Origin of the sequence: Lentzea kentuckyensis (genome assembly GCF_002150765.1) — a bacterium.
GTDB classification, from domain to species: domain Bacteria; phylum Actinomycetota; class Actinomycetes; order Mycobacteriales; family Pseudonocardiaceae; genus Lentzea; species Lentzea kentuckyensis.
The window spans coordinates 1-115,343 of sequence record NZ_MUYM01000028.1 but is presented as its reverse complement, the minus strand read 5'-3'; the positions used below and the strand labels follow the sequence as shown (position 1 = coordinate 115,343).

At 69.4% G+C, this 115,343-nt stretch carries 82 protein-coding genes and 3 pseudogenes (1 of these 85 running past the window's edge); 49 read left to right on the top strand and 36 right to left on the bottom strand.

Features of this window, described 5'->3' with window-relative positions; translation table 11 throughout:
• Positions 1-645 carry the 3' portion of an ABC transporter permease gene (locus tag B0F77_RS15615; RefSeq protein WP_086663608.1) on the top strand. The gene continues 123 nt to the left of window position 1, outside the view, so 645 of the gene's 768 nt are visible here — the last part of the coding sequence; the start codon falls outside the window, past its left edge; its stop codon occupies positions 643-645.
• Positions 642-1,385 (top strand): ABC transporter permease, encoded by a 744-nt coding sequence (locus B0F77_RS15610; RefSeq protein WP_086663607.1) that lies wholly within the window; start codon positions 642-644, stop codon positions 1,383-1,385. The genes B0F77_RS15615 and B0F77_RS15610 overlap by 4 nt, the downstream gene beginning before the upstream one ends.
• A 152-nt stretch (positions 1,386-1,537) precedes the next feature.
• On the opposite strand, the gene B0F77_RS15605 is transcribed toward B0F77_RS15610, so the two are convergent.
• Positions 1,538-2,716: a TetR/AcrR family transcriptional regulator gene (locus tag B0F77_RS15605; protein ID WP_086663606.1), complete on the bottom strand. Its 1,179-nt coding sequence runs from the start codon at positions 2,714-2,716 to the stop codon at positions 1,538-1,540.
• 210 nt (positions 2,717-2,926) lie between these two features.
• Between B0F77_RS15605 and B0F77_RS15600 the strand changes: the two genes are divergently transcribed.
• Positions 2,927-4,495 carry a long-chain-fatty-acid--CoA ligase gene (locus B0F77_RS15600; RefSeq protein ID WP_086663605.1) on the top strand — a complete coding sequence of 523 codons (1,569 nt, stop codon included), beginning with the start codon at positions 2,927-2,929 and terminating at the stop codon, positions 4,493-4,495.
• Here B0F77_RS15600 and B0F77_RS15595 read toward each other — a convergent pair.
• Entirely contained in the window at positions 4,490-5,653 is a 1,164-nt protein-coding gene (locus B0F77_RS15595; protein ID WP_086663604.1) for an acyl-CoA dehydrogenase family protein, read from the bottom strand. The two genes, B0F77_RS15600 and B0F77_RS15595, sit on opposite strands and share 6 nt — an antisense overlap.
• Positions 5,654-5,834: 181 nt before the next feature.
• Between B0F77_RS15595 and B0F77_RS15590 the strand changes: the two genes are divergently transcribed.
• From B0F77_RS15590 to B0F77_RS15560, 7 genes are all read left to right on the top strand, one after another.
• Positions 5,835-7,040, top strand: coding sequence for an oxygenase MpaB family protein (locus B0F77_RS15590; protein ID WP_086663603.1), 1,206 nt, complete (start codon positions 5,835-5,837; stop codon positions 7,038-7,040).
• Between the two features lie 395 nt (positions 7,041-7,435).
• Positions 7,436-9,823, top strand: a complete 2,388-nt coding sequence (locus tag B0F77_RS15585; protein ID WP_086663602.1) for a ricin-type beta-trefoil lectin domain protein — start codon at positions 7,436-7,438, stop codon at positions 9,821-9,823.
• Positions 9,824-9,825: 2 nt separating this feature from the next.
• A complete protein-coding gene (locus tag B0F77_RS15580; RefSeq protein ID WP_086663707.1) occupies positions 9,826-11,430 on the top strand; it encodes a glycoside hydrolase family 27 protein in 1,605 nt (534 codons plus the stop codon).
• Between the two features lie 84 nt (positions 11,431-11,514).
• On the top strand, positions 11,515-12,963 hold the full coding sequence (locus B0F77_RS15575; protein WP_086663601.1) for a leucine-rich repeat protein: 1,449 nt from the start codon (positions 11,515-11,517) through the stop codon (positions 12,961-12,963).
• Positions 12,964-13,267: 304 nt separating this feature from the next.
• A complete protein-coding gene (locus B0F77_RS50535) occupies positions 13,268-13,399 on the top strand; it encodes a hypothetical protein (RefSeq protein ID WP_281252516.1) in 132 nt (43 codons plus the stop codon).
• Between the two features lie 100 nt (positions 13,400-13,499).
• A complete protein-coding gene (locus tag B0F77_RS15565; protein WP_086663600.1) occupies positions 13,500-13,886 on the top strand; it encodes a cellulose binding domain-containing protein in 387 nt (128 codons plus the stop codon).
• Positions 13,886-16,567: an RICIN domain-containing protein gene (locus tag B0F77_RS15560; protein ID WP_086663599.1), complete on the top strand. Its 2,682-nt coding sequence runs from the start codon at positions 13,886-13,888 to the stop codon at positions 16,565-16,567. Before B0F77_RS15565 ends, B0F77_RS15560 begins: the two co-directional genes overlap by 1 nt.
• A gap of 619 nt (positions 16,568-17,186) precedes the next feature.
• Here the strand turns inward: B0F77_RS15560 and B0F77_RS15555 are convergent.
• Positions 17,187-19,694 (bottom strand): M12 family metallo-peptidase, encoded by a 2,508-nt coding sequence (locus tag B0F77_RS15555; RefSeq protein WP_086663598.1) that lies wholly within the window; start codon positions 19,692-19,694, stop codon positions 17,187-17,189.
• 1,014 nt (positions 19,695-20,708) lie between these two features.
• On the opposite strand from B0F77_RS15555, the gene B0F77_RS15545 reads away from it, so the two are divergent.
• The 4 genes and pseudogenes from B0F77_RS15545 to B0F77_RS15530 all read left to right on the top strand — a co-directional run.
• The gene (locus B0F77_RS15545) at positions 20,709-22,256 is read left to right on the top strand and encodes a substrate-binding domain-containing protein (protein ID WP_245848219.1); all 1,548 of its coding nucleotides are present in this window, start codon (positions 20,709-20,711) and stop codon (positions 22,254-22,256) included.
• On the top strand, positions 22,253-23,992 hold the full coding sequence (locus B0F77_RS15540; RefSeq protein WP_086663597.1) for a hypothetical protein: 1,740 nt from the start codon (positions 22,253-22,255) through the stop codon (positions 23,990-23,992). Before B0F77_RS15545 ends, B0F77_RS15540 begins: the two co-directional genes overlap by 4 nt.
• A 20-nt stretch (positions 23,993-24,012) precedes the next feature.
• On the top strand, positions 24,013-24,747 hold the full coding sequence (locus tag B0F77_RS15535; protein WP_086663596.1) for a class I SAM-dependent methyltransferase: 735 nt from the start codon (positions 24,013-24,015) through the stop codon (positions 24,745-24,747).
• Positions 24,748-24,797: 50 nt separating this feature from the next.
• Positions 24,798-27,872, top strand: a pseudogene (locus B0F77_RS15530) (alpha-(1->3)-arabinofuranosyltransferase); the annotation flags it as partial.
• Positions 27,873-28,772: 900 nt separating this feature from the next.
• On the opposite strand, the gene B0F77_RS50865 reads toward B0F77_RS15530, so the two are convergent.
• Positions 28,773-29,978, bottom strand: a complete 1,206-nt coding sequence (locus B0F77_RS50865) for a lipopolysaccharide biosynthesis protein (protein ID WP_086663595.1) — start codon at positions 29,976-29,978, stop codon at positions 28,773-28,775.
• A 93-nt stretch (positions 29,979-30,071) separates the two neighbouring features.
• Between B0F77_RS50865 and B0F77_RS15520 the strand changes: the two genes are divergently transcribed.
• The 3 genes from B0F77_RS15520 to B0F77_RS15515 are packed head-to-tail and all read left to right on the top strand — an operon-like array spanning position 30,072 to position 32,648.
• Positions 30,072-31,760, top strand: coding sequence for an MmpA family trehalose lipid delivery protein (locus B0F77_RS15520; RefSeq protein ID WP_245848214.1), 1,689 nt, complete (start codon positions 30,072-30,074; stop codon positions 31,758-31,760).
• The gene (locus tag B0F77_RS48680; protein ID WP_169730938.1) at positions 31,748-31,918 is read left to right on the top strand and encodes a hypothetical protein; all 171 of its coding nucleotides are present in this window, start codon (positions 31,748-31,750) and stop codon (positions 31,916-31,918) included. The genes B0F77_RS15520 and B0F77_RS48680 overlap by 13 nt, the downstream gene beginning before the upstream one ends.
• A gap of 31 nt (positions 31,919-31,949) precedes the next feature.
• Complete coding sequence (locus B0F77_RS15515; protein ID WP_086663705.1) at positions 31,950-32,648, top strand: class I SAM-dependent methyltransferase; 699 nt, start codon at positions 31,950-31,952, stop codon at positions 32,646-32,648.
• On the opposite strand, the gene pgfA is transcribed toward B0F77_RS15515, so the two are convergent.
• The 5 genes from pgfA to B0F77_RS15490 all read right to left on the bottom strand — a co-directional run bounded on the left by pgfA (position 32,645) and on the right by B0F77_RS15490 (position 37,700).
• Positions 32,645-33,646 (bottom strand): cell envelope lipid trafficking protein PgfA, encoded by a 1,002-nt coding sequence (gene pgfA, locus B0F77_RS15510; protein WP_086663594.1) that lies wholly within the window; start codon positions 33,644-33,646, stop codon positions 32,645-32,647. The two genes, B0F77_RS15515 and pgfA, sit on opposite strands and share 4 nt — an antisense overlap.
• On the bottom strand, positions 33,631-34,797 hold the full coding sequence (locus B0F77_RS15505; protein WP_143466742.1) for a glycosyltransferase family 4 protein: 1,167 nt from the start codon (positions 34,795-34,797) through the stop codon (positions 33,631-33,633). The genes pgfA and B0F77_RS15505 overlap by 16 nt, the downstream gene beginning before the upstream one ends.
• Positions 34,798-35,553 carry a glycosyltransferase gene (locus B0F77_RS15500; RefSeq protein WP_086663592.1) on the bottom strand — a complete coding sequence of 252 codons (756 nt, stop codon included), beginning with the start codon at positions 35,551-35,553 and terminating at the stop codon, positions 34,798-34,800. It abuts the gene before it with no gap.
• Between the two features lie 826 nt (positions 35,554-36,379).
• A complete protein-coding gene (locus tag B0F77_RS15495) occupies positions 36,380-36,730 on the bottom strand; it encodes a YybH family protein (protein ID WP_086663591.1) in 351 nt (116 codons plus the stop codon).
• A gap of 157 nt (positions 36,731-36,887) precedes the next feature.
• Complete coding sequence (locus tag B0F77_RS15490) at positions 36,888-37,700, bottom strand: MBL fold metallo-hydrolase (RefSeq protein ID WP_086663590.1); 813 nt, start codon at positions 37,698-37,700, stop codon at positions 36,888-36,890.
• Between the two features lie 90 nt (positions 37,701-37,790).
• On the opposite strand from B0F77_RS15490, the gene B0F77_RS15485 reads away from it, so the two are divergent.
• A complete protein-coding gene (locus B0F77_RS15485; RefSeq protein ID WP_086663589.1) occupies positions 37,791-38,165 on the top strand; it encodes a winged helix-turn-helix transcriptional regulator in 375 nt (124 codons plus the stop codon).
• 68 nt (positions 38,166-38,233) lie between these two features.
• On the opposite strand, the gene B0F77_RS50860 is transcribed toward B0F77_RS15485, so the two are convergent.
• The 4 genes from B0F77_RS50860 to B0F77_RS15470 all read right to left on the bottom strand — a co-directional run bounded on the left by B0F77_RS50860 (position 38,234) and on the right by B0F77_RS15470 (position 41,440).
• Positions 38,234-38,425 carry an integrase core domain-containing protein gene (locus B0F77_RS50860; RefSeq protein ID WP_211293814.1) on the bottom strand — a complete coding sequence of 64 codons (192 nt, stop codon included), beginning with the start codon at positions 38,423-38,425 and terminating at the stop codon, positions 38,234-38,236.
• A gap of 9 nt (positions 38,426-38,434) precedes the next feature.
• Positions 38,435-38,590 carry a hypothetical protein gene (locus tag B0F77_RS49010; protein ID WP_211293813.1) on the bottom strand — a complete coding sequence of 52 codons (156 nt, stop codon included), beginning with the start codon at positions 38,588-38,590 and terminating at the stop codon, positions 38,435-38,437.
• Positions 38,587-40,650 carry a prolyl oligopeptidase family serine peptidase gene (locus tag B0F77_RS15475; RefSeq protein ID WP_086663588.1) on the bottom strand — a complete coding sequence of 688 codons (2,064 nt, stop codon included), beginning with the start codon at positions 40,648-40,650 and terminating at the stop codon, positions 38,587-38,589. The genes B0F77_RS49010 and B0F77_RS15475 overlap by 4 nt, the downstream gene beginning before the upstream one ends.
• Before the next feature lie 196 nt (positions 40,651-40,846).
• Positions 40,847-41,440 (bottom strand): PadR family transcriptional regulator, encoded by a 594-nt coding sequence (locus tag B0F77_RS15470; protein WP_086663587.1) that lies wholly within the window; start codon positions 41,438-41,440, stop codon positions 40,847-40,849.
• An 87-nt stretch (positions 41,441-41,527) separates the two neighbouring features.
• On the opposite strand from B0F77_RS15470, the gene B0F77_RS50530 reads away from it, so the two are divergent.
• The 3 genes from B0F77_RS50530 (at position 41,528) to mycP (ending at position 44,399) form a co-directional block, all read left to right on the top strand.
• Entirely contained in the window at positions 41,528-41,662 is a 135-nt protein-coding gene (locus B0F77_RS50530) for a hypothetical protein (RefSeq protein WP_281252515.1), read from the top strand.
• Positions 41,659-42,480, top strand: a complete 822-nt coding sequence (locus B0F77_RS15465) for an SGNH/GDSL hydrolase family protein (protein ID WP_086663586.1) — start codon at positions 41,659-41,661, stop codon at positions 42,478-42,480. Before B0F77_RS50530 ends, B0F77_RS15465 begins: the two co-directional genes overlap by 4 nt.
• 437 nt (positions 42,481-42,917) lie before the next feature.
• Complete coding sequence (mycP, locus tag B0F77_RS15460) at positions 42,918-44,399, top strand: type VII secretion-associated serine protease mycosin (protein ID WP_245848212.1); 1,482 nt, start codon at positions 42,918-42,920, stop codon at positions 44,397-44,399.
• Between the two features lie 136 nt (positions 44,400-44,535).
• On the opposite strand, the gene B0F77_RS15455 is transcribed toward mycP, so the two are convergent.
• Complete coding sequence (locus B0F77_RS15455; protein WP_211293812.1) at positions 44,536-45,456, bottom strand: helix-turn-helix domain-containing protein; 921 nt, start codon at positions 45,454-45,456, stop codon at positions 44,536-44,538.
• Positions 45,457-45,545: 89 nt separating this feature from the next.
• Between B0F77_RS15455 and B0F77_RS15450 the strand changes: the two genes are divergently transcribed.
• Positions 45,546-46,124: a DinB family protein gene (locus B0F77_RS15450; protein ID WP_211293811.1), complete on the top strand. Its 579-nt coding sequence runs from the start codon at positions 45,546-45,548 to the stop codon at positions 46,122-46,124.
• 220 nt (positions 46,125-46,344) lie between these two features.
• Here the strand turns inward: B0F77_RS15450 and B0F77_RS15445 are convergent, their stop codons facing one another.
• Positions 46,345-47,430 (bottom strand): alcohol dehydrogenase catalytic domain-containing protein, encoded by a 1,086-nt coding sequence (locus B0F77_RS15445; protein WP_211293810.1) that lies wholly within the window; start codon positions 47,428-47,430, stop codon positions 46,345-46,347.
• 93 nt (positions 47,431-47,523) lie between these two features.
• Here B0F77_RS15445 and B0F77_RS15440 point away from each other — a divergent pair, with 93 nt between their 5' ends.
• From B0F77_RS15440 to B0F77_RS15415, 6 genes are all read left to right on the top strand, one after another.
• On the top strand, positions 47,524-48,423 hold the full coding sequence (locus tag B0F77_RS15440) for a LysR family transcriptional regulator (RefSeq protein ID WP_169730937.1): 900 nt from the start codon (positions 47,524-47,526) through the stop codon (positions 48,421-48,423).
• A 476-nt stretch (positions 48,424-48,899) separates the two neighbouring features.
• Complete coding sequence (locus B0F77_RS15435; RefSeq protein ID WP_086663700.1) at positions 48,900-49,676, top strand: aminoglycoside phosphotransferase; 777 nt, start codon at positions 48,900-48,902, stop codon at positions 49,674-49,676.
• A gap of 882 nt (positions 49,677-50,558) precedes the next feature.
• A complete protein-coding gene (locus B0F77_RS15430) occupies positions 50,559-53,552 on the top strand; it encodes an AfsR/SARP family transcriptional regulator (protein WP_086663584.1) in 2,994 nt (997 codons plus the stop codon).
• A gap of 70 nt (positions 53,553-53,622) precedes the next feature.
• Complete coding sequence (locus B0F77_RS49750; RefSeq protein ID WP_245848197.1) at positions 53,623-55,224, top strand: glucosaminidase domain-containing protein; 1,602 nt, start codon at positions 53,623-53,625, stop codon at positions 55,222-55,224.
• On the top strand, positions 55,224-56,756 hold the full coding sequence (locus B0F77_RS15420) for an FG-GAP-like repeat-containing protein (RefSeq protein WP_086663583.1): 1,533 nt from the start codon (positions 55,224-55,226) through the stop codon (positions 56,754-56,756). Before B0F77_RS49750 ends, B0F77_RS15420 begins: the two co-directional genes overlap by 1 nt.
• Before the next feature lie 61 nt (positions 56,757-56,817).
• Positions 56,818-60,087 (top strand): DUF2961 domain-containing protein, encoded by a 3,270-nt coding sequence (locus B0F77_RS15415; protein WP_086663582.1) that lies wholly within the window; start codon positions 56,818-56,820, stop codon positions 60,085-60,087.
• Between the two features lie 668 nt (positions 60,088-60,755).
• Here the strand turns inward: B0F77_RS15415 and B0F77_RS15410 are convergent.
• Genes B0F77_RS15410 through B0F77_RS15375 form a run of 8 tightly spaced genes read right to left on the bottom strand, consistent with a single transcriptional unit; the run spans position 60,756 to position 69,998 of the window.
• A complete protein-coding gene (locus B0F77_RS15410) occupies positions 60,756-61,481 on the bottom strand; it encodes an ABC transporter permease (protein WP_086663581.1) in 726 nt (241 codons plus the stop codon).
• Positions 61,478-62,233, bottom strand: a complete 756-nt coding sequence (locus B0F77_RS15405; protein WP_086663580.1) for an ABC transporter permease — start codon at positions 62,231-62,233, stop codon at positions 61,478-61,480. The genes B0F77_RS15410 and B0F77_RS15405 overlap by 4 nt, the downstream gene beginning before the upstream one ends.
• Positions 62,230-63,138, bottom strand: a complete 909-nt coding sequence (locus B0F77_RS15400) for an ABC transporter ATP-binding protein (RefSeq protein ID WP_086663579.1) — start codon at positions 63,136-63,138, stop codon at positions 62,230-62,232. The genes B0F77_RS15405 and B0F77_RS15400 overlap by 4 nt, the downstream gene beginning before the upstream one ends.
• Positions 63,138-64,370, bottom strand: a complete 1,233-nt coding sequence (locus B0F77_RS15395; RefSeq protein WP_086663578.1) for an acyl-CoA dehydrogenase family protein — start codon at positions 64,368-64,370, stop codon at positions 63,138-63,140. Before B0F77_RS15395 ends, B0F77_RS15400 begins: the two co-directional genes overlap by 1 nt.
• Complete coding sequence (locus B0F77_RS15390; protein WP_158102702.1) at positions 64,367-65,488, bottom strand: SDR family oxidoreductase; 1,122 nt, start codon at positions 65,486-65,488, stop codon at positions 64,367-64,369. The genes B0F77_RS15395 and B0F77_RS15390 overlap by 4 nt, the downstream gene beginning before the upstream one ends.
• Positions 65,475-67,226: a non-ribosomal peptide synthetase gene (locus tag B0F77_RS15385; RefSeq protein ID WP_158102701.1), complete on the bottom strand. Its 1,752-nt coding sequence runs from the start codon at positions 67,224-67,226 to the stop codon at positions 65,475-65,477. Before B0F77_RS15385 ends, B0F77_RS15390 begins: the two co-directional genes overlap by 14 nt.
• The gene (locus tag B0F77_RS15380; protein WP_086663698.1) at positions 67,207-68,664 is read right to left on the bottom strand and encodes an amidase; all 1,458 of its coding nucleotides are present in this window, start codon (positions 68,662-68,664) and stop codon (positions 67,207-67,209) included. Before B0F77_RS15380 ends, B0F77_RS15385 begins: the two co-directional genes overlap by 20 nt.
• 5 nt (positions 68,665-68,669) lie before the next feature.
• On the bottom strand, positions 68,670-69,998 hold the full coding sequence (locus B0F77_RS15375; RefSeq protein WP_086663575.1) for a serine hydrolase domain-containing protein: 1,329 nt from the start codon (positions 69,996-69,998) through the stop codon (positions 68,670-68,672).
• Between the two features lie 315 nt (positions 69,999-70,313).
• Between B0F77_RS15375 and B0F77_RS15370 the strand changes: the two genes are divergently transcribed.
• The 12 genes and pseudogenes from B0F77_RS15370 to B0F77_RS50855 all read left to right on the top strand — a co-directional run.
• Positions 70,314-79,046, top strand: coding sequence for a non-ribosomal peptide synthetase (locus B0F77_RS15370; protein ID WP_086663574.1), 8,733 nt, complete (start codon positions 70,314-70,316; stop codon positions 79,044-79,046).
• Entirely contained in the window at positions 79,043-80,662 is a 1,620-nt protein-coding gene (locus tag B0F77_RS15365; protein WP_086663573.1) for a condensation domain-containing protein, read from the top strand. The genes B0F77_RS15370 and B0F77_RS15365 overlap by 4 nt, the downstream gene beginning before the upstream one ends.
• The gene (locus B0F77_RS15360; RefSeq protein WP_086663572.1) at positions 80,659-82,437 is read left to right on the top strand and encodes a non-ribosomal peptide synthetase; all 1,779 of its coding nucleotides are present in this window, start codon (positions 80,659-80,661) and stop codon (positions 82,435-82,437) included. The genes B0F77_RS15365 and B0F77_RS15360 overlap by 4 nt, the downstream gene beginning before the upstream one ends.
• Positions 82,424-83,650 carry an MFS transporter gene (locus B0F77_RS15355; protein WP_086663571.1) on the top strand — a complete coding sequence of 409 codons (1,227 nt, stop codon included), beginning with the start codon at positions 82,424-82,426 and terminating at the stop codon, positions 83,648-83,650. The genes B0F77_RS15360 and B0F77_RS15355 overlap by 14 nt, the downstream gene beginning before the upstream one ends.
• Before the next feature lie 2 nt (positions 83,651-83,652).
• Positions 83,653-84,570: a TauD/TfdA family dioxygenase gene (locus B0F77_RS15350; RefSeq protein ID WP_158102699.1), complete on the top strand. Its 918-nt coding sequence runs from the start codon at positions 83,653-83,655 to the stop codon at positions 84,568-84,570.
• Positions 84,567-84,788, top strand: coding sequence for an MbtH family protein (locus B0F77_RS15345; RefSeq protein WP_086663569.1), 222 nt, complete (start codon positions 84,567-84,569; stop codon positions 84,786-84,788). Before B0F77_RS15350 ends, B0F77_RS15345 begins: the two co-directional genes overlap by 4 nt.
• A gap of 6 nt (positions 84,789-84,794) precedes the next feature.
• The gene (locus tag B0F77_RS15340) at positions 84,795-86,768 is read left to right on the top strand and encodes a dehydrogenase E1 component subunit alpha/beta (protein WP_086663568.1); all 1,974 of its coding nucleotides are present in this window, start codon (positions 84,795-84,797) and stop codon (positions 86,766-86,768) included.
• Positions 86,765-87,802 carry a 2-oxo acid dehydrogenase subunit E2 gene (locus B0F77_RS15335; RefSeq protein ID WP_086663567.1) on the top strand — a complete coding sequence of 346 codons (1,038 nt, stop codon included), beginning with the start codon at positions 86,765-86,767 and terminating at the stop codon, positions 87,800-87,802. The genes B0F77_RS15340 and B0F77_RS15335 overlap by 4 nt, the downstream gene beginning before the upstream one ends.
• Positions 87,799-89,169, top strand: a complete 1,371-nt coding sequence (locus B0F77_RS15330) for a glycosyltransferase family 4 protein (protein WP_143466739.1) — start codon at positions 87,799-87,801, stop codon at positions 89,167-89,169. The genes B0F77_RS15335 and B0F77_RS15330 overlap by 4 nt, the downstream gene beginning before the upstream one ends.
• A 7-nt stretch (positions 89,170-89,176) precedes the next feature.
• Positions 89,177-89,542: an SCP2 sterol-binding domain-containing protein gene (locus B0F77_RS15325; protein WP_086663566.1), complete on the top strand. Its 366-nt coding sequence runs from the start codon at positions 89,177-89,179 to the stop codon at positions 89,540-89,542.
• The gene (locus B0F77_RS15320) at positions 89,532-90,020 is read left to right on the top strand and encodes a YbaK/EbsC family protein (protein ID WP_211293809.1); all 489 of its coding nucleotides are present in this window, start codon (positions 89,532-89,534) and stop codon (positions 90,018-90,020) included. The genes B0F77_RS15325 and B0F77_RS15320 overlap by 11 nt, the downstream gene beginning before the upstream one ends.
• 218 nt (positions 90,021-90,238) lie before the next feature.
• A pseudogene (locus B0F77_RS50855) lies at positions 90,239-90,592 on the top strand (TetR/AcrR family transcriptional regulator C-terminal ligand-binding domain-containing protein); the annotation flags it as partial.
• Between the two features lie 41 nt (positions 90,593-90,633).
• On the opposite strand, the gene B0F77_RS49745 reads toward B0F77_RS50855, so the two are convergent.
• Both B0F77_RS49745 and B0F77_RS49740 read right to left on the bottom strand, forming a co-directional pair.
• Complete coding sequence (locus tag B0F77_RS49745; protein ID WP_245848194.1) at positions 90,634-91,923, bottom strand: hypothetical protein; 1,290 nt, start codon at positions 91,921-91,923, stop codon at positions 90,634-90,636.
• A gap of 92 nt (positions 91,924-92,015) precedes the next feature.
• Entirely contained in the window at positions 92,016-92,405 is a 390-nt protein-coding gene (locus B0F77_RS49740) for a cellulase family glycosylhydrolase (protein ID WP_245848192.1), read from the bottom strand.
• Positions 92,406-92,543: 138 nt separating this feature from the next.
• On the opposite strand from B0F77_RS49740, the gene B0F77_RS15305 reads away from it, so the two are divergent.
• The 5 genes from B0F77_RS15305 (at position 92,544) to B0F77_RS15285 (ending at position 100,975) form a co-directional block, all read left to right on the top strand.
• A complete protein-coding gene (locus B0F77_RS15305; RefSeq protein ID WP_158102698.1) occupies positions 92,544-93,803 on the top strand; it encodes an ROK family protein in 1,260 nt (419 codons plus the stop codon).
• Between the two features lie 452 nt (positions 93,804-94,255).
• Entirely contained in the window at positions 94,256-96,688 is a 2,433-nt protein-coding gene (locus tag B0F77_RS15300) for a glycoside hydrolase family 2 protein (RefSeq protein ID WP_086663563.1), read from the top strand.
• A gap of 67 nt (positions 96,689-96,755) precedes the next feature.
• On the top strand, positions 96,756-98,273 hold the full coding sequence (locus B0F77_RS15295) for a cellulase family glycosylhydrolase (RefSeq protein WP_086663562.1): 1,518 nt from the start codon (positions 96,756-96,758) through the stop codon (positions 98,271-98,273).
• Positions 98,274-98,303: 30 nt separating this feature from the next.
• Positions 98,304-100,262, top strand: a complete 1,959-nt coding sequence (locus B0F77_RS15290) for an NPCBM/NEW2 domain-containing protein (RefSeq protein WP_086663561.1) — start codon at positions 98,304-98,306, stop codon at positions 100,260-100,262.
• Positions 100,263-100,771: 509 nt separating this feature from the next.
• Positions 100,772-100,975, top strand: a complete 204-nt coding sequence (locus B0F77_RS15285) for a cold-shock protein (protein WP_086663560.1) — start codon at positions 100,772-100,774, stop codon at positions 100,973-100,975.
• A gap of 335 nt (positions 100,976-101,310) precedes the next feature.
• Here B0F77_RS15285 and B0F77_RS15280 read toward each other — a convergent pair whose 3' ends face one another.
• The 7 genes from B0F77_RS15280 to B0F77_RS15250 all read right to left on the bottom strand — a co-directional run bounded on the left by B0F77_RS15280 (position 101,311) and on the right by B0F77_RS15250 (position 106,565).
• Positions 101,311-102,177, bottom strand: a complete 867-nt coding sequence (locus B0F77_RS15280) for a hypothetical protein (RefSeq protein ID WP_086663695.1) — start codon at positions 102,175-102,177, stop codon at positions 101,311-101,313.
• A 60-nt stretch (positions 102,178-102,237) separates the two neighbouring features.
• Positions 102,238-103,890: a choice-of-anchor B family protein gene (locus B0F77_RS15275; RefSeq protein WP_086663559.1), complete on the bottom strand. Its 1,653-nt coding sequence runs from the start codon at positions 103,888-103,890 to the stop codon at positions 102,238-102,240.
• 177 nt (positions 103,891-104,067) lie between these two features.
• Entirely contained in the window at positions 104,068-104,298 is a 231-nt protein-coding gene (locus B0F77_RS15270) for an anti-sigma factor family protein (protein ID WP_086663558.1), read from the bottom strand.
• A complete protein-coding gene (locus B0F77_RS15265) occupies positions 104,295-104,897 on the bottom strand; it encodes an RNA polymerase sigma factor (RefSeq protein ID WP_086663557.1) in 603 nt (200 codons plus the stop codon). The genes B0F77_RS15270 and B0F77_RS15265 overlap by 4 nt, the downstream gene beginning before the upstream one ends.
• 10 nt (positions 104,898-104,907) lie before the next feature.
• Complete coding sequence (locus tag B0F77_RS15260) at positions 104,908-105,612, bottom strand: flavodoxin family protein (RefSeq protein ID WP_086663556.1); 705 nt, start codon at positions 105,610-105,612, stop codon at positions 104,908-104,910.
• Positions 105,609-106,037, bottom strand: a complete 429-nt coding sequence (locus tag B0F77_RS15255; protein ID WP_086663555.1) for an SRPBCC family protein — start codon at positions 106,035-106,037, stop codon at positions 105,609-105,611. Before B0F77_RS15255 ends, B0F77_RS15260 begins: the two co-directional genes overlap by 4 nt.
• 279 nt (positions 106,038-106,316) lie before the next feature.
• Positions 106,317-106,565: a DUF4242 domain-containing protein gene (locus tag B0F77_RS15250; RefSeq protein ID WP_143466738.1), complete on the bottom strand. Its 249-nt coding sequence runs from the start codon at positions 106,563-106,565 to the stop codon at positions 106,317-106,319.
• An 87-nt stretch (positions 106,566-106,652) separates the two neighbouring features.
• On the opposite strand from B0F77_RS15250, the gene B0F77_RS15245 reads away from it, so the two are divergent.
• Positions 106,653-108,362, top strand: coding sequence for an AfsR/SARP family transcriptional regulator (locus tag B0F77_RS15245; RefSeq protein ID WP_086663554.1), 1,710 nt, complete (start codon positions 106,653-106,655; stop codon positions 108,360-108,362).
• A 286-nt stretch (positions 108,363-108,648) separates the two neighbouring features.
• Here B0F77_RS15245 and B0F77_RS50705 read toward each other — a convergent pair whose 3' ends face one another.
• On the bottom strand, positions 108,649-109,353 hold the full coding sequence (locus tag B0F77_RS50705; protein ID WP_425435662.1) for a cold shock domain-containing protein: 705 nt from the start codon (positions 109,351-109,353) through the stop codon (positions 108,649-108,651).
• Positions 109,354-109,383: 30 nt separating this feature from the next.
• Positions 109,384-109,587 (bottom strand): annotated as a pseudogene (locus B0F77_RS49720) (cold-shock protein); the annotation flags it as partial.
• A 766-nt stretch (positions 109,588-110,353) separates the two neighbouring features.
• Between B0F77_RS49720 and B0F77_RS15235 the strand changes: the two are divergent.
• Complete coding sequence (locus B0F77_RS15235; protein WP_245848189.1) at positions 110,354-111,184, top strand: MIP/aquaporin family protein; 831 nt, start codon at positions 110,354-110,356, stop codon at positions 111,182-111,184.
• Between the two features lie 250 nt (positions 111,185-111,434).
• Here the strand turns inward: B0F77_RS15235 and B0F77_RS15230 are convergent, their stop codons facing one another.
• Positions 111,435-112,046 (bottom strand): hypothetical protein, encoded by a 612-nt coding sequence (locus B0F77_RS15230; RefSeq protein WP_086663551.1) that lies wholly within the window; start codon positions 112,044-112,046, stop codon positions 111,435-111,437.
• A 535-nt stretch (positions 112,047-112,581) separates the two neighbouring features.
• Positions 112,582-113,505 (bottom strand): substrate-binding domain-containing protein, encoded by a 924-nt coding sequence (locus tag B0F77_RS15225; protein ID WP_245848186.1) that lies wholly within the window; start codon positions 113,503-113,505, stop codon positions 112,582-112,584.
• 158 nt (positions 113,506-113,663) lie between these two features.
• Here B0F77_RS15225 and B0F77_RS15220 point away from each other — a divergent pair, with 158 nt between their 5' ends.
• Together B0F77_RS15220 and B0F77_RS15215 are read left to right on the top strand one after the other, a co-directional pair.
• Positions 113,664-114,767 carry a sensor histidine kinase gene (locus tag B0F77_RS15220; protein ID WP_086663692.1) on the top strand — a complete coding sequence of 368 codons (1,104 nt, stop codon included), beginning with the start codon at positions 113,664-113,666 and terminating at the stop codon, positions 114,765-114,767.
• A partial coding sequence (locus B0F77_RS15215; RefSeq protein WP_245848185.1) for a response regulator occupies positions 114,764-115,343 on the top strand: 580 nt, incomplete at its 3' end. The genes B0F77_RS15220 and B0F77_RS15215, both read left to right, overlap by 4 nt.

Below are 115,343 nucleotides of genomic sequence, written 5' to 3'. Positions count from 1 at the left end.
GTCGCGCTCACCGCATCGGGCGAACTCGTCGCCGACCTCGCCCGCACCCTCGCGATCGTCGTCTTCGCGGCCGCACTCGCGCTCGCGCTGGGTGGCGCCCTGGGCTTCGCGATCGGTTCACTGCCGCCGGTGCGGGTCTATCTCATGGCCTCGGTCGACTTCCTGCGCACGATCCCCGCGGTCGCATTGTTGCCTGTCGCATTGCTGCAGTTCGGTCCTGGTCCTGGCACCGAACTGATTCTCGCGACCTGGGCCGCCCAATGGCCCGTGCTGGTCAACACCGCAGGCGCGGTCGCCACCGTTCCCGTGCGCCTGCACGACGTCGCGCGAACGCTGCGACTCACGAGGGCCAAGACCCTCCGAACGATCGTGTTCCCCGCGGTGCTCCCGGCATGGCTGGCGGGGGCCAGGGTCGCCGGGATGATCGCGCTGCTGGTCACCGTCGTCGTCGAGATGATCATAACGCCCGAAGGTCTCGGCGGCGGCCTCATCCAGTCCATGCAGGCACTCGATCCCGCGCGCATGTGGGCATACGCCCTGATCTGCGGCGTCGTCGGCGCTGTGCTCAACGCGACGTTGCGCCAGGCGGTCCGGATCGGTCTGCCCGGCAGCGCGGCGAACCTCGACCAGGCGGGCGCGACATGAGAACCCACCGCGGGCTCCTCCCTCTCCTCGCACTGCTCGCCGGGTGGCAGCTGATGGGCGACACCGCCTCGATCGCATTCCCACCACCGGCCGAGTGGTTCAGCTCCCTGGCCGAGTTGCACGCCGACGGTGTACTGCTGGCGGCACTCGCGGAGACCATGTCGACCTACCTGCTCGGACTCCTCGTCGCCGTGATCGCCGGTGCGCTCACCGGCGCCGTCATCGGGTCGTCCCGCCACGTCGACCGTGCACTCACGCCGTCCTTGGACTTCATCGCCACGGTGCCCGGCGCCGCCCTCGTGCCGGTCGCTGTCCTGCTGCTCGGAACAAGCCGGCTCACGAGCGTCCTCACTGTGGCATTCGCCGTGGTCTGGCCCATCCTGCTCAACGCCGTCACCGCCACGCGAGCCATCCCCGCCGTTCGGCTCGAGACCGCACGCACGCTCGGTTTCTCGCCCGTTGCCCGCTGGCGGAAGTTCGTCCTGCCGTCCCTCGCACCGGCGATCATGCTCGGCACCCGCGTGGCTTCGTCCATCGCGATGATCGTGGCGCTCCTGGTCGACATCTTCGGCACCGGACACGGCATCGGCCGTCTCCTCGTCGAACGCCAGCAGAACCTCGACGCGCCTGCCGTTTGGGGCTTGCTCCTCCTCGTCGGCACCTTCGGTCACCTGACCGCCACCGTCCTCGCCCGCGTCGAGGCACATCTCCTGCGCAACCTGCAGCGATCAAGCCAGTAGCCCGCCGGGCAGCCGAGGGTCTGGAAACGACCTCCGACACGGGACGTGGCCACCCGTGCCGTAGTCGTGACTCACTGCCCGGTGGCGGTCAGACGGTCACCCGCACCTGCGGACACGTCCTCGGATCGAGGTAGCGCGCGGTGCGATCGGGGTCACGCAGCAGATCCGCCCACAAGTCCCAGAGCACTCACCACCAGAGCGGCGACGGCGTCGCGGTGGGCGGGGCTGTCCCGCCAGCGCAGGCTGCGTCCGGCTTCGACGACCACGCCGAACCCGGCGTGCACCAGCGTTCGCGCTTGGCGCGAGTCGAGTTCTGGACGTGCCAACCGCAGTTGCTGCTCCCACACGGCGATGTGCTCGCGCTGCGCGACGACCAGGGGCCGCCGCACGGTGGGCGGCAGGCCGGCGAGTTCGGCGTCGGCGACGCTGGTGAGTGCGGTGTGCTCGAAGCTGTAGGCCACGTAGGTGGCCGCCAGCGCTGTCACGGCGTCGTGAGGATCGGCGACGCCGCGGAGGTTCTGTTCCACCGCCTGGCTCAGCAGTCCGGCGGCCTGCATGCAGGCCGCCGCCAGGATGTCGGCCTTGCCGGGGAAGTACCGGTAGAGCGCGGAGGGAACCAGGCCCACCGCCTCGGCGATCATGCCGTTCGTGACGCTGGCGAACCCGTCCCGCTCGAACAGGGGGATGGCGGCCGCGAGGATCTCCGCGCGCCGAGTGCGAGGCACGGGCTGTGCAGGGAGTTCGACGCGGCGGGCGCTTCCGGCGGCTGCGGGGTCGGTCGCGGCCACGCGCATGGCGGACTCCACCAGCAGTTCTTCGGCCCGGCGTGGTGAGATCGAGGTGTGGTGCATCGTGATGGACCCGATCACCCCGAGGGCCGCCGCGGCTCGCAGGGGCTCGTCGGGTAGCGGGTGCTCGCGCCGCAGCACGTCGGTCACCCTGCCTACGACGTGCCCGAACTTCGTCCGGAGCATCCGGCGGTCCTCGCGGTTGAGGTAGCGGGCCTCCCACCGGTACACGCCGCCCGAAGCGCGATGGGCGATCGTGACCCGCGCGAGGGCGGCGAGCACGTCCGCCAGGGCCGCTTCTGGAGCCATCTCGCCCAGTGCGGCGACCAGCCGATCCACCATGACGTTCGCACACTCGGCGAACAGCGCGTACTTGTTCGGGAAGTGCCGGTACAGGGCCGCCGCGGTGATGCCGACACCGGCGGCGATCTCCTCCATGGACGCCGCGTGGTAGCCGTGCTCGCTGAAAGCTCGGCCGGCCGCGTCGACGATGAGTTGCCGGCGGTTGCGCGGCCGCACGGCCGCAGCCGACTCGGCGGTCACCCCGGCCCCCGGTCGAACATCCGCGAAAGCAGGCCCATGTGCGCCAGTGAACCACGGAACGAATCGCACCCAGGAGACCTTCCCGGCGCGGCGCTCCCCCGACCGGCCGCTGCGTGATTTCTGATTTACATAATCCTTCTCAGCCAGCTGCGCGGCAGGCATACTGGCCCGGCGATCGACGCCGATCCGGCACCGGAGAGGAGTGGTCACATGCCGACCACCGCGGTTCCAGCCTGGTCCTTTCGGCATCACTGGATGGCGCACGCCGCCACCCACGCGATGATGCGACCGGACAAGCCGGCACTGCGTTATCTCGGGCAGACCACGACCTGGGCACAGTTGTCGCGGCGGTCGCTGAGACTGGCCGCCGCGCTCGCCGCCCGAGGCGTGGCTGAGGGCGACCGCGTCGCGATGCTCACCCTGAACCACCCGTGGTTCGTGGAAAGCGTGTTCGCGGCCAACAGTCTGGGAGCCATGGCCGTCCCGCTCAGCTTCCGGCTCGCACCGCGGGAGCTCGACCACGTCCTGGCCGACTGCACGCCGTCGGCCGTCGTCGTCGACGCCCAGCTGCTGTCGCTGTTCGAGAGCGTGCCGCGCGCCGCGTCGATCGGCACGGTGATCGTCGTCGGAGAACCGGACAGGGCCGGAGCGCACGCCGCGTACGAGGAGTTCCTGTCCGCACATGAGCCGATGGAACTGCCCGACGTCGGCGAGGAGTCGACGGCGCTGATCATGTACACCTCGGGCACCACCGGCCGGCCGAAGGGAGTCCTGCTCTCCCATCGCAACCTGCAACTGCAGGCGCTCACCTGCGTGCGGGCGATGGAGATGTTCGACGACTCCGACATCGGCTTCCTGACCGCGCCCTTCTTCCACATCGCGGGTCTGGGTTCGATAGTGGCCAACATCCTGGTCGGCGGCACGGTCGTGATCCACCCGCTCGGCGCCTTCGACCCACGGGCGGTACTCGACGCCTACGAACGCGAGGGTGCCACTGTGGTGTTCAACGTTCCGCAGCAGTGGGATCTGATCTGCGCCCAGCCGGACATCGGTAAGCGCGATCTGAAGCTGCGGATCATCAGCTGGGGTGCCGCCCCCGCGAGCCGGGCGACGCTGCGGGCCATGGCCGAGAAGTTCCCCGGCGCCCTGAACGTGGCTGTGTTCGGCCAGACCGAGACCTCACCGATCACCTGTGTCCTGCGCGGCGAGGACTCGTCGCGCAAGCTCGGCTCCGTGGGCCGGCCGATCCCGACGATCCAGTACCGCATCGTCGACGACACCATGAACGACGTCGCCACGGGCGAGGTCGGCGAGATCGTTTATCGCGGGCCCACCGTGACTCAGGGGTACTGGAACAAGCCGCGGGAGACCGCGGAGGCGTTCGCGGGAGGCTGGTTCCACTCCGGTGATCTGGTCAGGCAGGACGACGAGGGCTTCGTCTGGGTGGTCGACCGCAAGAAGGACATGATCATCAGCGGTGGCGAGAACATCTACTGTGCCGAACTGGAGAACGCCATCGCGGAGCACCCTTCGGTGCTCGAGGTCGCGGTGATCGGCAGGGCGGACGAGCGCTGGGGCCAGGTACCGGTCGCGTTCGTCACCGTCGCGGCCGGCACGGAGATGTCCCTGCGGGATCTGACCGGGTTCCTCGACGGACGGCTCGCCTCCTTCAAGATGCCCAGGGATCTCGTGATCGTCAGCGCACTCCCCCGCAACGCGGCGGGGAAGGTGACCAAGGACGTGCTTCGCACCATGGACGAACAGCGCCGGGACCTATAGCCCCAGATCGCGGCCGACGATCTCTTTCATGATCTCCGTGGTGCCCCCGTAGATGGTGGTGATGCGCGAGTCGAGGTAGTCGTGGGCGATGCGGTATTCGAGCATGTAGCCGTAACCGCCGTGCAGTTGGAGGCAGCGCCCGACGATGTCGACGTACTGCTCGGTGGTCCAGAACTTCGCTGCCGCCGCGTCCACGGCGCTGAGCTCGCCGCGGGAGTGCCTGGCGAGCAGGACGTCGACGTGGCTCCGGCTCACCCGGACGGCGGTGACCATCTCGGCCAGTTCGAAGCGCGTGTTCTGGAAGGATCCGATCGGCTGGCCGAACGCCTTGCGTTGCTTGACGTAGTCGAGGGTGCGCTCCAGCACGCCCTCGGAGGACGCGACGGCGTTGGCGGCGATCGAGATCCGCTCCTGAGGAAGGTTGCGCATCAGACCGACGAAGCCGGCCCCTTCCTCGCCGAGCAGGTTGGCGATGGGCACCCGGACGTCGGAGAAGAAGAGCTCGCTGGTGTCCTGGGCGTGCAGCCCGATCTTCTCGAGGTTGCGACCGCGGGAGAAGCCGGCGCGATCGGCCTCGACGACCAGCAGGCTGATTCCCTGGTGGCGGTCGGGGCCGGTGCGGACGGCGGTGACCACGAGGTCGGCGTTCTGCCCGTTGGAGATGAAGACCTTGCTGCCGTTGACCACGTAGCAGTCCCCGTCACGAACGGCGGTGGTGCTGATCCCGGCCAGGTCACTCCCGGTTCCCGGTTCTGTCATCGCGATCGCGACGATGAGCTTTCCTGCGGCGATACCGGGCAACCAGCGGGCCTTCTGCTCGGCGTCGGCCAGTCCGGTGAAGTAGGGCACGACGATGTCGTTGGACAGCGCGACCCCGGCGAGCCCGTCCGAGACCGGGTTGCGGGAGAACTCCTCACCGATCACCGCGTTGAAGCGGTAGTCGGTGATGCCGGCACCGCCGTACTCCTCGGGGATGCTGAAACCGAGGATTCCCGCCTTGGCCGCCTCCTCGAACAGCGCGCGGTCGACCTTGCCCTCCGCCCGCCACCGCTCGGCGTGGGGCGCGGCGTGCTTGTCGACGAAGGCGCGAACCGTGTCGCGCAGCAGCTCGTGGTCGTCCTCGTAGAGCGATCGTTCGGGGGAGATCACGCTGCTCATCCGGATCCTCACGTAGCGGACCGATTCAGGTCGGCGATCGGCTTGCCGCTGGACGGCGGCCTGGTGCAGCCTGGCTATGTTAACGAGGATTCTCGCGCCGAATCAAGGCCGACCTGCCCCGATTGCTACGCGGGAGCCCTGAACTCGGCGCATCTACCTACCAAGGAAGCTAGGTAAGTAAATGAGCAATCTCAACAGGAGGAACGCCCTTGCACTCGGTGTCGCGCTGGGTCTGGTGAGCGTGGCCGGCACTGCTCCAGCAGGAGCGGCTCCGGCCGGCGGAACCTCCGCCGGCGTCGACCCGTGGTGGGTCTGGGACGACGAGGTGGACCGTCTGCTGGCGGGACTTCTCGACACCGGCCAGGTTCCAGCGGTCAACACCGCGATGCGGTCGTGGGTGAACAACAACGAGGGGTTGCCCAGCGGCCTGCCCGCCAACCTCGCCGCACACCTGCAGAAGGTGACCAAGCTGCCTTCCTGGGCCGACCAGGCCAAGCTGCGCCTCGCCGCCGACTTCAACCGGCGCAAGGACACCTACCTGTTCCTGCTGTACGGCCTCGGCAGCGGCATCATGAGCACGGTCATCCCACGTGAGGCCAAATCGGTCTACTGGTCCGCGGGCGGCGCCGCCATGAAGGACCGCGCGGCCAAGACGTTCACCTTCGGCTACGACATGAGCGAGTTGAACGCTTTCGAACCCACGGGGCAATTCGTGGTGACCGCCAACAAGACCCGCCTGGTGCACGCAGCGGTGCGGCACCTGCTGCCCCAGTCGCCGCAGTGGCGGGCGGTCAGCGACGAGCAGATCCCGATCAGCAACGGCGACATCCTGGTCACCTTCCACAGCCTCGGCACCTTCGTGCACAGGAAGCTGCGCGAATGGCGCGTTCCGATGTCGATCGCGCAAGAGGACGCGTTCCTGCACATGTGGCAGGTCGCCATCCATCTGCTCGGGGTGCGGGACGAGTTCATCCCCAAGACCTGGGCCGCCGCGGACGCACAGTCGGCGCAGGTGCTCACACCGATCCTCAGCCCGACGCGCGAGGGCAGGGAGCTGGCTGAGGATCTGCTCGGACTGACCGCGTCGATCGACCTGGGCGTCACCCGCGGCTTCTTCAACGAGTTCGTCCGCTACGTGCTCAGCGACGCGATCGGTGACTGGCTCGGACTACGCCGCGACTACGCGGCGGCGACGTTCATCCGCACCGGGTGGCCCGCCTACATCGCTTTCCGTGAAAGGCTGCTGCCCGTCATGCCCGTCGGGTTCTACCTGTTCGACCAGTTCGTCCGTGCGCTGGCAATGATGTTCCTCAACAAAGGCACCTCACCGACGGCCACCCTCATCACGATCCCCACCGCGAACCGCCCCGAAGCCGGTCGGCGGTAACGCCGGCCTCGTGTCCCGGTCTGCGAAAGTTGCGATGAGCACGCTCACTAATGAACTACCGTCAGGCCTAAAAACGATCAAGAACTGATGCCACCAGCTGCATCTTGGCCGCGATCGCGGACTGTGTTAGCGTTCACATCGCAGCGTGCGCCGATTCATGTGCAGAACTGGTCGGTCGCCGTTGCGCTGTTCGTGCTCGCCGTCAACGCTGATGGGGTCCGCATGCGCAGTCCAGCACGTCTTCGACTTCGAGAGAAGACGAAATTCTCTTTTCTTCGAATTCGACTCATTCGACTGATTCGCGTCATCGCCGCGGCGGCGGCTTTCCCGCTTTCTTCTGCGCTTCGGCGTCACAGCGGTCTGATCACTCGTCTTCCTCTGGAGGGAGCACAGCCATGCCCGGAACCCTGCTCGGGCGCGTGCGCACCGCAGTCTTCGCGGCCGCGCTGGTCGCGGCCGGTGTCGTGGGAGCGGCACCGGCCCAGGCCGCCACGGCGATCACGATCAACGGCTCGTCCGGTGGCCGCACGTTCGACGGCGTCGGCGCGGTCAGCGGCGGTGGGGGCAACAGCCGCCTGCTGATCGACTATCCGGAGCCGCAGCGCGGTCAGATCCTCGACTACCTGTTCAAACCCGGCCATGGCGCCGCCCTGCAGATCCTCAAGGCGGAGATCGGCGGTGACACCAACTCCACCAGCGGGGCCGAGCCCAGTCACGCCCACTTCCGCGGCGACCTCGACTGCGACCGCGGGTACGAGTGGTGGATCATGGAGCAGGCCAAGGCGCGGAACCCCGGCCTCAAGCTGGTGGGGCTGGCCTGGGGTGCGCCGGGCTGGATCGGCAACGGCACCTTCTTCTCCAACGACCTGGTGAACTACTACCTGTCCTGGCTCGGGTGCGCCCGCCGGCACGGGCTGACGATCGACTACCTCACGCCGGTGCAGAACGAGAAGCAGTGGAACGCCGACTGGACCGTCACGATTCGCAACGCCCTCAACTCCAACGGGTACAGTGCGGTCAAGATCATCTCCGGTGACTCGTGGCCCGGGGACTGGGGACCGGCCGGCCCGATCTCGAGCAACACGGCCTACCGCAACGCTGTCGACGTGCTCAGCGCGCACTACACCTGCGGCTACCTGAGCGCGCAGACCTCGTGCACCGTCCCGTCGAACGTCGCCAACTCCGGCAAGACGCTGTGGTCGAGCGAGAACGGCTCCCAGGACTACAACGACGGCGCCAAACCGTTGGCCCGCGGTATCAACCGGGTCTACATCGACGGGAAGATGACCGCCTACCTCAACTGGGACCTGATCGCCGCGGTCACACCGAACATCCCCTGGCCGACCGTGGGGCTCGTGCTGGCCAACCAGCCGTGGTCGGGCTACTACGCGGTGGGCAAGGACACGTGGGCACTGGCGCACACCACGCAGTTCACCGCCCCCGGCTGGAAGTACCTCGACGCGTCCACCGGCTATCTCGGCGGGAACCGCAACAACGGTAGCTACGTGACCATGAAGTCGCCCAACAACACCGACTACAGCATGGTCATCGAGACCATGGACGCCAGCGGCGCCCAGACGCTGAACCTCAACGTCACCGGCGGGCTGTCCACCGGACAGGTGCACGTGTGGGCGACCAACCTCAATTCCAACAACCAGAACGACTTCTTCGTCCACAGCGCCGACATCACCCCGACCGGCGGCGCCTTCTCCCTGACCGTCCAGCCGGGCTACCTGTACACGGTCACCACCACGACCGGACAGGGCCGGGGCACCGTGACCAGCCCGCCCCAGGGCTCGCTGAACCTGCCCTACAGCGACAACTTCGACGGGTACGCGGCCGGCAAGGAGGCCAAGTACCTGATGGACATGGAGGGTGCCTTCGAGGCGTCCGCGTGCGGCGCCGGCCGCTCGGGCATGTGTGTGCGCCAGGCGTCCACGCAGCAGGCGATCCCGTGGAAGACGAGGACCGACCCGTACGCGCTGCTGGGCAACGTGGCCTGGAACAACTACGCGGTGTCGGCGGACGCGCTGCTGGAGAAGCCCGGTTACGTCTCGCTGATCGGCCGCGCCGGTGGGCAGGACACCGGCAACCAGGCCGCGCTGAACGCCTACCACTTCCGGGTCAGCGACACCGGCGCCTGGTCGATCCTGCGCACCAACACCAGCGCCCAGGTCACGACGTTGCGCAGCGGCACTACCGCCGCGCTGGGCACCAACCGCTGGCACTCGTTGTCGCTCGGCTTCTCCGGCAGCACCATCACCGCGAGCGTCGACGGCACGGTCGTCGGGACCGTGACCGACTCCACGCTGTCCGCGGGTCAGGCCGGCCTCGGCACCAGCCAGGGCGAGACAGCGCAGTTCGACAACCTCGTCATCTCCGGTTCGGGTGGCGGGACGACGTCGCAGCTGCGCAACGACAACGCCGGCCGGTGCCTGGACGTCCCGAACGTGTCCCAGACCAACGGCACGCAGGTGACGCTGTGGGACTGCAACGGCGGCGCCAACCAGCAGTGGACGGTCAACACCACCAAGCAGATCCAGGTGTACGGCAACAAGTGCCTCGACGCCGAGAGGTCAGGCACCGCGCCGGGCACGCGGGTGGTCATCTGGGACTGCTCCGGCGGCACCAACCAGCAGTGGAACGTCAACACCGACGGCACCATCACGGGTGTCCAATCAGGACTGTGCCTCGCCCCGAACTCCGGTGGCACGGCCAACAGCACACCGGTCACCCTGCAGACCTGCAACGGTGCGACCAGCCAGAAGTGGACACGGAGCTGACCATGAGCCCACGTACGATCGCACGCCGTCTCGGTCATGTCGCTGTGGCCGCGGTGACGACCGCGGCCCTGGCGGTGGTGGCGCCCGTCGCCATGATCGTCACGGCCCCGCCTGCCCAGGCCCTCGACAACGGGCTGGCCAGGACTCCGCAGATGGGCTGGAACGACTGGAACGCCTACGGCTGCAACGTCTCCGACTCGCTGGTCAGGTCGACCGCACTCGCCATGCACAACAACGGCATGCAGGCCGCGGGCTACCAGTACGTCAACATCGACGACTGCTGGATGACCCAGAACCGGGACGCGAGCGGCAACCTCGTGCCGGATCCGGTCAAGTTCCCCAACGGCATCAAGGCCCTCGCCGACTACGTCCACTCGCTCGGCCTCAAGCTCGGCATCTACGAGGACGCGGGCACGAAGACCTGTGCGGGCTACCCCGGCAGCCTGAACCACGAGCGCCAGGACGCGACCCTCTTCGCGTCCTGGGGGATCGACTACCTCAAGTACGACAACTGCAACAACCAGGGCGTCAACGCCCAGTCCCGCTACACGGCCATGCGCGACGCGCTGGCCGCCACCGGCCGCCAGATCCTGTACAGCCTCTGCAACTGGGGCCAGGACAACGTGTGGACCTGGGGCGCGGGTGTGGGCAACAGCTGGCGCACCACCGGTGACATCGCGGCGAACTACAACAGCATGCTGAACATCTTCCACGCCAACGTCGGCCTCGCGAGCTACGCGGGACCCGGCGGGTGGAACGACCCGGACATGCTCGAGATCGGCAACGGCATGTCCGCCACCGAGGACCGGACCCAGTTCAGCCTGTGGGCCCAGATGGCCGCGCCGCTGATCGCCGGCAACAACATCCCGAACGCCAGCGCCACCACGGTCTCCATTCTCACCAACACGCGGGTGATCGCGGTCGACCAGGACCCGCTCGGCAGGCAGGGCCGGATGGTGTCCTCGTCCGGTGGCCGCGACGTGCTGGCCAAGCCACTCGCGAACGGCGACGTGTCGGTCGTGCTGTTCAACGAAGGTTCCTCGGCCGCCACGATCTCGACCACCACGTCGGCAATCGGAAAGACCGGCGCCAGTAGCTACACCCTCACCGACCTGTGGTCCGGCTCCACCTCCACCACCACGGGCACGATCAGCGCGTCGGTCCCCGCCCACGGCGTGGTCATGTACCGGGTGGCGGGCGGCACGACCGGTGGTGAGGACCCGGTCACCGGTCCGGTGCGCGCGGTCGGTGCCGGCAAGTGCCTCGACGTCCCCAGCACCACGGCCAACACCCAGGCCCGGATCTGGCCCTGCGGTGGCCAATCGGGCCAGAACTGGACCTACACCACCGGCAACCAGCTCAGCGTCGGCGGCGGCACGATGTGCCTGGACGCCTACAACAACCAGACCAGCCCAGGTACGAAGGTGATCCTCTGGTCCTGCAACGGCCAGACCAACCAGCAGTGGCTGCGCAACTCCGACGGCTCCGTCACCGGTGTCCAGTCAGGACTGTGTCTGGACGTGACCGGAGCGTCCACGGCCGACGGCGCGCTGGTCCAGCTGTGGACGTGCCACGGCGGCAGCAACCAGCGATGGGCGCTGGGATAGCCGAAGTCGACCTTGTTGACGGCGACGTCCCGATGTTAGCGTTCACATCATCCCCCGACTCCGAAGCAGCGACATAACGCCAACATGAAGCGGAAAACCCTCTTTGCCGTTGTCGGAGCCGTCCTCGCCGTCTCGTGTGCCGGAGCAGTCGTCCTCATTTCGGGCGGAAACTCCTCCAAGCCGGCCGCGGTCGGCAACCTCGCCACAGCCGAATCCGAGGTCGCCTCAGGCCCACCGGCGACGACGATCACGTCGTCGCCGGTCTCCACCACTCCACGTGCGGAGCAGAGATCCGTTCGAGACGGCAGCCTGCCGTACCTGGACGGGACGCTGCCCGAGGATCCGACCGCCGATCCCGGACCAGATCCGGTGTTCGCCGCCGACCCCGACCTGCGCCGCGACGACGGCTACAGCTATCGGCCCGGCAAACCCGGTGACCACCAACTGCCCGCGGGTACCGTCGCGTTCCAGTACGACGTCACCGCCAACGCCCTCAAGGCGCGCCTGGCCGAACGCAAACCGGAACTCGCCAAGGCGACCGGGATCGCGCTGTACCTCACCGGCGGCACGGCGCTCTCCGACGCCGACCTCGCCGCGTTGCAGGGCGTGCACCGCGACCTCGGCCTGGGCAACCTCACCCGGCTCCACGTCTACAACCTGCGCAGCATCCAAAGTGGACGGGAATGCACCCCGGCGTCCGGGCTGCCGTGCGCGGGCCAGCAGGCCCGGGGCGGCAAGTCCCCCTACCTCTGGCACAACGGCTGGTGGGACACCTGGGTCAGGCAACTCGTCCTCGACGACCTGGACGCAGTGCCCGACGGTGCGTTCAGCAACCACAACTTCAGCGAGGTGAGCCTGCGCGGCGCCCGGTCGATCGGCGTCATGGCTTTCGGCCACGCCCCGCACGCCAAGCTCAGCGTCCTGTACCTGCCCAGCGCCGGCACCATCGCCCACGACGCCTTCCGCCGCAACCAGTACCTGGTCAAGGTGAACCTGCCGAACGCGACCGAGGTCGACGACTTCGCGTTCGACGACGCCTCCCGTCTGCAGTACTTCACCGCGCCTCAGCTGCGACGGCTCGGTCGCAACGCGTTGAACGACAGCCACGAGCTGATCTCGGTCAACCTGCCCGAGCTGGAGTACCTGGGCATCAACTGCTTCGACCTGAACGGCAAGCTCGTCGGGCTGCGCCTGCCGGCCCTCACCGAGATGGACAAGAACGCGGTCACCGGCTTCGCGAACCTGCGCTGGGTCCACGCTCCGCGCCTGACCACGGTCTGGCACAACGCCATCACCAACAACGCGAAGCTGACCACGGTCGTCATGCCGGGCGTCACCCGGCTCGGACCGGGTGCGGTGAGGGGCAACCCCGCTCTGACGGCGGTCTACCTCGGCTCCACACAGCCGAGGCAGGACGCCGACGTCTTCACCGCAAGCCCGAACGCGACCATCTACCACACGGGCGACCCTGCGGTGTGGGCGAACTTCAAGCCGTCTGGTGCCCCTGCGCTCGCGGTCCGGCTCAAGCCCTGATCGCGCGTGAGGGCCAGACCGAGCCCCGTTCGGTGCCACACATGCACGCCACTGCACCCGACCTGTGGGGTGCCAAAACCAGGCTTGGCGGTCTGACCTGCGCCTCAGGCGGCTGCGGGTTCGTACTCGTTGATCAAGCCCGAGGGGGCGGCCTCCGACCTCAAGGTCGAAGGAGAACTGCCCGCTGACCTCAACGTGTGCCGCTCGAAAAGTCATCGCTGCGGATCACGCGGCATACCTGTACTCGTTGATCATCCCACCGAGGATCCCCACCGCAGATTCTCTGCCGCGAGCCGGAGCACCAGTGACCAGGCCCGCGACCAACTACCCCGAAGCTCGGCGACACCCCGCCGCGGTACACGACCTCGACACCCACAGCGTGCTCCGCATCCGCATCCTCGGCGGCCTCATCAACGAGTACAGACATGCCGCGTGACCAGCAGCGACGACTTTTCGAGCGGCACACGCTTTCCAACTCGTGAAGGCTCCGTTACGTTCGGTGTCTGGGAGCGCTCCCAGAATCCTAAGGGGTCACCGTGCCAAGGTTGTCGCGCGTGCTCGCCGCCCTGTCCGTCGGCGCGTTGGTGCTGACAGGCAGCCAGTCCGCCTCGGCCGCGTCACCGTGCGTGGTCACCTACCAGCCCAACGTGTGGGCGAGCGGGTTCACCGCCAACGTCGCCGTCACCAACAACGGGGCGCCGGTCACCGCCTGGACGGTCGCCTGGACCTACACCGGCAGCCAGCAGATCACGTCCGGCTGGAACCACGATCGCTTACCGACCGATGCCCTGCTCCGCGGGCATGGAGCCGGTAGACGAGTCCATGGTGGACCTCTCCATTTCGGCGGCCCCGGCGGTAGTGACGACGGGTCCGATGATCGGTGCATCCCCGTAGACGCGACACCCGCGAAAGGGGTTTCTTGATGCGTCAGAACAGCCCTCGCACGCCATCCCAGCGCTTCGCCCGCGCAGCGCTGGCCGCCGCCACACTCCTCGCGACCATCAGCGCGGTACAACCCGCCACCGCAGGACAGCCGGCCGTCGCAACACAGCCGGCCGTCACGGCCGCAGCTGCCGCGGCTGCCGGCGCCGCCGCGATCGCCTCGGTCGACCTGGCCGGGACGTGGAGTTTCACGCCGGCGGGTCGAGGGGCGACCTCGATCACGGTGCCCGGCGGCGGCTGGTACAAACAGGGCTTCACCGACGTGAACGAGGCGGTGTACTCGCGCACCATCACCGTGCCCGACTCGGGTCAGCCGCAGTCGGCGTGGATCGAGTTCGGGGCGGTCAACCACCAGGCGACGCTGTCGGTCGACGGCCGGGTGGTGGCGACGCAGACCACGTCGTTCACGCCGTCGAATTTCGACATCACCGCCTACGCGGCCCCCGGTAGCACCCACACGATCAGCGTCGCCGTGAAGGGCCGCGGCGCGTTGAAGGCATCCAACGGCCGGTACCTGGTGCCCGACGCCGCCGACTGGTCCGAGGCGATACCGCAGGGGATCTTCCGGTCCGCGTTCCTGCGGACGTACCCGGCGGTGTACGTCAGCGACACATTCGTGCGTACGTCGGTGGCGAACAAGACGTTGAGCTACGACGTGTCGGTGCGTAACACGTCGGGCAGTTCCCGGTCGGTGACGTTGACCGGGTCGCTGTCGTCCAGCAACGGAACGGCTTTCAGCTACCCGCAGCTGCCCAGCCGTACGGTCACCGTGGCGGCCAACTCGACCGTGACCGTGACCGTCGGGCCGGTCGCGTGGAACCTCGACAGCACCTCGTACTGGTGGCCCAACGTGCCGTACCGGTCGGGGTACCGGGCGCAGCTGCACGGGCTGACGGTGCATGCCGTCGCCGATGACGGTCACACCAGCGACGCCACGTACCGGTTCGGGTTCCGGGAGGCCACCCAGAACGGTGACTACTACTACCTCAACGGCGTGCGCGTGAACTTCCGCGGCGACAACCTCCAGGGTGCCGACTACGACCGGATCAACAACGGCGGCAAGGGCGACGCTTACGACACCCTGCCCGGCTTCCTGCCCCCGTCGCCCGGCAACGGCGGCTGGCCGCAGGCGGTGGACAACTACCAGCGGCTCAACTACAACGTGGTGCGCATCCACCAGGAGCCCGCGAGCCCGTACATGTTGGATGTCGCCGACGAGATGGGCCTGATGATCATCGGCGAGACCGCGATTCGCGGCTCCTCCGGCAAGCAGGACTGGATCGCCGGGCACGACAACATGGTCAACCACGCCCGTGCGCTGGTCCTGCGCGACCGCAACCACCCCGCGGTCATCCGCTGGAGTCAGGTCAACGAGCCGAACCAGAGCGGCCAGGATTCCGAACAGTTCGAGAAGGACCTGTACGCGGCGATCAACGGCAACGACGGCACCCGGCCGGTCATTGCCGAGGTGGGCGTCGACGGGAATCTCAACGGGTATCCCGGGATGACGTACGCCAACTTCGCGGTGTTCCCGCACTACGTCGACGGCTTCGGCAGGTACGGGGAGGGCCTGAAGACCGTGAACGGGCGGCCCGACGGCGAGGGCGAGTACATCTGGCCGGCATGCAACAACAAGCAGGGCTTCGAGTGGTTCGCCACGGCAACCCTGGCCAAGCGCGGCAAGAACGCCACCGACCTGCGTCCGTACACGCTGCTGTCCGCCTGGGCCAGCGTCGTGCCCGGAGTGCGGACCACCGACTTCACCCCAGAGGAGGGCGGTCGCCCTGTCTACGGCGCGGACAACCTCCCGAACCCCTGGAGCAACCCGCAGATCCAGCGCGTGCAGGCGGCGTTCAACCCGGTGGCCGCGGTCGACCTGCCGTTCTGGTCGGCCTCCGGCGTCTCGGACTCCAACGGCACCTTCCCTCTGCCGCAGGCCGTGCCCAACTACGCCCGGAACGCCACGGTCACCCGCAACATCACCGTCTTCAACGACGACCTCGCCGACACTTCGGTGGGCTTCACCTGGACTGCGCGGCTCGACGCGCCGGACGGCGCGGTCGTCGCGTCCGGAAGCACGACCCTGACCGTCCCGCTCGGCTCGCGGGTCACCCAGCCGGTGTCCTTCACCACCCCGGCCGCCGGCAACCGCGTGTACCTGCAGCTGTCGACCACGAAGTCCGGCAGCCCCGTCTTCACCGACGCGGTGGAGTACTTCAACCTCGCCGGAAGCGGCGGAGACGGACCCGCACCGGGCACCTACCGCATCGTCAACCGCAACAGCGGCAAGCCGCTCGCTGTCGCGGGCAACTCCACCGCGGACGGTGCCAAGGTGGTCCAGCAGAGCGGCACCGCCACCTGGACCATCGCCACGACCTCCGACGGCTCCTACACCCTCAAGTACGTCCCGAGCGGAAAGGTGCTCGACGTCAACGCCAACAGCAGCACGGCCGGGCTGCAACTGCAGCAGTGGACGGCCAACGGCGGCACCAACCAGATGTGGTACCTGCGGTCCACCGGCAACGGCTACTACACCATCGTCAGCCACGACAGCGGACTGGCGGCGGACGTCTACGGTGCGGCGACGAGCGACGGGGCGCAGGTCGTGCAGTGGGCCGCCAACGGCGGGGCCAACCAGCAGTGGCAACTGAACCGGGCCTGACCGGACGACCCGGTTCTCGCCTGCCGCCGCGGCGTCGACCGCTACCCCTGGCCGCTCCGCCCTGCGGCCAGGGGTAGCGGTGGCGAGATGTCAACTCCGAACGTCGGCAAGCGACCACCACCGAGCACCTTGTCCCCGCTCCCATCGGTACGGGCCGGCAGACCACCGCGGTGAACGCATCGAACCGCCTCGCTCGCGAGCGGTAGGCGCTCGTCAGCCTGGTGTGGCACGACGACGCGGACATCGACGCGCTGATCGCCGAGCACGAACGCCGGCCAGAGCAAGCGGAACGGATGGTGCGCGCGGGGGTCGGCGATGCCTGGGGCAAGTGACCATGCCGCTAGCCATCATCAGGATCCATCCACAACGTCGGCTCGACCAGCTCGACGAAACGGTCGCAGAAATACCCGAAGGCCTCGACCACGGGATCGAGTCTCCTGACCATCGTCGCGGAGGGCCAGGCTGTTGCGTGGACAAGCAGCAACTACAGAGCCTGGTGTGGCCGGCCTTGTCGAGAACGCGTCCGATGGCAGCACATCCTCCGATAGCAGGCCGAAGTAGTGATCGACGACGAGTTCCACGTCTCCGAGGGAAGGAGCGAAACCCCGGCCGGCTGACCTCAGTTGGTGAGCGTGATGTCCGCGTCGTTCAGGTCGAAGAAGATGTTCCCGATCGCCTCGATCTTGATCCTTCCCTTGGTGGTGGCGATCCGCGGCAAGGTCACCGTGGCGGCTCCGTTGTTGGGTGTGCGTTCCGCGAGCACGTGCGGGAACGTCAGGCCACCGTCGACGGACAGCGAGATCCGCACGGCGCGCACACCGATCGGCGCTACGTCAGTGCGGGCCACGTCCCAGGTGATCGTCTGGCTGGAGCCGCTGGCGAACGTGGTCGCGCTCTCCTGTGAGGTCAGGAGAAACGGGCCGGCCGACGGCGCGAGCAGCACGGCGGTGTCGGCGCTGCCGATCCCGCCGCCGCCCTGACGTCCGTCGCGGGCGGTGAGCCGGAAGTGCAGAGTCCGGCTCTGGTCCGGGCCGACCCAGTCGGCCGTGGGCAGGAACTCCGAGTAGCAGTCGATCAGCGCGGCCGGCACGTTGGTCGCGCCGCCGGTGGTGGGTGGTGGCGGTGCGGCCGGGCAGGTGCCGGTCCTGGCGTTGGTGTTGTTCGCGGCGATTTGCGCCAGATCGGGAAAGACGCGCGCTGGGTTGGTGTTCGTCGCGTTCAGTCCCGGTGAGTAGTACTTCAGGCTGTCCTCTGTGCTGACGATGGCCGCGGTGCCGAACTGGCGGAACAGCGGGCCTTCGGTCTTCGTGTTGTTCACCAGGGCCGTTCCGGTGGCGCCTCCCCGATCGGTCTGCTCCCACATGTAGGTGATCGTGTCGCGGTCGGTGTCGATCGCGCTTCCGGTCAACGCGAACGGTGTGCGGACCGGGATCGTGTGCTTCGGCGCGACGGTGACCACGGGGATGTGGTTGGCGGTGTTCGAGGTTCGCCAGCCACCGTTGTCCTGTTTGCCGCCCTTGACGGTGTCGCGGACGAAACCCGAGGTGCCGTTCGCGGCCGTGATGGTGAGCATCTGGACGTCTTTACCCGCCACCGGGCCGCCGGTGAAGCTGACCTGGAACCCGGCGTCGGTCATCTCGTGGCCGGAGAACCCGAGCACGTCGACGGTCGCACCGGAGGGCCAGCCCTCGATTGCTTCGATGGCGGCCTTGATCCCGGTGTCCGAGAAGTTCTCGCCGCGCACGATCGGCACCGACCGATGACCGCGGTAGCCGATCCGGAACGAGTCCGTGCCGTCGAAGTCGCGCAACGACACGTTCTGCACCTCGTCCAGCTTCGGCAGGCCGCCGGTGACGTAGGAGTTGATCTCGGTGTAGCTGCGCTGCGACCAGTACGGGTCGCTGTGCGGCTGCAGGTTGTCCTGCTGGCAGATCCCGGCGTACGCCATGATCGACGATCCGCTGCCCGGCTCGGTGGAGGTCGCCGCGTTCCGGTTCCCCTCGGAGCAGCCGTACTGGGTGCCGTTGAAGGGGTGGTTGGCGCCGAACTGGTGCCCGAGCTCGTGGGCCACGTAGTCCACAGCGAAGAAGTCACCGACCGGCGTCGGCAAACCGGTGCACCCCAACGCCTTGTCGGCGCCGCCGGCGACACCGAGCTGGGCCAGTCCGCCTCCGTTGACCCCCAGCGCGAGGTGCCCGATGTCGTAGTTGCCGGCTCCGACCAGCTGTCCGACCACGGTCTGGTTGCGGTACAGGCCGGGGACGTCGCAGGCCGTCAGCTCGTCCGGCCGGAAGCACGCTTCCGCTCCGCAGGGGCCGTTCGGCTCGGTGGCCATGGCCGTCGTGTTCAGGTTCGTCCTGTCGGTGTCCTTGACGAGCAGGAGCCTGATCGCGCTCTCATCCTCGTAGATCTGCGCCACCCGGTTGACCAGCGTCACCTTCGCCGCGGTCACGTTCGCAGCGCCGAAGTACGCGGCGTAGGACGGATCCGAGACCAGTGCCAGCCGGTAGGTCCGCAGCTTGACCCGCGACCCCGCGCTGACCCGTGGCGCGTCCGGCACCGCACCCTTCAGCGTGGCGCGTTCGACCAGCGGGCTGGCCGGCTTCGCCACGTCGTGGCCGTAGTAGCTGGCGTACAAGCTCTGGTCGGTGCGGTAGTACGGGTCGACGTACCACTGACCACGCGACGACCGGACGGAAGCGTGAAATCCCAGCGGGGTGAGGTCCGCCCGCACCGTCGCGGCCGGATCGTCGATGCCCCGGCCCGCATAGGTCCTGATCTCCGGGTGCGCCGCGGCCAGACCGGGCTCCATCACCGGCGAGTTCACGAGCCGGAACCGCTGGAAAGCGCCTTCCGGCGTCGGCAGGAGCACCTCCCGCGAGTCCTCCACCGCACGTGCGTCCAATGTAGACGCCATCATGCCGCGGTCCAGCGCGAACCCGGCGAACCGGGTGGCACGAACCTCCGGCTCCTTGGCGGAGTCCGCCAAGGTCTGCCCACCGGAGACCGCGGTCCACGGGTTGCTCGGCGCGGCGGTGCCCGTCACCGGTAGCAGCGCCACCACCGTCACCGCGATCACCAGGGCGGCCAGGCTTCTGCCTCGCGCCAGCGGCGAACGTGTTGCCATGTCGGGCTCCTCGGGACGCTACTTCGGATACTCGCTGGATTCTCGCGGTGGCCAGGCGGTGGCCAGAACCTACGAAGGTAGGGAGGAACTACGTAGATCGACATAGACTCGGGAAACTCTCGATGAAGGGCGGATGGCAACCGACCATGCAGCGTTTTCTTCCCGCAGCACTGCGAATTCCGCTTTCCGCTGGTACTTCACCGCTCGCATGTTCTACAACCTCGGCGACGGACTCATCTCCATCGCGGTGGCGCGCTTCGTCTCGGCGCGTCGCCTACTGAGATGGACCTGGTGTTGCTGGCAAGCCTGTGGGGTGCCAAAACTAGGCTTGGCGATCTGACCTGCGCCTCAGGCCGCCGCGGGTTCGTACTCGTTGATCAAGCCGCCGAGTACTCGCCGACGACGAACGGCCGTACGGCCTGATTCTGTGAGCGGGTAATCGGGTCGTGGTGGGGCGTGGTCCCGCGCTCTGTGTGGCCTTCGGTGGTTGTAGTGGCCGACAAACCCGCTCGGCGTAGCTGTTGGCCCGTGGACATCGCGGCGGAATCTTCACGACGTCGATGCCGGCGTCAGCGAGAACAGAATCGAACGACGCCGCGAACTGGCCCGCTCTGTCACGAACCAGGAGACGAAACTCGCTGGCCCGGTCAAGATGTCACCTAACGGTGCAGCAGACCCCTCCGCCGTACTGCCTGCGTAGTTCTTGGAGGGCGTCCAAGCCAGAGGCCATGAAGGCGATCGCTCGATCAGACTCGGAAACTCGCTCAGTCTGCCTCACCCGAGCAGCTCGTGAGGCGAGCGCCGGAATCGAGGCAATCTTCGCCGGTTCCAGCTCCGACCACAGGATCCCTGACGGGCGTCGAGGTGGGCCGCAGTCGATGACCTGCGTGGGGGTGACGATCAAATCGACGGAGAAGTCGTGACTGGTCTCCGGAAGATCACCGTCGACGACCTGGAGGTCGTGGACCGTCTAGGCTGGCTCGACCAGTCAGCGGCGACGAGGGGTTGGGGCCTGTGGCTCGGCGTTCGGACTCACCGGTGATGATCCTGAGCATCCTGCTCGTGCTTTCACTCGCCGGCTGGTTCGGCTTCGACTACCTGCACGAACGGCTCTCCTCTTCGAGCTGTGACACAGTCGCCACGCTCAGCGTCGTGGCCGCGCCGGGCATCGCCTCGGCCGTGGCCCGGGTGTCGGAACAGAACGGTGCCGCGTGCTACCGAGTCGAGGTGATAGCGCGGGATTCCGCTGTGGCCGTCGAGTCCCTCGCGCAGGCCAAACCGGATGTGTGGATCCCGGAGTCGTCCCAGTGGCTGCTGCGCGCCCAGCGGCGGGGTGCGTGGGACATCCCCGTCACGGGCCCGTCGATCGCGTCCTCGCCCATCGTGCTGGGCCTGACCGAGACCGCCGCGCGGCAGTTCGGCTGGCCAGAGCGAACGCCCACCTGGGCCCAGGTGTTCAGCGGCGAGCCGGCGATCGGACTCGTCGACCCGGCCGTCGACCCGGCAGGCCTGTCGGCGTTGATCGCCACGGGTGAGCTGGCCGGATCCGCTCCGGATCCGGCCGGTTCCTATGCCCTGACGCTGCGCAAGCTCGCCAAGCACACCGTCCAGAAGCCCGCCGAGCTGTTCGATCCCGCCCGGCCACTGGACGGCGTGGTGACACCGGAGTCGGACTTGGGAAAACACGGTCTGGTCGGGGTGTACGCCGATCCCGCCGTGCCTTCGCTGGACTACCCGTACGTCGTCCTGCCCGGTTCCGATCAGGGCAAACGTGATGTGGCGCAACAGTTCCTGAGCCGCTTGCTCGACCAGACCTCCGCCGGGCAGTTCGCCGAGGAGGGCCTTCGCGGGCCCGACGGGCGGGCTCTCGGGGGTTCGAGCGCCGCGGTGGTCCGGCCGGTCGCGCCACCCGCCGACCCCGACCAACTGCTCAACCAGTGGGCGGCGGTCAACCGCAGCGCCCGGATGCAGGTGCTGCTGGACGTGTCCGGGTCGATGGCCCAGGTCGTCCCCGAGGCCGCCACCGACCGGATGACGCTCACCATCCAGGCCGCCGAGTTGGGCATCAGGCTGTTCAAGCCGACCACGAAGATCGGCCTGTGGCGGTTCTCCACGAACCTCGACGGCGACAAGGACTACAAGGAACTCCTGCCGGTGCGGCCGGTGGGTGAGCTCCTGGCCGACGGCTCGCTGGATGAACTCCGCAAGGTCAAGGCGATCCACAACGGCGCCACCGGCCTGTACGACTCGGTGCTGGCCGCCTACACCTCGGCCCGGCAGAACTGGGAGCCGGGCCGGATCAACCTGGTGGTGGTGCTCACCGACGGCAAGAACGAGGACCCCCAAGGGATCACCCAGGAACAGCTGCTCGCCCAACTGGCCGAGTTGCAGGACCCGAAACGGCCACTGCAGATCATCGGTATCGGCATCGGGCCGGACATCGACCCGGTCGAGCTGCGGGCGATCTCGCGGGCGACCGGCGGCGACGCCTACACCACCGAGAACCCGACCAAGATCGTCGACGTGTTCTACGCAGCGATGGGCAGGTTGCTGGAGACGTGACCACCACCACCACCGAACCGCGGCAGATCGTCCTGGCCTGGCCCCGGCCGATCACCCTGGCCGCGGTCGCGATCGGCGTCATCCCGTTCGCGATCCACGCCTGGATGGCGTTCAACGGCTACTTCGGGCACGACGACTTCGTGATCCTGCACCGGGCGGCGGCCCACGGGCCGTTCGACCTCGACTACCTCTTCCAGGACTACAGCGGCCACCTGGCGCCCGGCATGTTCCTGCTGGCGTGGTTCATCACGGCGGTCGCGCCGCTGAGCCACGTGTTCGCCGTGCTCCCCCTGCTCGTGATGCTCGGGGTGGCGTCCGTGCTGTTCTGGCGGGTGCTGACGCGGTGCTTCGGGTCGCGCTGGACACTGCTGTTGCCGTTCGCGGTGTACGCGTTCTCCCCCCTGATCCTGTACCCCACGCTGTGGTGGGCCTACGGCGTGCAGCTCTTCCCGTTGCTGCTGACCATGTTCGGCGCGATCAACGCGCACCTGACCTACCTGCGCACTCGCGCCACGAAGCAGGTCGTCATCACCCTGCTGTGGACCGTCGCCGGGCTGGCCTTCTACGAGAAGGCGGCGTTGTTCATCGCCGTGCTGTTCGGGCTCACGCTGCTGCTGGGCGAACGGGTGCCGTGGCGGGTGTGGCTGGCGCACGGGGTCCCCCTCGTCGCGTTCGCCGTCCTGTTCCTCAGCCTGACCACCAGCCGTGTCAAGAACGACCTGCCGTCCGCGTATTCCATTGTGGAGTTCGTCGGCCTCGCGGTGGTCAACACCTTCCTGCCGGGGTTGTTCGGCGGCCCGTGGACCGGTCCCGCGCCCGGCGCGACCATCTCGACGTCACCGCTGTGGCTGCGCCTCACGGTGGCCGCGGTGGCCGTGATGGTGCTCGTGGGCGGACTGCTCAAGGCGCCGCGGCGCGCTGGGGCGGCGTGGCTGATGCTGGCCGGGTACTTCGCGGTCGACCTGGGGCTGGTGATCGTGACGAGGCTGCCGGAGATCGGGCCACTGATCGGCAACGACCCCCGGTACATCGCCGACGCGGTACCGATCGCCGTGCTCTGCACGACGTTCGCGTTCCTCGAACCGGGCGAGCGCACCGGCGGCCTGAAACGGCCGGTCGTGCTCGGCCTGGTGACGCTGCTCGGGATCAGCGCCACGTTCAGCTTCCTGTGGCTCGCACCCGGTCTGCGGTTCGCCAAGTCGGAGCAGTACGTCAGCACCGCGCGTGCCGCGCTGACGGCGAACCCGTCGATCGTGCTCTACGACACGCATGTCCCGAGCGAGGTCATCTCGGAGTGGTTCGTCTACGACAGCCTGGCATCCAGGGTGGTCGGTCTGCTCCCTCAGCGGCCGAAGTTCGACCAGCCCGCGGAGGAGATGTTCCTGCTGGACGACAACGGATCGCCGCGCAGGATCACCGGCGTCAAGGATTCGGTCGTCGGCAGGAAAGGTCCGGTGGCCGACTGCGGCTACCCGGTCGGCGGCCAGGTCGTGACGATTCCGTTGAGCAGCCGGGTGGAGGGCCGTCGGCTGCTGCGGATGGAGTACTACACCTCCAGCGCGGGCCCGGTGCGGCTCGCGCTGGGAACGGTCGCCCAGGAGGTGAACCTCGCCGAGGGCCTGCACGTGCTGTACGTCGTCGTGAACAGCGGCTCAGACCGGCTGGAGATCAACCGCGGCACCGAAGTGGACCCGATGTGCCTTGTGGACGTCCGGATCGGTTCCCCTACAACGTGACCGGACCTAGACTCCGCCGAATGACATTCGACCAGGTGCGCCGCGACTGGACCCGGCTCGGCGAAGCGGATCCGCTGTGGGCGGTGCACGTGGCGCCGGACAAGCGCGGCGGCCGGTGGGAGGTCGACCAGTTCCTCGAACTGGGGCGCCAGGACGTGGCGGTCGCCCGTGAGTGGCTCGCCCGGCTCGATCTGCCGGTGACCTGGCGGCGGGTGCTGGACTTCGGATGCGGGGCCGGGCGGCTGTCGCAGGCGCTGGCCGAGCACGCCGACGAGGTCGTCGGCGTGGACGTCTCGCCGCCGATGCTCTCCACCGCCGAGAACCTGGACCGCAGCGGCGGGAAGTGCCGGTTCGTCCACAACGACACGCCGCATCTGCACCGGTTCCCCGACGGCGATTTCGACCTGGTCTACACCGAACTGGTGTTGCAGCACCTGCCACGCACGGCGATCGAGGGCTACCTGGCGGAGTTCATGCGCGTGCTGCGTCCCGGTGGCGTGGCGGTGTTGCAGTGCACGACGAGTCCGTTGTGGACGGTCAGGGGCATGCTCTGGCGGTTCGCGCCCTACCGCCTGGTGGCCTGGGGGCAGCGCGTCGTGCTGCGCTACCCGGCGCCGATGCGGATGACCGCGCTGGCGCCGGACCGGCTCCGCGCCGTGGTGGCCGAGCACGGCGGTGAGGTGGTGGACAGCGTGTCCGAGGACATCCCGGTCAGCCACTGGCGGTCCACGAGTTACGTCGTCCGCAAGAGGTGACGCGCGTCAGGGTGGCCGTGGGCTTGCACCGCAACCCCACGGCGTGGGTCATGCTGGGTCTCACGCTGCTGTCGTTCCTGCAACGCCCCGGCCGCACGACCTTCGACACCAAGCTCGACCTCGTGGTCGACCCGCTGGCGTTCCTCGGCCGCGCGCTGCACCTGTGGAACCCCGCGGCCAGCGGTGGCGAACTGCAGAACCAGGCGTACGGCTACCTGTTCCCGATGGGGCCGTACTTCGCGGTGTGCCAGGTGCTCGGGCTGCCGCCGTGGATCTCCCAACGCCTGTGGTGCGCCCTGCTGCTGTGCGGCGCGTTCGGCGGTGTCCTCGCGGTCGCGCGGGCGCTGCGGATCGGCACCGCCCCGGCGCAGTACCTGGGGGCCGTCGCGTACGCGCTGGCGCCGCGGATGCTCACCGAGATCGGCCCGCTGTCGGCGGAGATGGTCGCCGCCGTGATGCTGCCGTGGATCCTGCTGCCCTTGATCAAGGCCGACCGGATCTCCTCGCCACGACGGGCAGCCGGCTTGTCCGGGCTGGCGACCCTCGGCGTCGGCGGGATGAACGGCGCGCTGGTGCTCACGGTCCTGCTGCTGCCCGGTCTGTGGCTGCTGACCCGGCAGTGGACCGCGCGGCACGTCCGGCTCGTGCTCTGGTGGTTCGCGTCCGTGGTGGCGGCCGTGCTGTGGTGGTTGCTGCCGCTGATTCTGCTCGGCGAGTACAGCCTGCCGTTCGTCGACTACGTCGAGTCGGCCGCCAACACCACGGCGCCGACGTCGCTGTTCCAGGTCCTGCGCGGCACCAACCAGTGGGTGGCCTACGTGGTGCAGGGCAGCCCGTGGTGGCCCTCCGGTTTCATGCTGGTCGACAACCCGGTCCTGATGCTGGCCACCGGGCTCCTCGCGGCGGCAGGCCTCGCCGGGCTGGTCCGCCGCGGACTGCCGGAGCGGCTCTTCCTGACGATCGGCGTCATCGCGGGCGTCGCCGTGATGACCATCGGCTACGTCGGGGCGCTCGACAGCCCGCTGTCCCACACCGTTCGCGCCCTGCTGGACGGTCCGCTGGCCCCCCTGCGCAACGTGCACAAGTTCGAGCCCGGCCTGCGGCTGCCGTTGATGCTCGCGTTCATGCACGCGGTGTCACGCGTCCGAATCCCGGCCGCCGCGACCACCGCGGTCGCGGGCAAGGTCCGGCTCGCCGTCGGCGTCCTGCTGGTGGCCGTGATGGCCGTGCCCGCGTGGACGCTCACGTTGCGGCCGGGGCCGGGGTGGCAGGAGATCCCGGACTACTGGCGTTCCGCGATGACGTGGCTGGCCGACAACGACCCGGACGCGCGCACCCTCCTGCTGCCCGGCACCGGGTTCGGCGAGTACACCTGGGGCAAGACGGTCGACGAGCCCGCCCAAGCGCTGGCCCGGTCACCCTGGGCGCTGCGCAGCCAGATCCCGCTCGGCTCGGAGGGCAACACCCGGCTGATGGACGCGGTCGAGGACGCGCTCGCCGACGGGCGCGGCGCACCCGGACTGGCCGACTTCCTCGCTCGGTCCGGGCACAGGTTCCTGTTGGTGCGCAACGACATCGACCGGGTCGCCACCGGTGCGCCACCGGTCACGATGATGCGGGACGCGCTGGCCCGCTCCGCCGGGATCGAACGCGTGATGACGTTCGGCCCGGTGGTCAAGCCGGGTGACCAGCCGGTCGTCAACTCGATCGACCTCGACGCCGCGCCCGCGCCCGCGTTGGAGATCTACGAGGTGAAGCGGTCGGTGCCGCGCGCGGTCGCGGTGAACGCCGAGGACATCGCGACGGTGAGCGGTGGGCCGGAATCCCTGTTGCCGCTGCTCGACTCGGGAGTGCTGCGGGGAGATCGTCCTGCCGTGCTCGCCGGTGACGGCGGCGCGCCCGAGAGCCGGGACTGGCTCGTCACAGACGGGCTGCGCCACCGGGAGCGCAACGTCGGGCGGGTGCGCGACAACCTGAGCCAGACGCTCACTGCCGACGAGCGGCCGAGGCAGGACCGACCGGTGTCCGACATCCTGCCGTTCCCCGGTCCGGAGCACCTGACGGTCGCGGCCTACCGCGGGATCCGCGGCGTCACCGCGTCGAGTTCGGCCGGGTTCGCGGACTCCGTCCGCGCCTCCGACCCGTCGTCCATGCCATTCGCCGCGATCGACGGAGATCCGTACAGCGCCTGGCAGTCCTCCACCTTCGCCGGACCGGCCGGGCAGTGGCTCGAAGTCGGCCTGGACACACCGCGGGTCGTCGACCAGGTGGCGCTGCGGATGGTCGACGACATCCGGGTCGGCTGGCCGGTCACCCGGATCAGGATCACCACCGACTCGGGTTTCCGCGACCACGAGGTCGCCAGGGGCTCCGCGGAGCAGGTGTTCGCGGTGTCGCCGGGGCTCACGAGCAGGGTCCGGATCACCGTGCTGTCGGTGGCGGCGCAGTTGACCAGCGGCGCCGTCGGCATCGCCGAACTGTCGGTGCCCGGAGTGACCGCCCAACGGGCGTTGCGGGTGCCCACCGACGTCCTGCCCCGCCCCGAACAGCGGACGACCTTCGCCTTCAGCCGCGGCCCTCAGCCGCGCTACTCCTGCACCGGCACCGACGGCGACCAGCGGTGCGACGTGGGACTGGCCAGGAGCGGCGAGGAACCCGACGGGATCCACCGGCTCTTCCGCACCCGCGACGACGCCAACTACCGTCTCGAAGGGACGGTCCTGCCCACCGTCGGCGGCACCCTCCCTGTCACCGCACCGGGGTTGACCGTCTCCAGCACGACCCAGTTGGCCGGTGACCCGGCCGCCGCGCCTCTGGCCGCGGTCGACGTGAACCCCACCACGACGTGGATCGCCGACTACACCGACGAGGAACCCACGCTGCGCCTGGCCTGGTCCACCGCCCGCGACGTGACCGGCTTGCGGCTGACCACGTCGGCGCTGTCCGGCGCGTCCCGCCCGACCGAGGTGCAGATCACCACCCCGGAGCTGAGCCGGACCGTGCCGGTGTTCTCCGACGGCTCGGTCGACTTCGTCGCGACCACCGACCGGCTGGACATCACGATCAAGAAGAGCGAAGGGGTTCCCGACCGCGTTCCGGGACCGGTGGGCATCAGCGACGTCGAGATCGTCGGTGCGCCCGATCTGGTGCGGCCGATCCCACTGGACACCCCGTTCACCGTGCCGTGCGGCTCCGGCCCGGCCGTCACCATCGACGGAACCGCCTACGCCACCACGGTTTCCGGCACGCTGCGGGACGTGTTCCAGCACCGTCCGCTACCGCTGGGCACCTGTCGGGACCTGGTCGAAGGCGTCGACCTCGGAGGTCGGGAGCACGAGGTGAGCACAGCTCGATCGGCCTCCTTCGTGGTGCAGGACCTCACCCTCCGGCCCAGCACCGCGGCCGCCACCGGGCCGCCGCCGGGTCACCGCGCGATCGACTTCGAGCGGTGGGGTACCGCACACCGTGAACTGCGGGTGGCCGCCGGGCAGGCCGCGGTCCTCAGAATCCCGGAGAACGCCAACGACGGCTGGGTGGCCAAGGTGGACGGCGAGCCGCTCGCCCGCACCAGGATCGACGGGTGGCAGCAGGCCTGGGTGCTGCCGGCCGGTGGCGTGACGACCGTGGTGCTGGACTTCGAGCCCGACACCACCTACCGGCAACGGCTTCTGGTCGGCGCCGTCGCCGCGGCGCTCCTGCTGTTGGTCACGCTTTCGCCGGTGCGCAGACGGGTCCGGATCACCACGTCCCCCGCGGGCAAGCGGTGGGTGCCGGCGGTGCTGGTGGTGCTGCTCGCGGCCGTCGGCGGGATCCTGCCGGTCGTCCTGCTGATCGCGAGTCTGCTCGTCCGTGCCGTGGCCCAGCGGTTCACCGCGCGGTTCAACGTCACGGCCTTGATCGTCGTCGCCGGGATGGCGACCGCCACCGGGATCGCGGTCGTCGGACGCCTGCAAGGACACGGGCAGGACTGGGCGTACGGAACCGCCACGCAGGCCGCCATCCTCGTCGCCCTGGCCGCGGCGGTGTCACCGTGCCTTGACTGGTTCGACACGGGACCGGAACTCGATCAGGGCTCCGAAGCAGGCGAGCAGGGCGGTGGCGGTGACGGCCCCGGCGACGACCTGGGTCGGCGAACCGTGCCACCAGCCGAGAACGAGCACGACCTCGAACCCGACCGCCAGCCAGGTCAGTGACGTGGACCGGCGGTCGGCGCCCGCGATCCTGGAGTACAACAGGATCTGCACGAGCGACAGCAGCGATCCGACCAGGGCGAACGCCCACACCGGAAGGCTGCTCGCCGCGTAGGCCGAGCCGCCGACGAGCGACACCACCGTGCGACCGAACACCGCGCAACCCAGCACCACCACCGCGTCCACGGCGGCGCAGACGCCCAGCGCGATCGGCACGATCCGGCGGCGGGCCTTCTCGTGGGCCAGCTTGGGCAGGACGACGACGGCGATCGCGTACGGCAGCCAGTACGCGATCTTGGTGATCACCGAGCCCACCGCGTACTCCCCCGCCTCACGAGCGGGAAGGCTGTGCCGGGCCAGCACCAGGTCCAGGTTCACCAGCAGCACCAGCGCCAGCAACGCCTGCACGGCGTGCAGCACGTCGCGCACGTGCCCCGCGGTGCGCGGGCCCGGCACCGGTCTGCCGCAGATCAGCCAGCCCACGAAGGCGACGACGACCGACCCCGCAACCGTCCCGGCGAACGCCCCGGCGGGCGTGCGGAACACGAGCAGGCCAAGCAGCGTGCCGCCGACCCGCCCGACCCCCTCGGTCGCGATCAGGCGGACCATCGACCGGAACCGCTGCGTGCCCTGCAGGACTCCGTAGCACAGGCCGACGAGCGTGATCGGCGCGAGCGAGCAGGCGAGCAGCAGCACCGCCCACGGTCCCGGCAGGTGCAGCAACGCCATCAGCACGGGCGAGACGGCCAGCGCGGTGACCAGGACGGTGGCACTGGTCATCAGCCCGAGCGTCACCAGCGGCCCGCGATCCTGTTCGGGCGCCCGCGCCACCCGCAGGGCGATCACGGTCTGCAAGCCCATCGCCGGCACCGCGCCGATCACCAGGAGCGCCAGCAACGAGCCCATTTCCCCGAAGACCGGCGGCGCGAGCAGTCGCGCGGCGATCACCGTGAGCAGGTAGCTGGCGACATTGCTGCCGCCGAAGGCCACCGCGACCGCGATCGCGTCGACGCGGGTCCTGGCCGGAACTGTGTCCGCCACTGGCTTCGTCCCCTAAGTTACCGAAGGGTAATGGTCGGGGAACTATAGTCCCGCAGTCCAGGTTCCGGGCTGCCGACGAGAAGAGCGGGTGCGATGCGGCTGGTTCTGCCCGCGGTGTCCGCCGTGCTGGCCCTGCTCGTGCTCACCCCGTTGCTCGGCCGTGGCTTCGTCCTGAACTACGACATGGTGTTCGCGCCGGACCAGTCGCTCCTGCCCGACGGCCTCGGTCTCGGCTCGGCGCTGCCCAGGTCGGTCCCGGCGGACGCGGTGATGTCGTTCGCGACCGCTCTGCTGCCAGGCGACGTCGTGCAGAAGATCGTGCTCCTGGCGGCCTTGTTCGCCGGTCCGCTCGGCGCGGGCAGGCTCGTGCCCACGAACTCGGTGGCGATCCGGGTCGTCGCCGCGATCTGGTACGGGTGGAGCGCGTACGTGGCCGAGCGACTTTTCATGGGCCATTGGCCGTACGTGGTCGCGTACGCCTGCCTGCCGTGGATCGCGGCGGCTGGGCTCGCGGTCCGCCGAGGGGAACCCAAAGCGCTCCCGAAGCTGATCCTGGCCTGCGCTCCCGCGGTCCTCACGCCGACCGGTGGAATCATCGCCGCGGTGCTCGCGGTCGTGTGCTCGGGCCGCCGCAAACTCGCGGTCACCGTGCCGGTCGCGGTCCTGCTGAACATGCCGTGGCTGCTGCCTTCCGTGCTGCACCCCGGCGGCTCACTGTCCAGTCCGGACGGTGCCGGGGCGTTCGCCGCCAGGGTCGAGAACTGGGGTTCTCCGGTCACCAGCGTGCTCGGTCTCGGTGGGATCTGGAACGCCGAGGTCGTGCCGGGCAGCCGGGGGATGCCACTGCTGCCGGTGATCACCCTGCTGTCGGTCGCCGTAGCCCTGGTGGGGCTGCGTTCGCTCGCGCCGCGATGGGGCCTGGCGCCCGCGCGTTCGTTCGTCGTCCTCGGCGCGATCGGCGTCGCGATCGCGGTGTTCGGCACGCTGCCGGGCGGTGGTGACGTGCTGGCGTGGGCGGTTTCCCACGTGCCCGGCGCGGGTCTGCTGCGGGACTCGCAGAAGTGGGCCGCGTGGTGGGCGCTCCCGCTCTCGCTCGGGTTCGCCCTCGGTGTGGAGGCGGCGGGGAAGTACCTGACCAACAGGACCGCGCTCGTGGCGCTGGCGGCGCTGCTCCCGCTCATCACGATGCCCGACTTCGCCTGGGCGGGGTTGGGGCGCCTGGAGGTGGTGGACTACCCGGCCGACTGGAGTGCCGTGCGAACCGTGCTGGCGGCGGACGACGGAGCGGGCGACGTGCTGGCTCTGCCGATGTCCGCGTTCCGGCGGTTCTCCTGGAACGGCGACCGGACGCAACTCGATCCGGCGCCCCGGTTCCTGCCGAGGACCGTCGTCATCGACGACGTCGTGTACGTCGGTGGCAGACCGGTGTCCGGGGAGGACGGCAGGGTCGCGACGATTCGCGGGGTGATGGCCCGCAACGACGATCTCGGCGCGTTCGGGATCGGCTGGGTGCTGGTGGAGCACGGGACCCCCGGCTCGGTCGACCCCGGTGTGCTCAGGGGTCTGCGGGAGGTGTGGTCCGGGCCGTGGCTGACCCTCTACCGGGTGCCGGGGGTGATCGCGCCGCCACCGGCCGGAGCGCCGCGATTGCCTGTTGTCGCAGGAGATCTCGGCGCATTGGCGGTTGTCGCGTCCGGCCTATTGTGGCTGCTGTTACCAGCCGGTAGATTCAGCCGATCTAGCCACTCGCGGACAGCCGAGGAGCAAGCGTGCGCACATTGATCGGTGCCGTCATCGCGGTCGTCGCCGGGCTCGCGTTCGCCGGTGGCGGAACGTACGCCCTGGTCAACAATCTCGCGCCGGACAAGGCCGTCCAGTTCAAGAACGCCCCGGCGCCCAACAACTCCAACCCCGACACCGTCAACTACGGCACGCCGTAAGGTGCCGGGCCAGGCGACGCTGGACCGGTCGATCCGCCTGTTCAAGGCATTCCGCAACGAGCAGACCGACCGGGACACCTTCTACCGGTTGCTGGCCGAGGACTCCGCACGGCAGGTCGCCGAGTTCACCTCCCTCACCGGCCGGAGTCTTCTCGACGTCGGTGGCGGCCCCGGGTACTTCGCCGACGCGTTCCGCGCGGCCGGCGCCTACTACGTCGGCCTGGATCCCGATGCCGGCGAACTGTCGGCCCGCGGCGAGTACGCCGAAGGGATGATTCGGGCCAGTGGCACGCGATTGCCCATCCGAACGGCCTCAGTGGACGTCTGCTATTCGTCGAACGTGCTGGAACACGTGGACGAGCCGCGCACGATGCTCGACGAGATGGTGCGCGTGACGAAGCCCGGCGGGACGGTGTTCCTGTCGTTCACGCCGTGGTACTCCCCCTGGGGCGGCCACGAAACCTCGCCGTGGCACTTCATCGGCGGCCACTACGCCCGCCGCCGATTCCGCGACAACCACGGCCAGGAGCCCAAGAACCGTTACGGGGAAAGCCTTTTCGCGGTGTCCGTCGGCTCGGCGCTGCGCTGGGCGCGGAACCACCCGGAGGCCTGCCTGGAACGCGCACTTCCCAGGTATCACCCGTGGTGGGCGACCTGGGTCGTGCGCGTTCCGGTGCTTCGCGAGGTCGTGTCCTGGAACCTCGTGCTGGTCCTGCGGAAAAAACCTTAGGCGGTACGGCGGCGGCCGGCGAGCAGCAGGACGATGCCGGCGGCCAGCAGGACGCCACCCACGATCCAGAGGATCACCGGAAGGCCGGTGAGCAGCCACAGCTTGGACTTGTTGTCCTCGGCCACCCGCACGTTGTTGTCGACCGTCTCCTTGTTGAGCTCCAACGTTCCGTCGAACACCGCGGTGCCCTGACCCGCGCTCTGGCCCGAGGTGCGCAGCTCCTGCTTCACCGACTGACGCACCTTGATGAGCGCGCCGGTGCCCGGCTCGACCCACAGCGTCTTTTCCGCCTGGTAGTACAAGTTGACCGAGACGGTCGGTTCGGGCTGGTCGACCAGCGAGCCGGGCACGTCCCGGCGGTCGACGTCGGTGGGCGGCACGGACTGCTTGAACCGGTACACCGACAGGCCCTGCAGCTTCTCCTCACCGTCGAACCTGGCGTCCACCGGCTTGCCCACCCCGCTGTCGTACCAGGGGTAGGTCCGCTTCTCGGTCTGGAAGGGGAACTTGAAGTTCAGGCCGGGGAACTGAACCTGGCCGCGCGCGCCACGGATCTTCGTGTCCTTGCCGTTCTCCGGCTTTTCCTTCTGGAGGTACTGCGTGGTGCAGGGCGCGACGGCCTCCGCGGTGAACCGGTCCAGGCACAGCTCACGCACGCTCGCGCTGAGCGTCCGCCTGTCCTCGTCCTTCGTGATTTGGGTGGCCTCGTTCCACACGGTCACGCCGCTGTCGGCCTGGACCTCGGGCGCCCGCAGGTCACCGGAGACGTACGTGGTCGACGTCACGCTGAGGTCGCGGCGGATCTCCGGCAGGGCCGGGCCTCCCTTCTGCTCCACGTAGACGAGTGCGGTGACGCCGCTGCCCTGGGCCACCGCGGTCGTCTTGGGGTCGTGCGGGATCTTGGCGAGAGCCGGATAGGCGTAGAACCGCAGCAACAGTCCGGTCGCGATCCCGAACACGCCGAGTCCGAGCAGGACGAAGGTCAGGACGCGTCGCAAAGGTCCTCCTCAGGAGCTGGGCCGCCGACGCGGCCTGTGGTTGAACTGTCGAGCAGGGTGGACACCACGGCGACGAACATCCGTCCGCTGGTGGCCCAGTCGAAACCGGCGGCCCAGGCCCGGCACGCGTCGGCCACGGCCGCGGCGTCGTCGGGGCGGGCCAGCAACGTGAGAGCGTCGTGGATCGCGCCGCCGACGTCCTCGTCGTCCCGTACCAGCCAGCCGGTCTCCTTGTGCCGCACGGAGTCGCGCAACCCGTCGACCTCGCGGCAGACGGTCGGGACGCCGTGCGCGGCCGCCTCGATCACGGCCAGTCCCCAGCCTTCGCCGTCCGACAGGGTGACGTTGAGCCAGGATTCCCGCAGCAGAGCGCTTTTCGTCGAGTCGTCGACGAAACCGTGCACCACGACGGAATCCGCGAACGGTGCCGCGGCCTTGCGCACCGCGGCTTCGTCCGGTCCACGGCCGATCACGTGCAGGCGCAGACCGGGCCAGTGGCCGCGCAGCGTGCCGACGATCTCGATCAGCCGGTCGACCCGCTTGTGCGTGACGAGCCTGCCCAGGCACACCAGCGAGGGGTGCGAGGAACGTGTGCCGTCTGCGGACGACGGGTGGTCCGTGCCGTTGGGCACCACGAAGATCCGGCCTCGCCAGGCGAGGCGCTCGCGCATCGCGCGCACGGTGGACCGCGACACGGCGACGGTCACCGCGTCGCGGTAGACCTTGCGCGCGGCAGGACCTTCGAGCCAGCGGCCGATCCGGGCCAGCCACGGCGGGAAGTGCACGGCGAACTGGGCGTCGTGCACGTGGTGCACCACCAGCACGACCTTCGTCCACCTGGCGACCACCAGGGGGCTGAAGAAGGGGATCCCGTTCTGGCAGTCGATCACCAGGTCGATGTGACTTCGGTTGCGCAGCAGCCACAACAGCGCCCAGAAGTACACCGTCCACCGGCCGCCGCGACGCACGGTCGACTCGTCGCCGCCGCTCTGTCCCTCCCCCTTGGCCGTGAGGAAGGTGACCTGCGCCCCGGCGGCGGTCATCGCGTCCGCCACGCGGGCGGCGTATTCCTCGGCGCCACCGGCGTGCGGATGCCCGCGGTCGCGCCAGTTCACCACTACCACCCGCGCACCGTTGAGCGGTGGTCTCACTCAGGACACCTCCGCCACGGATGTCATGACCGGGGCGACGGCGGGCGTTCTCTCCGCGCCGAGGATCGCCCGGATCCTGGCGAGCGCGGCGAAACTGCGGCAGCCGTCCCGCATCGGACGGAACGTGGACCCCGGCACGTCCCTCCAGCTCACCGGCAGTTCGACGATCATCGCGCCGATCCGTTGCGCCCTGGCGAGCAGTTCGACGTCGAACGCCCACCCCGGTGTGCGCAGCGGTCGGAAGATCGCGTCGGCGGTGTGCCGGTCGAAGAACTTGTAGCCGCACTGGGTGTCGCCGACGCCAGGCACGATCGTGTTGGCCGCGCGCCGAAAGACCCACGCGCCTGCCTGCCGGACCTGGTTGTGCCTCGCACGCACGATCGAGTTCGGGTGCGCCCGCGATCCGACGACCACGTTCACGCCGGTGCTCAGGAACCTGAGCGTCGGCGCCAGCGCTGCCATGTCGGTCGCCAGATCGGCATCGCAGAAGCCGACGTAGCGGCTGTCGGTCCGCAGCACTCCGGTCCGCACCGCTGCGCCCTTCCCCGGCTGGGCACAGCGGATCAGCCGCACCGGGATCGATCCGGACCGGTGCTCGCGGGCGACCTCGCCGCTGCGGTCGGTGCTGGTGTTGTCGACCACGACGATCTCGCACGGCTCACGGGTGGCCGCGAGCGCCACCGTGAGCGCGGACAACGTGGCCGACAGCCGCGACTCCTCATTGCGCACAGGCACGACAATGGAAAGCAGTGTCATGTCTTCGCCGTTGTCCCGGGCGCACAGAACCCAGCATGGTGTCGCAAGAGTCCTCCCATGACGTGACGCAGGTCTCAGGACGGCGAAAGTTACCCAACGGTAGTTCCCTGGAAATATAAGGGAAGTGTGATATGCGTCACATGCCCTGTCGGAGTTGCGGACACCTTCGAACTTTGTACCGTTCAGCGCCAAAAATTGAGCTGGACGGGCTAATCAGATGACCGATGACCGGATGGACATCCCCATCGAACAAAGATCTCGCGAAGAACCGCCACGCGCCAGGCGGCAGCATCGTCGATAGACGAAGAACGCAGGTCAAATCATCTGAATTGATCTACCAACATGTCGAAGCAGCAGGTCAGGCGCTCCCGCTACCACAAGTCCACGCACTTGGCGTCGCCATCCCAGGCGTCAGTTGCATATCGGTTCAAACAAGATCTCGACCATAAACGCGAAGAAAACAGCCGCCCGATTCAAATAGTTAACGGATACAGTCCGTTCCGTAACAAAGCAAGGAATTCAGCCACATCACGATCAACGTGTCCGTGTCCATTCACGGGTGAGCGCGCCGTGGATGGGGCCGCGAAGTGCCTGTTCCGACGTGTTGTTCGTCCAGGGGATGGCGAAGTTGCGCGCGAACAGTCAGACCTGCTCGGCCTTGTCCTTCAGTCGCTGGGCGAGGGTGAAGCCGGGATGGTCCACACCGGATCATCACCGTGTCACCGACGCCGGAAAGCAAGCGGCGGCCGCATCGAGAAAGTAGATACGCCCGCCGCTGCCGTGACGAGGTTCCATCATCCCGGCGGTGATGCCGGGCTGACGAGAATCAGACGCCGTAGGGGTTGTCGATGATGTAGACCCAGTCCCCCTCGCTCGTCCTCCTCATCACCTCGACCGCCTTTCCTTCCACGATGCCGCCCTCGCTCGTGATCCGCCAGGACGGCTGGACCATCGCCAGGTCGCCGTTCTGATGGACCGACGTGGCCGTCACCTCCATGGTGCTGGGCGAGGCGAGGTAGGGCTTCAGTGCTTCCTTGATGCTTTCCCTGCCGTAGACGGGCTCCTGTCCCGGTCCCGGTACGAACATGGCGTGTTCGTCGAACAGGGAACCCAGTCCGTCGAGGTCCTGGTCCTTGAGGTACTGGGCGAAGCGCTCGTGCACGACTTCCGGTGTCATGTTCTTTCCTTTTTCGTTTCTTCGATTGCGGACTGGCGAGTCGGCTACGGGCCGATCCGCGTGAGCCATTTGCCGTCCGGTGACCGCAGCCCGCGCCCACGTCTCGGCGGCCTGGAAGGAGCGGGCTGGTGCGTCGGCGGCGGCCCTGGGTGAGGTGTCAGCGGGTGTGCGGGTCGGGCAGGGTGACGGGCTCGCCCGGGGCGGGCCAGTGCAGCGGAGCGCCGGCGGCGTCGAAGGTCTGCTGGACGTGGCTGCGGTCTTCGGTGTAGTGGGCCCAGCCCTCGGCGTGCACGGCCACCACGAGGGGATCACCGAGCAGGCGGCGGGCCTCGACGGCCTGGGCCGCGGTCAGCGACAGTCGGATGTCACCGAATGCCTCGAAGCCGGCCGCGCCCAGGTGCAGCAGCGCCACGTCCACGCGGTGCCGGTCGGCCAGGGCGCTCATCGCGTCCAGGTCGACGGTGTCACCGGAGACGTACACCGTCGGTGCCGAGCCGTCGTCGGTGTGCAGGAGGAAACCGGTGACCGGACCGGTGATGGCCTCGGTGCCGACGGGACCGTGGCGGGCGGGGACCGCGGTGATGTTCAGCGGCGTGCGGCCCGGCTTCGACAGGGTCCGGGTCTGCCAGGGCTCCAGGCCGACGGCTGCGCCGCCGAGATCCTCGGCGCCGGCGACGGTGGTGAACACCTCCGAGGCACCGGAGGCCACCGTACGCCCGGTGGTGTCGAGGTTGTCCTGGTGTCCGGTGTGGCTGACCAGGACGGCGTCGAGGGCGGGCAGTTGTGAGGGGTTCAGCGCCGGGTCAGCGGTCTTGCGCACCAGGACCGGGCCGTCCTGGTACTCGGTGCCGGCGGCGTCGAAGGTCGGGTCGGTCAGCAGCGTCCAGCCGGCCAGGTGGATCAGCGCGGTGGGGCCGCCGAGCACCGTCGCGGTGTTCGCGGCGCGGGTCACGGCAACATCGGTTACCACAGGTACTCCTTGACGATCAGCGGTTGGCTCACTCACTCTGACCGAGTAACTTTCTCTAGGGAAGTACATACCTTCAGGTGAGGTGAGCACGTGCAGGAAAGCGCGCGAGGCAACGTCCGCGATCCCGCCTGCCCTGGCAGGCAGCTGTTCGACCTGGTCACCGCCCGGTGGGCCGCCCTGGTCCTGGTCGACCTCATGGACGGCCCGCAACGCTGGTCCGAGCTGCGCCGGCGGGCCGGCGGCGTCAGCGACAAGATGCTCGCGCAGACCCTGCGCGACCTCGAAACCGGTGGACTGATCACCCGCACCGTGCACACCAGCCGCCCACCGACGGTGCAGTACGCCCTGACCGACCTCGCCCGTGGCGTCACCTCAGCACTGCAACACCTGCAGGACTGGGCCGAACAACACACCAGCGACTACGTCCACCACCGTCACACCCACACCATCGACCCGCAGCCCTGAAAAGGCAGGCGTTGATCACCCCACCGAGGAACCGCGTGCGAAGTGGTTGGCCACCAGGGCCATCGAGATCATGCACCGACGCGGATTGTTCTTGGATGCCTGGAGGGTTGCTGGCCACGGGACTGGTCGGGCCGATGCTCGTTGTAGTGCGCTTGGCAAGCCGCGAGTACTTGACGCGCGCGACCTTCTCTCATGATGAGAATGTGGTCGAGAATCTCACGGCGGATGCTGCCGATGATCCGTTCGCAATGCGGGTTCATGCGGGGAGCTCACAGCGCAGCCGCAATCACACGCAGTTCCTCTGTCTCAAAGACGGCGTCGAACGCGTCGCCGTACTTGGCGTCGCGGTCACGCAGCAGGAAACGGAGAGACTCCATGCGCGCTCCGAGTTCGCCGGCCAAGTTCCTCGCCTGCTGCACCGTCACGGGTCTGCCAGGTGGGTGAGCAGGAAGGTGTACAGATCGGCGGTCAGCGCGTCGCGTTGGGCTTTGGTCGAACCGAAGCCGTGGCCGGCGTGCCGCTCGACACGCAACACGACGGGCCGGCCCGAACTCGTAGCCGCCCGCAGTCGCGCGGCCATCTTCGCCGGCTGCCACACGGCCAGCCGCGGATCGTTACGGCCTGCGGTCAGCAGCACGGCGGGATAGGGCGTTCCGTCCCGCACGCGCAGGTAGCTGTCCACGATCAGCAGGTCGCGCAGGCCGTCCTTGGTGGTCACCGAACCGAACTCCGGCACGTTGATCGGGCCGTTCTCGCTGAACTCCTGGCGGGTCAGGTTGGTCGCCGGAACCCGCATCACCATGGCCGCCCACAACTGCGGCCGGCGTACCAGGGCACCGCCGGTCGGGATGCCACCGGCGCTGATTCCCTCCCCGGCCAACCGCTCGGGTCGCGTGTAGCCGGCCGCGACGAGGTGTTCGGCGCAGTCGATGAAATCGGTGATCGTGCGTTCCTTGTGCGCGCCGCGGCCGGCCTGATGCCACTCTCGGCCGTACTCACCGCCGCCGCGCAGACCCGCCACGGCGTACACGCCGCCGCGTTCGAGCCACGCCAACAACTCCGGCGTGAACGCGCGTGGCCGCACGTAGCCGTAGGACCCGTATCCGGTCAGCAGCGTCGGATTGTCGCCGTCGAGCGTCATGTCCTTGCGGTGCAACACGGTCAAGGGCACCCGCACGCCATCGCGGGCCACCACCGCCAGATCGGTCACCGCGATGCCGCTGAAATCCACCGGGGACGGCGGAATCCAGCCCGTGTCCTGCCAGGTCTCGTCGTACCGGTAAGCGATCGGTGACGTCGTCCACGAGCTGAGCACCATCAGCGCGGACGCTCCGTTGGCATGTGCCGTCCACTCCAGAATCGTGCCCTCAACCGGCAACGGCACGTCCTGGACGGCGCCTCCGGCCAGCGGGACGCGCCGCAGCCGTGCGATACCACCGTTGACGTCCTGGACCAGCAGCCAGTCACCGACGACCCGGATACTTTGTACGACACGCTCACCGCCCGGGACCACCACACTCGACCCGCCCTCGACCAACGACCACGCAAGCACGTGCGAGCGCGGCGCGTCCCGATGGCTCACGACGTAACACGTGTCGCCGTGCACGGCGAACCCGGTCACACCGTCGCCCAGGCCGGCCAGCCGGCGCCACGGGCACGACACCGGATCGACCAAGGCCGAGCGCGGTGCGACGTAGAGGGAACAGTCACTGATCCGCTCGGTGATCGATCCGGTGAGCGAGCTGTGCGAGATCACCGCGATCATCCAGTCCGAACCGGCCGGCAGCAGCAGGAACGGCCGGTCGATCGGCGCCATCGCGATCCGGTCGTTGTGGCCGCGCGCCAGCACGAGCGTGTCCTCGGGCCGGCCCAACCGATGCAGGTAGGTGGCGCTGTCCCGGCGGCGCAGCGCCGTCTCGGTGTCCGTCGCCGGTTGCCGGTAGCGGTGGTAGACGAAGCCGGACCCGTCCGGCAGCCAGCTGACCACACCGTGGAAGGTCCCGGGAATCGCGACGTCGTCCAACTGTCCGGTCGCCACGTCCACCACGCGCAGCACGCTCTGCTCGGAGCCGCCCTGCGAGACACCACAGGCGATGCGCCGCCCGTCCGGACTGGGCACGTACCAGTCGATGTGGCAGTGTTCCCCGGCGGTGAACCGGGCCGGGTCCAGCAGGACACGCTCGTCGCTCCCGGTGCGCACCATCAGGACCGCGACCGCGGCGTCACCGTCCTGCCGCAGGAAGAACACATGCTCGCCGGCCATCGCGAACCGCCTCGCGGTGACTGCGGCCGCGCTCAGTTCGGCCACCCGCGCCCGCAACTCCGCCCGCCCCGGCAGGCCACTGAGATACCGGGCCGCCGTGTCGGCCTGCGCGTCGAGCCACTCGTGCAGTTCCGGGCCGTCCTGCTCCATCCACCGGTACGGGTCGGCCAACTGTTGCCCGAACACGGTGTCCACCACGGTATCGATCCGTGCATCCGCCACATGTCACCCTATCCGCTCGACCGTGGAACGCTGAGCCGTCCGACGGTGGCGAGTCATCGTCGGCCGTCCGATCGAAGCGGCACGATCGCGTGTCACGGTGTCGATGACCCGGACCCGAACGGCCTACGTCGTCACGACGATCTCGGTGTGGGCTCACCCGGCCACCGCAGTTCGAAACGGATGCCGGTCGACAGCGCTACCGGGATTGATCCGAGGTAGGCGCCGGATGACCGTTCCGAGTCGCCCGATCACGCAGGAGTGCGGCGGCCCGCACACACCAATCGTGGTGTTCCTGCTCGAACCGCCGACCGCGCAAGCACGTCAGGTAGGGCCCGATCGGAGATCCGTGACGCAGGTAGGTCTCCTCGTCGAGATCCCCGCGGAAACGCCGCAGGATCTTGTCGAGGATCTCGACCTTGGCTGCGGCTGCCGCGGCTCGTTGATCCAGTTGCGCGATCACCGGTGCCGCGTCGACGTGGTCGACGGCTTGGACCTTCACCAGCAGGTCGTCGCGGATGAACGACGGCTTGCTCACAGCGGCGGCGAAGTGCGCCAGTTCGGCAAGGCCGGCGTCGGTGACCATGAACAGCCGCTTGTTGGGACGGGTTTGCTGGACCACCTCTCGGCCGCTGATCAACCCGTCGTTCTCGAGCTTGGACAGCTCCAGGTAGAGCTGTTGCGGCTGGGCGTACCAGAAGTTGGCGACGCCCACGTCGAACGCCTTGGCCAACTGGTAGCCGCTGAACTCGCCGGACAGCAACGCCGCGAGCACAGCATGCCGCAGACTCACCGGCGCATCTCCTCGTCATCGACGACATGGGGCAAGCCCATCATAGACATGGTTATGATTAGTCAACATTCTGCCTAGGAGGTTGGCGTGACAGTCACTGAGCAGGTCCGCCCCGCGGTGCGAGACAGCGATCTCGACGTCCGGTTCGACGACACCGCGGGAACCAGCACTGGGGCACGCGCCGGCCTGGTCGTCGACGGCTTGGTCCTGGCCAACCGATGAAGTCCCAGGAGAGCGGTACCCAGGAACCCGTTCGGAGCAGCAAGTACCTGCGCTACGTCGCCTTGGGTGACAGCCAAACCGAAGGCGTCGGTGACGGTGACGACGTAGTGGGCCTTCGGGGATGGGCTGACCGGCTCGCCGAACACCTCACCATCGACAACCCCGATCTCGAGTACGCCAACCTCGCCGTCCGTGGCCGCCGCGCGGGCGAAGTCCGGTCCGAGCAACTGGGGCCGGCTCTTGCACTGCGTCCCGACGTGGCCACCGTTGTCGCCGGAGTCAACGACCTGCTCCGGCTTCGAGTCGAGACCTCCACGGTGGCCGATCACCTGGAAGCGATGTTCGCCGCGCTCACCGCCTCCGGAGCCCGTGTGGCGACCGTGACCTTTCCCGACCTCACCAGGATCATCCCCCTCGCCCGACCAGTTCGCTCCCGCATCCTCGACATCAACGACCGGATCCGGGCCGCAGCCGCCCGGCACGGAGTCGCTGTCGCGGAGATCGCTCGACACCCCTCCGTCGCCGACCGTCGGTTCTGGAGCGAGGATCGGTTGCACTGCAGCCCCCTGGGGCATCAACTGATCGCCGCCGCGGTCGCGCACGCTCTGCAGGTGCCGGGCAGCAACAGTTCCTGGAACGAACCTCCACCGCCGTTGCCCATCCCACCGTCAACGCAATGGCGCGCCACCGCTGAACTGCGTTGGGCAGCTACCTTTCTCGGCCCTTGGCTCGGCAGGCGCCTGCGCGGCCAGTCTTCCGGGGACCAGCGCACGGCCAAACGCCCTCAACTCCACCGCATCGAGGGACCGCGGAGTTGAGTGTTGTCGACAGCTCGACATGCCCTGCTCGTCCGATCGAGGTCGGTTCGCCAGCGCGCACGCTGCTGGCACCTCCGTCCATCCCAGAATCCTGACTCCGGAGAAGCCCAGCCAGGCGGCGTGGTCATCAGGCACTCCCCTTCCAGCCGAAACGTTGAGGGCTTAGCCTCGGTCACGTCTCGTGGCCGGCTCGCAAAGCCTGCGTCCCATATCCGCACTGACCTGCGATCCTCAGCACGCTTTCTCTGACGAGGTGCGACGCGAGGTCGTACGCCCGACACGACGGTGCGGCGCGTAGCCGCCTCGCTCCGCGGAAACGCCAACCTGAAGCCGGTTTCAGGTTGGGGCGCCCCGATTTTTGCGGCTCCAGGCTTTCCGTGGTGGACTTCGGTCATCACCGATCGGGGGGTCGGTGGGTGAGGACCGGGGGGTCACAGGTGAAGATCGTTACCACGGGGTTCCGCCATGCCACGGCGACGGCGATCACCGCATTGTTGTTGCTGACGGGAGCGGTTCCAGCGGCTTCCGCGCCACCGCCGTCATCCGCAGTCCAGCCGAACTCGGTGCCGCCGGCGCTACCGCCCGGCGCCCAGCCGCCGCGGGACACGGGCGGGCCGGACGTGCCGTACACACCCACCGGCAAGGGCTGCGTCGAGTCCGACACCAAGAACGAACTGATCGAGTACATGCCGTGGGGCCAGGTCCACCTGAACCTCCAGCAGGCACACCGGTTCGCGACCGGCAAGGGCGTCAAGATCGCGATCATCGACACTGGTGTCGACCCGCGCAACCCTCGCTTCGGCGGCCGGGTCGTGCCCAGCGGTGAGTACGTCAGCGGGAACAGGAACGGCGCGGACGACTGCGACGGCCACGGCACCGAGGTGGCCGGCGTCGCCGCGGCGGCCAGGACCGAGGGCGACTTCGTCGGCGCGGCACCGGGGGCGACGATCCTCGCGATCCGCCAGACCAGCGACCGCTTCGAGTTCAAGGGTGACGCCACCAGGGACAAGCGGACGTCCGCCGGTAAGGTCTCGACGCTGGCACAGGCCGTCGTGCGCGCCGCGGACCAGGGCGCCGGGGTCGTCAACATCTCCCTGACGAACTGCGGCGCCCCCAAGGACTTCAGCGCGGACGACCGGGCACTGCAGGCCGCGATCCGATACGCGGTCGACGTCAAGAACACCGTGATCGTGACAGCGGCCGGCAACCTCGACAGCAAAGCCGGCTGTCCGCTGCAGAACGACAACCTGGACCCGGCGACCGTCAACTCGGTCTCGTCGCCCGCATGGTTCGCCGACGACGTGCTGTCGGTGGCGTCGATGGCGCGCTCCGGTGAGGTGTCGGGCTTCAGCGTCTGGGGCCCCTGGGTCAGCATCGCCGCACCCGGTGAGGAGATCATCTCCGTCGACCCCAAGGGCACCGGCCTGACCAACGCGAACGTGAAGGCCGACGGCGTGGGAAAGATCCAGGGGACGAGTTTCGCCGCCCCGTACATCGCGGGTATCACCGCGCTGGTGCGCGAGCGGTTCCCAGACCTCAAGGCGCGCCAAGTGATGGACCGGCTCAAGGCCACCGCGCTGCACCCCGGCAACACGTCCGGCAGGGACCACCGGATCGGCTTCGGCATGGTGAACCCGGTGGCCGCCCTGACCGCAGTGCTGCCCTCCGAGTCCACGGGTTTCCCCAGTCCGCCGCCCAGGGACCTGGTCACGACCATCACCGCGCCGTCGGACCGCGACTGGCCGCCGATCATCGTTGCCCTGAGCGGCATCAGCATCGGTTTCGGGCTGCTGATGCTGACGTTGCTCGTCCTCAACTCGATCAACCGCGGACGTCGTGCCGAACTCGGAGGACAAGTCGACCCACGCCGAACCTCAGCCACCCGGAAGACCCGCGGGGTGCCACCTTCGCCGACGTGAACTTGCGCGGGGTCGCTTATCTCGATCCGGCCACCGGAGCACACCGGTCCGAGCGCCCCACCGCGACCTGGGCATGCGGTAGACCTGGTGAGCCCACGACTTCGCCCGCCGGAGCGGCTGCAGGAGGATGAAACGCTCAGTGATAGTGATCGCGGGCAAAGCGGGCCGGCGTCTGGCCGTAGTAGCGACGAAATGTTCGGATGAAGTGGCTGCTGTCGGCGAACTGCCAGCGTGCCGCGATCTCGGAAACCGTGCTGTGGGAGGGCGAGAGGAGCGCGCGGCGCGCCTGCTCGAGGCGCCGCCGGCGGATGTACGCCGTGACGGGCTCGCCGGTTGACGCGAAAGCCCGGTGCAGCGTGCGCAACGAGACCTTGAGGTGGCTCGCCAGCAGCGCTGGTGTCAGGTCCGGGTTGGTGAGTAGTTGATCGGCGAGGTTTCTGGCCGCGTGGACCAGCGGGCCGGGCTCGGTGCCGTCGACATATCCGTGCAAGACCCCGCGAACCAGCTCGACCAACGCGTTGCGACTTGCGTGGACGCCGTCATCGCTGAGGTCGCCGAGCGTCGCCTGGACGACACGCGTGTGTGCCAGGAGCACACGAACCTCCGCGGCGGCGGCCGGGCCGGTCGCTCGCGTGCTGTCGGCGAACACGCCCAGCGCCTCAGCGGGCAGGCCGATCACTTGGGCGGAAGTGCCCGCAGCGACGTCGTAACCGGTCAGCCCGATCGATCGGCTCAGCAGGAACTGGCCGGCATCGACAACCACCGTGTCGCGTTCACGTCTGAGGATGTAGGCGCCACGATGCACCACGTACATCCGCAGTTCGCCGTTGTCGGGAAACGCGGAATCGACCTGTACACGTGTGGCGGTCTCGAAGTCTGTGATGGCTGAGTCCCCGACGCGGGAGGCACAACCACGAACGATGGCACCAGATGTGGCTTCGTGGTTGAAAGCGGGCAACGTGAAACCGTCGCCGATCTGCGCTTTCCAGCCGTCGCGGAAGGCGTCCACACCGAACCGCTCGGTGTCCAGCCGAACCGCGCCACGTACCGGGTCCATCGGGCCATCCAATCACATGGCACGCATCGTCGATCCATACGGCACTGGTGTTCAAGACCGCGGCGGCACCGGACTTCTAGAGTCGGGATGTGGACACGAAAATCTATCTGCACCTGTACTTGCAGCAGGTACGCGACGTACTGGTGTGGAAGCTCGATGGCCTTTCCGAGTACGACGCGCGCCGACCGCTCACCCCGACCGGCACCAATCTGCTCGGACTGGTGAAGCACATGACGGGCAACGAGTTCGGCTACTTCGGCGAAGTGTTCGACCGGCCCGCCCACGCGGCGGAGTGGCGGGTCGACCGCACTCAATCGGAGGACTTCCTCGCCCGCCCGGACGAGACGAGCAAGGAGGTTATCGCGGAGTACAAGCGGTCGTGGATGCACGCCGACGCCACCATCGCGGCACTTGATCTCGACTCACCCGGCAAGGTGCCACACTTTCCCGAAGGCATGCGAGATGTGACCTTGCAGTGGATGCTCGTCCACATGATCACCGAGACCTGTCGGCACGCTGGTCACGCCGATATCGTCCGCGAGCTCATCGATGGCAGCGCCGGGTACCACCCAACGGTCAGCAACCTACCTGAGGGGTGGTCCGAGTTGCACAACCGTGTCGAGATCGCGGCACGTGAGGCCGCCCGTATCGCCGGCGACCTCACGTAGGACACGTAGTTCAGAACGTCAGCGGGACGAAGAAGCCGCCCGGCGGGTTACAGCGACGACGAACTCTCACACGTCGAACCGTGCAGTGCCAAGATCCGCTCGTCCGCACGGGCGTGTACTCGCGGGGACGCGATCACCATCAGTTCGCCAAGCGGCAAAGCGGATGATCGTTGTCGCGGAGATCCGTGTCGGCATGAGCGCGCGGTGCCGAGCTGAGGGTTCAGGCCCTTGGGGTGAGGATGGTGCGGTCGAAGGGTCCGCCGTGTGTGGCTGCGTGGGTGACCGCATCGTTGACCCGGTCGAGGTCGAACCGGGTGGTGTGTTCGGGGGTGAGGTCCAGGGCGCCCGTCGCGATGAGTCGGATCATGCCGACGTTGGCCGTGCGTGGGTACATCCATTGGCCGCGTATGGTCACCGAGTTGCGCATGATCCAGGGGTAGGGCAGGGCGAGGTCCGCGCCGCCGAGCATGCCGACGCCGCCCATCAGCACGATGCGTCCGTACTCGCGCACTGTCATGGCCGCCGCGCGTGCCACGGAGCTGGGTGCCTCGGGTGGGAGGAGATCCAGCACGATGTCGATCGGGTCGTCGGTGGCCGTGGCCATTGTGGCGCGGTCGGTGTCCTCGTCTCCGCTGAGTTCGACCGGGCTCACCCGGGAGCCGAACCGGTCGGCGAGCAGGTCGAGGGCGGCCCGGTTACGTCCCGGCGCCACCACGTGCCCGGCGCCCATGGCGAGCGCGACGGCGACCGCGCTGCTGCCGAGGTTGCCTGTCGCCCCGCTGACCAGCAAGGTCTCTCCGGCCGCGAGCTGACCGGCCAGCAGGCCACCGTAGGGAATGGTGTGCACGCCCAGTGCGGACCAGCGCGCGGGGTCGGCTGCCGCCCCGGCGGGCAGGCGGTACACGTTCTCGGTGGGAACCCGCATGAGTTCGGCGAACGGTCCGTCGTGCAGGTACCGGGCCAGTCGTGCGCCGCCCTCGCCACGGGAGCTCCAGCCTTGCAGTGTGATGTCGGGTGTCAGCGCGTCGTCGCGGGAGCGCACCGTTGAGTCGCACCACACCAGGTCCGCCACCCTCAGCTTGGTCGCGTCCGGACCCACGTGCACCACTCGGCCGATGCCGCCGACACCCGGCACGACCGGTGGTTCCAGCGGATAGCGCCGTGCGCCGCTGAACACCTCGGCCGCGTACGGGGGCACACAGGTTGCCAGGACCTCGACCAGGACCTCACCGCTGCCGGCTTGCGGGTCGGGCACGTCGTGCACCGTCAGCGGGGAGCCGAAGGCGGTCAATGTCGCTGCACGCATGGGAAGACCCTTCTGTCTCGTCCGTCGCCACGCTAGGCGGGACAGAGACATGCGGGAAGCGATGATCCGGCATCTGTGGTATGCGTAGTCGGCATGGATGTGTCGAGCACGAGCCTTCGGGTGCTCTGTCAGATCGCCGAGTCGGGCAGCTTCACCGCTGCCGCCGCACAGCTGGGCTACACGCAGTCCGCGGTCTCGCGCCAGGCTGCCGCCCTCGAACGCAGCGCCGGTGCCACCCTGTTCGAGCGACGGACCGACGGAGTGCGGCTCACCCGGCCCGGACTGATGCTGCTGCGCCATGCCCGAACGATTTTGGCGTCGGTCGACGCGGCCGAACGCGACCTCACCGGCGAGGCACCTCGCACCGAACTGGTACGGCTCGGGTTGTTCCTCAGCGCCGGACCGGTGATCCTGCCCGCCGCGCTCACCCGACTCGCCACGACAGCGCCATGGATCCGGGTCACCACACGCGAAGGCACCACGCCCAGCTTGGTTCGGGCGTTGCGCGCCGGTTCGATCGACGTCGCCGTACTCACCTCTCGTCCACCGCACCGGCCACCGGACGGTGAGTCACCACGCCTGCACATCACGACCGTTCAGGACACCGAACTTCTCGTGGCGGCACCGGCCATCGGCACGTTCGCCGGCCGCACGTCCGTGCACATCGACGAACTGGTCGACGCCCCCTGGATCGCCACCCCCTCATCGGGCGCGGAGCCACTGCTCGGTGTCTGGCCGGGCCTGCCCGGGCGAGCACGTGTCGTCCACAGCGCACGCGACTGGCTGACGAAACTGCACCTGGTCGCCGGAGGTTTCGGCGTCACCACGATCCCGGAACGCCTGTCGCCGGTTCTCCCGCCCGGCGTGACCTCCCTGCGCGTCCAGGGCGCACCACCCGAGATCCGCCGGGTTCTCGTGGCCCGCCTCCCCGCCGCCGCCACGCCAACGATCACAGCAGTCACCCAAGCGATCACCTCAACCGCCCAGCCGTGACGACGACTGCCCTGCGTTTCGGCGCCACTTCCAGGTGGCGCCCGATGATCATTTCCTGCATCCGCGCCACCCTCGAAGAAGTCGCCACAGCACTGGCAGCACTCACCGGTGAGCACCATCCGCTGGCCGCGTGACCGATGCCAGAACAGGGTCGGGGGCGTCCTGCCGACAGCACGAGAGCAGGCAGCCCCCGACTCACAACCTGTGGCCACCTAGGAGGAACGCGCCAACAGCCAGCTCGCCCGCCAGAAGCCCGACAACTCGTTCAACACTTCCCCAGTTCGGGTCATCAGTCCTTCGGCTTCTCGCTTGGAGGTTTTCCAAGCGGTACCAAGGAAATCGCACAGTGTGCGCGGTGCGCGCCAACGCGAGAGGATCCCGTGTCCGAACAGCTCGACCACCCACCCGTACTCGACCGCGACGGCCGAACGTCCAGCGTCGATCTCATCGAAGCCGACGCGCGGTTCCGGCAGTGGATGCACGACAACCTCAGCCACGCCGCGGACCACTTCGGTCTCACCGTCACCGGCACACCCCGGCTCGGCTGGCTGGACCGGTCGATCAGCGCACCCGTACAAGCTGCCGGCCGGCGGCTCTGGCTTCGCGTGGTGTCGGAGGACAGGCAGTGGACCGACGGTGAATTCTGGACCGGCAACCTCGACGCCAACGTGTTCACCAGCCTGTCCAAGCCACGGGTTCTCGACGTCTACGAGTGGGAGGAATGGAGGCAGCAGCGCGCCGAGCTGATGACCCTGGCACTGGGTTCACCCTGCTCCCCCACCGACACCTTGCGCCACGTGCTCGACCTTCCCGACCAGTGGTGGGCCGAACTCCGCAGCACGATCGGGGTGGTCGCCGCGGCGCCGACCGATCGGGTCCACGCCGATCAGGCTCTGGTCACCGGCCGGATCCAGCAGTACTTGGGAAACTCGGTGAATCCCGTGGTACGCCAGTGGGAAACCGTGCACGGTGATCTGCACTGGGCGAACCTGACGGGACCGGACTTCGGCCTGCTTGACTGGGAACTGTGGGGACGCGGTCCAGCCGGCACAGACGCGGCCACACTGTTCTGCCACAGCCTGCTCGTTCCGGACACCGCGCAACGAGTCCGCGACACCTTCGCCGACGTGCTCGACAGCGACGCCGGACAGCTCGCCCAGCTCTACGCCGCTGCCCGGCTGCTGCACCGCATCGACAAGGGCGACCACCCGGACCTCGGCACACCACTGAGGAAGCTCGTCGAGACCTTCTAAGCAACTGGCCAGAAGTCCTGTCCGAAACCGCGTGGCCTCCGTTGGTGCCATGGGCCCTGCGGGGACTCTGTTGGCTGATCGCGCTCGACCCGGAGCTGGAGCCGGGGTTGTTCAGCATGTCCGAGTGTGCCCGCTGTGCTGAGGTTGATGAAAGCTCCCCTCATCAACGTCCAGCGGACAGATGGGCACCGCCCGGTGTGTCCGATCCCCGCCCGCGCCACATGAAGATGCACATCTGCTTGCCGCCGAGTCGACCATGACCGCGATACGACGCTCAACCTGGTCGCCGTGCGCCGGACCGGCGTGCCTGGCGTGATTGCCCTGTTGGTTGTAGGTAAGTGCCTGTTGATGTTGAGTTGGTGGTACTTGCAGACGCCATCAACGCAAGGCGGGGGCGTGCTCGATCGGGTTACGGACACAACTTCTGGCAGCCTGCTTAGGCTGACGTCAGACCGCTTCGTCGAGTGGCCACGGCGCCTCCCCGAGGCGACCGATGAGGGCCTTCGACTCCTCAAGGTCCAAACTGGACTCGCTCAGCGCACGTACGGTCGTAGCGTATCCGTCGAGCGACGCCTCATCCTCGATGAACGCAGTGGAGTTCTCACACTCCACGCACACCACGGGTTCATAATTCTCAAAGGTCAAGCGAGCCACCCGCGCCGGGCGAACCGGAGGAACAGCTCGCCGGCGAACCGCTCCGGAGGTGATGCGCGACCCAGGGCTCTTGCGTCGCCATCGGACCGCACCTCCATCGCACCCTCGGCACGGGAACCGGTCACCACGTGGATCCCGACTCCCACACCCGCTCGCACACCTGGAGATCACATCACGAGCCAGTAACGAACTGGTCCTCTCGGCCGACTGCCAGTCGAGGGGGATTGCGTGGAGCTGCGGGTTCTGGGGCCGGTGGAAGCACGTGTGGCCGGCGCGGTGGTACCGGTGGGTGGACCGAAGTTGCGAACGCTGCTGGCGCTGCTCGTGGTGGGCGGCCGGCGGGTGGTGGGGCTCGGGGAGATCACGGACGCGCTGTGGACCGAGCGTCCGCCCGACAACGCGCGTGCCACCGTGCAGACGCACGTGTCGGCGCTGCGGCGGGTCCTCGGCGGCGCGGTCGTGCACCGCGGCGGTGGTTACCTGCTGGACGTCCCGGACGACCGGGTCGACCTGTGGGAGTGGGAGCGGCTGACCGCCGAGGGGCGGCGTGAACTGGCCGGAGGCCGGTTCACGGCGGCGGAGCGGGCGCTCGGTGCGGCGCTGGAGCTGTTCCGGGGCGAGCCGCTGGGCGGGGCGCACGGGTGGTGGGTCGAGGCCGAGCGCGCCCGGCTGGCGGACGCCTGCCTGGCGGCACGGGAGGACCTGTTCGACGCGCTGCTGGGCGCCGGTGCGGCGGTGCCGTTGCCGGAACTGGCCGCGCTGGTGGAGCGGCACCCGTTGCGGGAGCGGCTGCGCGGGCAGCTGGTGGTGGCGCTGGGCCGGGCCGGCCGGCGGTCCGACGCGCTGGCCGCGTACCAGGAGGGCCGGCGGCTCCTGGTCGAGGAAATGGGTGTCGAGCCCGGTCCCGAGCTGCGGGCCGCGCAGCAGCGCGTGCTGCGCGGGGAGGACGAGGTCACCGCCACCGAGCCCGAGCACGTCCCGCACCCGGTGCCGGGACAGCTGCCGCCCGACGTCGCCGATTTCACCGGGCGGTCAGCCGAGGTCGCCGCAGTGGTCGGTGCGACGGCGGGTGCGGTGGTGGCCGTGTCCGGCAAGCCAGGCGCGGGCAAGAGCACGCTGGCGGTGCACGCCGCGCACCGGTTGCGCGAGCGGTTCCCCGACGGTGTGCTGCACGTCTGCCTGCACGGCGCGGGGTCTGCGCCGCTCGACCCCGCGGAGGTGCTGGGGCGGTTCCTGCGGGCGCTCGGAGTGCCGACCGCCGAGGTACCGGACCTGGTCGAGGAGCGCACCGCGCTGTTCCGCAGCCTGGTGGCCGCCCGGCGCGTGCTGGTCGTGCTCGACGACGCGGCGGACGAGCGCCAGGTCCGCCCGTTGCTGCCGGGCGGACCTGACTGCCTGTGCATCGTCACGAGCCGGGCGCGGCTGACCGTGCTGGAGGGCGCGACACACGTCGACCTCGACGTCCTGGACGAGACGGGATCCCTCGCCCTGCTGGAACGCATCGTCGGCGCGGAGCGGCTGGCGACCGAGCCGGACCGCGCCGCGGAGGTGGCACGGCTGTGCGGCCACCTGCCACTGGCGCTGCGGGTGGCGGGCGCCCGGCTCGCCGCGCGCCCCGACTGGCCGCTGGCCCGGCTCGCCGACCGGTTGCGCGGACAGCGCAGGCTGCTGGACGAGCTGGTGTCGGGCGACCTGGAGGTGCGCGGCAGTCTGGCGCTGAGCTACGCGGGTCTGACCGAGCCGCAACGGGCGGCGTTGCGGCTGCTGGGCTGGCTGGGCACGCCGGACTTCACCGCGCGTCTGGTCGCGGCGTTGCTGGAGGTGGACGTCGAGGAGGCGGAGGACCTGGTCGACGGACTCGTCCACGCGCGGCTGCTCGACCCGGTCGGGCTGGACGGCACGGGCCGTTCGCGGTACCGGCTGCACGACCTCACCAGGGTGTTCGCCTGGGAACGCGCCGAGCACGAACAGCCGCGCGAACTGCTGCTCGCGGCGGCGCGGCGGGCGGGAGGCCGCTGGGCGGCGCTGGTGGAACACGCCTCCGGGGACACGCGGACGAGGGTGCTGCGGCCGGGTCCGTCGTCGACCGGGCCGGACGCGCCGCCGGACTGGCTCGCCGACGTGCGCGCGAACCCGGTGGCCTGGTTCGAGGCGGAGCAGGCCACCATGGTGCACGCGGTGGAGCGGTTGAGCGAGCTGGAGCTGGTCGACGTGGCGACCCGCCTGGCGGCGCTGCTGTGCTCGTCGTCGTTCGCCGTGGAGAACCGCTTCGCCGACTGGTGGCGCACGCACGACGCTGCACTGGCGGCCGCGCGCCGGGCGGACGACCGGGCCGCGCAGGGCCTGCTGCTGGCCGGGCTCGGCTGGCTGCGCAGCGAGCAGGACCGGGTGGAGGAGGCTACCGACTACTACGCCCAGGCGGCCCAGGCCTACGCGGAGGTGGGCGACACGGCCGGGCAGGCGGTGACCAATCTGCTGCTCAGCACCGCGCAGCGCGAGCACGGCCGGCTGGCCGAGGCACTGGCCACGCTCGACGCAGCCCTGCCCGCCCTGCGTGCCGCCGGCGAGCCCCGTGCGCTGGCCAGGGCCGCGCACAGCCGGGCGCTCACCCTCACCGAGCTGGGCGGCCTGGACGAGGCGCTCACCGAGTGCGACCGCGCCCGTGCCGCCTACGAGGCGCTCGACGACGAGCACGGCGTGGCGCTGACCCTGCGGTCCCGCGGCATCATCCACCGCGCGGCGGGACGGGTGGCCGAGGCGGAACGGGACTGCCTGCGGGCGCTCGAGGCGATGCGAGCGGCGGATGACCGGCTGATGACGGCGTACGCGGCCCAGTCACTGGCCAAGGCCCGCATCCGGCGCGGGGTGCCCGCGGCGGCGCGCGAGCCGTTGCAGGAGGCGCTGGTGACCTGTCACGCGATGGAGGACGGGTTCGGCCAGGCGCTGGTGCTGCGCACCCTGGGCGAGCTGGAGCTGGCGGAGGGCAGGCCTGCCGAGGCGCGCCACTTCTTGGAGCGGTCACTGCAGTGGTGGGACGCGCTGGGCCTGCCGCTGTGGCGGGGACGCAGCCTGCGCGACCTCGCCAGGGCGCTCGAGGGACTGGGCCGCCAGGACGAGGCCGCTGCGGCGTCGGCGGAGGCGACACGGCTGTTCGCCCGGCACGGCAGCCGGGAGGCCGGCGAGCCGCCAGCACCCTCGCAGCGACTCCACAGCGTTCTCTGAGCGGTCTTCCCTAGCTTCCCGCTCATGGGGGATGGCCAGCACGGCCATCTGAAACAGCACTGGGGATTCCATGAGATCAGCGTCAACGACGGGCCGCGTGCTGCGCGGCCTCGTGGTGGCGGTGCTCGCGACGGCAGCCACCGCCACCGCCGCCACCGCCGCGCCGGACAGCGTTCCGAACCAGGAGCACGTGCGGGCCTCGGCGGAGGTCACCATCGCCGCCGACACCGCCGCCTACATCGCGGCGGCCGGCCCGGCCGCGCAGTCCGTGATGGCGGAGTACGACATCCCGGCCTCGGTCACGGTCGGCCAGTCGATCCTCGAGTCGGCCTGGGGCGCCAGCAAGCTGTCCGTCAACGACCGCAACTACTTCGGGTTCAAGTGCACCGCGCCTGGGTCGCCCGGCCCGATCGCGATCGGCTGCCACGCCTACACCACGCAGGAGTGCACGCCGTCGTGCCACAACGTCACGGCGTACTTCCGGGTGTACGCCTCGATGCGCGACTCGTTCCGCGACTACGGGCGGCTGCTGACCACCAGCTCGAACTACGCGGGCGCACTGCCGTACCGGCACGACCCGAACCGGTTCATCACCGAGGTGGCCAAGAAGTACGCCACCGACCCGAACTACGCGAGCAAGGTCATTTCCTTGATGCGCAACCACGACCTGTACCGGTTCGACACGGTCGTGGCGTCCGGGCCGGCGATCATCGGCGGCGGCTCCACCGACTTCACCGGTGACGGCAAGGCGGACATCGCGACGTTCACCCGCGGCGACGCGGCGGACGTCTACGTGGCGTCCTCGACGGGTTCGGCGTTCGCGGGCACCAGCGTGAAGTGGCACGACCACTTCGCGGTGGGCAACGAGATCCCGCTGACCGGTGACTTCAACGGTGATGGCAAGGACGACCTCGCCACCTTCACCCGCGGCGACACCGGCGACGTCTACGTTGCGCTCTCCACCGGGTCGGGCTTCAGCGGTGACGGCGTGCGCTGGCACGACTTCTTCAGCCTCTACGGCGAACTGCCGCTGGTGGGCGACTTCAACGGCGACGGCAAGGACGACATCGCCACCTTCACCCGCGGCGACGCCGCCGACGTCTACGTCGCGCTCTCCACCGGGTCGGGCTTCACCGGCACCAGCGTGAAGTGGCACGACCACTTCGCGGTCGGCTCGGAGGTGCCCGCCGTGGGCGACTTCAACGGCGACGGCAAGGACGACATCGCGACGTTCACCCGCGGCGACACCGGCGACGTGTACGTGGCGCTGTCCACGGGATCGTCCTTCAGCGGCGACGGCGTCAAGTGGCACGACTTCTTCAGCATCGGCGGCGAGCTCCCCGCGGTCGGCGACTTCAACGGGGACGGCAAGGACGACATCGCGACGTTCACCCGCGGCGACGCCGCCGACGTCTACGTCGCGCTGTCCACGGGATCGGCGTTCTCCGGCACGAGCGTCAAGTGGCACGACCACTTCGCGGTCGGCGGGGAGACGCCCGGTGTCGGGGACTTCAACGGTGACGGGAAGGCAGACATCGTCACGTTCACCCGCGGCACGACCGGAGACGTCTACGTGTCGCTCTCCACGGGCTCGGGCTTCAGCGGCGACGGCGTCAAGTGGCACGACTTCTTCTCGATCGGGGCCGAGATCCCGGCTCCGGCGGTGCTCTGATGAACTGGGGGAAAGGCATGTCCGGAGTGGGCAGGAGACGACTGGGCGGCGCGCTTCTCGCCGGGATCACCGTGGCGGCCGGGCTGGCGGGCATCACCGCGCCCGCCGCGCACGCCGACGACCCCACCGGGGACGTCTACGTGTCGTTGTCCGACGGCGGCAGGTTCGTCCAGGACGGCTGGAAGTGGCACGACTTCTTCGGCATCGGCAACGAGATCCCGCTGACCGGTGACTTCAACGGCGACGGCAAGGACGACGTCGTCACCTTCACCCGCGGCGACGCGGCGGACGCGTACGTGGCGCTGTCCACGGGGTCGGCCTTCAACGGCAGCGGCGTCAAGTGGCACGACCACTTCGCGGCCGGCTCGGAGACACCGTTGGTGGGCGACTTCAACGGCGACGGCAAGGACGACGTCGCCACGTTCACCCGCGGCGACACCGGCGACGTGTACGTGTCCCTTTCGGACGGCACGAAGTTCGTGCAGGACGGCTGGAAGTGGCACGACTTCTTCTCCATCGGCAACGAGGTCCCGCTCGTCGGCGACTTCAACGGCGACGGCAAGGACGACATCGTCACCTTCACCCGCGGCGACACCGGCGACGCCTACGTGGCGCTGTCCACGGGGTCGGCGTTCGAGGGCACGAGCGTCAAGTGGCACGACCACTTCGGCATCGGCGGCGAGGTCCTCGGCACGGGCGACTTCAACGGGGACGGCAAGGACGACCTCGTCACGTTCACCCGCGGTGACGCCGGTGACGTCTACGTGTCCCTTTCGGACGGCACGAAGTTCGTGCAGGACGGCTGGAAGTGGCACGACTTCTTCTCCATCGGCAACGAGATCCCCGAGGTCGGGGACTTCAACGGCGACGGGAAGGCCGACATCGCCACGTTCACCCGTGGTGACGCCGCCGACGTGTACGTGGCCACCTCGACGGGCTCCTCGTTCGTCGGCACCAGCGTCAAGTGGCACGACCGCTTCGGTGTCGGCACCGAGGTGCCCCGCGTCGGCGACTTCAACGGCGACCACAAGGCCGACATCTCGACGTTCCTGCTGGGCGGCGCGCCGTCGCTGCGGCAGGCCATCGGGGACATCGCCCGCGGCGAGGTCGGCGTCACCTACCCCGGCTGCAAGAAGTACGGCCCGTGCACGCTGGACTGGTGCGCGATGTTCGCGACCTGGACGTGGGAGCGGGCGGGTATCGCGGGCACGCCGCGCGGCACGTACGTGGCCACGGCGCTCGGCTCGTGGGGCGTGAACCGCGGGCTGTTCAAGCGCCGCCCGGCCGGCCAGATCGGCAGCCCGGCGGTCGGCGACTGGGTGATCTACGGCGAGCCGGGCTCCGGCACCGGCGGCCACGTCTCGGTGATCGCCTCGGTGAACTCCAACGGCACGATCACCACCATCAACGGCAACTGGGGCAACAGCCCCACGACGTCCAAGGTGCAGGCCACCACGATCAACCCGGTGACCGCCAGGGCCGGCGGCCGCAACGTGCTGATCTCCGGTTACGTCAGCCCACCCGGCGCCTGACCCCACCAGAGGCGCCGCGGCGCACACCGCCGCGGCGCCTCGCACACCGTGAAAGGCCGTGATGAACACGTTCACGATCAGGGCCGCGACGGCGGCGGTGGTCACGCTGGCCGCCGCGGCCGTCGCGTCGGTCGCACCGCCGGCCGCGCACGCCGCGACCTCCGAAGTGGGACCGGTCGGCTGGGCCACCTATCGCCAGCTCGACGACCTGCCCTCCCTCACCCCGCCGGGCGTGCGGACCCGGCAGTTCTCCAGCTTCGGCCGCGACGGCAGCAACAACGACGGCTTCAGCGGCGCCAACTCGTGCCTGCGCACCGACGCGAGCGGCTGCGTCATCGCCGAGGACAGCGGCGCGGGTGAACTGGCGTCGCTGTGGTTCACCCAGGCGAGCTCCGGCCGGCCGACCGGTGACATGACCGGCACGGGCCGCATCCGGATCGAGCTCGACGGCCGTGCCGTGGTGGACCGGTCGCTGCAGGAGCTCGTCGAGGGCCGGCAGGGCGCGCCGTTCAGCTTCCCCCTGGTGGCCACCTCGGAGCAGAGCTCGGGCGGCGCGTACGTCAAGGTGCCGATGCCGTACCGGACGTCCATGCGGGTCACCGTGCAGAACAACCCGAACTTCTACCACGTGACGTACCGGCACTTCCCCACCGCGGACGGGGTCACGGCGTTCGACCCGGCCGACCGCGCGGACGACGTGCTGGCGATGCTGCGCGCCGCGGGCACGGCCGATCCCAAGCCCGCCGCGCCGGGCGCGACCACCACCGCCCGCACGTCCACGCTGGCGGCCGGGGCGCGCACGACCCTGGCGGCGGTGACCGGTCCTGGCAGCATCTCGGCCCTGCGCCTGCGGGTGCCCGACAACGCCGGGGCGGCGGCGCTGCGCGCGTTGCGGCTGCGGATCACGTTCGACGGCCGCACCACAGTGGACAGTCCGGTCGGCGAGTTCTTCGGTGGCGGGCTGGGCGAGACGTCGGTGCGAGCGCTGATGTTCGCCATGGACACGGCTCCCGGCGGCTGGTATTCGAGCTGGTGGCCGATGCCGTACCGCACGGCGGCGACCGTCGAGCTGGTCAACACCGGCTCCGCCGCGATCGCCGGGATCGGCTCTGAGGTCGTCGCCGCGCCGGACAGCCGGTGGACGACGGCGCTCGGACCCGGCGGCAGCGCCGGGCACTTCACCACCCAGTCGCGGGCGGGCGCCACCACGCCGGGCCGTGACTGGACGTTCGTCTCGGCGGCGGGCCGCGGCCGGTTCGTCGGCGTCTCGCACACCATGCGCGGCACCGTGCCCGGCGGCAACACCCGCGGCTACCTGGAAGGTGACGAGCGGGTGCACGTGGACTCCTCCCCCAGCCCGCAGCTGCACGGCACCGGCACGGAGGATTTTTACGAGAGCGGCTGGTACTTCGACCGTGGCGAGTTCAGCAACCCGTTCAACGGCAACCCCCGGCACCTGCGTGCCGCCGGTGGCTGCACGGTCGAGTGCGACGCGGTGTACCGGCTGATGCTGGCCGACTCGGTCGGGTACGCGAACGCGCTGGAGTTCGGCATCGAGCACGGCGCGCAGGACGACCACGACGCCGACTACTCCTCCACCGCGTTCCTCTACACGCGGCCGGAACCGGCGAGCAGGCAGACCGACGCGATCGACACCGGCGACCCGGCGAGCCGGGCCGCGCACGGCTGGACCGAGGCGACGGGCACCACCCAGACCGTGCTCGACTCCGGCTACGAAGGCGACTCGGATGACGTCGTGGTGCGCGACGACGTCCGCTCCGGCACGGGCGAGACGTCGTTCCGCGTGGCGGTCTCCCCGGACAACACCGGGGTCCTGCTGCGCCGGCTCGGCGACCAGGCCGCCGCCGGGCAGCGGGCGCAGGTGCTGGTGGACGGCACGCCGGCGGGCACGTGGACCCAGCCACTGGGCAACGGCGCGTCTCGCTGGCTGCACGACACGTACGCGCTGCCCGCCGCGGTGACCGCCGGCAAGTCGGCGGTCACCGTGACGCTGCGACCGGTCGCGGGCGCGCCGGCGTGGACCTCCGCCCGCTACACCGCGGACAGCCTCGTGGCGCCCGCCGCCGACACCCGCGGCCCCGCGGCCGCCGCCCGCATCGGGTTCACCGGCACGAAGGTGCACTCGTTGCGGCTGACCTGGGAACCGGCCGCGGACGACGTCGGCACGCGCGAGTACCGGGTGTACGGGTCGCAGACCGCGTCGGTGCCGGTCTCGGCGCAGAACCTGCTCGGGGTCGCGACGCTGCCGACGTTCACCCACCAGGCGCTGCGCACCGGCCAGACCTGGTACTACCGGGTCGTGGCGGTGGACGCAGCCGGCAACGCCGGTACACCCAGCGAGCCGGTGTCGGCCCGCACCGCCCATCCGACGACGAGCGACTTCGACGGCGACGGCAAGGACGACATCGTCACGTTCACCAGGGGCACGAGCTCCGACGCCTTCGTGGCCCGCTCGACCGGCTCGGCGTTCAGCGGCAACGGCGTGAAGTGGCACGACCACTTCGCCGTCGGGGACGAGATTCCGCTGACCGGGGACTTCGACGGTGACGGCCGCGCCGACGTGGCGACGTTCACGCGCGGTGACGCGGCGGACGTGTACGTGTCGCTGTCGGACGGCACGAAGTTCGTGCAGGACGGCTGGAAGTGGCACGACCACTTCGCGGCCGACGCGGAGATCCCGCTGGTGGGCGACTTCAACGGGGACGGCAAGGACGACATCGCCACCTTCACGCGAGGCGACTCGGCCGACGTGTACGTGGCGCTGTCCAACGGCCGCCGCTTCGTGCAGGACGGGTGGAAGTGGCACGACCACTTCGCCGTCGGCGCCGAACGGCCCGCGGTCGGTGACGTGGACGGCGACGGGCGCGACGACATCGTCACGTTCACCGGCGGCACCTCCGCTGACGTGTACGTGTCGCTGTCCGACGGCACCCGCTTCGTGCAGGACGGCTGGAAGTGGCACGACGACCTCGCCGCCGGCACGGCGCGGGCGCTCCTGGGCGACGTGGACGGCGACGGGCGCGACGACGTCGTGTCGTTCGCCGACGGGAAGGCCACGGCGGCGCTGTCCACCGGCTCGTCGTTCGGCCCGGCGGTGCGCTGGCACGACCACTTCGCCGTGGGCGACGAGGTGCCGGGTGTCGGCGACTTCACCGGTGACGGGCGCGACGACGTGGTGACGTTCACCAGGGGCACGGCGGCGGACGTCTTCGTCGCGGTGTCCACCGGCTCGCGGTTCAGCGGTGACGGCGTCAAGTGGCACGACTCGTTCGCGCTGGGCGACGAGGTGCCGCGGCCGAGCGCGTGGTGACCGGGCGGTGAGGTGACAGGGGGTGACGCGGGGTTCCGCGTCACCCCCTGTCCCGACGTGGCCGTGCGAACGGCGAAGTACCCTTGACCTGCCCGCGCAGTTCCACATTGGACAGGCGGACTGAGTTCCTGCCCAGCAGTGGCAACGCCAGCAGCGCGAGTTACAGCACGGCGTTCGCCGCGAACAGCGGCACGTCGACCAGGTCGGCCCCCAGCACCGCCATCACGACACCGAGCGCGATGTTGGCCCCTGGCCACGGCGAGGGTGATCCGCCAGGACGTGCTCAACGTGCCTGGCCTGCGGATCTCAAGCGGGTGTGTCAAACGTCGCGCGGGCCAGGGGCACGAGCAGTGCGGCCAGCAAGGCCCTGTCCTCAGGTCGCAATCGTGGGCGCTGATCGCCGAGTCGCCGGTGCCGGACCGCGAATCGGTGGCGTAGCGAAGGATCTCGACGTCCTTCTCTCGATCGGTCATGCGCAAGAGCCACAGCGCGGCGAAGACCTGGGAGATGGCGAGACAGGTGAAGCGGACCAGCACAGCCGCGATCATGCCGGACGATGAGCACTACCCGCCGACGCCTGCTGACCTGCACGGACGCATTTCTCGGCACCTACACGAGGCCAGGTCGCCCGGTACCGGCTGCCCAGTGGCGCTCGTGCTCGGCGCGACCTACCGAAGTACCACGCGCGCCAGGCGGCGGGTCGTGATCGCCAGGCCTGCGAGGCCCAGGCCCAGCAGATAGGCCACGTCCAGGAGCAGCACGGGCTGGAAGGGACCCGCGAGTCCGCGGAGCAGATCGATCCCTCGGGTGAGCGGACTCAACTCCACGAGCCACCTCAGCGCAGCCGGGTACACATCAACGGGAAACAGCGTGCCGGAGCACAGGAAGATGACCAGCTGCGCCAGGTTGACGTTCTCCACGTCCTGCCAGCTGCGCAGATAGGTGGTGATCGCGCATCCCAGGGCGGCGAAGCAGAACGTGACCAGCAACGCGGCCGGCAGCACGGCCGCGCTCAGCGGCAGAAGGTCCAGCAGCGCGGTGAAGGCGATCATCGCCGAGATGTAGACCGCGCCGCGCAGCAGTGCCCAGGCGACTTCGCCCGCCGCGATGCTCCTGGTGGTGAGCGGAGTGGTGAGCAGGGTGTCGTAGATCCGCTCGTACCTGAGCTTGTGCAACACGGAGAACGTCGTGTCGTAGATCGCGCCGTTCATGGCCGCTGTTGCGATCAGGGCCGGTGCGACGAACGCCGCGTAGGACGGACCGATCAGGGTGCCGATGCCGTAGCCGAGGCCCAGCAGGTACACGCACGGTTCCAGCAGGCCTGCCACCATCACCAGCCACAGCCTGCGGTAGACCAGGGCGTTGCGTTCCACCAGGTGGGTCCAGCGGCTCATGAGGTCAGCCGTTTCCGGAACGCCCTGTGCGCCACCAGGAGGGCGCCGGCCGTGTACGTGGCGGCAACAGCCAGGAACACCAGAACGAGGCCAGCGGCCGGCGGTCCGGTCAACGTCGCGCGGGCCAGTGAGGTCGCGTGGGGAACGGGAGTCAGCTCCACCACCACGCGGAGTGGCCAAGGGAGGCGGTCCACCGGAAAGAACACGCCGCCGAACAGGAACAGCGGGATGACCACCACGCGGGACAGCACGTCGTAGGTGTAGCCGTTGGGAGCGTGCCCGGCTATCGCGGTGAAGAGCGCCGCGAACGACAAGCCGCACAGCACGGCGACGGGTACACAAAGGACTGTCCACGGTGAAGCGACCACGTCGAGGACGAGCATGGCCGTGAAGAACAGCAGCGACCCCACCGTCAGGCGCAGGACGATCCAGAGCATCTCGCCTGCCAGCACGTCCCGGATGCGCAACGGTGCGTGCAGCATCGACTCGTAGATCGGGTCCCAGCGGATGCGGCCCATGATCGGGCCGAACCCCGCCAGAGAGCCGGTCTGCACGGCCGCGCCGACGATCAGGCCAGGTGCCAGGTAGGTCAGGTACGGCATACCGAGTTCGCCGGCGTCGACGAGGGTGCCCACGCCCGCGCCCACCGCGACCAGGAACACGAGCGGCCCCAGAAGTGAGCCCAGGTACGAGCGCCAGATGTGGCGGAAGGTAAGCACGTTGTGCTGCACCACGCGGATCGCCACGGTCACCTCACCAGCTCGTGGCCGGTCAGCCTCAGGAAGACGTCCTCCAGGTTGCCGCGCCGCACGACGGTGTTCTCCGGCTGGAAGCCGTTCAACCGGGCCAGCACCGCGTCGCTGTCGCCGGTGTAGAGCAGAAAGCGGTCCAGCAGCTGCTCGACGCGGTCGGTGACCGCGGCGAAGCGGTCGGCGATGTCGGGGCGCCTGCCGACCGGGAAGCGCAGCTCGACGACTTCTGGGCTGCAGTACTCGCGGATCAGCGCGCGCGGCGAGCCCTCGGCGATGATGCGACCGTGGTCCATGACCACCAGACGGTCGCAGAGTTGCTCGGCCTCGTCCATGTAGTGCGTGGTCAGGACGAGGGTGACGCCTCGCTGCTTGAGCTCGTACAGACGATCCCAGATCAGGTGCCTCGCCTGCGGGTCCAGGCCGGTGGTCGGCTCGTCCAGGATGATCAGGTCAGGGTCGTTGATCAACGCACGGGCGATCACCAGGCGGCGCTTCATACCGCCGGACAGACCGTCGACCTCCTCGTGCGCGCGGTCCGCCAGGCGCACGAAGTCCAGCAGCTCCAACGCCTTTCGCTTCGCAGCCGACCACGGGATGTCGAAGTAGCGGCCGTAGATGACCAGGTTCTCCAGCACGGTCAGCTCGCGGTCCAGAGCATCGGCCTGCGGCACGACACCCAGCCGGGCCCTGATCGCGGGGCCTGCCGAGTCCGGGTCGGAACCGAGCAGGCGCAACGTGCCGCCGGAGCGCGGGGAGACGCACGACAGCATGCGCATCGTGCTGGTCTTGCCCGCGCCGTTGGGGCCGAGGAACCCGAACGCCTCGGCGCGGCGCACCGTGAAGTCGATCCCGTCGACGGCCGTGCGGCGGCCGAACCGCTTGCACAGTCCGGCCGCCTCGATCATCACAGGTCCACCACCGGATCGCGGTCGAGCCGCACCTTTCCAACGTACTCGTACAGCTCGACCGGGGAGAACGGCTGCATGAACGGTCCCGCGCGCACGTCGCGGTAGAGACGCGCCAATGGGTTGGAGGACAGGTAGCCGGCGCCTCCCGACGCCGTCATCGCGAGGTCCACGGCGCAGATCGCGTTCTGTTCGACGACAGCCTTGGCACACTGGTACTCCGCCATCAGCTGATGCGCGTCGGAGAGCGATCCATCGTTGTCCACATGCGACTCCAGATGCTCGTCCCACAGCCTGCTGACCCGCTGCAGCACAGCGCGGCAGGTCAGCAGCTGCGTCTCGATCCGGGCGAACAACGTCTGGATGGCGTGCCGGTCGGCGAGCAGCCGGTCACTGGGCGCCTTGCGCCGCTTGAGAAGCGTCCCGCGAATGATATCACGGGCCTCTTCCGCGATGCCGAGATATGCCGACAGCAGCGCCAAATTTCCCGCGGACGAGTGCACCAGCTCCTCGGCGCTCCACTCCCCCCACGCGCCGCGCACGCTCATCAGCTCGTCGGGCACGAAGCAGTCCCGCAACCGCAGCGCGTGGCTGCCGGAAGCGCGCATGCCCATGGCGTCCCAGTTCTCGACGACCTCGAAGCCGCCGCTGCCCCGCGTGACCCAGGCTCGTGCGGCGACCCACGAGCCGTCGGACTGCTTGGTGCGGCAGAAGATGTTGAACGCGGTGGCCACCGGCGACAGCGTCGCGAAGATCTTGTCGCCGGTCAGCGACCATCCACCGTCCACACGGGACGCCTCGGTGAGCGGGAACCTGGTGTGCGTGCCGGCTTCCGTACCCGCGCCGCACAGCACCAGCTCACCCGTGGCGACCAGGCGCAGGTAGCCGTCCAGCACCTCGCGATCCGCGCCCGGCCGCCGCCGGTTCCGGCTGATCGACCAGCACGGGCCCATGTGCATCGCCAGTGCGATCGCGGTGGACGCGTCGCCCCTGGCGATCCGGCTCATGCCGACGACCAGGTCCTCCACGGCGGTCACGCCCAGCCCGCCGAGCTCGGCCGGCACCGGCGCCGCGAGCACCCCGCTGTCCCGCATGGCCGCGAAGTTCTCGTGAGGGAACGTTCCGTCGCGGTCGTGGTCGGCGGCACGCGACCGGAAATCGTCGGCGTGCGCTTCGCACAGCGCCACGAACTTCTCTCCTGCCTCGGTGCGGGCACCCAACGCGAGAGTCATGACCGGACCGCCGTCAGCGCTCGGTCCGGCGCCGGCAGGAACCCGATGTCCACCAGATAGCTCAGCTGCCGATGCGCCAGCTGCTCGTCGAGCCTGGCGCACGTGATGTCCGTGCCCTCCAGCGCGGCGAACGTCCTGGTGCAGTCGATCGACGGGTGGCGCGCGCCTTCCGGGGCAGGGCGCTCGGGGATCAGCGGCAGCACCGAGTACGCCGGGCTCTCCGGCTGCAACGTCCGGTGCAGCCTGTCGCGCCACGCCTCGTAGGGCAGCTCCTCGATCCCGTAGCCGAACGACCGGATCCGCGCGTACAGGTCGACGAGCGGTTCGCCGATCGGGTTGGCCAGGTGGTAGGGCTTGCCGAGGTTGTTGTCGTCCAACGAGATGTGCACCAGCGCGCGGCTGAAGAAGTCGACCGGGCTGATGTTGAGGTCCTCCTCGTGGTTCGGCACGACCCCGGCCTCCAGGCAGCCGTGCAACAGGCGCAGCACGTAGTCGGTCGTGTGGCAAACACCGGTGGTGGTGTGCGCGCCGACCAGCCACGGCCGGTAGATCGACACCGGCAGTCCCTTGGCCTGTGCGGCGGCGACGGCGCGCTCGGCGGCCCACTTGCTCTGCACGTAGCCGTGCGGGATCGGACTCGCGGGCAACGGGTCGTCCTCCTTCACGCTGACCAGCCCGAGCTTCACCATCGCGTCCACCGCCGACACGTGGTGCACCGGCTTGACGTGGTCGCGCACCGCGAGCCGGATCACCTCCTGCGTGCCACCGACGTTGGCCGCCTTGAGCGCCGCGTACGGATAGACGAAGTTGACCTGCGCGCCGGCGTGGTAGATCACGTCGACCTCGCGCGCCAGCTGTGAGAACCGGTCCTCCGGAATGCCGAGCAATGGCTTGGTGAGGTCGCCGGGTACCGGCACGATCTTGGTCGCGTATTCGTCGCGCCAGGTGCGGAACTCGGTCATCGCCCCGCGGATCCGGTCGGCACCGTCCGCGTCGTCGGCCGCGCGCACCAGGCAGTGCACGGTGGCGCCGGTGCGGTCGAGCAGTTCGGCGAGGATGAAGGCCCCGAGAAACCCGGTGGCCCCGGTCAGGAAGTACGTGCGGTCATCGTGTGGCATGTGTGCCTCCGGTCTCGAGCGCGGCAAGGATCTCGTCGTCGAGCAGGACTTCGTCCAGGTCGGACTGTTCGTGCAGAGCGATCGCGGCATCCCTGCCGTCGCGCACGTAGGTGTCGATCAGCAGCGCGAGCCCCGTCACGGTCGGGGCCATGTGCCACAGGTCCATCGGGATGTCCACGTGGTAGGTCCGGCTCAGCCTGGCCATCAGCTGCGCCGCGCGCACGGAGTCACCGCCCAGCGCGAGGAAGTTCCTGTCCAGCCGGACAGGCGGCGTGCCGAGCAGTTCCTCGAACACCCGCGCCACGGCCGCTTCCGTCGGGGTGCGGGGCTTTTCCGCGGCCTCGCCGGACGGCTGCGGCAGCCGGGCGCGGTCGACCTTCCCTCCCGGTGTGAGCGGCAACGACGGCAGCCACTGGATCTCCGCGGGAACCATGTGGGGCGGCAGACGTTCGGCCAGGTGGTCACGCAGCAACGCGTCCGGCTCACCCGTCACGTACGCGATCAGGTGCGGCTCGGTGAGCACAGCCGCCGAGGTGACCCGGTCGTGCGAGCACAGCGCGGACTCGATCTCGGCGGGGTGGACGCGATAGCCGCGGATCTTCACCTCGTCGTCGGCGCGGCCGAGGTACACCAACCCGTCGGCGGTGCGCGACACCAGGTCGCCGGTGCGGTACAGGCGTGCGCCGGGCACCTCGCCGAACGGGTCGGGCACGAACGCGGCCGCGGTCGCGCCCGGCCTGCCCAGATAGCCGCGGGACACGGGCGTGCCGCCGACGTACAGCTCGCCGGTCTCGGACTCTTCGAGATTCTCGTCCAGCACATGCAGCCGCGCTCCTGCGATGCCGTCACCGATCGGCACCGGGCCATCGGCCACGTCGCCGGCGCGGAACTCCTTGGCACAGCAGGCGACCGTGGCCTCCGTCGGCCCGTACTCGTTGACCACCACCGTGTCGGGAGCCCAGGACCTCAGCACCTCACCGGTCAATGCCTCACCACCGACCACGAGACGGCGGGCAGCCGCACTGCCTCGAGGCAGCATCTCGGCGAGCGCCGTCAGGTGTGACGGCGTCAGCTTGACGAAGCTGAAGTTGTTGCCGGGCAGAGCTTCCGCGAGCGGAGTGAGCGGTGTCGCCCCTTCGGGCAGCACGGTGACCGCACGGCCGGCCACGAGCGGGGTGAACAGGCTGGTGACGCTGAGGTCGTAGGCGACGGGCGAGTGCAACGGCGCCCCGGATCCCGCGGTCACGTCGTAGGTCGACGCGCACCACTCGACGTAGTTGACCGCCGTGTCGTGCTGGACCTGCACGCCCTTGGGAGTGCCGGTCGAGCCCGAGGTGTAGATGACGTAGGCGAGGTTCTCCTGGCTGACGGCGACATCGGGCCGGGTGGCCGGACCGTCCAGGCCGGCCGGCCACTCCTCGGTGACCACCAGCAAGACCTCGGCGTCGGCGAGGATGAGCTCGCGGCGTGCGGCGGGCTCGTCGGGGTTGAGCGGCAGGTAGGCGGCGCCGGCCGTGAGCACGCCGAGCACCGCGATCAGCAGCTCGGGCGACCGGGGCACGGATACCGCGACCACGGTCTCCTGGCCGGCACCTTCCGCCCGCAGCCGGTGCGCGAGCCGGTTGGCTTTCTCCACCAGATCGCGGTAGCTGAGCCTGGTCTCGCCGCAGACGACCGCCACGGCCTCCGGTGTTCGGGCGGCCTGCTCGGCCACGAGGTCATGCAGGCACGGCTTCATCGAAGTTCCTCTCTGACGGGTGGCGGTGCGCCCACGGCGCGATCTCTTCGAGTTCAGCCGCGAGCCGGAGCAGGAGGGCATCGCCACCGTTCGGAGCAACGAAGTGGACGCCCAGCGGCAGGCCGCCCTCCGGATCGGCGGGCACGGACACGGCAGGGCATCCGGTCACGTTGGCCAGCTGGGTGAACGGCGCCCAGCCCAGCGTCGTGCGCGCGATCCGGTCGACCAGGCCCGCGCGGACCACCGCCCGGTTCAGGCCGACCGCGCGGACGAGACGACCTGCGTCGCGCATCCACCTCGGGGTCTCCAGAGCGCCGATCGGCGGCGCCGGACCGGCCACGGTGGGGGTGAGCAGCACGTCGTACCGCTGGTGGAACTTCGCGAGCGCCCGCGTGTGGTCGTGCCAACGTGCTTGCGCCGCGACGTAGACGGGCGCGGGGATGGACCTGCCGATGCCGGCGGCGAGCACGCTGTCGAGCTCCAGCCCGTGCAGTGAGCCGGTCACCTGCCGGGTCTCCGCGACGGTCGCGGCGATTCGCGCGTACCAGACGGTGAGGAAGTCCGCGGCGAGCGCGTCGCCGTCGATGCCGGGGTCCGCCTCGGTGACGTCGTGGCCGGCCTCCGCGAGGAGATCGGCGGTGCGGCGCACCGCCGTGAGCGTCGACGGCACACCGCGGAACGACCGCTCGGTGTAACCGATCCGCAGGCGTGGCAACGGTTTCACGAGCGCTTCGAGGTAACTGTCCACCGGTCTGACAAGGCAGTCGAGCATCGCCGCGGTGTCACGGACGCTGCGCGAGATCACGCCGTGCGTGCTCGCGCCGTGCATGAGCTCGGCATGCATCGGGCCCGCCGGCACCAGGCCACGGCTGGGTTTCAGGCCGAGCAGGCCGCAGCACGCGGCCGGAATGCGGATCGAGCCGCCGCCGTCGCTCGCGCCCGCGACCGGCACGACGCCCGCCGCCACCGCCGCGGCGGCCCCGCCGGACGAACCGCCGGCGATCCTGGTCAGGTCCCACGGATTGCGCGTGGGGCCGAACGCCAGCGGCTCAGTCGTCGCCTTCGCGCCGAACTCCGGCGTGTTCGTCTTGCCGAACACGACGAGACCCGCATCCAGCCAGCGGCTCACGACGTCGGCGTGCTCGGTCGCGGCGACGTCGCGCCACGCCGCGCTGCCGCGTGAGGTCGGCGTACCCGCGTAGTCCTGGTTGAGGTCCTTGACCAGGAACGGCACCCCGGCGAACAGGCCGGTCAACGGCAGCCGCGCACGTTCCCGCGCGATCTCGGTCATCCACAGCACGATCGCGTTGATCTGTCCGTTGACCGCCTCCGCACGCCCGATCGCGGTCTCCAGCAACTCCCCCGCCGTCACCTCGCCGGTGCGCACCAGCTCGGCCAGCCCGAGTCCGTCGAACCGCCGGTAGTCCGCGAAGTCCATGCCGCTCAACGGAAGTCCTCCCGCCGGAAGACGAGGCCGGTGATCCGCAGCCAGCTCACGGCGCCGGAGGAGTCCCGCAGGAACCGCACCACGAGCCGGGCGCCCGCGATGGTCGTGACACCCTCGTCGGCTCCGGTGAACCGGACCTCGGTGGCGGGCAGGTCCTGACGGTTCGCGGGCGGGCGCAGCACGACACCGGTCGGCGAGTCGACGACGTCCACGCGGTCGACGCCGTCGGTGTACCGGCCGAGATACGCGGTGACGTCCGGTTTCGGGATCTCGCCCCGCACCGGCACGTCCGGCCTTGCCGTGCCGAGGAAGAGCTCGGTCGCCCAGTCCTGGATCATGCCGCCGAGTGGCGGGAACGCCGTCGAGTTCAGCAGCGCCGCGACGGCGAACCGCTTGCCGGGCACGATCGACAGCACCGCGACGTACCCGTCGGAGTTGCCGCCGTGCCCCACGTACGACGTGCCGTCCGCCAGGTGGTCGACGTTCCAGCCGAAGCCGATGGACTCCGCGAACCCGACAGCCTCTGCCTGCGGTGTCCACATGGCCTCGACCGTCTCCGGCGCCAGCACGGAGCCGTCCAGCAGCGAACGCGCGAACCCGAGCAGGTCCCGCACCGTGGTGACGAGCCCGCCGGACGGCGACCGTGCCCGCGACCGGCTCCACGGTCGTGCCACCTCGGGTGGGATTCCGTTGTGCCCCAACGCGATTCCCGGCGGCGGGGAACCGTCCTCTGGAAAGTGCGTGCGGGTGAGCCCTGCCGGTCGCAGCACCAGCTGGTCCGCCGCGTCCTCGAACGACGTGCCGGTCACCACCTCGATCACGCGGCCCAGCACGGAGAACCCGCTGTTGCAGTAGGAGTAGAACCGGCCGGGCGGGCTGATCTGCGCGGCGTGCGCGAGGTCCGTGACGGCGGCGGCGAGCGCGTCGTCGCCGAACTCGTCGTGCGGCCGTCGTTCGCAGAAGTTGGACACCCAGCCCGCGCGGTGGGTGACGAGGTCGCGCAGCGTCACGCACTCGGTGACAACGGGATCGCGCACCCGGAACGTGGGCAGATAGGTGCGGACCGGCAGATCCAGGTCGAGGTCACCGGCCTCGGACAGTCTCATGAGGACGGACGCGGTGACGATCTTGCTGACCGAGGCGGCGCGGAACGGCGTGTCGGGCCCGACCGGCGCACGTCCCCCGACGTCGCGGACGCCGAGAGTCTGCAGGTGCTCGGTGCCGTCGTCGGCGAGCACGCCCGCGCTCACGCCCGGTATCGCGTGCGCCGACATGACCTGCTCGATGTCGTGGCGCAACGGCGCCAGTTCGGCGGTGCTCGTCATCAGATCGCTCCGGTGGGATCGCGGCCGGAGCGGCTGGTGAGAGGAGACCTGACGTCGACAGAACTCCCCGAAGAAACCGTTGTCAAACCGGCAATGCTCCGTCCGAGTGAGAAGAGCCGGCCCTGCAGGTGACGCGCCGTGGCCAATTCCACGTCGCTGGACTCAGCTTCCAGGTGGGCGGCTAGCACTCCGTGTCCCCGCACCACGCCACTACCGCGGGTGAGCGAACCCAAACTAGTCCAGACCGGTGAACCTGACCGTGTTCGGTGACAAAGGCTGACAATTTTGGGTTTTGCCCGCCGATTTGACACCCAGATGGCTACTCGTATGGTGGATGGCACTGGGGCTACATGGACGTTACATGTCCTGGGGTTCACGTTCTGGCAACCACTGACCGGAACGTCGTTGTGCCACAAAGAAAAGGCCTGGGAACGGCTCGGTGAGAGGAGACCGTTCCGCCATTCGACCATTCGACGTGCCTTCGATGGGAATGTCGCGATGACGCGTGCACCGCTTACCTCCGCCCAGCTGGGCGTGTGGTTGTTCGAACAGGTCAACCCCGGCACGTCCGTCTTCACCCTGGCACACTTCGGCAGATTCGCCGGGCCACTCGACCGGGTCGTGCTCACAAAGGCGTTCACGAAACTCACCAGTCGCCATTCCGCACTTCGGAGCACGTTCCACGCCGACCGGAACGGCCCACTGCAGCGCGTTCACGATGAACCGGTGAAACCCGTCTGGGAGGACTTGCGGAATTGCCTGGATCCGCCCGCTGCCGCACACGAGCGCGCACGGGAAAAGGCGAATGCGGCGCTCGACCTGGCCGCGGGTCCACTGGTGGGCCTGACCGTGTACCAGGTGGGCGTGGAGGATCATTTCGTCCTGTTCACCGCACATCACCTGGTGTGCGACGGTGTGTCCCTGCGGATCGCGATGGCCGAGCTGGCCCGCCTGTACGCGGGCGAGGAGCTGGAGCCTCCCGGGGCCGGGACGCCGGGCCCCGTCCGGCCGCGTGACCGCGAGTACTGGCGCGACCAGCTCGCGGACGTCCCCGCGTGCGCCCTCCCCGCACGCAAGCCCGCACGGCCGTCGTTCCACGCGGAGTTCGCGTCCGTGGACGTCCCGGCGCTCGACGGCGTCACGGATCTGGCGAACGCCGAGAAGGCGACCCTGTTCACCGTGGTGCTCGCGGCGCTGGAGGTGGTGCTCGCGAAGTGGTCGGGTCAGCGGGAGTTCGCCATCGGCTGCCCGGTGGCAGGCCGCACCAGCGCCGCGCTGCGTGGCCTGGTGGGGCTGCTGGCGCGCACACTGGTGATGCGCGCGGACCTCACGGGCGATCCGACGTTCCGCTCGCTGCTCGGCAGGGTTCGCCGGACCTCGTTCGAGGCGTTCCGCCACCAGAGCTGCCCGTACGAGGGCGACCTCTTCGACGTGCTGCTCGCCGTGCACGGCTACGAGCAGGAGGACCTGCCGTTCGCTGATGGTGTGCTGACACCGGTGCAGCTGCGCGCCGGTGATGTACGGACACCGCTGGAGGTGCACGTGTGGCCGCGCGGAGGTGGCCTGCGCATCACCGCCGAGTACCAGCGGGACCGGTTCGACGCGAACACCGTGCGGCGGCTGCTCGACCACCTGGCAACCGCACTCACGTCCGTCGTCGCGGATCCGGACGTGCCGCTCTCCCGGCTGGACCTGTTGTCCGCCGACGAACACCGGCTGCTGCGCGAATGGGGAGCAGGCGTCCGCAGCTGGCCGGGCAGGTCTCTCGTCGCACGGATCGGAGGGCCGCCGGACCAACCCGCGATCGTCGCGACCGACGCGACCCTGACCTATTCCGAGCTCGACCGCGAGTCGAACCGGCTGGCCACCGTGCTGCGGCAGCGCGGAGTCGGCGAGGAGGACGTGGTCGGGGTGCGGGTGACCCGCTCGTCCCGCCTGCCCGTGGCGCTGCTCGGCGTCCTCAGGTGCGGCGCGGCCTACCTCCCGATCGACCCCGGCTACCCCGCCGCCCGCACGGACTTCATGATCGCTGACGCCGGCGCGACGATCGTGCTGCGGGACGAGGATGTGAGCGCGGAAGCCCTGCGGCAGTGGCCGGACGACCCCGTCACCAGTCAGATCGAGCCGGACTCGTTGGCGTATCTCATCTACACGTCAGGTTCGACCGGTGTGCCGAAAGGCGTGGCGATCACCCACGGCAACGCCGCCGCCATGGTCGACTGGGCGTTGGCCGAGTTCTCGGCAGAAGAGCTGGCACGCGTTCTCGCGGCCACGTCCATCTGTTTCGACCTGTCGGTCTTCGAGCTGTTCGTGCCGCTGTCGGCGGGCCACACCGTGGTGCTCGCCGACACCGACGCGGTGGCTTTCCTCGACGCGCACCGCGATCTCGACATCAGCATGCTGAACACGGTTCCGTCCATCATGGACGAACTGGTACCGGCCCTGCCCGGTTCGGTGAAGGCGGTCAACCTCGCGGGAGAAGCGCTGCCGCACCGGCTCGTCGCCGCCATCGACCCGGCCGTCGTGGTGCGCAACCTCTACGGTCCTTCGGAGACGACGACCTACTCCACCGGCGCACGGGTGACGGCCGCCGACGACCCTCCGCCGATCGGACGACCGCTCGCGGGCGAGCACGTGGTCGTCGTGGACGCCGACCTCAACCCGGTTCCGCCGGGAGCGATCGGAGAGCTGTACATCGGTGGCACGGGTGTCGCCCGCGGTTACCACGGTCGTGGCGGGCTGACCGCCGAGCGGTTCGTGCCCGCCGCCGGCGGTTCCCGCCTGTACCGGACCGGTGATCTCGTGCGCTTCCGCGACGACGGCGCGCTCGCGTTCGTCGGCAGAGCGGACACGCAGGTGAAGGTGCGTGGTTTCCGGGTGGAGCTGGGCGAGGTGGAGGCCTCCCTCGCCCGGTGCCCCGGTGTGCGGCGAGCCGCGGTGGTCGTGCGCGACGACACGCTCGTCGGGTACGCGGCGGGCGACGCCGACGCCGACGAGGTGACCGCGTTCGTCCGCGACCGGTTGCCGGGGTTCATGGTTCCGAGGGTGGTGGTGCTCGACGAGCTGCCGCTGACGCCGAACGGCAAGATCGACCGGGCCGCGTTGCCCGAGCCCGTCGCCACGACCGCCGCCCCCAGAACCAGCGCCGAGGAGCTGGTCGCGTCCGTGTTCGCCGAGGTGCTCGGCCGCACGGTCGGCGTGGACGACGACTTCTTCGACCTCGGCGGGCATTCGCTGGCGGCGACGCGGGTCGCATCACGGCTGCGCGAGGTGTTCGAGGTCGAGATCGGCGTGCGCGCGGTGTTCGACCACCCGACGGTGGCGGAGCTGACGAAAGCGGTCGCGGCCGGCCCGCCCGCAGCAGGGGGAATCACGCCCGTCGCCCGCGACCGCGTTCCGGCTTCCCATGCCCAGGAACGGTTGTGGTTCCTCAACGAGATGGACGCCGGCCGCGCCTACCTCATGCGGGGCGCCGTTCGGTTGCCCGGCCCCGTCGACGTCGACCGCCTCGAACGGGCCTTGCGGGAGATCGTGCGACGGCACGAGCCGCTGCGCACCGGCTTCGTGCACGAGGACGGGCAGGTGTGGCAACGGATCCTGCCGTCGGTGGACTTCGAGCTGAGCCGTGAGCCCGACGACCGGCCGTTCGACCTGACGAGCCCGCCACTGCTGCGCGCCTCGCTCACCGGCGACGTGCTCACCCTGACCGCGCACCACCTGGTCTGCGACGGCTGGTCGCTGTCGGTGTTCTTCGATGAACTGTCCACTTTGTACGACGGCGGGCTGCCGCCGGAGCTGCCGATCCAGCACGCGGACTTCGCGGTGTGGCAACGGCAGCAGGAGCCCGACCTCGATCACTGGCGCAGGACGCTGAAGGACCTCGAGCCGATCGGCCTGCCGACCGACCGGCCCCGGCCGCCGACGCAGACCTACCGCGGCGATCGCGTGCCGGTGTCGCTCTCCACCGGCGAACTCGCGCAGGACTGCGGTGCCACGCCGTTCATGGCGCTGCTGGCGGCGTACCAGGCCGTGCTGGCCACGTGGTCAGGTGACCCGGACTTCGCGGTCGGCACACCGGTCGCCGGACGCGGACATCCCGGTCTGGAACGGGCGATCGGGCTGTTCGCGGAGACCGTCGTGGTGCGGGCGGACGTGTCCGGGAACCCGACGCTGCGCGAGCTCGTCGGCCGGGTGAAGGCAGCGAGCCTGGAGGCGTTCTCCCGCCAGGACGTGCCGTTCGAACGGGTCGTGCGCGCTGTCGACCCGCACCGCGACACCAGCCGGTCACCGCTGTTCCAGGTGTTCTTCGCCATGCAGAACACTCCCCCGGTGAGGCTGCCGCTGGTCGAGCTGCCGACGGACACCGCCAAGTTCGACCTGTGGCTGTCGGTCGACCCCGCCGGCGACGGCTGGCTGGAGTACAACACCGACCTGTTCGACCGCGACACCGCGCAGCGGCTCGTCCGGCACATGAACACGGTGCTGGGCGCCGGCCCCGACACGCCGCTGGCGGACGTAGACCTGGTGGATCCCGCCGAACGGGCGGTGCTCGACGAGTGGGGCACCGGACCGGCGCTGGACGAGCCGGCGACGTGCCTGCACCAGCTCGTGGCGGGCAGCGGGACGGCGATCAGGGACGCCTTCACCTACGCCGAGCTCGACCTGTGGTCGAACCGGCTCGCGCACCGGCTCCGGGCGCGGGGAATCGGCACGGAGGACGTCGTCGGCGTCCGGATGTCGCGCACGCCGTGGATGGTCGTGGCGCTGCTGGGAATCCTCAAGGCCGGCGCGGCCTACCTGCCCGTCGACCCGGCGTACCCGGCGGAGCGGATCGATCTCGTGCTCGCCGACTCCGGCGCCGCGCTGGTGCTCGACGACCCGGACGTGACAGCCGAGGCGCTGGCCGGGCTGCCCGCCGAGGCGGTGTCCGCCGACGTCGATCCGGACAACCTCGCCTACCTGATCTACACGTCCGGCTCGACCGGATCGCCCAAGGGCGTGGCCATCCCCCACCGCGCGATCGTCGCGTTCCTGCGCGCGATCGCCGCCGAGGTGCCGCTCTCGCCCGGCGACGTGGTCGCGGCCGTCACGACGCTGTCGTTCGACATCGCCGGGCTCGAACTGTTCCTCCCGCTGACGTGCGGCGCGCAGGTCGCGGTGCTGACCGGCGAGGAGGTGATGGACCCGGCGTTGCTCGGCCGCAGGCTGACCGAGGTCGGCGCGACGGTCGTGCAGGCGACGCCGACGACGTGGCGGATGCTGCTGGACGCGGGCTGGCGGCCCGACGGCGTCCGGTGCCTGTGCGGCGGGGAGCCGATGCCGTCCGAGCTGGCCAGGCGGCTGCTCGACACCGGAGCGCCGGTACATCACGTGTACGGGCCGACCGAGACGACCATCTGGTCCACAGTGGACGAGCTGGTCGACCCCACGTCGATCAGCCTCGGCCGTCCGCTCGCGGGCGAGCGGGTGGTGGTGATGAAGGACGGCAGGCGCGCGCCCGTCGGTGTGGTGGGCGAGCTGTGCGTCGGCGGTGTCGGACTGGCACGCGGCTATCACGGACGCGGTGGGCTGACCGCGGACCGGTTCGTGCCCGCGGCGGACGGCTCCCGGCTGTACCGCACCGGCGACCTGGCGCGCTACCGCAACGACGGCGGCCTCACGTTCGTCGGACGCGCCGACAACCAGGTGAAGGTGCGCGGGTTCCGGGTGGAGCTCGGTGAGGTGGAGACCTGGCTGTCCCGGTTCTCCGGGGTCACCCAGGCCGTCGCCGGTGTGGTCGGCGACGCTCTCGTCGGCTACGTCGTCGGTGCCGTCGACGGCGACGCCGTGCGGGAGTGGCTGCGCGACCGGCTGCCCGGCCACCTGGTCCCGTCATCCGTGCTGGTGCTCGACTCGCTTCCGTTGACGCCCAACGGAAAGGTAGATCGCAAGGCGCTGCCGTCCGCTCGCACCGGGAAGACAGGGGTGGCGGTCCTGTCGGCCACCGAGGAGCTCGTGGCGTCCGTGTGGGCCGAGGTGCTCGGCTGCGGCGCGGCCGCGGCGCACGACGACTTCTTCCGGCTCGGCGGGCACTCGATGTCCGCGGTCCGCTTGGTGTCCCGGCTGCGTGCTCTCACCGGCGTGGACGTGCCGGTCAGCGCGGTGTTCCGGCACCCCACCGTCGCCGGGCTGGCCGAGGTGGTCCGCACCGGTTCCAGGGTTCGGCCGATCGAACGCGTGCGGCGCGAGCCGGACATGCCCGCGTCGCCCGCGCAGGAACGCGTGTGGCTCGCGGCGGAGCTGAGTCCCGCGGCGAACCTCGCGTACACCGTGAGCGGCGCGCTGCGACTGCGAGGTCCCGTGGACGTCGACCGGCTGGAAGGCGCGTTGCAGGAGATCGTGCGACGGCACGAGCCGTTGCGCACCGGGTTCGTGAGCGTCGACGGCCGGGTGCGGCAACGGATCCACCCGTCGGTGGACTTCACGCTGAGCCGCGAACCCGACGACCGGCCGTTCGACCTGACGAGCCCTCCGTTGCTGCGCGCCTCGCTGTACGAGGACGTCCTCACGCTGACCGCACACCACCTGGTGTGCGACGGCTGGTCGTTGCCGGTCTTCTTCACCGAGCTGGCCACGTTCTACAACGGTGGCACGCTGCCCGATCCACCACTGCAGCACGTCGACTTCACGCAGTGGCAACGCGTCGACCACGACTACTGGGACGAGCAGCTCGCCGATCTCGCACCGCTGGAGCTGCCCACGGACCGCGTCCGGCAGCCGAGCCGGGAGATCAGCGGCGTCTGCAGGTCCACTGTGGACAGCAGTGTGCTCGACGCGCTGCGCGGTCTCGCCGCCGGCACCGGCGCGACGCCGTTCATGGTGCTCCTCGCTGGGTTCACCGTGCTGTTGCACCGGCACACCGGCCAGGACGACATCGCGGTCGGCGTGCCGGTGGCGGGTCGCGACCAGCCGGGGCTGGAGCGCGCGATCGGGATGTTCGTCAGCACACCGGTGATCCGGACGTCCGTGACCGCGGACGATCCCGTCCTGGACGTCGTCGGCCGGGTGCGGCGCACGGTGATCGACGCCTTCGCGCACCAGGGTTGTCCGGCGGGGCGGGCGCCGCGGGTGGTGTTCAACAACCTGGACCTGCCCACCACCGTGCCCGAGCTCGACGGCCTCACGGTCACGCCGGTGGACACGCCCAGGCCCGCGCCCAAGTTCGACCTGGACGTGTACCTGTCCGGCGCTTCCGACGGCGGCCTCGACCTGCTGGTCGAGTACGACGCCGGCCTGTTCGAGGCGGACACCGTGCGACAGCTGCTCGCCGACTACGCCGAGGTGCTGCGGCAGATGACAGAACGGGACGTCCGCGTCGCCGACCTCGGCCTGCGCGAGCCCGAGGCGCCGACACCGGTGGCGCTGCCGGAGCAGTCGATCACGGACCGGTTCGCGGAGATCGTCGAGGCGTGTCCGGACAACATCGCGGTGGCCGGCCGAACCTATCGCGAGCTGGCCGAGTCGGCAGGAGGTCTCGCGTACCACCTGCGTCATCTGGAGCCGGGGAGTCACGTCGGTGTCCTGTGCACGGACGTCACGCGCGTGCCCGACGCGTTTCTCGGTGTGCTGGCGGCGGAACACGTGTACGTGCCGCTGGATCCGGCCGACCCGCCCGAACGGCTGGCTCAGCTGGCCAGAGCCGCCGAACTCGCCGCCGTGGTCACGGACGTCGACGCGGACCTGGGTCTGCCGACGGTCGGCCTCGGCCGTTCTGGTGATCCGGCCAGTGGTGATCATCGAAAGCCGATCGCCACTGCGCGGAACGCGCCAGAAGATGTCGCCTATCTGCTGCACACGTCGGGGTCATCAGGCGAGCCGAAGCGTGTCGCGCAGACCCATCGCAACGTGATGCTGCATGTGCGGAACTACGTGAAGGCACTGGGCATCCGGCCAGATGACCGCGTGTCCCAGCTGAGCTCGTACACGTTCGACGCGGCCGTGCTGGACATCTTCGGCGCACTGCTGACCGGCGCGACGCTGTGCCCGATCGACGTGCGGGCGTCGTCTGCCGACGAGGTGGTCGCCCAGATCCGCGACGCGGGCGTGACCGTCTACCACTCGACCCCCACAGTGCTTCGTCACCTGCGTCCCTCCGGCTGGCCGGAGACGGTCCGCGTCGCGGTGCTCGGAGGAGAAGAGCTGCGCGGCTCCGACATCGCGGGCTTGGACTGCACGGTCGTGAACCTGTTCGGTGCCACCGAATGCACGCTCGCCACGTTGCACGTGGCCGATCCCGCCGACCGGAGGGACAGCGTGCCCGTCGGCCGGCCCGTCCCGGGCATCGAGATCGAGCTTCCCGAACCGCACGGTCCGGCCGTGTGCCGCGGCCCCCAGGTCGCGGGAGGCCACTGGGACTCCGGTGACGTGCTGAGGCGGCTGCCGGACGGAACGCTGCAGTTCGCGGGCCGGGGTGAGGGGTACGTGAAGCTGCGCGGCCACCGGATCGCACCCGCCGAGGTCGAAGCCGCGCTGCGGGGATGCCCCGGAGTGAACGCGGCCGCGGTGGTAGTCCGGTCAGACGACCGCGGAGAAGACCACCTCGTCGCGTACGTGGTCGGTGATCCGGACCTCAGGACGCGGATGCGCGCGGTGCTGCCGTCGTACCTGGTGCCGGACTCCTACATCCAGCTGCCGGAGCTGCCGCACACGCGCACCGGCAAGGTCGACCGGCTGCGCCTGCCCGATCCCGACTGGACCGGCGCCGGACACGAGCGGCCTGCCAACGACGTGGAACGGCAGATCGCCGACATCTGGCAGGCGGTGCTCGGCCGCGACGGCATCGGGCGGCACGACGACTTCTTCGAGCTGGGTGGCCACTCGCTGCTGGCGAATGCCGTCGTCGCTCGCATCCGGCAGTCGCTCGGGCTTCCCGTGTCGCTGCGGGCGCTCTTCGACCACCCGACGGTGGCCGAGCTGGCGGACGAGATGAGCGGACAGCAACAGGCCACCGCGGCGCCCGCGATCACCAGACAACGCCGGGTCACCTATCGACAGGGAGGATCGTCATGAGCGGACGCCTCGCCGAGAGCTACGTGTTCCCGGCCTCGTTCGCCCAGCAGCGGATGTGGTTCCTGTGCCAGCTGAATCCCGAGGCACACCGGACCTATCACATGTCGGGCGAGTTCGAAGTGGACGGTGAGCTCGACCTGGAGGTGCTGCGCGAGGCGCTCGCGGTCCTGGTCGCGAGGCACGAGATCCTGCGGACCAGGTTCGTGCTGTTCGACGAGGACGACGAACGCTTCGGCGGCCGGCTGTGCCAGGTGATCGAGCCGACCGGTGAGATCCCGCTCGACGAGACCGACGAGCCGTTCGAGCTGGACCGGTTGCCGTTGCTCAGGATGAGGCTGTCCGGACGGGTGCTGAGGCTGGACGCCCACCACATCATCTGCGACGGCTGGTCGCTCGCGGTGTTCTTCGACGAGCTCGCCGAGTGTTACCGGGCCATCACCGGCGGACGCTCCCCCGACCTGCCGGAGCTGCCGATCCAGTACGCGGACTTCTCGGAGTGGCAACGGGAGCAGGCCGCCCGGCTGGACCTCGCGTTCTGGCGCGACCGGCTCGCCGGGGTGCCCTCGCTCGCGCTGCCCACCGACCGGCCGCGCCCCGAGCGCCAGTCGTTCCGCGGCGGACGGGTCGACGTGCACCTGCCGCCGGTGCTGACCCGGCGGGTCGCCGACCTGGCCGCGCAGGAGCGGGCGACGACGTTCATGGTGCTGCTGGCCGCGTTCGAGGCGTTGCTCGCCCGCCGGTCCGGTCAGGCCGACTTCGCGGTGGGAACCCCGGTCGCCGGGCGCGGGATGCCCGAGGTGGAGCGCAGCATCGGATTGTTCGTGAACACGGTGGTGCTGCGGGCCGACATCGACGGCGACCCGACGTTCCGCGAACTGGTGCGCCGTGTCCGGGACACCAGCCTCGACTCCTTCTCGCACCAGGACGCGCCGTTCGAACAGGTCGTCGAGCAGGTCGCCCCTGATCGCAGCAGGTCGTTGTTCCACGTGTTCTTCGCCGTGCAGAACACCCCGGCGCCGGTGGTCGACCTGCCCGGTGCCCGGCTCACGCCGCGCGACGTTCCGCGCGACACCGCGATGTTCGACCTGCGGCTCGCCTTGCGTCCTGACGGCGACGCGATGAGCGGCTGGCTCGAGTACAACTCCGACCTGTTCGACCTCCCGACGGCGCAACGCATCGCAGCCGAATGGCTCGACGTCGTCGAGGAGATGCTCGACGAGCCGGACGCGCGGGTCGAGTTCGACCGCGCGGACCTGGTCGCGGCCGCGGCGCCGGTAACCCTCGAACGCACCTCACCGGAACCCCGGACACAGCTGGAAACCGAGCTGACGGACATCTTCCGCCGTCTGCTCGGCAGGGACGAGCTCGACGTACGGACCAGTTTCTTCGAGATGGGCGGCACCTCGCTGCTGGCCGTGCGGGCGATGCGGCAGATCAGGCGCACGCTCCGTGTCGCCATCCCGGTCGAGACGATCTTCAGCCTGACCTCGGTCGAGAAGCTCGCGCGCGCCATCGAGTCGCCGGAGAGCGTCGCGGGCACGCCGGACTCGGAGGGCATCCGCGACGAGGTGGAAGCCATGTGGCGCAACGAGAACTTTGAGGAGGACCACTCATGAGCACGCTGCACGGCCTGGTCGCGGACCAGGCTCGACGCAGCCCGGACGCCGTCGCCGTGGTGGCGGGGGACGAGCGCGTGTCGTTCGCCGAGCTGGACCAGCGGGCCAATCGGCTGGCGGGTCACCTCGCTTCGGTCGGGGCTGGGCCGGAAACCGTGGTCGCGGTCTGCCTGCCGCGGTCTGTCGACCTGATCGCGGCGATGCTCGGGGTGCTCAAGACGGGCGCCGCCTACCTGCCGATCGACCCCGCCGAAGCGCCGGAACGACGCCGCTTCATCGTGCGGGACGCCGACGTGCTGCTGACCATCACGGCCGAGCGGCTCGCGCAGGACAGGGCGGCGATCGACGCACGGCCCGGCACGTTCACGGGCCCGCCGACCGATCCGGCGAACCTCGCCTACGTCATCTACACCTCTGGCTCCACCGGCGCGCCGAAGGGTGTGATGGTGCAGCACGATTCGGTGGTGAACTACCTGCGGTGGGCGTTGTCTGCCTACAACTCCGCAGGTGACCGCGGCGTGCCGCTGCACTCCGCCGTCAACACCGACCTGAGCGTGACCTCGCTGTTCGTGCCGCTGCTCGCCGGCCAGCCGGTGGTGGTGCTGCCGGAGGAGGACCCACCGGTCAACTTCCTGCCTCGCGCGATGGCGTCAGGCGGTTTCCGCTTCGTCAAGCTCACCCCGGCCCACCTCGAACTGCTGGCCGACGCCCTCGCTCCCGCCGACGCGGCGAACGCGTCCACCAGGCTCGTCGTCGGCGGCGACGCGCTGACCTACCGGGCGCTGGAGTTCTGGCGGGACAGCGGCGTCACGGTGGTCAACGAGTACGGCCCGACGGAGACCACTGTCGCGTGCTGCGCCTTCGAGACCTCCGCGACCGGCGAGGGCCCCGTGCCGATCGGCACGGCCATCGCGGGCGCGCGGCTGCACGTGTTCGACGACTCGCTGCACCCGGTTCCCGACGGCGAGGTCGGCGAGCTGTACGTCGGCGGGACGCCGGTCAGCCGCGGCTACCTCGGCAGGCCCGGCCTGACCGCTGCCTCTTTCCTGCCGGATCCCTCGGGAGGCCGGATGTACCGCACCGGCGACCTGGTACACCAGGATCCTTCCGGCAGGCTCGTCTACCACGGCCGCGTCGACCACCAGATCAAGCTGCGCGGCTACCGCATCGAGCCTGGCGAGATCGAGGAGGTGCTCGCCGCCCACCCCGGCGTGCAGTCGGTCGCGGTGGGCGTGCAGAACCAGGGCACCAGCAGGGCGGCACTCGTGGCACACGTGGTGGCGTGTTCGTCCACCGCGGACCTGCTCGACTTCGCCGCCGAACGCCTGCCGGGGCACATGATCCCCGCAGAGGTCCGGCTGACCGACTCCCTGCCGCTCACCAGGCAGGGCAAGATCGACCGGTCGAGGCTGGGATCGCAGCCGGCCGCGGCGCCCGTGGACTCCGCGCCGCGCACCCCGCTGGAGGAGTCGATCGCGGAGAACTTCGCCGACCTGCTCGATTTGTCCTCTGTGGACGTCCGGCTGAGCTTCTTCGAGCAGGGCGGCAACTCGTTGCTCGCGGCCCGCCTCGTCGCCAGGCTCATCCGCGCCTACCAGGTCGACCTGCCGGTGGCGACGTGGCTCGAGGACGCGTCGGTCGCCGGGTTCGCCCAGCTGATCTCGACCTACCGCGAGCACGGCAAGCAGGCCGCGCTGTCGTTGCACGCCGCGCCCGAGTTCGACGACCTGAGCCTCGACGACGAGATCCTCGGGGACCTGCATGCGGCACGCTGACTCCGCCACCGCGAGCGGCCCCTCCGGCGGGCTGGTCCCGCCGCTGGGCCGCACCGCGTGGCTGGTGCTCGGCCTGAACCTGCTGTCGTGCTTCGGCAGCGGGCTCACCAAGCCGTTCCTCATCGTGTACCTCCACGAGGTGCGCGGCATCGGACTGGCGACCGCGGGTCTGCTACTGGGCTCGATCGGGCTGGCAGGACTCCTCGCCATGCCTCTCGCGGGCGTCCTGATCGACCGGATCGGCCCGTTCAAGGCGTTCGCCGCCGGCCAGGTCGTCGGCGGCGTCGGCACGGCCGGGTTCGTGCTGGCCGACGATGTCACGACCGCGCTGATCGCCTGCCTGTTGCTGGGCGCGTCCGGCGGCATCACGACCAACGGACTGTCCACTCTGCTCGCGGTGGTGGTACCCGCGCAGCAACGTGGCGCGGCGTTCGGCCTGGGGTACACGACGTACAACATCGGCACCGGCATGGGTGCCCTCGCGGCGGGCCTCGTGCTGTCACTCGGCGAGACATCGGCCTACACAACGGTTTTCCTCGTTGACGGAGTCTCGTTCGTGCTGTTCGCGTTCGTCCTGCTGACGCTCGACCGCGGGTACCGGCAACCGCGCCGGGAGAACCCCGGATACCGCGCCGTGCTCGGAGATCGGGCGCTGCTGGTCGCGTTCGTGCTGAACACGATGTTCTGGACGGCGGCGCTGAGTCAGACCACCGCGGCGTTCCCGGCGTGGGCGACCGGCCCCGCCGGAGTGTCGACGACCGTGGTGGGCGTGGCGTTCGCGGTCAACACGGCTGTGCTGGCGGTGAGCCAGCTGGTCGTCATCAAACGTCAATCGAGGAGAACCACCGGAGCCGCCGCGGCCGGGTGTGTGTTCGCCGTGTCGTGGCTGCTGATGGCGTCCGCGCCGAGCCCCGTCACGCTGGTGCTCGCGATGGCGGTGTTCGCGCTGGCCGAAGCGCTGCTCGCGCCCACCCTGCCCGCGATGATCAACGATCTCGCGCCGGAGGGTGTCCGCGGCCGCTACAACGCGGTGTTCAACCTCTCCACCCAGCTCGGGCAGATCGCGGGCCCGGCAGCAGCGGGATGGCTGCTCGGCGGTGGGCACGGCGTGTCACTGCTCGTCGCGCTCGCGGGTGTCTGCCTGCTCGCTGCGGCCGGGTCGGCGTTCGCCGGGAAAGTGGTTCCCCCGCAAGCGAATCGAACGGAAGGCTAGACATGTTGCCGTATCTGCTGACACCGGACGACACAACCGATCTCGCGGAACGACTGCGCCGCGACCACGACGCGCTGCTCGCGAAGTTGCACGAGGCCGGCGCGCTGCTGTTCCGCGGCTTCGACGTGAACGACCCGTCGGGCTTCCGCGACGTGGCCCGGTCGTACACACCGGACCTGCTCGACTACACCTACCGATCGACGCCGCGCAAACAGGCCGAAACGGGCGTCTACACGTCCACGGAGTACCCGCCGGACGAGCAGATCCCGATGCACAACGAGAACTCCTACTCGCGCACGTGGCCGGCGAAGCTGTGGTTCTACTGCCAGCAGGCCGCGGCGGCGGGCGGGGCGACGCCGCTGGCGGACAGCCGCAAGGTGTACCGGCGCGTCGATCCGGAGATCCGGGACCAGTTCGCACGACGGGGTGTGCGCTACGTCCGCAACTACGGCGCGGGCATGGACCTGCCCTGGCAGGAGGTCTTCCAGACCGAGGACCGCGCGAACGTGGAGAAGTTCTGTCGCGAGGCGGACATCGACTTCCGCTGGGACGGCGACCTGTTGCGCACCAGCCAGGTCTGCCCGGCGGTCGCCACGCATCCCGCGACCGGCGAGCACGTCTGGTTCAACCAGGCGCACCTCTTCCACCCCTCCGCGCTGGACGAGGAGACGCGGGAGGCGTTGACGCTGCTGTTCGGCCAGGACGGCCTGCCGCGCAACGCGTTCTTCGGCGACGGCGGCGACATCCCCGTCGAGCACCTCGACGAGGTCCGCGCCGCCTACGACGCGGAGATGGTCGACGTCGCGTGGTGCGACGGCGACGTGCTGCTGGTGGACAACCTGCTCGCCGCACACGGCCGACGTTCCTACACGCCGCCGCGCAAGGTGCTCGTCGCCATGGCCGAGGCGACCACGTCATGACGAAAGGAGAGTCCGCTGTGGGCACGTACCAGGTCGTGATGAACGACGAGGAGCAGTACTCGATCTGGCCGCAGGGCACGGAACTGCCGAGCGGCTGGCGGGTGAACGGACCGAGCGGGTCGCGTGAGGAGTGTCTCGCGCACATCGACGAGGTGTGGACCGACATGCGGCCACGCGGGCTGCGCGAACGGATGGCACGTGCCACGGGAACGGCGTGATCGCGGATGTCCAGTGTCACCATCCGCACTGATCCGGGCGCACTCGGGCCGCCCGCGCCGGAACGGGCCCGGATCATCCGCACCGCCCTGCTGATCAGGGCCGTCGAGGAACGCCTGCTGGAGCTGTTCGCGGAGGGCACCCTGTCCGGCACGGTGCACACGTGCATCGGTCAGGAGTTCAGCGCGGCCGTGATCGGTGACCACCTGCGCGAGGGTGACGCGGTGTTCTCCAACCACCGTTGTCACGGCCACTACCTGGCGGCGACCGGCGACGTGCTCGGGCTCATCGCCGAGGTGATGGGGCGCTCGGCGGGCACCTGCGGAGGCCGTGGCGGCAGCCAGCACCTGTGCCGGGAAGGGTTTCTGTCGACCGGGATCCTCGGTGGCTGCCTGCCGATCGCGGCGGGTACCGCGCTCGCGGGCAAGCTCCGCGGCGACGACCGGATCGCGGTGGCGTTCATCGGCGACGGGACGCTCGGCGAGGGTGTTCTGTACGAGGTGCTCAACATCGCCGCGTTGTGGCGTCTGCCGATCCTGTTCGTGCTGGAGGACAACGGATACGCGCAGTCGACCCAGCAGCCCGAGGTGCTCGCCGGTGACATCGTCGCGCGCGCCTCGGCGTTCGGCGTCGAGACCGCGTCGGCGAACACCTGGCAGTGGGAACACCTGTGGCACACCGCGGGCCAGGCGGTCGAGCACGTCCGCGCGGGCGCACCGTTCTTCCTCAAGGTGTCGACGTACCGGCTGCGGGCGCACTCCAAGGGCGATGACGACCGCAGCGAGGAGGAGGTCGCGCGGTTCGAGGAGCACGACCCGCTCAACCGCATCGTCGCCTCGGACGAACCCGGTGTCGCCGGCATGGTCGCGGACGTGCGGCGGGTCGTGGACTCGGCGACCGCCGACGCACGCAGGTCGCCCAATCCCCTTCCGCACCCCGAAATCGACGACGATCCCCCGCTGCGGCTGCGAGCCGTGCGGCTCGACGGCCCGCGGTTCGTCGACTCGCTGCACGAAGCCCTCGCGGCGGGCATGCGGGCGAACCCGGACACGATCCTGCTGGGAGAGGACATCAAGGCGCCGTACGGTGGCGCGTTCAAGGTCACCAGGGGCCTGTCGGACGACCATCCGGACAAGGTCCTGAACACGCCGATCTCGGAGGCCGCGATCACCGGCATCGGCACGGGTCTCGCCATGTGCGGCATGAGGTCGTTCGTCGAGATCATGTTCGGCGACTTCATGACGCTGGCGACCGACCAGCTGGTCAATCAGGCCAGCAAGATCGCGTTCCTGCGCGGCCCCGGTGCCGACCCGGTGGACGTGGTGGTCCGCACCCCGATGGGAGGGCGGCGCGGGTACGGCCCGACCCACAGCCAGACGTTGGACCGGCTGTTCGTCGGCACGCCGGGACTGCGGGTCGTGGCGTCCAACAGCCTGGTGGATCCGGGTTCGCTGATCGCCGCGCTGTGCCGCGGCGGCCACGGGCCGACCGTGTTCCTGGAGAACAAGCTCCTGTACGGCCGCAGGCTGGGCGAGACCGTGCCGCACGGGTTCACGCTCGAACTGTCCGAAGAGGACTTCCCGGTCGCACGCGTGTCGGCGGGCGGTCGCGCCGACGTCACTCTCGTCGGCTACGGCGGCATGGCCGACTACCTGCTCGCGGCGGCCGACCTGCTGTTCACCGAGCACGACGTGCTGGCGCAGGTGCTGTGCCCTACGCAGATCTACCCGTTGCGGTGGCGCAGATTGCTCGACGTGCTGACCGCTGGACGCGGTGTCGTCGTGGCCGAGGAGGGGCCGGGCTTCGCGGGCTTCGGCTCGGAGCTGCTGGCGCAGCTCGTCGAGGAGGCCGGCGCCCTGCCCGCGCGCAGGGTGGTGCCGAAGGAGACGCCGATCCCGGCGGCGAAGGAGCTGGAGCGCGACGTGTTCCCCGAACCCGGCGACATCGTGCTGGCCGCACTCGAGGTGGTGGGTGAGTCGTGATCACGGAGATCAAGCTGGAACAGGAAGGCGCGAACGACGAGTCCGCGGTCGTGCTCGGCTGGTTCGTCGAGGACGGCCAGCGGGTCGACGAGGGCGACACGCTGCTGGAGGTGGAGACCTCCAAGGTGACCGTGGAGATCCAGGCCCCGTCGGCGGGGTTCGTCGTGCCCGCCGTCGCATTGCGGCACGAGGCCCGCGTGGGCGAGGTCGTCGCCTACGTGTGCGCCGACGAGACCGAGCTGGCCGACGCGCGGGCGCGGCGGGTTCAGGAAACCGAACCTGCCCCGAAAGCCGACGGGCAACGGGTGTCCCCTGCCGCCTTGCGCTACGCACAGGAACACGGTGTGGAGCTCTCGCAGTTCGCCGGCCAGCCGGTGGTGACGCTGCGGGACGTTCAGTCGGCCGGCTCGGCAGAACCGTTGAGCCGGGCCAAGGAACTGGAGGTGCGGCGGCTCGCCGAGGCCAACGTCCTGAACGCGGCCATCTCGGTCCAGTTCGACGGCGCCGGTGTGCGCGAGTTCGCGGCGAAGGCCACCGTGCCGTCGGTGCGGCTGCTGGCGACCGTGGTGCGGGCCGTGGCGTCCGCGCTGACCGAGTTCCCGAACCTGAACTCCTGGTTCGACAACGGGATCCGAACACACGAGTCGATCGACGTCGGCGTCGCCATCGACCTGGACGACTCGCTCAAGGTCGGCGTGGTGCACGAGGCCGACCAGCTCGACCTGGACGCGACCGAGCGACGGCTGGGAGAACTGGTCTCCCGTTACCTCAACGACGAGCTGGCCGTGTCCGACGTGACCGGCGGCGGCGTGACGATCAGCGACCTGTCCATGGAGGACGTCCTGTCGTTTCAGCCGTTGCTCAACCACGGTCAGGCGCTGGCCATCGGTCTCGGCGGCGACCGGACGCTGCCCGGCGCGCCGATCTGCGTGACCGCCACGTTCGACCATCGCGTGACCACCGGACGCGAGGTGAGCCAGTTCCTCAACCGCTGCCGCCACCTCGTCACCGGCTACGGACAGGAGCAGACATGACGACGCTCTGGTACTACTGGGACCGCCCACGTCTGGGTTGGCGGCAACACGAGTCGAAGTTCGGCGACGGCCTGGAGTTCACCGGCCTGCCGCCGGGACGCACTGTCGCCGTGCTCAACCGCAACGCGGACGAGACCACTTTGGACGGTCAGCGGCTGCCACCAGGAACCTGGACCAAGGTGACGACCGAAGCGCTGGCGCACCGGTCCGACGACCACAACCTGCACGTCGACCTGTCGGACATCGCCGAGGAGCTGCCGACCAGAACATCCGACCAGCGTCCGTTGATCGACTGGTGGGGCCCGATCGACGGAGTGCGCGGCTACGGCCGCCAGGCGCTGGACATGTGGCGCGGCCTGTGCCAGCTGGGCGTTGAGGCGCGACTGCACCCGAGCCAGTACCAGCACGCGGCCAGCTACCAGGCCGAATGCCTATACGTCGACGACTTCGTCGTGCGTGCGGCCGCCTCCACCGCATCGCCCGCGCGCATCGCGGTCGCGATGACCACGCCGTTCGACCCGGTGCTGCGGGAGAACCCGTCCCCGATCAAGATCGCTGTCACCCAGCACGACACCGACTCTGTCCCGCCGTGCTTCGCGTCGTGGGTCAACGAGTGCACGCATCTGATCGTCACGTCGAGCTTCCAGTACGACAACTGGAAGAAGGCGGGTGTGACGATCCCGATGTCCGTGCTGACCTCCGGGATCGACACGGACGTGTTCACACCCGTCGCGCATCCGCCCGGTCCCCGGTTCCGGGTGCTGATCATCGGCGCGCTCACCCCGCGTAAGAACGTGGTCGCCGCGATCCGCGTCTTCCAGGCGGCGAGCGGCGGTTCACCGGACTGGGAACTCACCATCCTGAACCGCGGCAAACTGGGCCACGACATCAAGACCGCGGCTCGTTCCGACCCGCGGGTGAACGTCGTCAGGTCGGACGGCGACCCCGGCCGGGTGCTGGAGTCGTACCAGTCGCACGACTGCTTCCTGTGGCCGTCCAAGGGCGAGGGCGTCGGCCTGCCGCCGCTGGAGGCCATGGCGTGCGGCATGGAACTGGTGTGCGCCCACAACTCCGGCATGATCGACTATTTGGACGACGCGTGGGCGTGGCCGATCCGCTGTCCGGTCAAGGTTCCAGCCGACGCGCCCGGCGAGGAGTTCGTGGCCGACTTCGTGGGCAACTACGGCCCGGCGGGCGACTACTGGCTGGTCGACGAGGACCACGCGGCCGAGCAACTGCGCGCCGCCCACGACGCCTGGCGTTCGGGTGAGGGCAAGGGCGAGGCCGCGAGCGCCTACGTCCGCGAGCACCACTCCGTTCGCAGGCAGGCCGAATCAATACTGTCCGTGATATCGCGATACCTGTGAGGTTTCCATGCGGTTTCTCAGTCCGGAGTGGACACAAGCGGTCACGTCACGGATCGTCGAGGACGACCTGGTGGACGAGCTGCCGGACCGTTCCTGCTTGCTGCAGCTGAACATCACCTCCGCTCCCCCGCTCACCCTGAACGTGGGCGTCGAGAAGGTCGTGCTGTCACCGGGCGAAGCGACCTCCCCGGACGCCTCGCTCAGCTACACCTACGAGACCGCCGTCCGGATGGCACAGCGCGAGCTGATGCCGGGCGAGGCGTTTCGCGCGGGCCTGATCACGGCGGCCGGCGACGTGGACGTGTTGATGGGGCTGGAAGAGGTCTTCGACGACGTGGTGTGCGCGATGAACAAGGTGGAGTGTGAGTACTGACGGTTTCGCCACGATCCTGCGCCTGCTGGACGCGCACGGCGTGCCGTACACGGTCCTGCGCCACGCACCGGAGGGCAACACGGAACGGGCGAGCCGAACCCGTGGCCACGACCTGCACGCGGCGGCCAAGTGCCTGGTGACCGAGGTCCGCACCAAGGCAGGCGCGTCCCGGTTCGTGCTGGCCGTGGTCGAGGGCCACCGCAAGGTCGATCTCAAGGCGTTGAAGCGGCTCTACCGGCGCAAGGACGCGAGCCTCGCTCCCCCGGATCTCGCTGAGGAGTACGGCGGGGCCGCGGTGGGCTCCATCCCGCCGTTCCCGCTGCACGACAGGCTTGACGTCGTGGTGGACGTGGGCCTGCTCGACCACGAGGTCATCTACTTCAACGCCGCCAGGCTTGACCGCTCTGTGGTGCTCAACGTGCGCGACTACGTGTTCATTGCGGGACCACGCATCGCGCGCATCGCCTCGGGTTCGTGAGCACCCTGCGGGCACCGCTGCGCCAAGGATCCGCGTGCGAAGTGGTCGGCCGCCGTGTCCGGTCATCTGGCCGTTCGGCCGGCGGGTCAGGTTCGGACACTGCGGTGGGGAGTCGAGTCAGGCGACGATTCCCCGGGTGTCGCGCCAGACCATCTCCACCATCACCGACAAGGTGATCGAGGGTCGAGAAACAGCACTTCGAGCTGATCGGGCAGGGCATGAAGGGGCTCGCCGGCGTCAACAGGAACAGCGTCCACCGCAACCGGCCGGACCGCGCCGAGCTCGTCAAAGACGCGTTGCTGCAGTACGCGGAGGACTCCGCGCCTCTGCACGACTCCGGCGATCTCCGCCCTGATCCGGTCGACTTCCTGGTGGCGCTGGCCGAGCGGCCGTCGAGCTCGGTCGGCCGCGCCATGCTGCAGGCCACCGTCACGGCCACGGCGAACACGGATCTGGCCGAGGCGATGCGCGCTGCCGACGACCAGCAGTTCGCCGCCGCCCGCCAGCGGTTCGAGAGTGCCATCGACAGGGGAGAAATTCCGCCTGTCGACAGCTACTTCCTCACCGAACTGCTGTCCGGGCCGGAAGTGACGGGACCGCCTTGGTCCCGGCCTCAGCGCAGCACGAAGACGCGCAGGAGTCCCCACACCGCGGACAGCACGAGAACGAGACCCGCCAAGCTCAGCGCCAGCCACCTCAGGTCGCGTTGCCGTTGCAGCCTGGTCGGTGCACGGGTGTCGTCCAGGTGCGCGAAGACGGGTGCGAGCTGCTGCAGCAGCGCCATCTCGAGGCTGGTGGCGCGATCGGTGCTGAGGCGGACCTGTTCCGCGGTCCAGTCCTCGCGGAAGTGCAGTGCTGCTCGGACCGTGTGGTCGTCGGCATCGGGCAGCGGCGCGAGGTCTGGCAGCGGGTGCGGGAACAGGTCGGCCACGTCGGAGCGGAAGTTGTCGTACTCCCAGTTCCCGAACGGGAGCAGGACCACGACGCGGCGCGGGTCGACGGTTGCTCTGACCTGGTCGAGCTCCCAGCGCAGCCCCTCACCCCGGCCTGCGCCGATGAGGACCAGCTGGGAGCGGTCGAGGAGCTCACGCACCGTCTCCTGCCAGTCGTCGCCGACGTAGACACGAGGCGCACCGGCCGGTGGAAGTGGCTCGCCGGGCCGCCCGATCGCCACCAGCGGTCCGATCCTGGCGAACGCACGGGCGAGCCGCTCCTCCTCGGTCCGGAAGTAGTCCATCGCAGTCTCACCGGTGCGCGCCAGCAGATCGTCGATCAGGAACGAGCGCAGGTAGAGCACGGGACGACGGGGATCGGCCTGGAGTGCGGACCATCCGTCTGCCGAGGTGTTCCGCTTGAACCCGACCCAGCACCTGACGACGACATGCCTGCCGATCGGCTGGCAGATCAGGTGAGCCGCGACGAGGCCGACGAAGTAAAGGGCACCACCGCCCAGCCAGTCGGTCGTGATCGCCAACGCCACCACGACCGCGAGGATCAGCACGAAACCGGCGACGGCGCAGCAGAAGTACGCCGCGGCGCGCGCCTTCGACCGGCCATGCGTTCGTTCAGGGTTTTCGCTCACGTCCGCCCCCGCGACCACTGCTCGGCGCAGGAACAACCCGGCCGAGCTGTGCCCAGGACACTGCAGCACTCCTGGGTGTAGAGGACGAACCCTGTCCTCTTGGGTCTCGAGAGTAGACCCGCGGTCGCGCACCTCGTCGTCCAGCCCCGACGCGGCCGTCCCGGCGCCGATGGCGTGCACGATTTCGCCGCCGTGAGTGACGACGACCGAGACGCCGGGCAGCCCAGTCGCGTCGAGCGCCTGGTCCAGATGGGTGTCGATCGATACCGGCGTGGGGGCCTGAGAGAGGGCCAGCACCAGCCCGGCCACGAGTGTCCTCATGGGCCGGAACGCGATGGATCAGAAGGTCAGCGCCGGTTGCGTGAGACGCGCTCCGGTGATGTGGAGGGGTATCGCTCGCCGATCCGGTCTGGTTACCGGAGAAGGTCCACGTGCCACCATCGCACCGCCTCACGGTGCGAAACCGTCCTCCAGCTCTGCGTCAGGTACTCGACGCCGTTGCCGCTCCACGACCAGCCGATGTACCCGAGACCGCGAGCCTGCGCCTGAGCCATGATCGTGTCCTCGTCCGGGTTGCCGTCGCTGTGGTTGTGCCCGAACTCCCCTACCACCAACGGCAGCCCCGCCGAGCGGAACGCGTCGAAGTACGCGTTGATCTTCGCCGCGGTGTTGTAGACGCCGTACATGTGGATGGAGAACACCGTGTTGCGCTGCGGATCGGAGTCGAGCACCGAACGAGCGTTGTTCGAAGGAGACCATCCCGGCGGGTCGGACGTCAGCACAACCTTCACTCGGTCACTCATGAGCTTTCTAAAGGTGCCTGCGAAACTCAGCCCTCGGATAGTCGAGCTGAGGTCTGCACCGGTGGAGGCGGCGCGAATGAGCCAGGGTCGGGAGTAAGTAAAGTAACCTGGCAAAGCAGCCGGCTGAAGGGTGGAACCGTGGCGAGGAGCCCGATCTGGGCAAGCCGGCCGAAGACGCGCGGCTTGGTCCTGGACGTGATCAGGGCCGCGCGCACGATCAGCCGGGTGGAGCTGACCACGGCGACCGGCCTGACCGGGGCGACGATCTCCGAGGTCGTGAAGGAGCTCCTGGGCGACGGCCTGATCATCGAGGTCGGTCGTGGTGCGCCGACGGGCGGCAAGCCGCGCACGCTGGTCCAGCTCAACCCGCTGGCCCGCTACAGCGTGGGCGTCCTGCTGGAGCGCAACACGTGCGTCATCGTGGTCGTCGACCTGGCTGGACGACCGGTGGCCAGGACAACGTTTCAAGGCGTGGCTTCGATGCCACCGGAGCAAGCACTGCCGCTGGTGGCGGCACAGGTGGATGCCCTGCTGACGACGGCGGCTGCCGACCGGGAGAAGGTACTCGGAGTCGGTCTCGTCAGTTACGGCCCGCAGGACCGGCGGGCGGGTGTGCTGTTGACGCCGCAACCCACCGAGGAGTGGCGCGACTACCCCGTCGCACAGCGTCTTTCGGAGAGTCTCGGCCTGCCAGTGCTGCTCGACAACGACGCCGCGGCAGCCGCCATCGGCGAGTACTGGATGGGTGCGGTGGACCCGCGGAGCACCTACGGCTGCATCTACATGGCGACCGGGATCGGCGGCGGGGTGGTGGTCGCCGGTGAGGTGTACCGGGGCAGCTCGTCCAACACCGCGGAGATCGGTCACATCTCGATCGACGTCCACGGCGACGAGTGCTCGTGTGGCAACGTCGGCTGCCTGGAGAACTACGCCGGCCCGTCGGCTCTGGTCAAGCAGGCGCTGGCGACACCGGGACTCGCCCGGCGGCTGGCACTCGACCCGGCTGGCGACGACCTCCTGAGCGAGTTCGCGCGGATCGCGGCAGCCGCGAACGCCGGTGATCCCGAGGCCCGCGAACTCGTCGAGCGGTCCGCGCGTTACCTCGGTCATGCCGCGGTCACCCTGGCGGTCCTGTTCGACCTGGACGCGATCGTCCTGGCCGGACCGAGCTTCACGGTGGCGGGTTCGATCTACCAGGCGGTGATCCAGCAGGAGCTGGACCGCCGGTTGTTCGCCCGGCGGGCGCATCCGGTGCGAGTGGTGCCGTCGGTCAACGGGTCGGACGCGGCGGCGATCGGCGGGGCGGTGCTCGTCCTGCAGAGTGAGCTGACGGCCGGCACCGGCCGCGCCGAGAACGGAGCGCGGCCAGTGCCGGCCGGTGCGGTCGAGACAGTCTGATCGTTCGCTCAGCGCGGCGAACAGTCCGGCTTGCGGGTGAAGCTCTGCGCTGGGCGAGTGGGTGCCGTCCGGCTCATCCCTTGGCGCGCCGGCGTACGGCGTAGCCGTACTGGTCCGGCCAGCGAGGCTCGGCGCCGAGTGTGAGCGCGGCCTGCTGCGGCCAGTACGGGTTGCGGAGCCATAGCGGTGGCGCGCCCCGGAACGTGGCAGGGGTAGTTCACGCCCGGCAGGACACCACGCCGCACCCGTCTCTCACGCTGTCATCGCGCCAAGTCGGTTGCGGAAACCTGCCGATGAAAACGTTCACAGATCACGCTACCCGCGTCCGACTTGCCTAACCGCACGGCCGACCTCGGCACCCGTTGAACCAGGCCGTTGACTTACTTCGGCTACCTGAGTAAGCATTCAAGTGGTCTTCAACCCTGCGTCGACCAACAAGGAAAAGAGCTGCCGTGACGAGCTCGCCCCTGCACGACGGCTGGCGTCTGCGTGCCGTGGGAGGTCCGGTGCCGGGCTTTCTCGCCGGCCTGGACGTGCCAGCCCAGGTACCCGGCAGCACCCACCTCGATCTGATGGCCGCAGGCCTCATCCCTGACCCGTACCTGGACAGCAACGAGGCGGCGCTGACCTGGTTGCACCGCGTCGACTGGCAGTGCTCGACGACGTTCCGGGCGGAGGCGCCGCGGGCCGGTGAGCGGGTGGACCTGGTCTTCGACGGCATCGACACCGTCGCCACCGTCGAGTTGAACGGGGAGGTGCTCGGCCACACCGCCAACATGCATCGCGGCTATCGCTTCGACGTCGGGCGATCGCTGCGCGACGGTGACAACGACCTGACGGTGACGCTGCGGTCCGCGCTCACCCACGCCGAGCAGACGGAGACCGAACTCGGCTGGCGGCAACGGGCGTACCCGCACCCGTACAACGCGATCCGCAAGATGGCCTGCTCCTTCGGCTGGGACTGGGGACCCGACCTCCAGACCGCAGGCCTGTGGAAACCAGTGCGGCTGGAACGATGGGACACCGCGCGCCTCACCCAGGTGCGTCCGCTCGTCACGGTCCATGCCGACGGCACCGGCCGCGTCGACGTGCACCTCGAACTGGACCGCGCCGCGGATCGCGACTACACCGCGCTCGTCACGGTCGGCGCACACGCGGAACGAGTCGCGATCACCGGCGACGTCGCACACATCGTCGTTCTCGTGCCGGACGCCCGGTTGTGGTGGCCGGTGGGCCACGGGGACCAGCCGCTCTACGACCTGACCGTCGCGCTGCTGGCCGATGGCCGGCAGGTGGACGCCGTCGAGCGCCGGATCGGGTTCCGCACCGTCACCGTGGACACCGAACCGGACGAGTTCGGCACCCCGTTCGTCTTCGTCGTGAACGGCAAGCGCGTCTTCGCCAAGGGCGCCAACTGGATCCCGGACGACCACTTTCTCACCAGGGTCACCCGCGAGCGCCTCGTGCGCCGGATCGACCAGGCCGTCGGCGCGAACATGAACATGCTGCGGGTCTGGGGCGGCGGCATTTACGAAACCGACGACTTCTACGACGTCTGCGACGAACGCGGCGTGATGGTGTGGCAGGACTTCCCCTTCTCGTGCGCCTACTACGCCGAGGAGGAGCCGCAGCGCGGGGAGGTCGAGGCCGAGGCCGAGGAGAACGTCACCCGCATCCTCGCCCACCCGTCCCTGGTGCTGTGGAACGGCAACAACGAGAACCTCCCCGCCTACACCGACTGGGGCTGGCAGGACGGCCTGGAGGGACGGAGCTGGGGCGGCGGCTACTACCACGAGATTCTGCCCAAGATCGTCGAAGAGCTCGATCCCACCCGCCCGTACGCACCGGGCAGCCCGTACAGCCCTGGCGACCTGCCACCCAACGACGCAGACCACGGCACCCGCCACGACTGGGACGTCTGGAACTTCCTGGACTACACGCACTACCGCGACCACGTTCCGAGGTTCTGCGCCGAGTTCGGCTTTCAGGGGCCGCCCACCTGGGCCACCCTCACCCGATGGATCCACGACGAGCCGTTGACACCCACCTCCCCCGCGTTCCTGCTCCACCAGAAAGGCCACAACGGCAACGCCAACCTGGACCGAGGCCTCGCGCCCCACCTGCCGGTGCCGGCCGACTTCGAGCAGTGGCACTGGGCGACCCAGCTCAACCAGGCCCGCGCGGTGGCCTTCGGCGTCGAGCACTACCGCTCCTGGTGGCCGCGGACCGCGGGAACCCTGGTCTGGCAGCTCAACGACTGCTGGCCGGTCACCTCGTGGGCCGCCATCGACAGCGACGAACGCCCCAAGCCCCTCTACTACGCCCTCAAGCACGCGTTCGCACCGCGGCTGCTGACCGTCCAGCCCCGCGAGGGGAAGCCCACGCTGATCGCTGTCAACGACCACGACGAGCCGTGGGCGGGTGCGGTGCACGTGACCCGGCAGGACTTCGCCGGCGCGCTGCTGGCCACCGCCGAACTGCGACTCGACGTGCCGCCTCGATCCACCGCGCTGCTGGCGTTGGCCGACGATCTCCTCGAGCCCGCCGATCCGACGAGCGAAGTGCTGGTCGCGACCTCCCGCGATGTCCGCACCCACCACCTGTTCCGCGAAGACCTCGACCTCCGCTACGACCCGGCACCGTTCACCGCGGACGTCACGCCCGTGGCCGATGGGTACCGCGTCGACGTGCGGGCCACCTCGTTCGTCCGGGACCTCGGTCTGCTCGCCGACAAGGTGGCCGGTGACGCGGTCGTCGACGACATGCTCGTCTCACTGACCGCCGGCGAAGCACATCACTTCATCGTGCGCACGTCGGAGAAGCTGCGCGATCCGGCCGCATTGCTGCACCCACGCGTGCTGCGCTGCGCCAACACGTCTGTGTGAGCAGGAAGTCCACACGCGAGTACTTGTCCTGTCCGGACTGAACACCACCCTGCACAAAGGAGTGCTGATGTCGGGAACAGTCAGAAATCGTCGCACCACGTTCGCCGCGTTGGCTGCCGCGGTGTCCATCACGTCCACGGCGCTGTTGGCAGCGGCGGGCGGGTCGTGGGCGAGTGACGCGAGCGCGGCGGCGGCGTTCGCGTGCCGGGTCGACTACACGACCAACGACTGGGGCAGTGGGTTCGGCGCCACTGTGACCATCTCCAACGTCGGTTCGTCGGCGGTCGACGGCTGGACGCTGACCTACACCTACGCCGGCGACCAGACCCTTCAGAACGGCTGGAGCGGCACCTGGTCCCAGTCGGGCAAGAAGGTCACCGTCACCAACCTGAGCTGGAACGGCACCGTCCCGGCCGGCGGCAAAGTCAGCGCTGGGGCCAACTTCTCCTACAGCGGCACCAATGCCAAGCCCACGGACTTCGCCGTCAACGGTGCCGCGTGCACCGGCATCCCACCGACGACGACCACCACCACCACGACAACGACGGGCACCCCGCCGGTCGACGGTCCCGCACCGGCGTTGCGCGTCTCCGGCAACAAGATCGTCACTGACAAGGGCAAGCCGTACCGGCTGCTCGGGGTGAGCCGCTCCAGCGGCGAGTTCGCCTGCGTGCAGGGCAAGGGCATGTGGGACAACGGTCCCGTGGACCAGGCGTCGGTGGACGCGATGAAGACCTGGAACATCCACGCGGTGCGCATCCCGTTGAACGAGGAGTGCTGGCTGGGCGTCAACGGCTCCCCCGGCGGTGCCACCTACCAGCAGGCCGTCAAGGACTACGTGGGCCTGCTGGTGAAGAACGGCATCAACGTGATCCTCGACCTGCACTGGACCTGGGGCGCCTACACGAACGGGCCGGACTGGCACTGCAAGGACGAGCACGCGCTGTGCCAGAAGCCGATGCCGGACGCGCGGTACGCCCCGCAGTTCTGGACGGGCGTCGCCACCGCGTTCAAGGGCAACGACGCCGTCGTCCTCGACCTGTTCAACGAGCCGTACCCGGAGATCGCCAGCGACTGGAACAAGACCCTGGGCTGGCAGTGCTGGCGGGACGGCGGCACCTGCACCGGTCTCCCGTACGAGACCGCCGGCATGCAGGACCTGGTCGACGCGGTGCGGGCCACGGGCGCGACCAACGTCCTCATGCTGGGCGGCCTGGAGTGGGCCAACGACATGCGGGAATGGCTGGCGCACAAGCCGATCGACCCGTTGAACAACATCGCGGCCTCCTGGCACGCCTACAGCTTCAACGCCTGCGCCACCGAATCCTGCTGGGACAGCCAGATCTCCCCGCTGGCACAACAGGTTCCGGTCGTGATCGGTGAGTTCGGCCAGGACAACTGCGGTTTCGACTACATGCAGCGGTTGGTGAACTGGGCCGACACGCACGGCCTGGGTTACCTCGCGTGGACCTGGAACCCGTGGGGCTGCAGCACCGGCGCCGTGCTCATCAAGGACTGGAACGGCACACCCGAGCCCGGTGTCGGTGAGGGCTTCAAGGCTCACCTTCGCAGCCAGACCCCGTAGCTCCGCTGATCACTCCAGAGGAGGACGTTCATGCGTCGCAGGATCGCGCTGATCGTCTCGGCACTGCTTCCCCTTTCCCTCATCGCACCGACCGCGGCCGGCGGCGAGCCTTCAGCCGCCGTCTTGTCCACTCCCCCGCTGGGGTGGAACTCGTGGAACCAGTTCGGCTGCAACATCGACGAGAACCTCATCCGGCAGACCGCGGACGCCATCGTGTCGTCCGGCATGCGTGACGCCGGGTACACCTACGTCAACATCGACGACTGCTGGATGGCACGCGACCGTGACGCCGAGGGCAGGCTGCAAGCGGACCCGACCCGCTTTCCCAGCGGTATCAAGGCGTTGGCGGACTACGTCCACGGCAAGAGCCTGAAGCTGGGCATCTACTCGTCGGCGGGAACGAAGACGTGCGCGGGCTTCCCTGCCAGCATCGACCACGAGGAGACCGACGCGCGGACGTGGGCGGACTGGGGCGTCGACTATCTCAAGTACGACAACTGCTACAACGAGAACCGTCCGGCGCTGGACCGGTATCGCGCGATGGGTGAGGCGTTGCGCAAGACCGGCAGGAACATCGTCTACAGCCTGTGCGAGTGGGGCCAGAACCGGCCGTGGGAAGGGCTCGGCCGGGCGGTCGGCGGGCACCTGTGGCGGACCACCGGCGACATCTCCGACAACTGGACGTCGGTGATGGGCATCCTCGACCAGCAGGTCGGCCTGGAGCGGTACGCGGGCCCGGACGGGTGGAACGACCCGGACATGCTGGAGGTCGGGAACGGCGGCATGACCGACGCCGAGTACCGCGCGCACTTCGCACTGTGGTCCGTGCTCAACGCGCCGCTCATCGCGGGCAACGACGTCCGGTCGATGGACGACGCGACCAAACGCATCCTGCTCAACCGTGATCTGCTGGCGGTGAACCAGGACTGGTCGGGCACGCAGGGTCGCAAGGTGCGTGACGACGGCGACCAGGAGGTGTGGGCCAAGCCCATGTCGGACGGCTCGGTCGCGGTCGTCCTGCTCAACCGCGGCACTGCCAACGCCGCCATCGGCGCGACCGCCACCGAGCTCGGCCTGCCGGCGGGAAGGTCGTACCGCGTCAAGGACCTGTGGAGCAAGGAGCAGCACGCGAGCTCCGGCATGATCCGCGGCGGCGTCCTGTCACACGGCGCGGTGACGTACCGGGTGTGGCCGGGCGGCACGGCGAAGCTCGCCCCGCTGACGTCGTTCACGCTCGCCGGACCGGAACTGGTCGACGGTGCCCGGCCGTTCACGGTGACCACCGGTCTGGTCAACGACGGCACGTCCCCGTTGATCGGCGCCAGGGTGCAGCTCCAGGTGCCGGACGGCTGGGTCCTCAACGGACCGTCGGTGCGCGAGACGCCGTTGGTGCTGCCCGGCCGCGGTTTCACCACCACCTGGACGGTGACGGCCAGACCCGTGACGTCGGCGGCGACCGTCAAGCTGACCGCGGGGGCGAGCTATCACACGACGGCGGGCGCGGAGTCGCGCTGGAGCGAGATCGCGCCGCCCTTGGTCACGGCACCGTCCACAGGTGCCCACCGTGTTTCCGGCCTGCCGTTCGTGTCGGAGGTCAACAGCTGGGGCCCGGTGGAACGCGACCGCAGCAACGGTGAGCAGTCCCCGACCGACGGCAAGCCGATCACCATCGGCGGTGTCCGGTACCAGACCGGTCTGGGCGTGCACGCCGCGTCGTCCGTGCGGATCTACCTCGGCACCACCTGCTCGGCGTTCACCGCGCAGGTCGGGGTGGACGACGAGACGAACGGCCTGGGCAGCGTGTCCTTCCGGGTGCTGGGCGACGGGCGTGAACTCGCCGTCACCCCGGTGCTGCGGGGCGGTGCGGAGGCCGTGCCGGTCCAGGCCGACGTGACCGGTGTGCGAATGCTCGACCTCCAGGTCACCGACGGAGGTGACGGCAACAACTCGGACCACGCGGACTGGGCCGCTGCCACCATCACCTGCTGACACCTGTGGCGGGTGGTAGCTCTCCGGCGGAGCGAGATAGGTGGCCATGTTCGCGACTGGCGCCACGGAGATGCACGGGCACGCGCCACGCCACCCCGCATGGGACAGTCTGAGCTCGCGTGACGTCCGCTCTGCACGACACGAGCTGCCGCCTGGGTTTCGAGACACGGGACAGACAAGCTCAGCTCCCGTGGCCGTGAGCACCGAACTCCTCCTGCTGTTCGTACCGATCAACCACGTGGCAGATCAGTACTGGACGAGGTGAAGCTCCGGTTCGGGAGGCGACTCTGCTGGGATGCCGTGGGGAGCCGCCCAAGATGTTCCCGGCGTGATGCGAGCGCAGGTCACAAAGGTCCACGGTGTAGCGTGATCGCGTCTGCCATGGTTTTGAAGTACAGGTCGCCCGTGACCACAGGTCACCGGCGTTTTGCTGTTCAGCGTCTCCGGCCATGGCGGGTCACCCCGACCCCCGCGCAGTGCGGGGGTCACATTCATGCTTGGAGTGCACCATGGCCACCGGAACCGTCAAGTGGTTCAACTCTGAAAAGGGCTTCGGCTTCATCGAGCAGGACGGTGGCGGCGCCGACGTCTTCGCCCACTACTCGAACATCGCCGCCCAGGGCTTCCGCGAGCTCCAGGAAGGCCAAAAGGTCTCCTTCGACATCACCCAGGGCCAGAAGGGCCCGCAGGCGGAGAACATCGTTCCCGCCTAGTCCCGTTGCCAGCCGCTGAACATCAGCGGCACGCGCGGAAGACATGAGAGCCCGGCCAGAAGATCCATCCGGCCGGGCTCTGTCCTATCCGAACGAAGCAGGCATCCGCAGGCGCCGTTCGAACGCAGGCGCCGTTCGAAGTGCCGGGTCCTGGAACAGGTCGCGCTTGATGTGGTCGTCGGTGGTTGTAGTGGGACACGTAGCGGCGCCAACCACCGCGACCACGTCCGGTTCGCGGACAAGAACTCCGAGCAGACGATGGCGCAGATCACGAAGTGTGTGAACGAAGGACGACGCTGCCCGCTGACCGTTGACATCGCTCCAGCGCCTGCCGGTCACTCGACGGCGACGGTGAAAGCCGCGGTGTGCAGTCGCCCGTGATGGGAGAACTCGAGGAACAGCCGGTACTCCCCGCGGTCGGCGAAGACGGCGCGGAACGTCAGCTCACCGTTGATCAGTGGCGCACCGAGCGGTTCGACGGGATGCAAGTGCGTCGCGGAGAGCAGCATGGTGTGGAACCCGGTCATGTGCCCGTTGGCGCCGAGGTGCGGCTCGAGTCCCTCGACCGGTACACCGTCCGGGGTGCGGATGGCGAAGCGCAGCTTGCGCTCGCTCATCACACCGAGCGTGGCGGGCTCGTCCACCCTGGTCACCGAGTAGCCCGTACCGGTCCGCGACTGCGCCTCCGGTTGGGGCACCGGCACGAGTTCGGTGTCACCGGCGAGGCTGAACGGCACGCCCAGCACCACGGGGTGCAGCGGATCCTTGGTGTCGAGCGGGATGAACTCGGCGAACATGCGGTACGCACCACCATCGGGCAGGTCCACCGACGTGTCCCAGGTGTCGCCGTCGAGCACGGGGTGGACGTGCCGGAACACGTGCATGTCGTCGCGGACGACGAAGAAGTGCATCTGCTTGGTCTGGTTGTCCAGGAACCTGGTCACCGGTTTTCCGTCGGCGCCGAGGATCCGGAACGCGACGGGGACGCCGGTGCCGCGGTTCGCGGGCATCACCACGCGCTCGAACCGGTAGCCGGACTCGGCCTCCGACAGGCCGTCGCTGTGCGAGGCGGGGACCACCGGACCCATGTTCTGGTGCTGCGTCGGCGGCGTGCTGCGGCCGAACATCATGACCGACCCCGCCACCACGATGACGACGGCCACCAAGGCGAACACCCAGTCCACGAAGGTCAGTTTGCGCACGACCACTCCTCAGCGGGTGGTTTTGGCCGCGCAGCAGCCAAAACCACCCACGACGTCATCTCAGAACTGGAGACTCCACGCGTCGATGTAGCCGGTGTCGGCCTTGGCGACGTCCTGCACCTTGAGCTGCCAGGTGCCTTCCGCCGTCCTCGCCGACGCGTCGACCGTGTAGGTCGTGACCACGTTGTCCGCCGAGTCGTTGCTCGATCCCTTGAGACGGAACGAGGTGCCGTCCGGCGCGATGAGGTCGATCACGAGGTCGCCGCGGTAGGTGTGCTTGATGTCCACGTTCACCTTCAGGGTCGACGGGGCCTTGCCCGCGACACCGGAGACCGTCACCGGGGAGGTGACCGCCGCGCCCGCGTCCGGGATGGCGACGTCCGCGGTGTTCTCGAACTTCCCGCCCGCCGGCGGCGGTTCGGCGGCGCCGAGGTTGGGCTTGACCACGACCAGGCCCTGCTCGATGCCGTTGACCAGCACGATGCCGCTGGCGAAGTACGGGTAGTTGCTCCACGCCCCGTTGAACTTCGCCTCGTTCGCGGCCGGGTAGATGTCGAAGTACCCGGCCTCGGTCAGCTGCGCCGAGGCGACCCCGCTGACGTCGAGGATCCGCAGGCCCGCCTGGTAGTTGGCCTGGTAGGAGTACTTGCCCTTGATGTACTGGTTGTGGTCGATCGCCGTCGCGGGCGAGTTGTAGACGCCGGTGTGCACGGGGTTGGCGAGCGAGGCCAGGTCCCAGATGTAGGTCTTGGTCCGCTTGTCGGTGCCGCGCGACTCGTCGAGTTCGTCGTCGAGCAGGAAGTAGCGCTGGTCCTCGGTCAGCCAGCCCTGGTGCGAGTACTGCGCGCCGGAGTAGCCCTTGCGGGAGATCTGCACCGGTTTGGCCTTGTCGGTCACGTCGACGATCGTCAGCGTGTCCTCGTTGGAGTTGAAGCAGATCTCCCTGCCCCGGTAGGCCGCGTCCGGGCCCCGGTAGATCACGCACTGGTTGTCGTGCGTGTACCCGTCCTGGGAAACGCAACCCGCGTTCTTGGGCGACTTCGGCGAGCGGATGTCCACCATGTGCGGGCCACCGCTGCACGTGTTGGAGCCGATCGCGTACGCGAAACCGGTCTCCTCGTTGATCGCGATGTTGTGCGCCGGGCCGAAGTCCTTGTAGACGGTGTCGGCGGTGAACGTCTGCGGCGAGGTGATCGTCCGCAGGCGGGTCAGGTCGAACACCTGCATCCCGTGGCCGGTGATGAAGTCCGCGACGATGAACGCGTGGTCCTTGTACACCTTCATGTCACGCCATGAGCTGCTGCCGCCGTTGGACGGCAGGTTGCCCAGGTAGCGAGGCGCGGTGGGGGTGCTGACGTCGACGAACGCCGTGCCGTTGGTGCGGCCGACGATCGCGTACTCCTTGCCGGAGGACGGGTCGGTCCAGCCCCAGATGTCGTTGCCGTTGCCGCCGCCCATCTGAGCCAGCGGCAGGACGCTGAGCAGGTCCACGTTCTTGCAGGGGTAGACGTCGGCCTTGCCGTCGACGCACGGCACACCGGCCGCGGTGTTCGTGACGGCGTGCCGCTCCGCAGGCTGGTAGTCGGCCATGAACGTTCTGGCCGCCGCCTGTCCTTCGGGGGTGTCGGGGTCGTGCGCGGACGCGCCCGACATCGTGAGGGCGATCGCCGATGCCGTCAGCACCGTGAGCGCCCCCAGCCGCAGGGTCTTCATGAAGTTGGGCTCCTCACGGAAATCCGGCCGCTCAGGACGCGGACCGGTGCAGGGTTTCCGATCAGTCACCGACGGTAGGACGTCTGGCTACCCGACGTGCACCATCGTTCGTCTGGTCTCCGTCACGAGACGACAACAGGGGCGGCGGGAGTTCAGTGCCTGCGAGCCTGCCGGACGTCACGCCCGCGGGAAGTTCCGGAACGCCTCGAGCAGCCGGTCGCGGGTGTCGCCGGACAACGTCTCCGGCGGCAGCTCCCCCAGCTCGGAGATGGTGACGCGGAACTGGTCGAGGTAACGCTCGCAGCCGGGGCACTCGGCGAGGTGGGCGACGAAGTCGCGTTCGGTCCCCTCGTCCAGCGTGCCCTCCAGGAACGCCGTGACGAGCTCGACGAACTCCTCGCAGGTCATGCCACTCCCCCCAGGTACTTCTCGACGTGTGCGCGGACTGCCGCACGGCCGCGGTGCAGCAGCACCCGCTGGTTGGCCGCCGAGATCTCCAGCATCGCGCACACCTCCTCGGAGGAGTAGCCGTCCACATCGCGCAAGGTCACCACGACCCGTTGCCGTTCCGGCAGCCGGTCGAGTGCCCGCGCGACGACGTGGCGAAACTCGTCGCCGAGCACCCACGGCTCGGGAAACTCCCGCCAATGCCCCGGATAGGCGTCATCCGGCCCGCGGAACTGGTCCGGGTCGACGGTCGGTCCGCCGTCCGGGTCGAGGCTGGTCCACGGGATGGTCCGCTTCTCCTTGACGCCCCGTTTCTTCGCCGTGTTGACCAGGATCCGGTACACCCACGTGCGCAACGACGAGGCGCCCTGGAACCCGCCGACGCCGCGGATCACGGCCAGCCAGGTGTCCTGGACGACCTCCTCCGCCGAGGCGTCGGTCGACACGAACGACCGGGCCAGCCGCAGCATCGACGCCGACCAGCTGTCCAGCAGCCGCGCGAACGTCGCCTCGTCACCGGACCGGAGTCCGGCGACGAGGACGTCGTCCGCGGGCAGCATCCACGGAAATCTACCGGTACTCGGGGTTGTCGAAGTCGTAACGACATCCCGCGTCCCACCCGGAGCGCTGGTTGCCGTGCGCCGGGATCCCGCCCGCGTCCTTGAGCATGCGAGCCAGGTGCAGCAGGTTCCACGTCATGAACGTGGTGTTGCGGTTGGTGAAGTCGTTCTCCGGCCCACCAGATCCGGGGTCCAGATAGGACGGACGGGGCCCGGCCTCGCCGATCCAGCCGGCGTCGGCCTGCGGCGGGATCGTGTAGCCCAGGTGCTGCAGGCTGTAGAGGACGTTCATCGCGCAGTGCTTGACGCCGTCCTCGTTGCCGGTGATCAGGCACCCGCCGACGCGGCCGTAGTAGGCGTACTGGCCTGCGTCGTTGAGCAGGTGCGAGCACGCGTAGAGCCGTTCGATCACCTGCTTGGTCACGGAGCTGTTGTCACCCAGCCAGATCGGGCCCGCGATCACCAGGATGTCGGCCGCCATGACCCGTTCGTAGATCTCCGGCCACGCGTCGGTCGCCCAGCCGTGCTCTCTCATGTCCGGCCACACGCCGATCGCGATGTCGTGGTCGATCGCGCGCAGCACCTCGACCTGGACGCCCTGCTTCTCCATGATGGCCCGGCTGACGTCCACCAGGCCCTCGGTGTGGCTGCGATCGGGCGAACGCTTCAGGGTGCAGTTGATGAACATCGCCTTGAGGTCGCTGTGGTCGGTCATGCGAAACGCTCCTCCAACGCGGCCAGGCCGGGCAGGAAGATCCCGTCGCGGACCTGGGAGATCACCTGGGGTTCGTCGGTCGCGTCGCAGTCGAAGTCGGCCGTCCACTCGACCAGCGACGTCGTGTCGGACGCGGGCCTCACCCGCAGGCCGGAGACGTAGCCGCGCACGGGCAGTCCGGCGGTGTCCTCGAACGCGTACCGGGTGCTGCGTTCGGCGTCGTCCAGTGCGACGAGCCGCTCGCGGTGCCCGCCCGCCGCGGGGAAGACGCGGACCGCGCCCACGCGGTCGACCGGGTCACCGCCTTCGATCTTCGCCTCGGGCAGGAACGGGTGCCATGAGCCGATGGCGGAGAAGTCCCGCAACAGCTCCCACACCTCCTGGGCGGGGGCGTCGAGCACAGCACTGGTCACGATTCTGGGCATGCGGAAACTCCTCCTGCGGTCGTCGATTCGCACGATCGGCTTGCTGAACGCGATTCCCGTGTCGTTGGTGCCGACACCGAGGACTCAGTTCCCGCACCCGCGACCGGCGTTACACGAGGAGACGAGATGACTTTCGAGACGGCCCGCCGCGCCCTGCGCGTCAGACCCGGCGGCTTCGGCACCGTCACTGAACCGGACCGGCTCGGACGCTCGACTCGATCGTCCAGTTGTTCCGGGACCGCCACGGGGAAGCCGCCAAGGGCTGACGCCGCCGGAGGCCTACCCCTGCACGACCGGGTAGATCTCGTCGGCGACCAGGCCGTGCGCTTCGCGGTGCACTCTGTGGGCTGCCTCCGCGTCCGGGGCCTCCACCAGGCAGAACACCTTGCCCGCCTGGTCGTCAACCCAGTAGTTGAGGTAGCGCACACCGTGCTGGCCCTGGGTGCGCAGGTCGGCCTCGTGGGCTTCCGCGACGTCCTTCGCGGTGGCGCCGTCGGGCAGTTCGTTGTGGACGTCCATGAACAACATGGCTTCCTCCTCTTCCGACTGTGCGGCGAGGTTAGGCAGGCCGGCGTTCCCCGAGCGTTCCCACGCCGGCCGACGTAAGGTCGGCCCATGCCTGCCACCTGCCAGGTGCGTGTGCTCGGCGGGTTTGGCGTCACCGTGGACGGCAGCCCCGTCCCCACCCATGCCTGGCGCAGCCGGCGCGCCGCCGATGTGGTGAAGCTCCTGGCGATCGAACCCGCGCACCGGCTGCACCGCGAACAGGTCATGGAGCTGCTGTGGCCGGACCTGCCGGTCGAGGCGGCCGGCGCGAACCTGCGCAAGGCCGTGCACTACGCCCGCCGGGCGCTCGGCGGCCCCGAAGCGATCGGCGTGGACGGCCACGTGCTGGTGCTGTGGCCGGACGGATGCCTGGACTGCGACCTCGAACGGTTCGACCGCGCCGCGGACACCGCGCTGGCGTCGGGCAACGCACAGGCGTGTGCCGCGGCAGCCGCGAGCTACGGCGGCGACGTGGTGCCGGACGACCGGTACGAGTGGTGGGCGGAGGAGCCACGAGCCAGGGCGAGGACCCACTACCTCGCGCTGTTGCGGGCCGCCGGTGACTGGACCCGGCTGCTGGAGCTCGACGAGACCGACGAGGAAGCCCACCGGGCGATGATGCGCCGCCACCTCGCGGCCGGGCGGCGCCGGGAAGCGTTGCGCCAGTTCGAACGACTCCGCGAGGCGCTGCGGGAACGCATCGGCGTCGGGCCGGACGCCGACACGGTCGCGCTGTACGAGACGGCGCTGGCCGAGGGTGCCGAGCCTCCGTCGGTGCGGCACACGGTGGCGGTGATCCTCGCCAACGGGCTGGTCGCCTGGGGACGGCGCAACGTCGAGGAGGCCGAGCGGCTCGCCAAGCGGGCACGCGCGCTGGCGCTGGACGCGAACCTCGGGCACGAGCTCGGCGAGGCGTCCACCCTGCTGGCGCTCGTCGCTTACGCGCGAGGCACGTGGCACGAGCAGTTCCGGCGGGAGTTCACCGACTCCGTCCGGCGGTCCGCGAACCTGGAAGGCGCCGTGCTCGACGCCCACCTGTGCTTCCAGGAGTTCTACCTCTACGGACCGGAAGGCCACGAGGGCGCGGAGTCGTTCGGCCGAGACCTGCTCGGCATCGCCACCGAGGCGGACTCGGCGGCCGGCCGGGCGCTGGCCCACCTGCTGCTCGGCGAGTTCGCACTGCTGTCCGGCCACCTCGACGAGGCCTCCGCGCACCTCGACCGGTCGCTGACGGACGCGGAGCGGTCGGGGTGCCTCTCGGCGCAGAGCATCGCGCTCGAACGTGCCGCCGAGGCGCGCATCCGGCGCGGAGACCGCAGCGCCGCCGTCGCCCTGCTCGACCGAGCCATGCCGCTCGCGCACGCGTCGGGCATCCGGTCCCACCTCGTCATCAGGATCCACGGACTGCGCGTACTCGCCGCCGGCGGGCTCGTCGAGGCACTCTCCGCGGTCCGGGACGGTGAACGCCTGCTCACCGAGGCGCCACACGTGTGCGATCCGTGCTCGATGGCGTTCCGGATCGAGGCGGCACGGGCCTGCGCGCGGGCCAACGACCTGAGCCGGGCGCGGACGCACCTGGCCGAGGCGGAACGGATCAGCGGGCTGTGGCAGGGCGGCCCGTGGTCGGCCGCTCTGTGGGAGGTCAGGGCCGAACTGCGCCGGGCGGCCGGGCAGACCGCCCAGGCCGCCGCGTTGTTCCTCGAAGCGGCCGAGCTGTACGCCACCCTGCGCAGGCCGATCGAGGAGAACCGCTGCCGGGCGGCCGCTGAGGTCGCGTGACGCGTCAGTCGTGGGACCTCGCGACGGCGGCGAACTAGCAGCGCGTCCCGGAACGTTGGCGAGGTAATCCACGCTCAACAGGGCGCCTCGCGGCACGATGCACCAGTCTGACCGCGAATTCCCCCGGCAACGTTCCGAGCCACACCATAGTGCTTTGTCGGGTTGCCNNGTCCCTCCGGACCCGACAAAGCACTACCGACAGCGCTACGACCACCGGGCGGTCGAGACGCCGTGGCAGCGCCGCTACGTCGCCCGCTTCGAGGCGTCGCAGGACCGTCCCGGACGGTCAGGCGCGCTCGACGGCATCGGCCTGCGGGCCCCGGTCGCTCTGCCGGATGCGGAAGCGCACCCGCTCGCCGGCCACCAGGGGCTCGCCGGAGACCACCGAGACGTGCACGAAGAGGTCGGGCCCGCCCGCGTCAGGGGTGATGAAGCCGAAGCCGCGGTCCGCGTCATAGCGGGCCACCGAGCCGTCGCCGGCGCGGGCTGCGGGCCGGGTGGCCGGACGAGCCTGGCTGGGGGCCGCGGCGGCCTCCACCGGCTCGCCGGTGGCCACGAACCGCACCTCGCGCGCCTGACGACCCTGGTCCCCGGTGACCGTGGTGAACGAGACCCGGTCGCCCTCTGCCGGCAGGTACACCTCGTCGACCAGGGCGCGCACGTGCAGGAAGACGTCGCCCGCCCCGTCGTCGGCGGCCACGAAGCCGAACGCCTTCTCCTCGTCGAACCACAGGACGGAGCCGTCGGCGCCGTCGCCGGGCGCGACCAGAGGGGCTCGGCGGACCCCGGCGTCGAAGCTCAGCGGCACCAGGTGCTGGGCCTGCGGCCCCTTCTCCCCTGCGATGACGACGAAGGCCACCCGCTGCCCGGCCGCGAGGACGCCCCCGGTGACGATGGCGGAGGAGTGCACGAACACCTCCGCACCCCCGCCGTCCGGCGCGGCGAACCCGTAGCCCTTTGCCGGCTCGTACCAGGAGACGGTCGCGAGCACGCCCAGGGTCGCGTCAGGCGCGGCGTCCCCGGTGACGGCGACGTGCAGCGCCTGCGGACCGCGGGGTCCGTCGCCGGGCTCGAACTCCACCGTCTGGCCCTCGCGCAGCGCCCGGGCCGCGCCCTCGCCCCGCACCTGCGAGACGTGCACGAAGATGTCGGCGCTGCCGTCATCGGGGGCGAGGAAGCCGAAGCCGCGCTCGAGGTCGTACCAGCGGACGGTTCCCTGCTGCACGGTGCACTCCTGGTCTTGCGGGTGGTCGGGGGTCCAGTGTCCCAGGCACCGTCCTGATCCCGACGCGCGGCGGCTCCGCCCTGAGTACGTCGCCGAAGTCACCGAGTTGGCACGCCGTCACCAGCCGTTGCCCGAGTATGCGGACGTGTGGGGTGCCAAAACTATGCCTGGTGGTCTGACCTGCGCCTCAGGCCGCCGCGGATTCGTACTCGTTGATCAAGCCGCCGAGTACTCGCCGACGACGAACGGCCGTACGGCCTGATTCTGTGTCCACTGTGAGACGGATGAAGCCGGCGGGTGAGACCAGCGCGCGCCGCGATGCGTGGCGAGTTGGCAGCCAGGGCCACGGCGGCGCCCAGCGAATTGCCCGCCAGCACCACCCCGTCGGCGTCCATCTCCACGGTCGCGTTGGTGAGTGGGAAGTCCGCTCGCGCCAAGGCTTCCGAACACCACTGCCGCACCGCGCGTTGACCACCTGGGTTCTTGTACACGGCCGGCATCGCGCCAGTGTCCGGCGGCTCGTGGTTCGTCCGGCGCTGATGACCGGCGGCTTGATCGGGCAGGAGCTCCTGGCGACGCCTGATCGCCTGGACAGCGGATCGCCGGTCGACGACAGCGACGGCCGGGCGCTGACCGCGGCCTTGCGGCGGTTCGAACACGCCGCACAACAACGCTGCGACAGCTCCGCACACAGCTGCACCTCGTTGTCGCGAAACAACTATTCCAGGGCGCCTGGGATGGCGCGGTCATTCGGACGCTCGGGCTGGTGCGGGTGCGGAACGGCTTCTTACCGCCCGCTTACGGCCGCCTGCTGGCCGCGTTCGCGCGGTCCGCGCAGTCCTACGGTCGAGCCCGCCGCTACCCCGCACCGTCACCAGAGGGGGCTGTTGCCGTGGATGTTCCGCTGACCCGCCGGTTGCTCGCCGAGGTCGCCGGCACAGCGATCCTGTGTCTGTTCGGCACAGGGGCCGCGGTGGCGGCCGGTCCGTCCGGGTTGTTGATCGTGGCCCTGGCGCACGGGCTTGCGCTCGCTGTGGCGATCTACGCCTTCGGCGCGATCTCCGGTGGTCACTTCAACCCGACCGTCACGTTCGCATTGGCCGTACGCGGCCGGTTCGCGTGGCGTGAGGTGCCCGCGTACGTGCTGGCGCAGCTGATCGGCGGTGTGCTCGGCGCCGCTGTGGTCTACGCGGCCTACATCTCCGCCGCGGTGACCGCCGGTTTGGGGGCGACGGCCTACGGCCCGGCTGTCACACCGGTTCAGGCGCTGGTCGCCGAGGCGACTGGTGCGTTCATTCTCGTCACGGCCGTCTACGCGCTCGCGGTCGCACCTGATGCACCCAAGGGCGTGCACGGCTTGGGAATCGGGCTCGCGCTGGCTACGCAGATCATGGTGTTCGGCCCGCTCACCGGCGCTTCGGTGAACCTCGCCCGGACGATGGGGCCGGACGTGGTGCTGTCGCTGGCCGGCGCGACCGTGTTCTGGTCGCAGCTGCTCGTCTACCTCGTCGGTGGCGTTGCTGCGGCGTTGTTGTACGAGGTGATCGGCAACGTTGCTCGACGGGCCGCGGGGACTCGCGCGGCCGAACAGGTCTGAGCAACGGCATGTCTGACGAGTTGGCCGGCGAAACCGGATCGGAGCGGCTGAGCGCCATCGCGGATGTCCACGCAGACTGTGTGCGGGCAAGGGTGGTGGAGGGCTGGCGGGTCGACGGTATCTCCGTGCAGTGTCGAGGGCGGCGTTACGACAAGTGTCACGGGCAACTGGAAATCCCGGCGGAGCAATGTCCTCTTCGGGCCTGAAGGGGCCGTTCAGCCTGTCGATGAGGATGAGGCTGTCTGATCCATTACGGACGAACCCGGGAGAGGGTTGGTGCCGGCGATCGTTGCGGACCTCGGTCGCCGGCGAGGCACAACCAAGACATGCCGACGGCGACACCGATCATCGTGAACACGCCGCGTGGCCAGAAGATGTGACTGTCGAGAAAGGACACGCTGGCGACGAGGAGCACCACCGCGCCCGGTGTCACCCGCCACTTCGCACGCGCGACGGCTGCGCCGGCGATCAGGGCATTGGCGACGAGAAAGCAGGCTGAGCCGATGTGACCGAGCAGGTCGCCGATGGCGAACACGGCACCAACGACCGGTGTGACACCGTTCTGGGCGTGCACCACGGTTCCCGCGGCGATCCCCGCGACAGCGTCGAGCCCGCCGTAGAAGGCCGCGAAACCGAACGCCGCCAGCCGCCCCGGCCACCGAAGCCACGGCGGTGCCGGGGTCAGCAACAGCCACTGCGCCACGGCCAGCAGCGGAAAGACCGGGAGCAGAACGATGTGCAGCGCCGCCCACGAAGACGCGCTGGCCGCATCGAGCAGTGCAGGGTGCACCGCACCGAACCCTGCGAGCAGAAGTCCCGGCAGGGCGAAGAGGACGGCGCGCAGCCAACGTGACCTGATCACCGGGCGACCATAGTCGCGGACGGACGGTGCTCAAGCGATCAAGGGATTAGGAAACCCTTACGCTTCCGACAAGGACAAGCGGCTGAGCCTGGACATCCAGGTCGCCCCAACCGGTTGGGAGCTCTACGCCTTCAAGGACGCCGCCCCGGACGGCGTGGGAGCGGTCACCTCACTGCGAGATCCGCGCAACCCGGACCGCACCATCCACGTGAGCACCATGCGCGGACTCGTCCCGAACTACGGTCAGGCCGTCGAAGGCGGCCCCCGGGTGGGGTCGACCAGTGACCGTCGAGATCGTCGACTGGGGCGGACAGCGCGAGGGCGAGTCCGGTGAGACCGCAAGCCATGAGGCCGCCGGCCCGTCCCACGAGGAACGAGCCTGATCGCGGAACAGATGATGGAACACCGGTGACGGACCCTGTCCGAGGATCAGCTCAAGGACGAGCTCCGTCGCGCCGGTCTCCCAGCGCGGCATCGCGACGGCCTCGTCGTGATCCTCCGGCCACGGTCACAACTACGCCCGGCTCAGCACGAACTACCTCCGGAACGCGGCGGCGTTGTCCTTCGTCACGACCTTCACGGGAACATCCACCACCTGCTGGACCTTCTCGCCTCGTGCCGCCCGCACGGCCTGCTCCACAGCGTTGCGACCGAGCAGGTCCGGCTGCTGCGCGACGGTCGCCGCCATCGTGCCGTCCGCGACGGCGCCCAGGGCCTCCGGGGTGCCGTCGAATCCGACGACCTGCACCTCCGCGCCCGCGCGGGCACCGAGCGCCTCGATCGCGCCGAGGGCCATCTCGTCGTTGTCCGCGAAGACACCCTCGATGTTCTTGCCGGCACGCATCAGGTCGGTCATCACCTGGACGGCACGGGCACGGCTGAAGTCCGCGGTGCGCGTCGCCACGACCCTGATGCCGCCCGAGTTCAAGCCCTGCTCGAAGCCGGTACCGCGATCGTAGGTCGCCGACGCACCCGCGACGCCCGTCAGATGCACGACGTTGCCGTTGGCGGCCCGGCCGAGCGCGATGGCTGCCAGCGCACCGCCTTGCACGTTGTCGGACGCCACCTCCGACGCGACCGCGCCGCCGTAGACCGACCGGTCCACCGACACCAGCGGCACGAGCGCGGCCTGCGCGATGTCCGCCGCCTGCTTCGCCTGCCGGGAGTCGACGGGGTTGATGATGATCACCCCTACCCGCCGCTCGGTGAGTGTGCGCACCTGGTCGGCCTGGACGCTCGCGTCGTTGCCGGCGTTGAGCACGATCACCGAGGCCCCGAGTTCGGCCGCCGCCTTCTCGACACCGGCCTTCATCGCGACGAAGAACGGATTGTCCAAAGTGGACAGAGAAAGGCCGATGGTGACGTCGTCGCCGGTCCGCGCCTGACCGCCCGAGTCGCACGCGGCCGACACCAGCACTGCGCACATCATCAGGCTCACGCGGAAAACTGATTGCTTCACGCCGCCGGTTCTACCGGCCATGATCGCGACTTCGGCGATTTTCCGCCTGTCCACAAAGTACTTTCGCACCTTTCGGAAGGCCTGGATTCGCGTGACCGGCCATCCCAGTGGTGCCGCTCAGGTTGACCACGGCGTTCACGGTCCAGCACAGTGGGCGCGTGCAGAGGACGCTGAGCATCCTGACGGTCGTCGCGTGCGCGATCCTGCCGCTGGGCTCATCGGCTTTCGAACAGCAGCTCGTGCCGACGTTGCTGCTCGGGCTGGCCTTCGCCGTGCTCGCCATCTTCGGGTTCCGGTTCGTCGAGGGCCGTGGCAGGGCTCTCGCCGTGGCATACGCCGGAATCCAGCTGGCGCTGGGTTTCGCGCTGTTCTGGATGTCGGGCGCGGCGATCGGATCGGTCCTGCTGCTGGTGGCCCTGGTCGCGCAGAGCGTGCTGCTGCTGCCACTGCCCGCGGCCGTCGTGGTGGCCGCGGTCATCCCGTTGGTGCACCTGGGCATGGACTGGGTCGCCGGACTGCGTGAAGGTCTCGGCACGCTGGCTGTCACCACCTTCACCGTCGTGGTGACCGAACTGTTCGTGCGGGAGCAGCGCGCCAGGACCGCACTGGCGGCGGCCAACGACCTGCTCCGCGGGTACGCCGCCCAAGCCGAGCAGCTCGCCACCACACAAGAGCGCAACCGGGTCGCCCGCGACATCCACGACGGGCTGGGGCACCACCTGACCGTCGTGCAGATGCTCCTGCAGGCCGCGCGCGCCGTGATCCACACCGCCGACGTCGAGCGGCTCGACGGGATGCTCGCCAAGGCGCAGGACCAGTCGAAGCAGGCGCTGGCGGAGGTGCGCCGCTCGGTCGCCGCGCTGCGCGAACCCCGGCCGGCTCCGCTGGTGGACGCCTTGCGGGCGTTGACCGACGAGGTTTCCGAGGCGGGTGTGCCGACCGGACTGGAGGTGCTCGGCGCGGCGCGCGAGCTCCGCGCCGACGTCGAGGAATCACTGTTCCGGGCGGCGCAGGAGGGACTGACCAATGTCCGCAAGCACGCGGACGCGACGGCCGCCACCGTCGCCCTCGACTTCGGTCACCTCGACCTGGTTCGATTGGAAGTGCGCGACGACGGCCGAGGCTTACCGGAGAACCCGTTGCCGGACAGCGGGTTCGGCCTGGTCGGCCTGCGAGAGCGGATCGCGGGTCTCGGTGGGCGGGTGTCCGTCGACTCGGCGGCCGGGCGCGGTGTGACACTGACCGTGGAGGTGCCGGGGTGACTCCTCCGGATTCCGTTGTGCGGACCCTGATCGTCGACGACCAGGCCCTGTTCCGCGAAGCCCTGGCGGCGTTGCTGGAGGTTCAGCCCGAGATCGAAGTGGTCGGTGAAGCCGGGAATGGCGAGCAGGCCGTCCGGCTGGCCGCCGAACTTCGTCCCGACGTGGTCCTGATGGATCTGCGGATGCCGGTGCTGGACGGGATCGCGGCTACTGCCAGGTTGCGCCTCGAGCAGCCGGACGTGCGGGTGCTCGCGTTGACCACGTTCGACGATGACGCGGACGTGTTCGCGGCGATTCGGGCGGGCGCGGTCGGCTACCTGCTCAAGGACGTGTCCTCGGCCCGGCTGGTGGAGGCGCTGCTCGCGGCCCGGCAGGGTGAGTCGGTGCTGCAGCCGTCGGTCGCGGCGAAGCTCGTGGCCAGGGTGGCCCGGTTGCCGCGCGAGGAAGCCACACCGCCGGTCGTGCCGTTGTCGGAGCGCGAACTCGACGTCGTCCGGCTGCTCTCCGCGGGACACAGCAACCGTGAGATCGCCGGGAAGCTATTTCTGGCCGAGGGCACGGTGAAGAACCTCGTCA

Coding starts and splice junctions, on each gene's coding strand:
- B0F77_RS15610 (WP_086663607.1), top strand. CDS start 642: ATGAGAACCCACCGCGGGCTCCTCCCTCTCCTCGCACTGCTCGCCGGG.
- B0F77_RS15600 (WP_086663605.1), top strand. CDS start 2,927: ATGCCGACCACCGCGGTTCCAGCCTGGTCCTTTCGGCATCACTGGATG.
- B0F77_RS15595 (WP_086663604.1), bottom strand. CDS start 5,653: ATGAGCAGCGTGATCTCCCCCGAACGATCGCTCTACGAGGACGACCAC.
- B0F77_RS15590 (WP_086663603.1), top strand. CDS start 5,835: ATGAGCAATCTCAACAGGAGGAACGCCCTTGCACTCGGTGTCGCGCTG.
- B0F77_RS15585 (WP_086663602.1), top strand. CDS start 7,436: ATGCCCGGAACCCTGCTCGGGCGCGTGCGCACCGCAGTCTTCGCGGCC.
- B0F77_RS15580 (WP_086663707.1), top strand. CDS start 9,826: ATGAGCCCACGTACGATCGCACGCCGTCTCGGTCATGTCGCTGTGGCC.
- B0F77_RS15575 (WP_086663601.1), top strand. CDS start 11,515: ATGAAGCGGAAAACCCTCTTTGCCGTTGTCGGAGCCGTCCTCGCCGTC.
- B0F77_RS15560 (WP_086663599.1), top strand. CDS start 13,886: ATGCGTCAGAACAGCCCTCGCACGCCATCCCAGCGCTTCGCCCGCGCA.
- B0F77_RS15555 (WP_086663598.1), bottom strand. CDS start 19,694: ATGGCAACACGTTCGCCGCTGGCGCGAGGCAGAAGCCTGGCCGCCCTG.
- B0F77_RS15535 (WP_086663596.1), top strand. CDS start 24,013: ATGACATTCGACCAGGTGCGCCGCGACTGGACCCGGCTCGGCGAAGCG.
- B0F77_RS15520 (WP_245848214.1), top strand. CDS start 30,072: ATGCGGCTGGTTCTGCCCGCGGTGTCCGCCGTGCTGGCCCTGCTCGTG.
- B0F77_RS15500 (WP_086663592.1), bottom strand. CDS start 35,553: ATGACACTGCTTTCCATTGTCGTGCCTGTGCGCAATGAGGAGTCGCGG.
- B0F77_RS15495 (WP_086663591.1), bottom strand. CDS start 36,730: ATGACACCGGAAGTCGTGCACGAGCGCTTCGCCCAGTACCTCAAGGAC.
- B0F77_RS50860 (WP_211293814.1), bottom strand. CDS start 38,425: ATGAACCCGCATTGCGAACGGATCATCGGCAGCATCCGCCGTGAGATT.
- B0F77_RS15465 (WP_086663586.1), top strand. CDS start 41,659: ATGAAGTCCCAGGAGAGCGGTACCCAGGAACCCGTTCGGAGCAGCAAG.
- B0F77_RS15455 (WP_211293812.1), bottom strand. CDS start 45,456: ATGGACCCGGTACGTGGCGCGGTTCGGCTGGACACCGAGCGGTTCGGT.
- B0F77_RS15445 (WP_211293810.1), bottom strand. CDS start 47,430: ATGCGTGCAGCGACATTGACCGCCTTCGGCTCCCCGCTGACGGTGCAC.
- B0F77_RS15440 (WP_169730937.1), top strand. CDS start 47,524: ATGGATGTGTCGAGCACGAGCCTTCGGGTGCTCTGTCAGATCGCCGAG.
- B0F77_RS15435 (WP_086663700.1), top strand. CDS start 48,900: ATGCACGACAACCTCAGCCACGCCGCGGACCACTTCGGTCTCACCGTC.
- B0F77_RS49750 (WP_245848197.1), top strand. CDS start 53,623: ATGAGATCAGCGTCAACGACGGGCCGCGTGCTGCGCGGCCTCGTGGTG.
- B0F77_RS15420 (WP_086663583.1), top strand. CDS start 55,224: ATGAACTGGGGGAAAGGCATGTCCGGAGTGGGCAGGAGACGACTGGGC.
- B0F77_RS15415 (WP_086663582.1), top strand. CDS start 56,818: ATGAACACGTTCACGATCAGGGCCGCGACGGCGGCGGTGGTCACGCTG.
- B0F77_RS15410 (WP_086663581.1), bottom strand. CDS start 61,481: ATGAGCCGCTGGACCCACCTGGTGGAACGCAACGCCCTGGTCTACCGC.
- B0F77_RS15400 (WP_086663579.1), bottom strand. CDS start 63,138: ATGATCGAGGCGGCCGGACTGTGCAAGCGGTTCGGCCGCCGCACGGCC.
- B0F77_RS15395 (WP_086663578.1), bottom strand. CDS start 64,370: ATGACTCTCGCGTTGGGTGCCCGCACCGAGGCAGGAGAGAAGTTCGTG.
- B0F77_RS15390 (WP_158102702.1), bottom strand. CDS start 65,488: ATGCCACACGATGACCGCACGTACTTCCTGACCGGGGCCACCGGGTTT.
- B0F77_RS15385 (WP_158102701.1), bottom strand. CDS start 67,226: ATGAAGCCGTGCCTGCATGACCTCGTGGCCGAGCAGGCCGCCCGAACA.
- B0F77_RS15380 (WP_086663698.1), bottom strand. CDS start 68,664: ATGGACTTCGCGGACTACCGGCGGTTCGACGGACTCGGGCTGGCCGAG.
- B0F77_RS15375 (WP_086663575.1), bottom strand. CDS start 69,998: ATGACGAGCACCGCCGAACTGGCGCCGTTGCGCCACGACATCGAGCAG.
- B0F77_RS15370 (WP_086663574.1), top strand. CDS start 70,314: ATGGCTACTCGTATGGTGGATGGCACTGGGGCTACATGGACGTTACAT.
- B0F77_RS15365 (WP_086663573.1), top strand. CDS start 79,043: ATGAGCGGACGCCTCGCCGAGAGCTACGTGTTCCCGGCCTCGTTCGCC.
- B0F77_RS15360 (WP_086663572.1), top strand. CDS start 80,659: ATGAGCACGCTGCACGGCCTGGTCGCGGACCAGGCTCGACGCAGCCCG.
- B0F77_RS15355 (WP_086663571.1), top strand. CDS start 82,424: ATGCGGCACGCTGACTCCGCCACCGCGAGCGGCCCCTCCGGCGGGCTG.
- B0F77_RS15350 (WP_158102699.1), top strand. CDS start 83,653: ATGTTGCCGTATCTGCTGACACCGGACGACACAACCGATCTCGCGGAA.
- B0F77_RS15345 (WP_086663569.1), top strand. CDS start 84,567: ATGACGAAAGGAGAGTCCGCTGTGGGCACGTACCAGGTCGTGATGAAC.
- B0F77_RS15340 (WP_086663568.1), top strand. CDS start 84,795: ATGTCCAGTGTCACCATCCGCACTGATCCGGGCGCACTCGGGCCGCCC.
- B0F77_RS15330 (WP_143466739.1), top strand. CDS start 87,799: ATGACGACGCTCTGGTACTACTGGGACCGCCCACGTCTGGGTTGGCGG.
- B0F77_RS15325 (WP_086663566.1), top strand. CDS start 89,177: ATGCGGTTTCTCAGTCCGGAGTGGACACAAGCGGTCACGTCACGGATC.
- B0F77_RS49745 (WP_245848194.1), bottom strand. CDS start 91,923: ATGAGGACACTCGTGGCCGGGCTGGTGCTGGCCCTCTCTCAGGCCCCC.
- B0F77_RS49740 (WP_245848192.1), bottom strand. CDS start 92,405: ATGAGTGACCGAGTGAAGGTTGTGCTGACGTCCGACCCGCCGGGATGG.
- B0F77_RS15295 (WP_086663562.1), top strand. CDS start 96,756: ATGTCGGGAACAGTCAGAAATCGTCGCACCACGTTCGCCGCGTTGGCT.
- B0F77_RS15290 (WP_086663561.1), top strand. CDS start 98,304: ATGCGTCGCAGGATCGCGCTGATCGTCTCGGCACTGCTTCCCCTTTCC.
- B0F77_RS15285 (WP_086663560.1), top strand. CDS start 100,772: ATGGCCACCGGAACCGTCAAGTGGTTCAACTCTGAAAAGGGCTTCGGC.
- B0F77_RS15275 (WP_086663559.1), bottom strand. CDS start 103,890: ATGAAGACCCTGCGGCTGGGGGCGCTCACGGTGCTGACGGCATCGGCG.
- B0F77_RS15270 (WP_086663558.1), bottom strand. CDS start 104,298: ATGACCTGCGAGGAGTTCGTCGAGCTCGTCACGGCGTTCCTGGAGGGC.
- B0F77_RS15265 (WP_086663557.1), bottom strand. CDS start 104,897: ATGCTGCCCGCGGACGACGTCCTCGTCGCCGGACTCCGGTCCGGTGAC.
- B0F77_RS15260 (WP_086663556.1), bottom strand. CDS start 105,612: ATGACCGACCACAGCGACCTCAAGGCGATGTTCATCAACTGCACCCTG.
- B0F77_RS15255 (WP_086663555.1), bottom strand. CDS start 106,037: ATGCCCAGAATCGTGACCAGTGCTGTGCTCGACGCCCCCGCCCAGGAG.
- B0F77_RS15250 (WP_143466738.1), bottom strand. CDS start 106,565: ATGTTGTTCATGGACGTCCACAACGAACTGCCCGACGGCGCCACCGCG.
- B0F77_RS15245 (WP_086663554.1), top strand. CDS start 106,653: ATGCCTGCCACCTGCCAGGTGCGTGTGCTCGGCGGGTTTGGCGTCACC.